Annotated in this window: 112 protein-coding genes, 1 tRNA gene and 1 pseudogene (2 of these 114 only partly in view); 52 read left to right on the forward strand and 62 right to left on the reverse strand. The window is 63.1% G+C overall.

Annotated elements, in window-relative coordinates:
- The 4 genes from NKJ67_RS07590 to mgrA form a co-directional block, all read left to right on the forward strand.
- Window positions 1-102, forward strand: partial view of an ABC transporter ATP-binding protein gene (locus NKJ67_RS07590; protein WP_023812494.1) — the final stretch only. 996 nt of this gene lie to the left of the window's left edge; the window shows 102 of its 1,098 coding nt (coding positions 997-1,098); the start codon falls outside the window, past its left edge; its stop codon occupies window positions 100-102.
- 53 nt (window positions 103-155) lie between these two features.
- The gene (locus NKJ67_RS07595; RefSeq protein ID WP_127328238.1) at window positions 156-902 is read left to right on the forward strand and encodes a sugar phosphate isomerase/epimerase family protein; all 747 of its coding nucleotides are present in this window, start codon (window positions 156-158) and stop codon (window positions 900-902) included.
- 11 nt (window positions 903-913) lie between these two features.
- Window positions 914-2,056: a Gfo/Idh/MocA family protein gene (locus NKJ67_RS07600; RefSeq protein WP_352580957.1), complete on the forward strand. Its 1,143-nt coding sequence runs from the start codon at window positions 914-916 to the stop codon at window positions 2,054-2,056.
- Window positions 2,057-2,177: 121 nt separating this feature from the next.
- Window positions 2,178-3,224, forward strand: coding sequence for an L-glyceraldehyde 3-phosphate reductase (gene mgrA / locus NKJ67_RS07605; RefSeq protein ID WP_127268557.1), 1,047 nt, complete (start codon window positions 2,178-2,180; stop codon window positions 3,222-3,224).
- Window positions 3,225-3,299: 75 nt separating this feature from the next.
- Here mgrA and NKJ67_RS07610 read toward each other — a convergent pair whose 3' ends face one another.
- Window positions 3,300-4,397 carry a S1 family serine peptidase gene (locus NKJ67_RS07610; protein WP_352580958.1) on the reverse strand — a complete coding sequence of 366 codons (1,098 nt, stop codon included), beginning with the start codon at window positions 4,395-4,397 and terminating at the stop codon, window positions 3,300-3,302.
- Between the two features lie 396 nt (window positions 4,398-4,793).
- Between NKJ67_RS07610 and NKJ67_RS07615 the strand changes: the two genes are divergently transcribed.
- Window positions 4,794-5,888 carry a trypsin-like serine peptidase gene (locus tag NKJ67_RS07615; protein ID WP_352580959.1) on the forward strand — a complete coding sequence of 365 codons (1,095 nt, stop codon included), beginning with the start codon at window positions 4,794-4,796 and terminating at the stop codon, window positions 5,886-5,888.
- A gap of 62 nt (window positions 5,889-5,950) precedes the next feature.
- On the opposite strand, the gene NKJ67_RS07620 is transcribed toward NKJ67_RS07615, so the two are convergent.
- The 3 genes from NKJ67_RS07620 to NKJ67_RS07630 all read right to left on the reverse strand — a co-directional run bounded on the left by NKJ67_RS07620 (window position 5,951) and on the right by NKJ67_RS07630 (window position 9,338).
- A complete protein-coding gene (locus NKJ67_RS07620) occupies window positions 5,951-6,652 on the reverse strand; it encodes a DUF4760 domain-containing protein (RefSeq protein WP_352580960.1) in 702 nt (233 codons plus the stop codon).
- Window positions 6,649-7,029, reverse strand: a complete 381-nt coding sequence (locus tag NKJ67_RS07625) for a hypothetical protein (RefSeq protein ID WP_127271640.1) — start codon at window positions 7,027-7,029, stop codon at window positions 6,649-6,651. The genes NKJ67_RS07620 and NKJ67_RS07625 overlap by 4 nt, the downstream gene beginning before the upstream one ends.
- Window positions 7,030-7,142: 113 nt before the next feature.
- Window positions 7,143-9,338 (reverse strand): caspase family protein, encoded by a 2,196-nt coding sequence (locus NKJ67_RS07630; protein WP_352580961.1) that lies wholly within the window; start codon window positions 9,336-9,338, stop codon window positions 7,143-7,145.
- Between the two features lie 244 nt (window positions 9,339-9,582).
- Here NKJ67_RS07630 and NKJ67_RS07635 point away from each other — a divergent pair, with 244 nt between their 5' ends.
- On the forward strand, window positions 9,583-9,987 hold the full coding sequence (locus NKJ67_RS07635; RefSeq protein WP_056594898.1) for a Fur family transcriptional regulator: 405 nt from the start codon (window positions 9,583-9,585) through the stop codon (window positions 9,985-9,987).
- Between the two features lie 71 nt (window positions 9,988-10,058).
- Here the strand turns inward: NKJ67_RS07635 and polA are convergent, their stop codons facing one another.
- Entirely contained in the window at window positions 10,059-13,010 is a 2,952-nt protein-coding gene (polA, locus tag NKJ67_RS07640) for a DNA polymerase I (protein WP_352581085.1), read from the reverse strand.
- Between the two features lie 415 nt (window positions 13,011-13,425).
- Here polA and NKJ67_RS07645 point away from each other — a divergent pair, with 415 nt between their 5' ends.
- The 8 genes from NKJ67_RS07645 to NKJ67_RS07680 all read left to right on the forward strand — a co-directional run bounded on the left by NKJ67_RS07645 (window position 13,426) and on the right by NKJ67_RS07680 (window position 21,750).
- Window positions 13,426-14,811 carry a M20/M25/M40 family metallo-hydrolase gene (locus NKJ67_RS07645; RefSeq protein ID WP_352580962.1) on the forward strand — a complete coding sequence of 462 codons (1,386 nt, stop codon included), beginning with the start codon at window positions 13,426-13,428 and terminating at the stop codon, window positions 14,809-14,811.
- 125 nt (window positions 14,812-14,936) lie between these two features.
- Window positions 14,937-15,557: a ribonuclease D gene (locus NKJ67_RS07650; RefSeq protein ID WP_352580964.1), complete on the forward strand. Its 621-nt coding sequence runs from the start codon at window positions 14,937-14,939 to the stop codon at window positions 15,555-15,557.
- 102 nt (window positions 15,558-15,659) lie between these two features.
- Complete coding sequence (locus NKJ67_RS07655) at window positions 15,660-15,863, forward strand: hypothetical protein (RefSeq protein WP_013529550.1); 204 nt, start codon at window positions 15,660-15,662, stop codon at window positions 15,861-15,863.
- Window positions 15,864-15,973: 110 nt separating this feature from the next.
- Window positions 15,974-16,228 carry a GlsB/YeaQ/YmgE family stress response membrane protein gene (locus NKJ67_RS07660; RefSeq protein ID WP_013529551.1) on the forward strand — a complete coding sequence of 85 codons (255 nt, stop codon included), beginning with the start codon at window positions 15,974-15,976 and terminating at the stop codon, window positions 16,226-16,228.
- A gap of 25 nt (window positions 16,229-16,253) precedes the next feature.
- Window positions 16,254-16,400: a hypothetical protein gene (locus tag NKJ67_RS07665; protein ID WP_013529552.1), complete on the forward strand. Its 147-nt coding sequence runs from the start codon at window positions 16,254-16,256 to the stop codon at window positions 16,398-16,400.
- Between the two features lie 30 nt (window positions 16,401-16,430).
- Entirely contained in the window at window positions 16,431-17,345 is a 915-nt protein-coding gene (locus NKJ67_RS07670; RefSeq protein ID WP_352580965.1) for a hypothetical protein, read from the forward strand.
- Between the two features lie 23 nt (window positions 17,346-17,368).
- Window positions 17,369-19,339 (forward strand): acyltransferase family protein, encoded by a 1,971-nt coding sequence (locus tag NKJ67_RS07675; RefSeq protein ID WP_352580966.1) that lies wholly within the window; start codon window positions 17,369-17,371, stop codon window positions 19,337-19,339.
- 149 nt (window positions 19,340-19,488) lie between these two features.
- Window positions 19,489-21,750 (forward strand): transglycosylase domain-containing protein, encoded by a 2,262-nt coding sequence (locus NKJ67_RS07680; protein WP_292703567.1) that lies wholly within the window; start codon window positions 19,489-19,491, stop codon window positions 21,748-21,750.
- 9 nt (window positions 21,751-21,759) lie between these two features.
- Here NKJ67_RS07680 and NKJ67_RS07685 read toward each other — a convergent pair whose 3' ends face one another.
- The gene (locus NKJ67_RS07685) at window positions 21,760-22,122 is read right to left on the reverse strand and encodes a nuclear transport factor 2 family protein (RefSeq protein ID WP_027037737.1); all 363 of its coding nucleotides are present in this window, start codon (window positions 22,120-22,122) and stop codon (window positions 21,760-21,762) included.
- A 162-nt stretch (window positions 22,123-22,284) separates the two neighbouring features.
- Here NKJ67_RS07685 and NKJ67_RS07690 point away from each other — a divergent pair, with 162 nt between their 5' ends.
- Window positions 22,285-23,037: an SDR family NAD(P)-dependent oxidoreductase gene (locus tag NKJ67_RS07690; RefSeq protein ID WP_023812510.1), complete on the forward strand. Its 753-nt coding sequence runs from the start codon at window positions 22,285-22,287 to the stop codon at window positions 23,035-23,037.
- Window positions 23,038-23,050: 13 nt separating this feature from the next.
- On the opposite strand, the gene NKJ67_RS07695 is transcribed toward NKJ67_RS07690, so the two are convergent.
- Window positions 23,051-23,971 (reverse strand): zinc-binding dehydrogenase, encoded by a 921-nt coding sequence (locus tag NKJ67_RS07695; protein ID WP_352580967.1) that lies wholly within the window; start codon window positions 23,969-23,971, stop codon window positions 23,051-23,053.
- Between the two features lie 197 nt (window positions 23,972-24,168).
- On the opposite strand from NKJ67_RS07695, the gene NKJ67_RS07700 reads away from it, so the two are divergent.
- Complete coding sequence (locus NKJ67_RS07700) at window positions 24,169-24,978, forward strand: AraC family transcriptional regulator (protein ID WP_352580968.1); 810 nt, start codon at window positions 24,169-24,171, stop codon at window positions 24,976-24,978.
- A gap of 69 nt (window positions 24,979-25,047) precedes the next feature.
- Here the strand turns inward: NKJ67_RS07700 and NKJ67_RS07705 are convergent, their stop codons facing one another.
- Both NKJ67_RS07705 and NKJ67_RS07710 read right to left on the reverse strand, forming a co-directional pair.
- Entirely contained in the window at window positions 25,048-26,844 is a 1,797-nt protein-coding gene (locus NKJ67_RS07705; RefSeq protein WP_352580969.1) for a cation:proton antiporter domain-containing protein, read from the reverse strand.
- Between the two features lie 224 nt (window positions 26,845-27,068).
- A complete protein-coding gene (locus NKJ67_RS07710; protein ID WP_127271043.1) occupies window positions 27,069-27,518 on the reverse strand; it encodes a baeRF12 domain-containing protein in 450 nt (149 codons plus the stop codon).
- Between the two features lie 420 nt (window positions 27,519-27,938).
- On the opposite strand from NKJ67_RS07710, the gene cysG reads away from it, so the two are divergent.
- From cysG to NKJ67_RS07740, 6 genes are all read left to right on the forward strand, one after another.
- Window positions 27,939-29,390, forward strand: coding sequence for a siroheme synthase CysG (gene cysG / locus NKJ67_RS07715; protein WP_352580970.1), 1,452 nt, complete (start codon window positions 27,939-27,941; stop codon window positions 29,388-29,390).
- A complete protein-coding gene (locus NKJ67_RS07720) occupies window positions 29,387-29,680 on the forward strand; it encodes a DUF2849 domain-containing protein (RefSeq protein ID WP_352580972.1) in 294 nt (97 codons plus the stop codon). The genes cysG and NKJ67_RS07720 overlap by 4 nt, the downstream gene beginning before the upstream one ends.
- A 43-nt stretch (window positions 29,681-29,723) precedes the next feature.
- Complete coding sequence (locus tag NKJ67_RS07725) at window positions 29,724-31,394, forward strand: nitrite/sulfite reductase (protein WP_127272508.1); 1,671 nt, start codon at window positions 29,724-29,726, stop codon at window positions 31,392-31,394.
- Entirely contained in the window at window positions 31,369-32,133 is a 765-nt protein-coding gene (locus tag NKJ67_RS07730; RefSeq protein WP_127272509.1) for a phosphoadenylyl-sulfate reductase, read from the forward strand. Before NKJ67_RS07725 ends, NKJ67_RS07730 begins: the two co-directional genes overlap by 26 nt.
- Window positions 32,134-32,305: 172 nt before the next feature.
- The gene (locus NKJ67_RS07735; protein WP_352580973.1) at window positions 32,306-32,839 is read left to right on the forward strand and encodes a DUF934 domain-containing protein; all 534 of its coding nucleotides are present in this window, start codon (window positions 32,306-32,308) and stop codon (window positions 32,837-32,839) included.
- 97 nt (window positions 32,840-32,936) lie between these two features.
- Window positions 32,937-34,541: a GMC family oxidoreductase gene (locus tag NKJ67_RS07740; protein ID WP_127319285.1), complete on the forward strand. Its 1,605-nt coding sequence runs from the start codon at window positions 32,937-32,939 to the stop codon at window positions 34,539-34,541.
- Window positions 34,542-34,657: 116 nt separating this feature from the next.
- On the opposite strand, the gene NKJ67_RS07745 is transcribed toward NKJ67_RS07740, so the two are convergent.
- The 3 genes from NKJ67_RS07745 to NKJ67_RS07755 all read right to left on the reverse strand — a co-directional run bounded on the left by NKJ67_RS07745 (window position 34,658) and on the right by NKJ67_RS07755 (window position 36,483).
- Window positions 34,658-35,680, reverse strand: coding sequence for a fatty acid desaturase (locus tag NKJ67_RS07745; protein WP_023812521.1), 1,023 nt, complete (start codon window positions 35,678-35,680; stop codon window positions 34,658-34,660).
- 128 nt (window positions 35,681-35,808) lie between these two features.
- Entirely contained in the window at window positions 35,809-36,186 is a 378-nt protein-coding gene (locus NKJ67_RS07750) for a hypothetical protein (protein ID WP_164780323.1), read from the reverse strand.
- A gap of 96 nt (window positions 36,187-36,282) precedes the next feature.
- A complete protein-coding gene (locus tag NKJ67_RS07755) occupies window positions 36,283-36,483 on the reverse strand; it encodes a hypothetical protein (RefSeq protein WP_023812523.1) in 201 nt (66 codons plus the stop codon).
- A 239-nt stretch (window positions 36,484-36,722) separates the two neighbouring features.
- On the opposite strand from NKJ67_RS07755, the gene grpE reads away from it, so the two are divergent.
- A complete protein-coding gene (gene grpE / locus NKJ67_RS07760) occupies window positions 36,723-37,358 on the forward strand; it encodes a nucleotide exchange factor GrpE (protein ID WP_352580974.1) in 636 nt (211 codons plus the stop codon).
- Between the two features lie 112 nt (window positions 37,359-37,470).
- The gene (locus tag NKJ67_RS07765) at window positions 37,471-38,103 is read left to right on the forward strand and encodes a trimeric intracellular cation channel family protein (protein ID WP_352440853.1); all 633 of its coding nucleotides are present in this window, start codon (window positions 37,471-37,473) and stop codon (window positions 38,101-38,103) included.
- A gap of 177 nt (window positions 38,104-38,280) precedes the next feature.
- Here the strand turns inward: NKJ67_RS07765 and olsB are convergent, their stop codons facing one another.
- The 6 genes from olsB to NKJ67_RS07795 form a co-directional block, all read right to left on the reverse strand.
- The gene (gene olsB / locus NKJ67_RS07770; protein WP_502905188.1) at window positions 38,281-39,156 is read right to left on the reverse strand and encodes a l-ornithine N(alpha)-acyltransferase; all 876 of its coding nucleotides are present in this window, start codon (window positions 39,154-39,156) and stop codon (window positions 38,281-38,283) included.
- 180 nt (window positions 39,157-39,336) lie between these two features.
- Window positions 39,337-41,595: a response regulator gene (locus NKJ67_RS07775; protein WP_352440854.1), complete on the reverse strand. Its 2,259-nt coding sequence runs from the start codon at window positions 41,593-41,595 to the stop codon at window positions 39,337-39,339.
- 136 nt (window positions 41,596-41,731) lie between these two features.
- On the reverse strand, window positions 41,732-42,721 hold the full coding sequence (gene acuI / locus NKJ67_RS07780) for an acrylyl-CoA reductase (NADPH) (protein ID WP_352580976.1): 990 nt from the start codon (window positions 42,719-42,721) through the stop codon (window positions 41,732-41,734).
- A gap of 57 nt (window positions 42,722-42,778) precedes the next feature.
- Entirely contained in the window at window positions 42,779-43,321 is a 543-nt protein-coding gene (lspA, locus tag NKJ67_RS07785) for a signal peptidase II (RefSeq protein ID WP_023812529.1), read from the reverse strand.
- A gap of 13 nt (window positions 43,322-43,334) precedes the next feature.
- Window positions 43,335-44,192 carry a TrmH family RNA methyltransferase gene (locus tag NKJ67_RS07790; RefSeq protein ID WP_013529576.1) on the reverse strand — a complete coding sequence of 286 codons (858 nt, stop codon included), beginning with the start codon at window positions 44,190-44,192 and terminating at the stop codon, window positions 43,335-43,337.
- A complete protein-coding gene (locus NKJ67_RS07795; protein ID WP_128303213.1) occupies window positions 44,189-45,283 on the reverse strand; it encodes an RsmD family RNA methyltransferase in 1,095 nt (364 codons plus the stop codon). The genes NKJ67_RS07790 and NKJ67_RS07795 overlap by 4 nt, the downstream gene beginning before the upstream one ends.
- 135 nt (window positions 45,284-45,418) lie before the next feature.
- Here NKJ67_RS07795 and NKJ67_RS07800 point away from each other — a divergent pair, with 135 nt between their 5' ends.
- The 3 genes from NKJ67_RS07800 to NKJ67_RS07810 all read left to right on the forward strand — a co-directional run bounded on the left by NKJ67_RS07800 (window position 45,419) and on the right by NKJ67_RS07810 (window position 47,012).
- Window positions 45,419-46,111: a helix-turn-helix transcriptional regulator gene (locus NKJ67_RS07800; protein WP_352440856.1), complete on the forward strand. Its 693-nt coding sequence runs from the start codon at window positions 45,419-45,421 to the stop codon at window positions 46,109-46,111.
- A gap of 71 nt (window positions 46,112-46,182) precedes the next feature.
- Complete coding sequence (locus NKJ67_RS07805) at window positions 46,183-46,578, forward strand: VOC family protein (RefSeq protein WP_352440857.1); 396 nt, start codon at window positions 46,183-46,185, stop codon at window positions 46,576-46,578.
- Window positions 46,575-47,012: an EVE domain-containing protein gene (locus tag NKJ67_RS07810; protein WP_352580978.1), complete on the forward strand. Its 438-nt coding sequence runs from the start codon at window positions 46,575-46,577 to the stop codon at window positions 47,010-47,012. Before NKJ67_RS07805 ends, NKJ67_RS07810 begins: the two co-directional genes overlap by 4 nt.
- On the opposite strand, the gene lhpI is transcribed toward NKJ67_RS07810, so the two are convergent.
- From lhpI to sppA, 4 genes are all read right to left on the reverse strand, one after another.
- The gene (gene lhpI / locus NKJ67_RS07815; protein WP_352580980.1) at window positions 47,009-47,974 is read right to left on the reverse strand and encodes a bifunctional Delta(1)-pyrroline-2-carboxylate/Delta(1)-piperideine-2-carboxylate reductase; all 966 of its coding nucleotides are present in this window, start codon (window positions 47,972-47,974) and stop codon (window positions 47,009-47,011) included. The two genes, NKJ67_RS07810 and lhpI, sit on opposite strands and share 4 nt — an antisense overlap.
- Before the next feature lie 37 nt (window positions 47,975-48,011).
- A complete protein-coding gene (locus NKJ67_RS07820) occupies window positions 48,012-48,392 on the reverse strand; it encodes a LapA family protein (protein WP_023812534.1) in 381 nt (126 codons plus the stop codon).
- A gap of 56 nt (window positions 48,393-48,448) precedes the next feature.
- Window positions 48,449-48,733 (reverse strand): integration host factor subunit beta, encoded by a 285-nt coding sequence (locus tag NKJ67_RS07825; protein WP_006200394.1) that lies wholly within the window; start codon window positions 48,731-48,733, stop codon window positions 48,449-48,451.
- Between the two features lie 82 nt (window positions 48,734-48,815).
- Window positions 48,816-49,772 carry a signal peptide peptidase SppA gene (sppA, locus tag NKJ67_RS07830; RefSeq protein WP_352580982.1) on the reverse strand — a complete coding sequence of 319 codons (957 nt, stop codon included), beginning with the start codon at window positions 49,770-49,772 and terminating at the stop codon, window positions 48,816-48,818.
- A gap of 401 nt (window positions 49,773-50,173) precedes the next feature.
- Between sppA and lptC the strand changes: the two genes are divergently transcribed.
- The 6 genes from lptC to ptsN all read left to right on the forward strand — a co-directional run bounded on the left by lptC (window position 50,174) and on the right by ptsN (window position 55,539).
- Window positions 50,174-50,887 carry an LPS export ABC transporter periplasmic protein LptC gene (gene lptC / locus NKJ67_RS07835; protein WP_127269996.1) on the forward strand — a complete coding sequence of 238 codons (714 nt, stop codon included), beginning with the start codon at window positions 50,174-50,176 and terminating at the stop codon, window positions 50,885-50,887.
- Window positions 50,874-51,455 (forward strand): LptA/OstA family protein, encoded by a 582-nt coding sequence (locus NKJ67_RS07840; protein ID WP_127328297.1) that lies wholly within the window; start codon window positions 50,874-50,876, stop codon window positions 51,453-51,455. The genes lptC and NKJ67_RS07840 overlap by 14 nt, the downstream gene beginning before the upstream one ends.
- A complete protein-coding gene (gene lptB / locus NKJ67_RS07845; RefSeq protein WP_013529586.1) occupies window positions 51,455-52,273 on the forward strand; it encodes an LPS export ABC transporter ATP-binding protein in 819 nt (272 codons plus the stop codon). The genes NKJ67_RS07840 and lptB overlap by 1 nt, the downstream gene beginning before the upstream one ends.
- A 323-nt stretch (window positions 52,274-52,596) precedes the next feature.
- The gene (gene rpoN, locus NKJ67_RS07850) at window positions 52,597-54,123 is read left to right on the forward strand and encodes an RNA polymerase factor sigma-54 (protein WP_127267109.1); all 1,527 of its coding nucleotides are present in this window, start codon (window positions 52,597-52,599) and stop codon (window positions 54,121-54,123) included.
- A 264-nt stretch (window positions 54,124-54,387) separates the two neighbouring features.
- Window positions 54,388-54,972 (forward strand): ribosome hibernation-promoting factor, HPF/YfiA family, encoded by a 585-nt coding sequence (hpf, locus tag NKJ67_RS07855; RefSeq protein ID WP_013529588.1) that lies wholly within the window; start codon window positions 54,388-54,390, stop codon window positions 54,970-54,972.
- A 102-nt stretch (window positions 54,973-55,074) separates the two neighbouring features.
- The gene (gene ptsN / locus NKJ67_RS07860) at window positions 55,075-55,539 is read left to right on the forward strand and encodes a PTS IIA-like nitrogen regulatory protein PtsN (RefSeq protein ID WP_013529589.1); all 465 of its coding nucleotides are present in this window, start codon (window positions 55,075-55,077) and stop codon (window positions 55,537-55,539) included.
- Between the two features lie 66 nt (window positions 55,540-55,605).
- Here the strand turns inward: ptsN and NKJ67_RS07865 are convergent, their stop codons facing one another.
- Together NKJ67_RS07865 and NKJ67_RS07870 are read right to left on the reverse strand one after the other, a co-directional pair.
- The gene (locus tag NKJ67_RS07865; RefSeq protein WP_023760740.1) at window positions 55,606-55,860 is read right to left on the reverse strand and encodes a BQ00720 family protein; all 255 of its coding nucleotides are present in this window, start codon (window positions 55,858-55,860) and stop codon (window positions 55,606-55,608) included.
- Between the two features lie 121 nt (window positions 55,861-55,981).
- Complete coding sequence (locus NKJ67_RS07870) at window positions 55,982-56,407, reverse strand: Hsp20 family protein (RefSeq protein ID WP_023760739.1); 426 nt, start codon at window positions 56,405-56,407, stop codon at window positions 55,982-55,984.
- Between the two features lie 315 nt (window positions 56,408-56,722).
- On the opposite strand from NKJ67_RS07870, the gene NKJ67_RS07875 reads away from it, so the two are divergent.
- Complete coding sequence (locus tag NKJ67_RS07875) at window positions 56,723-57,664, forward strand: nucleoside hydrolase (RefSeq protein WP_352580984.1); 942 nt, start codon at window positions 56,723-56,725, stop codon at window positions 57,662-57,664.
- A gap of 62 nt (window positions 57,665-57,726) precedes the next feature.
- Here the strand turns inward: NKJ67_RS07875 and NKJ67_RS07880 are convergent, their stop codons facing one another.
- Complete coding sequence (locus tag NKJ67_RS07880) at window positions 57,727-58,098, reverse strand: hypothetical protein (RefSeq protein ID WP_127328303.1); 372 nt, start codon at window positions 58,096-58,098, stop codon at window positions 57,727-57,729.
- Window positions 58,099-58,181: 83 nt separating this feature from the next.
- Between NKJ67_RS07880 and NKJ67_RS07885 the strand changes: the two genes are divergently transcribed.
- The gene (locus NKJ67_RS07885) at window positions 58,182-58,361 is read left to right on the forward strand and encodes a hypothetical protein (protein ID WP_352580985.1); all 180 of its coding nucleotides are present in this window, start codon (window positions 58,182-58,184) and stop codon (window positions 58,359-58,361) included.
- A gap of 164 nt (window positions 58,362-58,525) precedes the next feature.
- Here the strand turns inward: NKJ67_RS07885 and NKJ67_RS07890 are convergent, their stop codons facing one another.
- The 10 genes from NKJ67_RS07890 to NKJ67_RS07935 form a co-directional block, all read right to left on the reverse strand.
- Window positions 58,526-58,903, reverse strand: a complete 378-nt coding sequence (locus NKJ67_RS07890; RefSeq protein ID WP_352580986.1) for a hypothetical protein — start codon at window positions 58,901-58,903, stop codon at window positions 58,526-58,528.
- Window positions 58,904-58,991: 88 nt separating this feature from the next.
- Window positions 58,992-59,606 (reverse strand): LysE family translocator, encoded by a 615-nt coding sequence (locus NKJ67_RS07895; RefSeq protein WP_352580987.1) that lies wholly within the window; start codon window positions 59,604-59,606, stop codon window positions 58,992-58,994.
- 113 nt (window positions 59,607-59,719) lie between these two features.
- Entirely contained in the window at window positions 59,720-61,171 is a 1,452-nt protein-coding gene (locus NKJ67_RS07900) for an amidase (RefSeq protein WP_352580988.1), read from the reverse strand.
- A 1-nt stretch (window position 61,172) separates the two neighbouring features.
- Window positions 61,173-62,078, reverse strand: coding sequence for a ribokinase (locus NKJ67_RS07905; RefSeq protein WP_352580989.1), 906 nt, complete (start codon window positions 62,076-62,078; stop codon window positions 61,173-61,175).
- Window positions 62,079-62,231: 153 nt separating this feature from the next.
- On the reverse strand, window positions 62,232-62,714 hold the full coding sequence (locus tag NKJ67_RS07910) for a hypothetical protein (RefSeq protein WP_164898499.1): 483 nt from the start codon (window positions 62,712-62,714) through the stop codon (window positions 62,232-62,234).
- Window positions 62,689-63,201 (reverse strand): hypothetical protein, encoded by a 513-nt coding sequence (locus NKJ67_RS07915; RefSeq protein ID WP_352580990.1) that lies wholly within the window; start codon window positions 63,199-63,201, stop codon window positions 62,689-62,691. The genes NKJ67_RS07910 and NKJ67_RS07915 overlap by 26 nt, the downstream gene beginning before the upstream one ends.
- Entirely contained in the window at window positions 63,168-63,560 is a 393-nt protein-coding gene (locus tag NKJ67_RS07920; protein ID WP_352580991.1) for a hypothetical protein, read from the reverse strand. Before NKJ67_RS07920 ends, NKJ67_RS07915 begins: the two co-directional genes overlap by 34 nt.
- Window positions 63,561-63,581: 21 nt before the next feature.
- On the reverse strand, window positions 63,582-64,052 hold the full coding sequence (locus tag NKJ67_RS07925) for a hypothetical protein (protein WP_352580992.1): 471 nt from the start codon (window positions 64,050-64,052) through the stop codon (window positions 63,582-63,584).
- A gap of 192 nt (window positions 64,053-64,244) precedes the next feature.
- Window positions 64,245-65,120, reverse strand: coding sequence for a methylated-DNA--[protein]-cysteine S-methyltransferase (locus NKJ67_RS07930; protein WP_127267099.1), 876 nt, complete (start codon window positions 65,118-65,120; stop codon window positions 64,245-64,247).
- A gap of 124 nt (window positions 65,121-65,244) precedes the next feature.
- Window positions 65,245-65,739: a DUF2244 domain-containing protein gene (locus tag NKJ67_RS07935; RefSeq protein ID WP_352580993.1), complete on the reverse strand. Its 495-nt coding sequence runs from the start codon at window positions 65,737-65,739 to the stop codon at window positions 65,245-65,247.
- A 22-nt stretch (window positions 65,740-65,761) separates the two neighbouring features.
- Between NKJ67_RS07935 and nth the strand changes: the two genes are divergently transcribed.
- Window positions 65,762-66,586, forward strand: a complete 825-nt coding sequence (nth, locus tag NKJ67_RS07940; protein WP_352580994.1) for an endonuclease III — start codon at window positions 65,762-65,764, stop codon at window positions 66,584-66,586.
- Window position 66,587: 1 nt separating this feature from the next.
- Here the strand turns inward: nth and NKJ67_RS07945 are convergent, their stop codons facing one another.
- The 4 genes and pseudogenes from NKJ67_RS07945 to NKJ67_RS07960 all read right to left on the reverse strand — a co-directional run bounded on the left by NKJ67_RS07945 (window position 66,588) and on the right by NKJ67_RS07960 (window position 70,223).
- Window positions 66,588-68,096 (reverse strand): tripartite tricarboxylate transporter permease, encoded by a 1,509-nt coding sequence (locus NKJ67_RS07945; RefSeq protein WP_352580995.1) that lies wholly within the window; start codon window positions 68,094-68,096, stop codon window positions 66,588-66,590.
- 2 nt (window positions 68,097-68,098) lie between these two features.
- The gene (locus NKJ67_RS07950) at window positions 68,099-68,581 is read right to left on the reverse strand and encodes a tripartite tricarboxylate transporter TctB family protein (RefSeq protein WP_352580996.1); all 483 of its coding nucleotides are present in this window, start codon (window positions 68,579-68,581) and stop codon (window positions 68,099-68,101) included.
- A 75-nt stretch (window positions 68,582-68,656) separates the two neighbouring features.
- The gene (locus tag NKJ67_RS07955) at window positions 68,657-69,634 is read right to left on the reverse strand and encodes a tripartite tricarboxylate transporter substrate-binding protein (RefSeq protein ID WP_352580997.1); all 978 of its coding nucleotides are present in this window, start codon (window positions 69,632-69,634) and stop codon (window positions 68,657-68,659) included.
- Between the two features lie 134 nt (window positions 69,635-69,768).
- Window positions 69,769-70,223, reverse strand: a pseudogene (locus NKJ67_RS07960) (DUF2214 family protein).
- A gap of 202 nt (window positions 70,224-70,425) precedes the next feature.
- Between NKJ67_RS07960 and NKJ67_RS07965 the strand changes: the two are divergent.
- The gene (locus NKJ67_RS07965) at window positions 70,426-70,959 is read left to right on the forward strand and encodes a GNAT family N-acetyltransferase (protein WP_127320503.1); all 534 of its coding nucleotides are present in this window, start codon (window positions 70,426-70,428) and stop codon (window positions 70,957-70,959) included.
- Between the two features lie 137 nt (window positions 70,960-71,096).
- On the opposite strand, the gene NKJ67_RS07970 is transcribed toward NKJ67_RS07965, so the two are convergent.
- Window positions 71,097-71,867, reverse strand: a complete 771-nt coding sequence (locus NKJ67_RS07970) for an IclR family transcriptional regulator (RefSeq protein WP_127397554.1) — start codon at window positions 71,865-71,867, stop codon at window positions 71,097-71,099.
- A gap of 184 nt (window positions 71,868-72,051) precedes the next feature.
- On the opposite strand from NKJ67_RS07970, the gene NKJ67_RS07975 reads away from it, so the two are divergent.
- The 5 genes from NKJ67_RS07975 (at window position 72,052) to NKJ67_RS07995 (ending at window position 77,256) form a co-directional block, all read left to right on the forward strand.
- Entirely contained in the window at window positions 72,052-73,026 is a 975-nt protein-coding gene (locus NKJ67_RS07975) for a Bug family tripartite tricarboxylate transporter substrate binding protein (RefSeq protein ID WP_352580998.1), read from the forward strand.
- Between the two features lie 120 nt (window positions 73,027-73,146).
- Window positions 73,147-73,683: a tripartite tricarboxylate transporter TctB family protein gene (locus NKJ67_RS07980; RefSeq protein WP_027037688.1), complete on the forward strand. Its 537-nt coding sequence runs from the start codon at window positions 73,147-73,149 to the stop codon at window positions 73,681-73,683.
- 4 nt (window positions 73,684-73,687) lie between these two features.
- Window positions 73,688-75,211 (forward strand): tripartite tricarboxylate transporter permease, encoded by a 1,524-nt coding sequence (locus NKJ67_RS07985; RefSeq protein WP_023812558.1) that lies wholly within the window; start codon window positions 73,688-73,690, stop codon window positions 75,209-75,211.
- 15 nt (window positions 75,212-75,226) lie between these two features.
- Entirely contained in the window at window positions 75,227-76,411 is a 1,185-nt protein-coding gene (locus NKJ67_RS07990) for a CaiB/BaiF CoA transferase family protein (RefSeq protein WP_127320499.1), read from the forward strand.
- Window positions 76,408-77,256 (forward strand): citryl-CoA lyase, encoded by an 849-nt coding sequence (locus NKJ67_RS07995; RefSeq protein ID WP_352580999.1) that lies wholly within the window; start codon window positions 76,408-76,410, stop codon window positions 77,254-77,256. Before NKJ67_RS07990 ends, NKJ67_RS07995 begins: the two co-directional genes overlap by 4 nt.
- A gap of 4 nt (window positions 77,257-77,260) precedes the next feature.
- Here the strand turns inward: NKJ67_RS07995 and NKJ67_RS08000 are convergent, their stop codons facing one another.
- Complete coding sequence (locus NKJ67_RS08000) at window positions 77,261-77,737, reverse strand: NUDIX hydrolase (protein ID WP_352581000.1); 477 nt, start codon at window positions 77,735-77,737, stop codon at window positions 77,261-77,263.
- A gap of 109 nt (window positions 77,738-77,846) precedes the next feature.
- On the opposite strand from NKJ67_RS08000, the gene NKJ67_RS08005 reads away from it, so the two are divergent.
- The 3 genes from NKJ67_RS08005 to NKJ67_RS08015 all read left to right on the forward strand — a co-directional run bounded on the left by NKJ67_RS08005 (window position 77,847) and on the right by NKJ67_RS08015 (window position 87,524).
- Window positions 77,847-78,155, forward strand: coding sequence for a hypothetical protein (locus NKJ67_RS08005; RefSeq protein WP_164749439.1), 309 nt, complete (start codon window positions 77,847-77,849; stop codon window positions 78,153-78,155).
- Between the two features lie 673 nt (window positions 78,156-78,828).
- A complete protein-coding gene (locus NKJ67_RS08010) occupies window positions 78,829-86,910 on the forward strand; it encodes an autotransporter outer membrane beta-barrel domain-containing protein (RefSeq protein ID WP_352581001.1) in 8,082 nt (2,693 codons plus the stop codon).
- Window positions 86,911-86,945: 35 nt separating this feature from the next.
- Window positions 86,946-87,524 carry an invasion associated locus B family protein gene (locus NKJ67_RS08015; protein WP_352581002.1) on the forward strand — a complete coding sequence of 193 codons (579 nt, stop codon included), beginning with the start codon at window positions 86,946-86,948 and terminating at the stop codon, window positions 87,522-87,524.
- Between the two features lie 85 nt (window positions 87,525-87,609).
- On the opposite strand, the gene coaBC is transcribed toward NKJ67_RS08015, so the two are convergent.
- The 5 genes from coaBC to ubiE form a co-directional block, all read right to left on the reverse strand.
- The gene (gene coaBC / locus NKJ67_RS08020) at window positions 87,610-88,842 is read right to left on the reverse strand and encodes a bifunctional phosphopantothenoylcysteine decarboxylase/phosphopantothenate--cysteine ligase CoaBC (RefSeq protein ID WP_352581003.1); all 1,233 of its coding nucleotides are present in this window, start codon (window positions 88,840-88,842) and stop codon (window positions 87,610-87,612) included.
- Window positions 88,839-89,261 (reverse strand): type II toxin-antitoxin system VapC family toxin, encoded by a 423-nt coding sequence (locus NKJ67_RS08025; protein ID WP_352581004.1) that lies wholly within the window; start codon window positions 89,259-89,261, stop codon window positions 88,839-88,841. Before NKJ67_RS08025 ends, coaBC begins: the two co-directional genes overlap by 4 nt.
- Window positions 89,262-89,263: 2 nt before the next feature.
- A complete protein-coding gene (locus tag NKJ67_RS08030; protein WP_352581005.1) occupies window positions 89,264-89,521 on the reverse strand; it encodes a FitA-like ribbon-helix-helix domain-containing protein in 258 nt (85 codons plus the stop codon).
- Between the two features lie 81 nt (window positions 89,522-89,602).
- Window positions 89,603-91,177, reverse strand: a complete 1,575-nt coding sequence (gene ubiB / locus NKJ67_RS08035) for a 2-polyprenylphenol 6-hydroxylase (RefSeq protein WP_352581006.1) — start codon at window positions 91,175-91,177, stop codon at window positions 89,603-89,605.
- Between the two features lie 70 nt (window positions 91,178-91,247).
- Entirely contained in the window at window positions 91,248-92,024 is a 777-nt protein-coding gene (ubiE, locus tag NKJ67_RS08040) for a bifunctional demethylmenaquinone methyltransferase/2-methoxy-6-polyprenyl-1,4-benzoquinol methylase UbiE (RefSeq protein WP_352581007.1), read from the reverse strand.
- A gap of 134 nt (window positions 92,025-92,158) precedes the next feature.
- On the opposite strand from ubiE, the gene NKJ67_RS08045 reads away from it, so the two are divergent.
- From NKJ67_RS08045 to NKJ67_RS08055, 3 genes are all read left to right on the forward strand, one after another.
- On the forward strand, window positions 92,159-93,133 hold the full coding sequence (locus NKJ67_RS08045) for an adenosine deaminase (RefSeq protein ID WP_352581008.1): 975 nt from the start codon (window positions 92,159-92,161) through the stop codon (window positions 93,131-93,133).
- A gap of 146 nt (window positions 93,134-93,279) precedes the next feature.
- A complete protein-coding gene (gene upp, locus NKJ67_RS08050; protein ID WP_023812571.1) occupies window positions 93,280-93,909 on the forward strand; it encodes a uracil phosphoribosyltransferase in 630 nt (209 codons plus the stop codon).
- 222 nt (window positions 93,910-94,131) lie between these two features.
- A complete protein-coding gene (locus tag NKJ67_RS08055; protein WP_352581009.1) occupies window positions 94,132-94,695 on the forward strand; it encodes a TIGR02281 family clan AA aspartic protease in 564 nt (187 codons plus the stop codon).
- A gap of 83 nt (window positions 94,696-94,778) precedes the next feature.
- On the opposite strand, the gene deoA is transcribed toward NKJ67_RS08055, so the two are convergent.
- The 6 genes from deoA to NKJ67_RS08085 are packed head-to-tail and all read right to left on the reverse strand — an operon-like array spanning window position 94,779 to window position 101,028.
- The gene (gene deoA / locus NKJ67_RS08060) at window positions 94,779-96,098 is read right to left on the reverse strand and encodes a thymidine phosphorylase (RefSeq protein ID WP_352581010.1); all 1,320 of its coding nucleotides are present in this window, start codon (window positions 96,096-96,098) and stop codon (window positions 94,779-94,781) included.
- Entirely contained in the window at window positions 96,098-96,907 is an 810-nt protein-coding gene (locus NKJ67_RS08065; protein ID WP_352581011.1) for a purine-nucleoside phosphorylase, read from the reverse strand. Before NKJ67_RS08065 ends, deoA begins: the two co-directional genes overlap by 1 nt.
- Window positions 96,908-96,937: 30 nt before the next feature.
- On the reverse strand, window positions 96,938-97,330 hold the full coding sequence (gene cdd / locus NKJ67_RS08070) for a cytidine deaminase (protein WP_352581012.1): 393 nt from the start codon (window positions 97,328-97,330) through the stop codon (window positions 96,938-96,940).
- A 56-nt stretch (window positions 97,331-97,386) separates the two neighbouring features.
- Window positions 97,387-98,358 carry an ABC transporter permease gene (locus tag NKJ67_RS08075; protein WP_352581013.1) on the reverse strand — a complete coding sequence of 324 codons (972 nt, stop codon included), beginning with the start codon at window positions 98,356-98,358 and terminating at the stop codon, window positions 97,387-97,389.
- Between the two features lies 1 nt (window position 98,359).
- Window positions 98,360-99,499 carry an ABC transporter permease gene (locus NKJ67_RS08080; protein ID WP_023812577.1) on the reverse strand — a complete coding sequence of 380 codons (1,140 nt, stop codon included), beginning with the start codon at window positions 99,497-99,499 and terminating at the stop codon, window positions 98,360-98,362.
- On the reverse strand, window positions 99,496-101,028 hold the full coding sequence (locus tag NKJ67_RS08085; protein ID WP_352581014.1) for an ABC transporter ATP-binding protein: 1,533 nt from the start codon (window positions 101,026-101,028) through the stop codon (window positions 99,496-99,498). The genes NKJ67_RS08080 and NKJ67_RS08085 overlap by 4 nt, the downstream gene beginning before the upstream one ends.
- Before the next feature lie 229 nt (window positions 101,029-101,257).
- Between NKJ67_RS08085 and NKJ67_RS08090 the strand changes: the two genes are divergently transcribed.
- Both NKJ67_RS08090 and NKJ67_RS08095 read left to right on the forward strand, forming a co-directional pair.
- Window positions 101,258-101,464, forward strand: a complete 207-nt coding sequence (locus tag NKJ67_RS08090) for a SlyX family protein (protein ID WP_174800349.1) — start codon at window positions 101,258-101,260, stop codon at window positions 101,462-101,464.
- Window positions 101,465-101,486: 22 nt separating this feature from the next.
- On the forward strand, window positions 101,487-101,894 hold the full coding sequence (locus NKJ67_RS08095) for a hypothetical protein (RefSeq protein WP_127266920.1): 408 nt from the start codon (window positions 101,487-101,489) through the stop codon (window positions 101,892-101,894).
- Here the strand turns inward: NKJ67_RS08095 and NKJ67_RS08100 are convergent.
- The 5 genes from NKJ67_RS08100 to NKJ67_RS08120 all read right to left on the reverse strand — a co-directional run bounded on the left by NKJ67_RS08100 (window position 101,889) and on the right by NKJ67_RS08120 (window position 105,767).
- A complete protein-coding gene (locus NKJ67_RS08100) occupies window positions 101,889-102,350 on the reverse strand; it encodes a GNAT family N-acetyltransferase (RefSeq protein ID WP_352581015.1) in 462 nt (153 codons plus the stop codon). The two genes, NKJ67_RS08095 and NKJ67_RS08100, sit on opposite strands and share 6 nt — an antisense overlap.
- 115 nt (window positions 102,351-102,465) lie before the next feature.
- Window positions 102,466-103,455, reverse strand: a complete 990-nt coding sequence (locus NKJ67_RS08105) for a BMP family lipoprotein (RefSeq protein ID WP_128362819.1) — start codon at window positions 103,453-103,455, stop codon at window positions 102,466-102,468.
- Window positions 103,456-103,663: 208 nt separating this feature from the next.
- Window positions 103,664-104,329, reverse strand: a complete 666-nt coding sequence (msrA, locus tag NKJ67_RS08110; protein WP_352581016.1) for a peptide-methionine (S)-S-oxide reductase MsrA — start codon at window positions 104,327-104,329, stop codon at window positions 103,664-103,666.
- A gap of 101 nt (window positions 104,330-104,430) precedes the next feature.
- Complete coding sequence (locus tag NKJ67_RS08115) at window positions 104,431-104,754, reverse strand: hypothetical protein (protein WP_352581017.1); 324 nt, start codon at window positions 104,752-104,754, stop codon at window positions 104,431-104,433.
- A gap of 308 nt (window positions 104,755-105,062) precedes the next feature.
- Entirely contained in the window at window positions 105,063-105,767 is a 705-nt protein-coding gene (locus NKJ67_RS08120; protein ID WP_352581018.1) for a hypothetical protein, read from the reverse strand.
- A 360-nt stretch (window positions 105,768-106,127) separates the two neighbouring features.
- On the opposite strand from NKJ67_RS08120, the gene NKJ67_RS08125 reads away from it, so the two are divergent.
- Window positions 106,128-106,217, forward strand: a tRNA-Ser gene (locus NKJ67_RS08125).
- 113 nt (window positions 106,218-106,330) lie between these two features.
- Window positions 106,331-107,200 (forward strand): sortase family protein, encoded by an 870-nt coding sequence (locus NKJ67_RS08130; RefSeq protein WP_352581019.1) that lies wholly within the window; start codon window positions 106,331-106,333, stop codon window positions 107,198-107,200.
- 79 nt (window positions 107,201-107,279) lie between these two features.
- On the opposite strand, the gene NKJ67_RS08135 is transcribed toward NKJ67_RS08130, so the two are convergent.
- The 5 genes from NKJ67_RS08135 to NKJ67_RS08155 form a co-directional block, all read right to left on the reverse strand.
- The gene (locus NKJ67_RS08135) at window positions 107,280-108,524 is read right to left on the reverse strand and encodes a hypothetical protein (protein WP_352581020.1); all 1,245 of its coding nucleotides are present in this window, start codon (window positions 108,522-108,524) and stop codon (window positions 107,280-107,282) included.
- A 188-nt stretch (window positions 108,525-108,712) separates the two neighbouring features.
- Window positions 108,713-109,171: a hypothetical protein gene (locus NKJ67_RS08140; protein WP_352581021.1), complete on the reverse strand. Its 459-nt coding sequence runs from the start codon at window positions 109,169-109,171 to the stop codon at window positions 108,713-108,715.
- A 237-nt stretch (window positions 109,172-109,408) separates the two neighbouring features.
- Window positions 109,409-109,990 (reverse strand): hypothetical protein, encoded by a 582-nt coding sequence (locus tag NKJ67_RS08145; protein WP_352581022.1) that lies wholly within the window; start codon window positions 109,988-109,990, stop codon window positions 109,409-109,411.
- A 973-nt stretch (window positions 109,991-110,963) separates the two neighbouring features.
- A complete protein-coding gene (locus tag NKJ67_RS08150; RefSeq protein ID WP_352581023.1) occupies window positions 110,964-111,227 on the reverse strand; it encodes a hypothetical protein in 264 nt (87 codons plus the stop codon).
- Window positions 111,217-111,375, reverse strand: the 3' portion of a protein-coding gene (locus NKJ67_RS08155; protein WP_352581024.1) for a hypothetical protein. 162 nt of this gene lie beyond the right edge of the window; 159 of the gene's 321 nt are visible here — the last part of the coding sequence; the start codon falls outside the window, past its right edge — the gene reads right to left on this strand; it ends in the stop codon at window positions 111,217-111,219. The genes NKJ67_RS08150 and NKJ67_RS08155 overlap by 11 nt, the downstream gene beginning before the upstream one ends.

Genomic DNA, 111,375 nt, shown 5'->3' on the forward strand with positions numbered 1-111,375 from the left:
GTGACCTCGGAACGCACGCCCAAGAATGACGAGGCGGTGACGCTTGGCTTCGATCCGATGCGCGCTTCGCTTTTCGACACTGCAACGGGCACACGCATCTAGCTTTTGAGAACCAACCTTCCAACGACAATCCCCAAGCGAAACGGACAGAGACGATGAATTGGTCATTCCAACTTTACAGCGCCCGCAATTTCCAACCCTGGGACGGTGTGCTCGCCATGCTCGGCAAGCTCGGCTACGCCCAGGTCGAAGGTTTTGGCGGCGTCTATGATGATCCCGTGGCATTCCGCGCCGAGCTCGACAAGAACGGGCTTGCCATGCCGACTGGGCATTTCTCGATCGACGCGCTCGAGAACGATTTCGACGGCGTGCGCAGAACCGCCGACGCACTTGGTATCACGCTGCTCATCTGTCCCTTCCTGATGCCCGACCAGCGGCCATCAGACGTGGCCGGGTGGCGCGGCTTCGGCGAACGCCTGGCCAAAGTCGGCGACGCCGCGAAAAAGGCCGGCTACGGCTTTGCCTGGCACAACCATGATTTCGAGTTCAAGAAACTTGCCGACGGATCGGTGCCGCAGGATCACATCCTGTCATCCGCGCCCGATGTCAGCTGGGAGATGGACGTTGCCTGGGTGGTGCGCGGCGGCGATGATCCGTTGTCGTGGATCGAAAAGCACGGCAAGCGCATCAGCGCCGTCCACGTCAAGGACATGGCCAAGCCCGGCGAGGGGCTGGATGAGGATGGCTGGTCGGATGTCGGCCATGGCACCATCGACTGGGCCGGTCTGATCAAGGTGTTGCGTGCCAAGAGTGCTGCCCAATACTACGTCATGGAACAGGACAACCCCAACGACATCGAGCGTTTCGCCCGCCGCTCCATCGCAGCCGCCAAAACCTATTAGGAGCAATCAGCATGGCAAAGAAACTTGGCATCGGCGTCATCGGCTGCGGCAACATCTCGAAGGCGTATTTTTCACTGGCGCCGCTGTTTCGCGGCATCGAAATGCGTGCGTGCGCCGACATCAACATGGAGGCGGCCAAGGCGCGGGCGAAGGAGTTCAAGCTGCGCGCCGAGACCGTCGAAGACCTGCTCAAGGCCGACGACATCGACATCATCGTCAACCTGACCATCCCGGCGGTGCACTATGAAGTGTCAAAGCAGATCCTCGACGCCGGCAAGCACGTCTATTCGGAAAAGCCGTTCGTGCTGTCGGTCAAGGAAGGGCTCGACCTTAAGAAGCGGGCGGAGAAAAAGGGCCTGCGGATCGGCTCGGCGCCAGACACTTTCCTCGGCGGCGCGCACCAACTGGTGCGCAACCTGATCGACACCGGCAAGCTTGGCAAGGTCACGAGCGGTACCTGCCATGTCATGGGCCACGGCATGGAGCATTGGCACCCCAATCCGGATTTCTTCTTCCAGCCGGGCGCCGGTCCCGTGCTCGATATCGGGCCTTACTACATCACCAATCTGATCCAGCTGATCGGACCGGTGAAACAGGTCGCGGCCTTCGCGACGACGCCGGCCAAGGAGCGGACGATCAGTTCAAAGCCGCGCGCGGGTGAAAAGATACCGGTCAACACGCCGACGACCATCCATGGGCTGCTGGAGTTCGAGAACGGTGCCGTTATAACGCTCAACACCAGCTGGGACGTCTGGGCCCACGGCCACGCGCCGATGGAGCTTTATGGCGAGGCGGGTACGGTGTTCGTGCCGGACCCGAACTTCTTCGGTGGTGACGTTCGCTTCACCGACGCGGCCAAGCCGGTCAAGAAGCTGCCGAACTGGCCGCATCCATTCGGCGTGCCCAACGAGATGCATTCGCAAGGCATGATGGCCAACTACCGCACATCGGGCCTCGCCGACATGGCAGTGGCGATCGCGGAAGGCCGATCGCATCGCTGTTCGATGGAGCTGGCGCTGCACGCCGTCGACGTGATGACCGGGCTGTTGCGCTCCGGCGAAACCGGCAAGTTCGTCGCCATGCAGACCACCTGCGAACGGCCGGCAGCCCTCGGCGTCAAGCAAGCCAAGGACCTTTTGGCGAAGAAGAAGTAGGCAGATACCTCAACCCTCTCCCCGTTCCGGCGGGGAGAGGGTAAAGGTGAGGGGCAAAGCCGACTCGCCCGCGTTGTCGCGATGGCAGTAGCCTGGCTCGCTTCCATTTGAGGATTTTCCGATGCCCTATACGCCCGCCGAAAACCGCTACGAGAAAATGGTCTACAACCGCTGTGGCCGCTCCGGCCTGAAGCTGCCGGCAATCTCGCTCGGCCTGTGGCATAATTTCGGCAACGACACGCCGCACAGGACCAAGCAGGCGATCGCGCGCAAGGCCTTCGACCTCGGCATCACGCATTTCGACCTTGCCAACAATTACGGTCCGCCACCCGGCTCGGCCGAGACCGCTTTCGGTGAAATCCTGCGCACCGACTTCGCCGCCTACCGCGACGAGCTGATCATCTCGACGAAGGCCGGCTACGAGATGTGGGCCGGACCCTACGGCGAATGGGGCGGGCGCAAATACATTCTGGCCAGCCTCGACCAGAGCCTGAAGCGCATGGGGCTCGACTATGTCGATATCTTCTATTCGCATCGTTTCGACCCCGACACGCCGCTGGAAGAGACCATGGGCGCGCTCGACCATGCCGTGCGCTCGGGCAAGGCGCTCTATGCCGGCATCTCGTCCTACAATTCGCAGCGCACACGCGAGGCCGCCGATATCTTGAAGCAGCTTGGCACGCCTTGCGTCATCCACCAGCCGAGCTATTCGATGCTGAACCGCTGGGTGGAGGAAGATGGCTTGCTCGACACGCTCGAAGGGCTCGGCGTCGGCTCCATCGTGTTCTCGCCGCTGGCGCAAGGCATGCTGACCAACAAGTATCTCGGCGGCATTCCCGATGGCAGCCGTGCCTCCCAGGGCAAGTCGCTGAAGACAGCCTTCATCAACGACAAGACCATCGCCAACATCAAGGCGCTCGACGCCATCGCCGGCAAGCGCGGGCAGACGCTGGCGCAGATGGCGCTGGCCTGGGTGCTGCGCAAGGGCAGGGTGACATCGGCGCTGATCGGCGCCAGCCGGCCGGAGCAGGTCGAGGACTGCGTCGGCGCGCTCAAGGTGCTCGATTTCAGCGATGCCGAACTCGCCGAGATCGACACCTATGCGCGCGAATCCGACATTAATCTGTGGGCGGCTTCCGCCGAGCGCAAAGGCCCGCCGCGAAAATAAGTCCTCTCGATAAGCCGGCAAGCAAAACGGCGGGAACCTCTCCCGCCGTTTTGCTTGAAAGCGAACAGCGCTGCTTCAGGGCGTTTTCGGTTTCTGGGCGGTGCCCAGTCCCGCCTTGGGCTTTGCCGGCGCCGGAGCCGAGGTCTTCATCTTCGCCTCGATCCAGCCGGTGTAGTTGGCCAGCCGCGTGTAGATGCCGTAGGCCTCCTTGTGGCCGCACGCCGCACTGCCGTCAGCCGGGCCTTCGCCCCAGCTGACGACGCCGACCTGGACCGGGCCTTCGGCACCGGTCATGAACAGCGGGCCGCCGCTGTCGCCGTTGCAGGCATCGCGCACGCCGCTGGTGGTGCCGGCGCAGATCATGTTGCCGGTCAGCGGGTCGGTCATGTCGGCGGCGATCGCATTGGCTGCCGCGTCGATGCCTTTTTCCGAATAGCGCATACGGCGGGACAGATCACCGAGCGCTGCCTTCAGATCACGCGCATAGATGGCCTTGATGCCGCTGTTGCAGGCCTGGTTCGGCTGCAGATCGAGATCGACAACCATCAGCGTGGTCGGAAAGGTGCCGTCCTGCATCTTGCCCCAGCCGGTGACGGTCGTCTTGCCGGTGTCGGGGGTTGCCTCATGGGCGACCTTGATGGTCGGCGCGTCGGCCGGTTCGGCAAGCCGGAGCAGGGCGAGATCGTTGTCGAGCGTTTGCTCGCTGTAGGCTTCGTTGACGATGACCTCCACCACCTTGTGGCGCTTGCCCTCGCTGAGATCGGTTGCACCGGTCAGCACGGTGACGCTCTCCGGCGAAACCGGCTGACCCTTGTCGTTGAGGCAGTGTGCTGCCGTCAGCACCCATTGCGGCGCGATCAGGCTGCCGCCGCAGAATTGGGCGTTGGCCTGCGAGGCCGGGTTCTCGTCCAGCCTGTCGGTGGTGAGCAGCGCGACCTGGAACGGATAGGCTCCCTTTTCGGCCTGGTTGCCGCCATAGACGCGGTCGGCTGCGTCGGGGTTCTCCGCCGCGGCTTTCGCCCTGGCTTCCGTCACGCGCTTCATTGGCGAGACCGCTGCCTCCGGTCGGGCGACTGCTTCGTCGGCCTGGGTGGAATTGGCTGCCGCAAGGGCGGCTGCGATGCCGAGCAGCGATAGAGCGGCGATCGGCCTGAACCGATGGATGATGTTCATCTGAAGCCCTCCTGATATGTACCCGAGCGGACCAGCCCCGGCGCATGATCAACAAAGCAAGCCTCAGACTGGTGGTCAGGCCGCGCAGCTTTCGTTGTAGCGGCACGGCAGGGACACCAAGTCAGGCACTGCTTCGCGTATCGCGTTCCTGTGCAGACCCCGTTCAAAACCCTATAGCCCCCCACGGGCTATGTGGAAGCTAATTGTCATTCCAATGTTGTATTAATTTAGGCAATATATCCGCCCGGGTGTCTTTGGCGGGGGCTTTGACCGACCGCATAGGCGATGGTCAAATTTCAAGTGCGGTAACCAAAATCCTTTTTCGACGCCACCACGATCTCGACAATATTTCTGTATCTTGATCCAGTCCTTGCTGACTTTTGGGAGAGTCTCACCATGACAAAACTGACAAACGCACTCATTGTGTCCGCATTGCTTTCCACCGCAATGTGGACGGTCCCGGTTTTCGCCGCCGATCCTGGCTCCGCCAGTGCCGGCAATGGCGAAAGCGCGCGCGACGTGACTTCAGGCGACTACAAGCCCGGGCGGGCAAAGCCGATCGCGCCACCGAAGCTGACCGACGAAGACAGCCGCGCCGCGCCGCTTGCCGACGAGGCAACGGCTGTCAAATCCTACGGCATCGTCGGACGGTCCGCCGATGGCAAGGAGATCAAGATCCAGCCGAGCGAAGCGCTGCGGGAGCTTATCATCAAGGAACTGAACGCTCCGGCCACCGGAAAAGACGGGGCCGAGCGCAAGACCGAGGATCCGGACCTCGGCGAAGGCGAAGCCGGCCGTCAGGTTTTCGGCACCGACGATCGCGAGCAGGTCAAGAACACCAAGACCTATCCGTTCTCGGCAATCGGCTATCTCGAAGCCAAATCACCGAAGACGGGCAGCTTCGGCAGCTGTTCGGCAACGCTGATCGGCCCGCGCACGGTGCTCACCGCCGCGCACTGCCTCTACAGCCATGAGGATAAGGATTGGCTCTCCGACTATCTGTTCGTGCCGGGGCTGAACGGCAGCACGGCCGACGACGCACCGTTCGGCGCCTTCGCCTTCGAAAGCGCCTATGTGCTGCAAGGCTTCATCGACAACTACCAGGGTTATTATGGTTCGGTCCTGCTGTGGGATCTCGGCATCGTCACGCTAAAGCAGGATGTCGGCACCAATCTCGGCTGGCTGGGCTATGCCAACTACGAGGATCTCGGCGATTTCACCGCCAATCTCGTCGGCTATCCCGGCGACAAGCCGATGGGCACGATGTGGAAGGCAAACTGCGAAGTGCACGCCGAAAACATCGCGCCGGAATATTTCCAGTATGACTGCGATACGTTCCCAGGGTCGAGCGGCAGCTCGGTCTATGCTTACGACAACAAGGCCAAGCAGCGCATCGTCACCGGTGTCAACGTGGCGGAAAGCCCCGACGCGAACACCGCCGTGCGCCTGAACGCTGCCAACGTCCAGTGGATCAACAGCCTGTATAAGTAATCGCTGCGCATTCGCGGTGGAGACAAAGGCGGCGGCGCAATCCCGCCGCCTTTTTCGCGCCGCTATTTGGCTTCGGCCGTGGGCGGCCCATTGCGCACATAGGTCTCGATTGCCGAAGCGAAAGTGGGAGAACCCGCCTTGCGCTGCTTGTCTATGTAGCCGGCAAAATAGCTCCAGAAAGAGACGGCATAGTCACGGAAATAAGCATCGGTCACTTTGCGCGAACACAAATTGCCGTCGATGCAGAATGACAGCCGGTTGAGGAAATAGACGATGCGATCGAAATTCTCGCTGAAATCGGCGAGCGGCATGTCGCCGCCGGAGGCGGTCATCGCCTCGATGCCGATCCGTTGCCGGAACACCTGCTCCTCAGTTGGCGAGGGGTTGGCGCTGAGCAGATTGTCATATTTGGCGTTAAGCGCGGTCAGACGATCTTTCAGCGCGCGCTGCGCCTGCTGGTAGTCCTTCTTTTCCCAGAGTTCGACAAGCGACATGGTCTGCTCGACGCGCTTCTGCTCCTGGTTGGCCAGGAACTGGTAGACCGAGAACATCAGGGTGAAGATGATGGCGAGACGCACGGCCATGCCCGACCAGGCATAGACCAGCATGCGCCAGTCGCGGTCGGTGAAGGGGTTGCTCTCCTTCTTGATCTCGTGGGCGCTTGGCCAAGGGAAACCTTCGGTGGTTTCCGCCAGCGCGGGTTTGCCGGCCGGCGCCTTTGCGGCGGCTGCTGTCTGCCTGGTGTTGCCCGTTGGCTTCTTCATCCGCAGCTGTCCAGTTCAATGGTGGCGGAGGGATCCAGCACGATGCCCGGCGTCTCCAGCTTCCGTTTCAGGCATTCCAGTTGCAGGCGCGAAATCATGAACTGCACGTCAGGCTCCGCCGCCCCCTTGTTCGGTGACGGCAAGGCTTCGACGACGCCGCGCGAGGCGCAGTTGCTGAGATCGACGACAACGGCGTCGCTGCCGCTTTTGGCGAACTGGTCGTACTGATCGAGAAAACACGTCGCCAGTTCCGAGTTGGTGACGATCTGCTTGACGCACAGGCCGCAGGCCTCGTCCGCCGAAGCGTTGGCGATCAACAACAGGCCGCCGCCAAGGCCAGCCACCGTTCCACGCCAGGAAAACACAGAATTCTTCACAATCGATCCTATCCGTTTCATCCGGCCGTCATGCGCCAAGACGCGGCCGGGAATGTTCTCATATCGCGCCGATCGCGCAAGAGCCGGCAGAGCCATGCGGCGCCGGCATCCGCTCAGGCGCGCGGCACCGTCTCCATCGGGAAAATCATCACCGCGCCTTTCGGGCCGCTCTTGTCGGCAAGCCGCATCACCGAGCGGGTTGCCGGCGCCATGCCGAGATCGGTCAGCATGTCGGAGAAGCCGGCGGAGCCCATTCCGCGTGTCGCCGCGGCGACGCCGTCCTGCGCCAGGAAGCTCAGATCCTGCTTCTCGCTCTCCGGCGGCGCCTCGGTCAAAACAGCGATCATCCGCTCCATGCCGAAACTGGTGTCGGTGAAAGCCAGCAGCCCCTCTTCGAGCATGGCTTGCGGGGCGAGGCGTTCGGCAACGATATGGGTGATCGAATAGTCGCTGCCGACATAGAGCACATTGATGTCGACCAGCAGATCCGAGCCGTTCTTGGCCAGCACATGCACTTCGTCGCCCGGCGAGACGCGCGGCACCACCGAAGCCTGCAGCGGTTCGAGGCCATCCTTGTCGCGGCGTTTGACCTGGAACTGGACGTCGACGTCCTCGGGCTTGTAGTCGGAGGCCGCCGCCAGCCGCGAAAGCCCGGTGGCACGGAAGATGGTGCGCAGGTTCCTGGTCGTTGCATCGGCCAGCTTGTGGCGGTCGTGAATGATGATCAGCGGCGGTTTGCCGCCCTCCTTCAGGCTCACGTCGCCCGACGCCGGCAGGAACCACAGCGCCGGCTTGTCGGCCGCATCCTTGACGCCGGGAACGGCATTCTCGCGCATCACCGCAAAGCGGAGGTCGGCGCTCTTGCCGGGCTCGACCAGCTCGATGTTGAAGCCGGTCTCCCTGGCTGTGGCCAGTTCGTCGAGAACCGAATTGACCAGAGCAGTTTCCTTCTCAAGTCCCTTGGCTATGGCCGGCCGCGCCAAGACGAGCTTGTAGTCGACGGCGATCTCCGCCACCCGCGCATAGGCGTTGGCGGGAATGTCGGCGACTTTGAGCGCCGGCTTCTTGTCGAACTCGACCGGCTTGACGCGGCTTTCCAGGTTTTTTGCCGACTGCACTTCCAAAAATCCGACAGCGTCGGACAGCGGCGATAACGCCGACGGCAGGATGGCGAGCTTGCTGCCGGGGGTGAGGCGATGCAGCAGCCCGGCGCCGATCGTCGCTTCGCCGTCCTTGATGACGACAGGCCACTGCATGACTGCATCGGTCTTGTCGGTGCCGAAGACGCGGGCATCCAGTTCGCCCTCGAACAGCGGTGTCGGCCGGGTGCGGCTGTCGGCCGAATATTGCTGCAGCACGGCCTGGCCGAGCTGGCGATAGGTGACGTTGGGATTCTCGGCCAGTTTGGACAGGATGGTGAAGGTGAACAGGCCCAGGCGCGGCGCATCCGCGATGCCCTTGGGCAACGGCATCTCGGGCGTCGTCTCCACCGTCTGCGCGGCATAGAAGGCGACCAGCTTGCCCTTGGTGATCGGTTCGCCACCGGTCGGCGTCAGGGTGAAGGCGGGCTTGCGCGTGCCATTGTCGTCGATGCCGCGCGAGCCGGCGACCGAAATCACCTCGTCATAGGCTTTGATCGCGGCAGCCCGCTCGGACTCGTTGCCGCCGACCAGGTCGGCGAACTCGACCTTGCGCTCCAACTCGTCATCGACCTCGACGGCGCGTGTCGCGGTTCCGGAATGGCAGCAGTCGAACACAACCCAGACGAAAGCACCCTTGTCGCGGATGGCGTCGAGTGCCGCGCCGATTTCGTTGTCGATCAGCGCATTGGGCACGCCGGCATCACGGTTGATCCATTTGCCGATATCTACGGGCAGGAAGATCTCGTCGAGCCCGTCGGTCTCGTCGCCCTTGACCATCTGCGGCTGCTGGGCACCGTGACCGGACAGATGCAGATAGACGAAATCGTCGCGCTGAACCTTGGCGGCAAGGTCGGCCAATGCAGCCTTGATCGCCGCATGGGTCGGCAGGCCACTGGCGCCGGGGACATCCTTGGCGAGCAGCGTGACGTTTTCCGGCGCGAAGCGCACGGGGTCGGGCACATTCTTCAGCAGATAGTCGTGGACGAGGGCTGCATCGTTCTTCGGCCCGACAAGCCAGTTCCTCTGCGGCAGGTTGGGATATTCGGTGCAGGCGACCAGCAGCGCATGGTAGGTGCGCGATGCGGCCATGGTTCGGAACGATACCATGCCGGCCATGGTCAAGGCGGACGTGCCGACCAGCAGCGTCCGCCGCGTCAATTTGATCATGATTGCTTCCCCAAGCCCGACCGAATTTCCAAGCGCGGCAATCCTTGCCGAAGATATTGTCAGTATTTTGAACGTCACATCGCAGAGCAACCTGCCTGTTGCCCCGCTCCGATCGATGTTCTCGACAGCCTCGCGGGCAGAATGCTGGAAACAGTAGCAAAAATGCCTGTTCGTCGCTATCTGGATGGGACATGGATCGTTTGTGCGCCGCACAAGCGACGCAAGGCGAGTTGGAAACAGGATCATGGCGGCAAGGGATGTGCTGACGAAGAACCAGCTGTGCGTGCTCGAGAAACTCGAGACCGCCAGCGGACCGCTCAGTGCCTACACCTTGCTCGACCAACTGCGCGAGCGCGGTTTTCGCGCGCCGCTGCAGGTCTATCGCGCGCTCGATACGCTGGTGAAGTCAGGTTTCGTGCATCGGCTCGAAAGCATCAACTCCTTCGTCGCCTGCGCCGAACCGCACGACCACAACCACTCGATGACCGCCTTCGCCATCTGCGACACTTGCGGGCAAGTCACCGAAATGTCCGACCACGATGTCGGCCACCAGCTGGACGAATGGGTGCGCTCCACCGGCTTCGCCGCCAAGAAGGCGGTGATCGAGTTTCGCGGGACGTGTGCCAAGTGCCTGGCCGAAGCGGCTTGAGGCCCATCGCTTCGTCATCCTAGGGTCTGCGCTCCGCTTCGCGTCGCTCCGCCCTAGGATGACGACGACGGCTAATGCGCCTCGTCCCAGTTGTTCGCCGCCCGCGCGTCGACGTGCAGCGGCACCGACATCGAGACCGCCGGCATCGCCGCGTTCTCCATGACGTGACGCACGACCGGGATCGTTGCCTCGACTTCCGCCTCGACGGTCTCGAAGATCAATTCATCATGCACCTGCAGCAGCATGCGTGCCGAAAGGCCTGCTTTTTCCAGCCCCTCCTCCATGCGGATCATGGCACGGCGGATGATGTCGGCGGCGGTGCCTTGCAGGCGGGCGTTGATCGAGGCGCGCTCGTTGAACGCGCGGAGCGAGGGATTGGACGATCTTATATCGGGGTAATGGATGCGGCGGCCGAAGATCGTTTCGACAAAGCCATGCTCGCGGGCATAGGCCTTGGTCTCCTCGATATAGTCTCGGATGCCGGGGAAGCGCTCGAAATATTTCTTGATGTAGTTGCCTGCCTCCTCGCGCGGGATCGACAGCTGGTTGGCGAGACCGAAGGCCGAGATGCCGTAGATGATGCCGAAATTGATCGCCTTGGCGCGGCGGCGGACTTCCGAAGGCATGCCTTCGACCGGCACGTTGAACATCTCCGACGCGGTGATGGCATGGATGTCGGCGCCGTCGGCGAAAGCCTGCCGCAATTGCGGTATTTCGGCGACATGGGCGAGCACCCGCAGCTCGATCTGGCTGTAGTCGGCCGAGACCAGGCGGTGGCTCTTGTCGGTGATGAAGGCGGTCCTGATCTTGCGGCCTTCGGCGGTGCGAACCGGGATGTTCTGCAGGTTCGGGTCGGAGGACGACAGCCGGCCCGTCGTCGTCGCGGCCAGCGCGTAGGACGTGTGGACGCGTTTGGTGTCGGGGTGGATGAAGCCCGGCAGCGCATCGGTATAGGTCGATTTCAGCTTGGTCAGTTGGCGCCAGTCGACGATCTTGCGCGGCAGTTCGTGGCCTTCGGCAGCGAGATCTTCGAGAAGCTGCGCCGAGGTCGACCACTGGCCGGTCTTGGTCTTGGAACCGCCGGGCAGGCCCATGCGCCCGAACAGGATGTCGCCGAGCTGCTTTGGCGAGCCGATGTTGATGCGTTCGCCGATGAGCTGGTAGATTTCCTCTTCAAGGCGAGCGGCGCCCTGGGCCAGTTCGCCGGAGAGCCGCGACAGGATCTGCCGGTCGACCGAGATGCCGCGCTGTTCCATGCGCGCCAGCACCGGCACCAGCGGCCGCTCCAACCGCTCATAGACAGACACCAGGCCCTTGGCGGCAAGCCGCGGTTTCAGCACCAGCCAGAGCCGAAGCGTCACATCGGCGTCCTCAGCGGCATGAGCCGTCGCCTTGTCGATGTCGACCTGATCGAAACCGACGGAGCTTTTGCCCGAGCCGGTCACATCCTTGAGTTGGAGAGGGGTATGACCGAGCCACTTTTCGGCAAGCGCATCCATGCCATGACCATGGGGCGTGCCGGCATCGAGCACGTAGGAGATCAGCATGGTGTCGTCGAACGGCGCGACATCGATGCCGTAGCGGCTCATGATGACAAGATCGTATTTCAGATTCTGCGCCACCTTGAGAACCGATCGGTCTTCGAGCAGCGGTTTCAGCACGGCCAGCGCCTCGCGCAGCGGAATCTGGTTTTCGAGCGCGCCACCACCGAGCAGGTCGCCATTGCCGCTCATGTGGGCAAAAGGAATGTAGGCGGCGCGGCCGGGCGCTGTGGCGATGGCCATGCCGATGAGTTCGGCCTGCATCGGATCAGCCGATGTTGCCCGGACATCGAAGGCGGCGATGCCCGCCTCCCGTGCCTCGGCCACCCAGGCTTTCAGGGTCGAGACATCGCGAATGCAATGATAGGCAGAAATATCGATCTTGCCGGTGGCCGCGCGCTCCAGCCGCAGTGCCGCGAGCAGGGAAGGGGTATCGCCTTGTTTTGACGTCTCCGCCGTCCCGCCGGCTTCGTCCGGTTCAGTGCCGGACGCGTTTCGGGCAACCGGCGGCAACCCGGCCCCGACATCTGGGCCATGAGCATGATCGGCGCGTTCGACGGTGACCGCGACGGCCTGGACGTCGCCGGCCTCGGTGCTGGTCGCTTCCGCCACACGGCGGGTCAGTGACGTGAATTCCATGGTCTTCAAGAAACCGATCAGCTTCGGGCCGTCCGGCGCGTGCAGGACGAAATCCTCCAGTCCCTCGGTCACCGGCACATCGTTCATCAGCGTCACCAGCTGACGAGAAATGCGCGCCTTGTCGGCATTGGCGATGATCGATTCGCGCCTCTTGTCCTGCTTGATCTCGCCGGCCCGGGCCAGCAGCGTGTCGAGGTCACCGAACTGTTCGAGCAGTTGCGCCGCCGTCTTCGGCCCTATGCCGGGCACACCAGGCACATTGTCGACCGAATCGCCGGTCAGCGCCTGCAGGTCGACCATCTTCTCCGGCGGCACGCCCCATTTTTCTATGACTTCCGGAATGCCGATCTGGCGGTCCTTCATCGGGTCGTACATGGCGACCGTATCGCCAACCAGCTGCATCAGGTCCTTGTCGGAGGAGATGATGGTGGTATCGCCGCCGGCTTCGCAGGCGAGCCTCGCATAGGTGGCGATCAGATCGTCGGCCTCGTAGCCTTCGATCTCGACGCAGGGCAGGTTGAACGCCCTGGTCGCCTGGCGGATCAGGCCGAATTGCGGGATCAGATCTTCCGGCGGTGCCGAGCGGTTGGCCTTGTATTCGGGGTAAAGGTCGTTGCGGAAGGTTTTCGACGAATAATCGAAAATGACGGCGAAATGCGTTGGCACAATGCCTACATCGGTGTTGCGGGCGTCGAGCATCAGCTTCCACAGCATGTTGCAGAAGCCGGAAACGGCGCCCACCGGCAGGCCGTCGGATTTGCGGGTCAGCGGCGGTAGCGCGTGATAGGCACGGAAGATGTAGCCGGAGCCGTCGACAAGGAAGAGATGATCGCCTTTTTTCATGCCGGCAGGGATAGCGCGGCGCGGCGGCTTGGTCCATGCCAAAGGCAGCGTCGACTATCGGTTCCGGCAACACCCTGACAGATCGCCGTCACCCTGCTCACGCCTATGTTACAAAACTGTAATTTTCGTGCCCTTGAATCGCCACGTTCAGAGACCCAAATACACGTCATCGGCAGTTTTCGCCGAGTCCGGAGCAAGGCCCGTCCCCCGCCTATCCCGGACACCTGCGGCAGCCTATCCCCCCTCTCCGGGCTGCCGCATCGTTTCGAGTAGAAGGCCGCCGTGGTTCCCCCTCCACCACGGCGGTCTTTTTTATCCCAGACAGACGTTTGCAGCCCGTGGTCCAATGATCGCGGGCTTTTCGTTTTCCTGTCCTGCCTTTACGGTTCGGGTCCTGAATCGAAAGGCTTCACATATGTCCGCAATTTCCCCCGTCCTCGACCGTCTCGACAACAATCTCGACCAGAGCCTCGAGCGTCTGTTCGGCTTGCTCAGGATCAAGTCGATCTCCACCGATCCGGCCTTTGCCGCCGATTGCCGCAAGGCGGCGGAATGGCTGGTGGCCGAACTCAAGCTGATCGGCTTCGACGCCAGCGTTCGCGACACACCAGGCCACCCGATGGTGGTTGCGCACCATGACGGCCCGGCCGGTTCGCCGCATGTGCTGTTCTACGGCCATTATGACGTTCAGCCGGTCGATCCGATCGAATTGTGGGAAAGCGATCCGTTCGCGCCTGCTGTCAAGGAGGTCGGGCCGGATCACAAGGTGATCACCGGACGCGGGTCGGCCGACGACAAGGGCCAGTTGATGACCTTCGTCGAGGCTTGCCGCGCCTGGAAACAGGTGCACGGCAATCTGCCTTGCCGCATCACCATCCTGTTCGAGGGCGAAGAGGAATCCGGCTCACCGTCGTTGAAGCCGTTCCTCGAAGCCAATGCCGACGAACTCAGGGCCGATTTCGCGCTGGTTTGCGATACCGGCATGTGGGACCGCGACACGCCGTCGATCTGCGTGGGATTGCGCGGGCTGGTCGGTGAGGAGATCACGGTGAAGGCCGCCGATCGCGACCTGCATTCCGGCCTATATGGCGGTGCCGCCGCCAACCCGATCCGCATCCTGGTCAAGGTTTTGGCCGATATCCACGACAAGGACGGCCACATCACCATCCCCGGCTTCTATGATGGGGTCGAGGAAACACCGTCGCAGATCCTGAAATCATGGGAGACGCTCGGCGAGACGGCCGAGACGTTCCTCGGACCGGTCGGCCTGTCGATCCCGTCGGGCGAAAAGGGCCGCTCGGTGCTGGAGTTGACCTGGGCGCGGCCGACAGCCGAGTTCAACGGCATCATCGGCGGCTATACCGGCAAGGGCTTCAAGACGGTGATCGCGGCGGAAGCCTCGGCGAAGGTGTCGTTTCGCCTTGTCCACAAGCAGGATCCCAAGAAAATTCGCGCTGCGTTCCAGAAATTCGTCAAGGAGCGGATTCCGGCCGACTGTTCGGTCGAATTCCATCCGCATGGCGGCTCGCCGGCAATCCAGCTTTCCTACGACTCGCCCTTCCTGGCCAAGGCCAAGAATGCGCTGTCCGACGAATGGCCGAAGCCGGCGGTGACGACGGGCAGCGGCGGGTCGATCCCGGTGGTCGGCGATTTCCAGACCTATCTCGGTATGGAATCGCTGCTGGTCGGGTTCGGCCTCGACGACGACCGCATCCACTCGCCCAACGAGAAATACGAGCTCAGCTCCTTCCACAAGGGCCAGCGCTCCTGGGCGCGGATTCTCGATGCCTTGACGCGCTGAGCGGCGGAAACTCCTGTTTTCCTGTTGATTTTTCAGCGGATCGCGGCGAGGACGGGCCACAAGACAAAGCGCTGCAGCGTCCCTTGCGGGTCAGGGGACACTGTAGGGCTCGACCGGAGAAGACAATGGCCGATATCCGTTTCCATAAAAACGACCTGCCCGACCTCTCGCACTACAATGTCGGGGCAGTGGCCATCGACACCGAGACGCTCGGGCTCAATCCGCATCGTGACCGGCTGTGCGTGGTGCAGATTTCGCCCGGCGACGGCACGGCCGACGTCATCCAGATCGCGCCTGGCCAGAAGAAGGCGCCGAACCTCGTCAGCCTGCTGCGGAATCGTGGCGTAACCAAGCTGTTCCACTACGGACGCTTCGATCTTGCCGTGCTCTACAATGCGTTCGGCGTGATGCCGGAGCCGGTGTTCTGCACCAAGATCGCCTCGCGGCTGACCCGCACCTACACCGACCGCCACGGGCTGAAGGACATCTGCTTCGAGCTTCTCGGCGTCGGCCTGTCCAAGGCGCAGCAATCGTCGGACTGGGCGGCCGAGACGCTGTCGCCCGAACAGCTCGAATATGCAGCTTCCGATGTGCTTTATCTGCACCGTTTGCGCGATGTGCTCGCCCGACGCCTGGCGCGCGATGGGCGGGCCAAGGAGGCCGATGCCTGCTTCCGCTTCCTGCCGACGCGTGCCAAGCTTGACCTGATGGGCTGGGACGAAGAGGATATCTTCGCCCATAGCTGACGGTCGTCCCGGCGAGTTGCTCTGCCGGTGAGCGTTTGGAACCGGATGCAGGCCGCCGCGTTCTGTCGGCTCAGTTTGTCGGCGTAATTGGGGGATGATGACATGGCGGACAGAAAGCCGATTGCGACCGCACCGACAGACGGCTCCAAGGTCTCCGTGACCTGGAAGGACAGCGACGGCGTGATCAACGAATCCATCGCGCAATATCGCGACGATGGCTGGTGGGTCTATATCGACAGTCACACGCAAAAGAAGGTCGAGCCGACCAGCTGGCGCCCTGCCGCAAGCGACGATGACGATCAATGAGTGCGCCGCTGGTGAGGCTGGTCGCTTTCGAATAGCCTGAAGCCGTTGATATCGAGGCCGATTCGGAGCTTTCCGTTCCGCCGTCGCCCTCTTGCTCGGAGGAACTCTCTATGGGTGTCGAAAGCCTGCTCGTCTTCATCATCATCGGTGCCATCGCCGGCTGGCTCGCCGGTCTTATCGTTTCCGGTTTCGGCTTCGGCCTTATCGGCAACATCATCGTCGGCATCGTCGGCGCGTTCATCGCCGGCTGGCTGTTTCCGAGGATCGGATTTTCCATCGGCGGCGGCACTCTCGCCGCGATCATCCATGCCACCATCGGCGCCATCATCCTGCTGGTGCTGGTCAAGGTCCTGAAACGAGCCTGAGGCTCGACAACGCAAAGAGCGCGCCATGAAACAGAATACGCTCTATCTCGTCATTGGCGCGCTCGTCGTCGTGGTCATTGCGCTCGGCATCTACGTCTATCGCGAGCAGACCAAACCCAAGGGCGTCGAGCTCAAGATCGACGACAAGGGCATTTCGATCCAGCAGAACTGAGCCGTCGAACGGCACATGCAGGAGCACGACATGGTGGCTTCTGACGCTCCGGAAGACGTCGATCAGCCCAGAATTACCGTTGCGGAATGGGAGAGGCTAAACAGGCCGCCAAGACGCGAGGCGCTGCTGCGCTATCATTGGCGGGTGTTTCGCTTCCTGAGGACATCCGCGCCGGTCAGCGAATTGCAGGGGCGAGAGCAGGCTTTCCGCGATACGATCATAGCCACCGTAGCCTTCAACCGGCCCGAAATGATCGAATGGCAAATTCACCTGGTACGCAGATACTTGGCCGAGCACGAAAGCTACATCGTTTTCGACAACAGCAACAAGGACGATGCAAGGGAAGCGATCCGCGATCTCTGCCGTCGCCAGCATGTCCCCTATGTCGCCTTGCCGAAGAACAGGCTGGTCGTCAGCAGATCGCACGGTCAAGCGCTCAACTGGATCGTGCGGAATTTCTTGCCTGGGTTCGGGCCGAAGCTTTTCGGCTTCATCGATCATGACATCTTTCCAACTGAACCATTTTCGATCCGCGACCGGATGAAGGGCAAGAGCCTCTACGGCAGCGTGCGGCGCGATACGCCGACACCAGGCGGCTGGTTCCTGTGGCCCGGCTTCTGTTTTTTCGATGGAAGCCTGTTGCGGCGGCGGCTGGATTTCGCCCCGAGCTACAAGTTTCATATGGATTCCGGCGGCGGCAACTGGCCGGTGCTCTACAGGTCGATCGACCCGGCGATGGTTCGGTTCGCCGAAAACAAATCGCTTCGCTTCGGCGCGGGACATGATCAATCCGAGGATTTTTTCATGGTGGTCGATGGCTGGCTGCACGTGACTAACGCCTCGAACTGGAGGCGACAGCAGGTTGACAGGAGCGAACACATTCTCGCGCTGTTGCGGCAAGCCGGCGGTCCCGACCAGCCGGATGTGAAGTTCGAGCCGATCTGAAATCAGGTCTGAGGCGGGTGGTGTTGACAGAAGACGCTGAGGGGCCTGTTGCATTGCGGCCTGAAATCCAGGGGCTGCGTGGCATTGCCGTTGCCCTGGTGGTGGTTTTCCACATCTGGCCCGCGGTTCTTCCTGGCGGGTATGTCGGAGTCGATGTGTTCTTCGTCATCTCGGGCTATCTCATCACCGGTCTGCTTGCCCGCATGGCGCTGCGCAACGGCCGCATCTCGCTGATGGCCTTTTATTCGCGGCGAGTGCGGCGACTGCTGCCGACTGCGATCCTGGCCCTTCTTGCCACGCTCGCAGGAACGCTGGTCTTCCTGTCCATGGCACGTTGGGAAGAGACGGCGATCCAGGTCTCTGCCAGTGCGCTCTATGTGCAGAACTGGCGGCTTGCCTGGCAGGCGGTCGACTATCTCGGCGCCGAGGAGGCGGCGAGCCCGGTGCAACATTACTGGTCTCTATCGATCGAGGAGCAGTTCTATATCGTCTGGCCATTGCTGATGGTGGCAGGCCTTTGGCTGGCGCGCCGTCTCGGGCGGCCAGCGAAGGGCGTATTCCTCGTTGGGCTGACCGCGGTTTTTGCCGGATCGCTGATCGCCTCGGTTGTCATCGCCCGGAGCGATCCGGCCGCCGCTTATTTCGTAACCCATACCCGTCTGTGGGAGCTGGCGCTCGGTGGCCTGCTGGCGCTGACGGTCCATCGGTTCAGGGCAGGGCTGCCATTGCGCGCCGCAATGGCGATGACCGGTATTGGCGCCATCGGGTTTTCAGCGCTTTTCTTTTCCGCCTCGACGTCATTTCCTGGCGCTCTTGCCTTGCTGCCGACCCTGGGGACGGTGCTCATCATTGCCGCCGGCGGCATCAAACTAGGCCGGTTTCGCGGACTTGATGCCAGCATCCTTTGCTATGTCGGCGACCGGTCGTATTCGATCTACCTCTGGCATTGGCCGCTGGTTGTTTTTTATTCGGCGCATCGCCCCGCGGCCGGGCTCCTTGCAGGTCTCGTGCTGATCGCCCTGACGCTGGCAATCTCGGATCTTTCCTACCGATATGTCGAACAGCGCTACCGGCAGCCGCAGTCGGATACGGAACGGAAACCTCTGGCCTATGCCACTGCCGCCGTTGCCGTCTGCGTGATGGTGTCGGGTGGGCTCGGCTATGCGCTCGACAGGCAAGACGTCGATATCAGCCTGATCGGGGTACCGAATTATCCAGGGCCGGCAGCGCTGCTTGCCAACGCTTCGGTTCCGCGCGACGTGGAACTGCTGCCATCCCTCGGCAAACTCAGGCGTGACGTACCGATCGTCTATCGACTGAAATGCCATCAGGAGCAGGACAGCACGCAAGCTGTGGGCTGCCAGCTCGGCGATCCCCAGGGAACCAGAACCATTGTCGTCGCAGGCGATTCACACGCAGCACAATGGATCCCGGCCATCGACAAGATTGCCAGGGACCGCAAGTGGAAACTGGTCACCTTCACCAAGGCTGCATGCCCTTTCACCCTTGCCGCGGTGACGGATGACGGTAAGCCGTATGAGGCCTGCGCAACATGGCGCGACAACGTTCTCGCCGAGATCAGGAAATTGCGGCCAGACCTGATGTTCACCAGCCAGTCTCGCTATTCCGACACACCGGAGCCGGCAATGATCGACGGTTTGCGCAGCATCTGGAGCGACTTGAACAGAACGGGCGTGCGTATTATCGCCATTCGGAACACGCCTTTCGTCAAGTTCGATCCCGGTGATTGCCTGGCCGTCGATCCCGACAAATGCGTCAACGCGCGACAGGAGGTGGAGACGAGCGATGTCTTCGCCCTCGCCGCGGGGGCATTGCCAGGGGTCCGTGTCGTTGACATGAACGATGCCTTATGTGGCAAGGACAGCTGTTCGGCCGTGGTCGGCAACATCATCGCCTGGCGCGACCATCACCATATGACGGCCACCTATGCGCTGGCGCTGGCGCCCTATCTGGCGAAGGCGGCGGGTCTCTAGCGAGATATCAAGGCGTAGCGGCTTTTTCGCATCGACATCGTTGACCAACGCCAGGGCCGGCATTCGAACACGACTTAACCCGCCTTTAAACCGCCGCATCTACTCTTCAACCCGAACGCCATAGGCATCGGGGATATCAAGCACAGCGCATGGCGAACCGCAGAGACAGTCGCATCGAACCCAGTTTCGAGGGGCCGCCGCAGGCGCGGTCCTCGGCGGGTCTTTCGGTGAACGAGGAGGATCGCGTCGTGCCGAGCAATCGCAAAGCCTCCGCAAAACGCAAGCCGGCCAAAGGGAAATCGTCGCGGGCCAAGCGCGGCAGAAGCCGGCGCGGCCTGTTCGGCGTGCTCGGCCGGCTGTTCTACTGGTGCTTCGTGTTCGCCATCTGGGGCGGCATCGCGGTGGCCGGCATCGTCGTCTACTATGGCGCCAAGATGCCGGCGGCGACGACCTGGTCGATTCCCGACCGCGCCCCCAACATCAAGATCGTCTCGGCAGATGGCCAATTGCTCGCCAATCGCGGCATGAGCGGCGGCGAGGCCGTCGGCCTGCATGAGATGTCGCCCTATATACCGGAAGCCGTCATCGCCATCGAGGACCGGCGCTTCTACTCGCATTTCGGCATCGACCCGATCGGTCTGTCGCGCGCCATGGTCACCAACGTGCTGGGCGGGCGTTTCTCGCAGGGCGGTTCGACGCTGACCCAGCAATTGGCGAAGAACCTGTTCCTGACACCCGACCGCACGCTGGAACGCAAGGTGCAGGAAGTGCTGCTGGCGCTGTGGCTGGAGCACAAGCACACCAAGGACCAGATCCTCGAAATGTACCTGAATCGGGTGTATTTCGGTTCCGGCGCCTATGGCGTCGAGGCCGCCTCGCGCCGCTATTTCGGCAAGAGCGCGCGCGACGTCACCCTGTCGGAAGCCGCATTGCTTGCCGGCCTGTTGAAGGCGCCGTCGCGGCTGTCCCCGGCACGCGATCCGAAGGCCGCCGAGGAACGCTCGCAACTGGTGCTTGCCGCCATGCGTGACGAGGGAAAGATCAGCGCCAAGGAAATGACCTCGGCGATGAGCGCGCCGGCAACGCGCGCGCCGTCCTACTGGACCGGCTCGGAGAATTATGTCGCTGACACCATCATGGAGGAATTGCCCGACCTGATCGGCGATGTGCGCGGCGACATCGTCATCGACAGCACCGTCGACCTCAACCTGCAAAAGCTCGCCGAACAGTCGATCCGCAGACTGATCGACGAGAGCGGCAAGAAGCTCAACGTCACACAGGGCGCGCTGGTGTCGATCGACGATTCCGGTGCGGTGCGTGCCATGGTTGGCGGCTACGACTATTCGACGAGCCAGTTCGACCGTGCTTCGGAGGCACGTCGCCAGCCGGGCTCGGCGTTCAAGCCGTTCGTCTATATGGCCGCGCTCGAAGCCGGTCGCACGCCCGACAGCATCCGCAACGATGCGCCGATCAAGATCGGCAATTGGACACCCGACAATTACGGCGGCAAGTATTTCGGCAAGGTGACGCTGGCCACCGCGCTGGCCAAGTCGCTGAACTCGGTGGCGGCGCAACTGACCATGGAGGTCGGGCCGAACGCGGTTGTCGAGGCGGCGCACCGCATGGGCATCCAGTCCGACCTGATAGCCAACACCTCGATCGCGCTCGGCACTTCGGAAGTGACGCCGCTGGAGCTGACCTCGGCCTATGTCCCCTTTGCCAATGGCGGCTATAAGCCGGACATCCATTTCATCCGGCGCGTGACGACCACCGAGGGCAAAGTGCTTTACGACAGCGGCGGCGGCAGCGCGCCGCGCGTCGTCAAGCCTGAGATCGTCGGCATGATGAACTCGATGATGACGGGCACGGTTGAGATCGGCACTGCCCGGAAAGCGGCTTTCGCCTGGCCATCGGCCGGCAAGACCGGCACCAGTCAGAATTCGCGCGACGCCTGGTTCGTCGGCTACACCGCCAACCTCACCACCGGTGTGTGGTTCGGCAATGATGATGGCAGCGCGATGAAGAAGGTCACCGGCGGCGCACTGCCGGCGCAGGCCTGGCACGAGTTCATGGTTGCGGCCCACGAAGGTGTGCCGGTGCGGCCGCTGCCCGGTACCTGGAAATCGACGCCGGCCGACACAATCGTCCCCGACGAGATACCCTCGGCGAACAACACGGCGCCGGTTCCGTCGACGTCGGTCGGTCAGCAGGCACCGGCGCGGCCAGCGGCGCCGGTTGCCCAAGCGCCGGTCCGCGCGGCCCGTCCCGCCCAAACCGTCGATGCCGACGGCCCCTCCATGCCGGAGGATGACGGCGCCACCGCGTCGATCAAACATCCGGTGCCGCCAGGTGACGTCGGCGGTCCGCGCAAAAAGCGGCAGACCTCGATCCTCGACCTCCTTGGCGGCTGATCCGATCCGCTAATTCCGTGGCTTGGCGCTGCCCAACTTCTTGCTGTCAAAGGTCAGTTTGTCGCTGTGAATCTTGCCATCGCTGATGGTGAGGTGCTTGGCGCAGGAAAGCGCGCCGGACGACTTTGTCATCAAGTCATACATCAGCAGCGCCTGGTGATCGTCTCCGAAGGCCGCGATCATGCGCACACCGGTCACATCCTGTGATAGTTTGGTCAGGCCCTCGAGATAGGGTTTCTTGCCGGTCGATTGCTGCATCGGCCCATCAAAGACGACGTCGTCGGCGACCAAGGATGCTGCCTTTTCGAGGTCGTGGCTTGTCCACGCCTTGGTGAAGGCGGTGGCTATGTCGAGGGGTGCTGTCTGTGTCATGGCTCTGTCCCGATTGATTGATTCAGAACCCCGCGCCCTTTCCGCATTCACGGACCAACGGCGAGCGGGCCCGCCAGTTCCCTCATCGAGGCGAATGGTGACATTTCGGCCTCTCGCCACCTCGGCGGCGTTCGGCTACATCTGCCGGTCGGAGACCTTGAAATGACTGAGCTCGACACCCGAAAGACCATCGTGCTGACCGGCGCCAGCCGCGGCATTGGCCACGCCACCGTCAAGCGTTTTTCGCGCGAGGGCTGGCGCGTCATCACCTGCTCCAGGCAGGCTTTCGCCGAGGATTGCCCGTGGCCGGCCGGGCCGGAAGACCACATCAAGGTCGATCTCGCCGATCAGGAGGATGTCGGCATCGCCGTCTCCGAAATCCGCCACCGGCTGGAAGCGCATGGCGGCCAGTTGCATGCGCTGGTCAACAATGCCGGCATTTCGCCGAAGCTCAAGGACGGCAACAGCCGCATGGATTCGATCGACACGCCGATGCATGTCTGGCGCGACGTGTTCCAGGTCAATTTCTTCGCGCCGATCATGCTGGCGCGCGGCCTGTTCAAGGAGCTGGCGGCGGCCAAGGGCTCGATCGTCAACGTAACCTCGATCGCCGGAACCCGCGTGCATCCCTTCGCCGGCACGGCCTACGCCACATCGAAGGCGGCACTCGGCTCGCTGACGCGCGAGATGGCACATGATTTCGGCCCGCACGGCATCCGCGTCAATGCCATTGCGCCCGGCGAGATCGACACCGCGATCCTGTCGCCGGGCACTGACAAGATCGTCGAGACCATCCCTCTCAGGCGCCTTGGCACCACGGCCGAAGTCGCCGACATCATCTTCTTCCTGTGTTCGCAGCAGGCGTCCTATGTGACGGGCTCGGAAATTCACATCAATGGCGGCCAGCACGTGTGACAAAACAGGATGCTCATCCTGTTATGGTGAGAACGGCCTTGCCGCTGAAGCTGCGCTGTCGCAGTGCGTCCAGCGCTTGGGCGATGTCTGTCCATGGCACGGTCAAGGCCACGCGTGTTTCGAGCCGGCCGGCTGCGACCAGAGCGAGCAGCGAGGCGATGTCCTCGCCAATGCCTGGACCGGACGTGTAGTAGGCGAAGGTCTGAAGCCTCGCTCCTTCATGATCCGGAACGAACTGGCGAAATCCGACGGGCGTTAGTTCGCCGCTGCTCGAACCGAACATGACGATGGTCCCGCCAGGGGCGACGCGTTCGATCGCGCATGCGAGGCTTTGGCCGCCAACCGACTCGGTAATCAGCGAGAACGGCCCCTCGGCCAGGTCTATCGCTTCGACAACCTGCCTGGCTCCGAGGCCGCGGAGATCCTCAGCGTGCCGGGCGGCGGCGACAGCGGTCACGAATCCGCCCTGATGGCGGGCGAGCTGGATCTGGAAACGACCGACCGCACCGCTTGCGCCGGTGATCAAGACCTGCTGGCCGGCGAGGTCCCCGCCATGGCGTAGAGTCCTCAGCGCCGTCGTACCGGCGACAGGAAGCGTGGCTGCGGAAACGAAGCTGACGTCATCCGGCAGGGCGGCGAGACGGTCGGTTGGGACTGCGATGCGTTCGGTCCAACCAGCCTCGTCGACCAACGCGACAACCCGGGCGCCGACGGTTGGCCCGGAACCATCGGCTGCTCTTCGTTCGACAATCCCCGCAATGTCCTGGCCGGGTATCCAGCCCTTGGGGCGTATGGCAAGCAGGCGCAGTTCGCCGCGATTCAACGAAGTCGCGTGGACCGAGACAAGCGCTTCATTCGAGGCCGGTTGAGGCTCGGCGACGTCGGCGAGCCTCAACCCGGTCGCGCTTTCGGGAAAGATGACCAGGGCGAGCATGGCGTACCTTGTTGCTGGCTTGTCGTTGCCAGCTTGCGTTGGAAAGCACGGCAAGCTGAGTACCCACGTAGGTAGCGAGCCATACCGGCGATGGCGCGCAGCGTCACGAGATCAACCCTGCGCGAACCGGAGCCTATCGACTTCCGCGGTTAAAGAATTTAGCTATCATGGCGTTTCATCGCTAATAGCAGTCAATCATGAGACGGCCCCTCAGCTACCCCTGGCTTGATCTCGATGTGGATGACCCTTCCGCGTTGGCGATTGCCGTGCGCGTCGACATCCCCGACACCCGAGCGGAAGTCCCCGCCCACCGGCACCGCAAAGGCCAGCTCGTCTTCGCGCTCGGCGGCGGCATCACATGCCGCGTTCCAAGCGGTCTATGGATGGTGCCGCCGCATTGCGGGGTGTGGATCCCCGGCGGCATGGAGCACAGCAATGTCGCAACCGCCAACGCCCGGATTTTTTTCGTCTACATAGAGCCGGGAGCGGCCGACCTGCCGGAGCGGTGCTGCACGCTTTCGATCTCGCCACTGCTGCGCGAATTGATCATCGAGCTTTCCGATCGGCTGCAGGACGACGAGGCGAGGGGCGAACTCTTGACCAAAATGCTGCTCACCGAATTGCCACGCATGCCTGTCCAGCAATTGCACCTGCCGATCTCATCCGAGCCGCGCTTGAACAGGATCGCCGAGGCGTTGGCGCAAGACCCTGCCGACCGCAGCACGCTGGCGGACTGGGCCAAGCGCATGGCGCTCAGCGAGAGCAGCCTCGCCCGCCTTGTGACAAAGGAGACAGGGCTGAGTTTCGGGCGCTGGCGCCAGCAATTGCACTTGATTGTTGCAATTCGGGAACTGGCTTCCGGCAAGAGTGTCCAGCAAGTCTCGGGCGATCTCGGCTATGGTTCGGTCACGGCCTTCATCACCATGTTCAAGAAGGCGCTTGGGAAGCCGCCGGCCAAATACCTCAGTGGTATCGCGCAAAATGGCGGCTCTGCATTCGTGGCGTAATGCTCACTTGAAGGCTGGGTCGAGCCGATCGCGTTGCCAGCGCGCGAGAGTGCAGCTTGGGCTTGGGACTCAGGCCACCGATGGCTCGGCGGTTTCGCGCCTCAACTCCGGTTTGGAACCGAGAACTTCTTCCACAATCCCGCGCGCAATCTCGCGTTCACCCATGATCACCGTATCGGCGCCCAAACCCTTGAGATGTTCGACCTCGGCATCGGAATGGGCACGGGCGATGACGTTGATGCCAGGGTTGGCGGCGCGGGCTCGGAGAACGATCTGACCGGCTTCGAAGGCATTGGGGATGGCAAGGATCAGCCGGCTGGCGCCTTCGGGATTGGCGGCGGCGAACACTTCGGCATTGGCCGCATTGCCGGCGACGGTCTCGATGCTGTCCGCTTTCAGCCTCGCCAGCGTCTTGTCGGCGTCCTCGATGACCAGGAAGGGCAGTGCCGCGTCTTTCAGCGCCGAGCCGACCAGGCCACCGACACGGCCGTAGCCGATCAGGATGACATGGCCTGTGAGTGCCGTCTTGGGCGGCGGCCCGTCCTCCCTTTTCGCCGTTGCCGCGACAGAGGCCACCTGGCCCGGCTCCGTCGCCGGACCAACCGGTTTTGCTTCGACCGGCGGTGCCGTCCTGGCGGCGCGCCGTTCCAGCCACGGCTTCATCCAGTCGATGGCCAGGAACATCAGCGGGTTGAGGACGATCGACAGGATGGCGCCGGCCAGAATGAGGTCGCGACCTTGTTCGGGCAACAGTTTCAGCCCGACGCCGAGCTCGGCCAGGATGAAGGAGAATTCGCCGATCTGGGCAAGGCTTGCCGAAATCATCAATGCGGTGGCCAGGGGATAGCCGAAGGCAACGACGATGACGAACGCCGCCAGCGATTTGCCGATGACGATGATGGCCAGCGTCGCCAGGATCGGCCAGCCATTGCTGATCAGGCTGAACGGGTCGAACAGCATGCCGACCGAGACGAAGAACAACACGGAAAAGGCATCGCGCAGCGGCAAGGATTCTTCGGCGGCACGGTGACTGAGTTCGGATTCGCTCATGATCATGCCGGCGAAGAATGCGCCCAGCGCCAGTGAGACCCCAAACAGTTTGGCCGCGCCAAAGGCGACGCCGAGCGCTATGGCAAGCACCGCCAGCCGGAAGAGCTCGCGCGAGCCAGTGTGGGCGACATAGTGCAGGATCCAGGGGATGACCCGGCGGCCGACCACCAGCATGACGACGACGAAGGCGGCGACCTTGGCCAGCGTGATGCCGACGACGCCCCAGATGCCGTAGCTGGCCGGCAGCGACAGCAGCCCGCTTGCATGGGCGTCGGTCTGCTCCTGGCCGCCGAGCACGCCGGCCAGCGCCGGCAGCAGCACCAGCGCCAGCACCATGGCCAGATCCTCGACGATCAGCCAGCCGACAGCGATGCGGCCGCGCTCGGTCTGGATCATCCGCCGCTCTTGCAGAGCGCGCAGCAGCACGACCGTCGAGGCGACCGATAGTGCCAGGCCGAACACCAGTCCCGCGCCCATCGACCAGCCGAGCATCCACGACAACCCGGCACCGAGTGCGGTGGCAAAGCCGATCTGGACGACGGCGCCCGGCACGGCTATGGCGCGCACCGACAGAAGATCCTTCAACGAGAAGTGCAACCCGACGCCGAACATCAGGAGGATGACCCCGATTTCGGCCAGTTCGTTGGCAAGGCCGGCATCGGCGACGAAGCCAGGGGTGTTCGGCCCGACCAGCACGCCGGCTACGAGATAACCGACCAGCGGCGGGATACGGAAGCGGTTGGCGAGAGCCCCGAAGACGAAAGCCAGCCCCAGACCGGCGACGATGGTGGCGATAAGGGGCGTGTCATGCGGCATTGTCTATGGAGCGCCTTTCAAAAACAGCGATGTTGGATGAGCGCCGCCCAAGAGCCGCCGCCTGTTTTGCAATATGGTGGATGGTATGTCGGCGATGCAACCCGCAAAGCCGTGAAATCGACTGCGCTGCCGCAAAAATTTGACCGGCAGCTGAGAAGCTGCCGGCCGGATCGGAATTTGTGCGGTGCTATTCGTCTCGATCCGTCAGGGCCGATCGACAATGATCAGCCTGCCCGCAGCAGGGCCTCGATTTCCGGTATGGCATGGTTGGTCAAAGTCTTGGGAATTTCGGCGGTCACCTTGTCCTCGACCTCCTTGTGCAGCTTTTTGCGCATTGTCCCAAGCACCACTGGCGGTGCGACGAGCACGATCTCGTTGAATTCGCCGTCATGCGCGAGCTTGTAGAGCCGGGCGGCGATTTCATCGGCGAAACGCTCCTTGCCGATGCGGTGCCAGTCCGTATCCTCGACTGCGCTGCGGTGTACGGAGGGACCATCATTGTACCGGCCCGGGCTGTCGCTGCCTTGCTCGCGGGTGGGCGGGTTGTCCTGCTGTATTTCCTGCACCACCTCGAGATTCGGATATTTGTTGTCGCCGGCGTTCCTGAGGAAAAGCGCCTTCTCGCCATCGGCCACCATGACCCAGATACCGTGCTTGAGTATGATTGTGTTCATGATGACAGGCTCCTTTTCAGCCGCGTGGTGGCCTTTCGGGGCGTTCCGCAGCCGGGGTTTCGATCCGATATGACAGGCCTTTTGAGAACGCGCCCCGAGCCACTAATGTTCCAGTCGGCCGCCGCGTCGGCGTTGGACATTCCGGCTATCCAGAGTTCGCGGCTTTAATCTACTAATTTGGTAGAATTTAGAAAAAACAGTTTTGCGGCTTTTCTCCCTAGGCGCTAAAAGACCCGGAAAACAAGGCCTGCGACAGCAGCTTGAATCCGCTCCATCTGCAAACGAGAAATATTTTTCTCTTGGCCGGGATGCTTTCAGAAAAGCAATTGCATCCCGACAAGGGATGCGCGAGTGCGTTCCTTCTGGTTTCTCGCGCCCGCGCGTAGAACTGCAAGCTCATTCAGGATTCCGCTCGCGTCCATGTCGCACACTGCTCCCAAGCTCAGCGCCTTCCCCGTGTTCATGCGGGTCGAGGGCGAAGCCGTGGCCATCGTCGGCGGCGGCGAAGAGGCACTCGCCAAGGCGCGGCTGATCGGACAGTCGAGCGCGGTCCTGCGGATCATCGCGGAACACGCCGAGCCCGATCTGCTCGCCTTCATCGTCCAGGCCGGCGCGAGCCATTTTGCCGCCGCTTACGACGCATCGCAGCTCGAAGGCGCGATCATGGTGTTTGCCGCCAGCGGCGACGAGGAACTCGACCGTCGGGTGGCTGCGGATGCGCGCCGCCTAAGCATTCCGGTCAATGCCGTCGATCGGCCTGAGCTTTGCGATTTCTTCACCCCGGCGCTGGTCAACCGCGCGCCGGTCGCCATCGCCATCGGCACCGAAGGTGCAGGCCCGGTGCTTGCCCAGATGTTGCGCGGCCGCATCGACCGCATGCTGTCGCCGTCGCTCGGGCCGCTGGCAATTCTTGCGGCGTCGTTTCGCGGGGCTGCCGAGAAGCTGCTGCCGAAAGGCAATGCCCGCCGCCGCTTCTGGAATGATTTCTTCTCTGGCGCTCCTGCGCGCGCGGCCGAAGCCGGCCAGCTTTCGCAGGCGCATGAAGCTGCCGTCGATCTTCTGCTGTCGGACACGCCCGCTTGCGGTCACATCGCGCTGGTTGGCGCCGGTCCGGGCGCCGAGGATCTTTTGACCTTGCGGGCCCATCGTCTGCTGATGGAAGCCGATGTCATCGTCCATGACGCGCTGGTGCCCGAGGCGGTCGTTGCCATGGGGCGCCGCGATGCCGAGCGCCTGCCGGTCGGAAAACGTAAGGGCTGCCACACCAAGAGCCAGGCTGAGATCAATGCGCTGCTGGTCGAGCTTGGTCGTGAAGGCAAGCGTGTCGTGCGGCTGAAGTCAGGCGATCCGCTGGTGTTCGGCCGGGCCGGCGAAGAGATGGCGGCACTTCGTGATGCCGGAATCGGTTATGAGGTGGTTCCGGGTGTCACCGCGGCCTTTGCTGCCGCCGCCGATTTCGAACTGCCGCTGACCTTGCGCGGTGTCTCCTCGTCGATGGTGTTCACCACCGGCCACGACCTCAAGGGCAATTCGCTGCCCGACTGGGCCAAGCTCGCCATTTCCGGCGCCACCGTTGCCGTTTATATGGGCCGCTCGGTGGCCGCCGAGGTTGCCGGACGGCTGATCGAGGCCGGTCTGTCGCCGGACACTGCGGTGGCCGTGGTCGAGAATGCCAGCCTCGCCAACCGGCGTCGCTTCCACGGCACGCTTGCCGACCTGCCGTCGCTGGAAGCGCGCGCCGATCTTTCCGGCCCGGTCATGACCATCATCGGCGATGCGGTCGCCGGCGCCAATTTTGAGCGATCCGAGCCGCTGGCGGCACACAGGCATGAAGGTGCGTCCAGTTCGATCGCCGAAGGAGTTCAGCCATGAAGATACTGACCGCCAACCGCCTCACCGACGGCATTGCTGTCTGGTACGCCGATGGCGGCTGGGCGGAGACGGTGGACCATGCCGACCTCGCCGATGACAAGGCAGCCGAGAACAGGCTCGAGGCGATCGGCGCCAAGGCCTATGCCGCCAACGAAGTGGTCGACGTCAATTTGATCGACGCTGAAGTCGTCAACGGTGTCGTCCAACCGGTGCGGCTGCGGGAGAAGATCCGCGCTGCCGGCCCGACCATTCGCAACGATCTCGGCAAGCAGGCTGCGCGGGCAGCATAACCAAGACACCAGGCATGGGCGGACGCGCCCTGAAAGACCAAGCATGTACCGTTACGATGAGTTCGACCACGATTTTGTCCAGGCCCGCGTCGCCGAGTTCAGCGACCAGGTGCAGCGTCGTCTTGCCGGCGAGATCACCGAGGACCAGTTCCGGCCCTTGAGGCTGATGAATGGCGTCTATCTTCAACTGCATGCCTACATGCTGCGCATCGCGGTGCCTTACGGCACGCTGAACGGCAAGCAGTTGCGCATGCTTGGTCACATCGCCCGCAAATACGACAAAGGCTATGGCCATTTCACCACCCGCCAGAACATCCAGTTCAACTGGCCGGCGCTGTCTGATATTCCGGCGATCCTGGCGGATCTCGCAAGTGTCGAGATGCATGCCATCCAGACCAGCGGCAATTGCATTCGCAATGTCACCGCCGACCACTTCGCCGGCGCTGCCGCCGACGAAGTCGCCGATCCGCGTCCCTACGCGGAAATCCTGCGGCAGTGGTCGTCGGTGCATCCGGAGTTCTCGTTCCTGCCGCGCAAGTTCAAGATCGCGGTGACGGGTGCCGAGCGCGACCGCGCCGCCATTCAGACCCACGACATCGGCCTGCACCTGAAGAAGAACGCCGCCGGCGAACTCGGTTTCGCCGTCTATATCGGCGGCGGCCAGGGCCGCACGCCGATGGTTGCCCGCAAGATCCGCGACTTCCTGCCGGAAGCCGACCTCCTGTCCTACTGCACGGCGATCCTGCGCGTTTACAACCTCTATGGCCGCCGCGACAACAAGTACAAGGCGCGCATCAAGATCCTCGTCCATGAGACCGGCGTCGAGGAGATCACCCGCCAGGTCGAGGCCGAGTGGCAGGAGTTGAAGGACGCCGAGCTGAAGCTGCCGGAAGCCGACATCCGCGCCATCGAGGCCTATTTCGCGCCACCGGTGCTCGCCGGACGGCCGGAAGGCGACCAAGCGGTCAAGCTGGCGCGGCTCGATTCCAAAGGGTTCTCGGAGTGGCTCGACCAGAATGTCGTGACGCACCGCCATCCCGACTATGCGGCGGTGACGATCTCGCTGAAGGGCATCGGCGAGGTGCCCGGCGACGCCTCGGACAGCCAGATGGAAGCAATCGCCGACATCGCCGAGAAATATGGCTTTGACGAGCTGCGCGTCAGCCATGAGCAGAACCTGATCCTGCCGCATGTGGCCCGCGCCGACCTCAAGGCGGTCTATGATGCGCTGGTCGGCATCGGCCTGGCGACGGCCAATTCCAACCTGATATCGGACATCATCGCTTGCCCGGGCCTCGACTACTGTGCGCTGGCCACGGCGCGCTCGATCCCGATCGCGCAGGAAATCTCGCGCCGCTTCGCTTCGCTTGAGCGGCAGCGCGAGATCGGCGAACTGAAGCTGAAGATCTCCGGCTGCATCAACGCCTGCGGTCATCACCATGTCGGCCATATCGGCATCCTCGGGGTCGAGAAGAAGGGCTCTGAGCTCTATCAGGTGACGCTGGGCGGCTCGGCCGACGAAAACACCTCGGTCGGCGAGATCATCGGCCGCGGCTTCTCGTCGGAAGAGATCACCGACGCCATCGAGCAGATCGTCGAGACCTATCTCGGCCTCCGGCTCGACCCACAAGAGAAATTCATCGACGCCTACCGCCGAGTCGGTCCCGCGCCGTTCAAGGAGGCGCTCTATGCTGGCGAAGCCAAGGCCGCTTGACCGTATTGGAGACGTCGATGACGGTATCGCCGCCAAAGCGGCGGGGCTCGATGCGCTCTATGGTCATCTGAAGCCGATCGAGATCATCGAACGCTCGGCCCGCGAACTGTTCCTCGACGAGATCGCGGCGGTGTCGTCGTTCGGCGCGGATTCGGCTGTGCTGCTGCACATGATCGCCAAGATCGACCGGACGCTGCCGGTCATTTTCCTCGACACCGGCAAGCATTTCGAGGAGACGCTCGGCTATCGCGACGCGCTCGCCGCCGATTTCGGGCTGACCAATATAAGGGTGATCAAACCCGAGGAAGCAGCACTCGAACGGATCGATCCGACGGGCAATCTGCATCAGAGCAACACCGACGCCTGCTGCGACGTGCGCAAGGTGGAGCCGCTGGCGCGCGGTGTCGCGCCATTTCGTGCCTGGCTCACCGGCCGCAAGCGTTTTCAGGCCGCGACGCGGGCGGCGCTGCCGGTGTTCGAGGCGGTCGGTCCGCGCATCCGCATCAATCCGCTGGCGCATTGGACGACATCGGACCAGGCGGACTACATGCGCGCGCATGCGCTGCGCGAAAATCCGCTGGTCGCCTATGGCTATCTGTCGATCGGCTGCTTCCCGTGCACGCAGCCGGTGCAGCCGGGCGAGGACGCGCGCAGCGGCCGCTGGGCCGGTCACGCCAAGACCGAGTGCGGCATTCACCTGTCGGGGCTGGAGAAGTCGCTGACCGACGCATCCCTTTAGGATATGCTGATATTCAGGTGAGGCTGGCCTGCAAACGGCAGCTTCCTGCGCTTCCGGTGCTCACGTACTTCAAGTACGCTCCGCTCCGGTTCTCGGAAGCCGCCATTTTCGGCGCAGCCTGACCTGAATCTCAACACATCCTTGGTTCGTTTGACTATTTAGGAACTTTTTGATGACTGAACCGACGACACCGGAGACCCGACTCTGGACCCCTGCGGGTTTTCACGACGATGAGTGGACGCATGCCGAAAGCGCCGATGCGCTGTCCGGCAACGGCCGCTTCATCCTGCCGTTGCAAGTCTTCCTCGATCTGGATCCGGAGGTGCGCCGCTCGGCCAAGGAACGGCTCGGCGTCCTGCTGCAGCCGGGTGATCAGCTCGAGAAGATCGCCGACCTGCTCGACCAGCTGTCGCTGGTAGCATTGGCCTTTCCGGCCTTCAGCGACGGCCGCTCCTTCTCCAAGGGAGAACTGCTGCGCGGCCGCTACCATTTCGAAGGTGCCGTTCGCGCCACCGGCCAGGTGCTGGTCGACCAACTTCCGCATATGCTGCGGCTGGGCTTCGACGAGTTCGAGATATCGAACCCCGTGCTGTTGAAGCGCCTGGAGGAGGGCCGCACCGGCGGATTGGGGCTCTACTACCAGCCAGCCGCGGTGCCGGAACCAAAAGGCCCGAAATACTCCTGGCGGCGCGTTCGCAGCAGCTGACGTAGCGGTAATTCCGCGCGTCTTTACATCAGTCGTGTTCAGGCCTTCTCTTGATCATCCGGATGGAAAATCCGTGGACGATCGGGGAGGGGTCTTCATGCGTTACGACTATGTCATAGCCGGCGGTGGGTCCGCCGGCTGTGCGCTTGCCGCGCGGCTTTCGGAAGATCCATCGAAAACGGTCTGCCTGATCGAAGCTGGCGGCGAGGGCAGGGATATGCTGATCCGCGCTCCGGCTGGCATTATCGGCATGCTTTCCGGCCGGCCCAGGATCAACAACTGGGCCTTCGAAACCGTGCCGCAGCAAGGTCTTGGCGGCCGCAAGGGCTACCAGCCGCGCGGCAAGGCGCTGGGCGGCTCCAGCGCCATCAATGCAATGCTCTATGTCAGGGGCCATCGCAGCGACTATGACGAATGGGCAAATCTGGGCTGCGAGGGCTGGTCGTGGGATGAGGTTCTGCCCTATTTCCGGCGCGCCGAGGGCAATGAGCGCGGCACTGATGCCTTGCATGGCGGGGACGGCCCGCTGAAAGTGTCGAACCAGCGCTCGCCGAGGCCGATCGCCAAAGCCTTCATAGAGGCTTGTGCCGAAAACCAGATTCGCGCCTCGGACGATTTCAACGGACCGGAACAAGAGGGCGCCGGCTATTTCCAAGTGACCCAGTTTGCCGGTGGCGCCCGTAATGGCGAGCGCTGTTCGACTGCCGCCGCCTATCTCCATCCGGTGATGCAGCGGACCAATCTGACCGTGATCACGCGGGCGCACGCCACAGGCATTGTCCTTGCCGGCAAGCGCGCCACCGGCATCCGCTACCGGACGCGCAAAGGCGAGGCAGTGGCACAGGCGTCGCGCGAGGTGATCCTCTGCGGTGGTGCCTTCGGTTCGCCGCAGCTTCTGTTGCTGTCGGGTATCGGGCCGGCGGCCGAACTTGCCGTGCATGGCGTTCCCGTCGTCCACGAATTGCCGGGCGTCGGCAAGAACCTGCAGGACCACCTCGATTTTATCGTCGGCTGGAGATCGAAGGACACCGATATGCTCGGTATGAGCCCGCGCGGCGCGTGGGGTTTCCTCAGGCACATCGCGCAGTGGCGGCGGGATGGAACCGGGCTGATCGCCTCGCCGTCGGCCGAGAGCGGCGCTTTCGTCAAATCCGACCCGGCGCTTGAGCGCCCTGACCTGCAGCTGCAATTCGTCATCGGGCTCGTCGAAAACCATGCGCGCACGCTGCACTACGGCTTCGGCTTTTCCTGTCATGTCTGCATATTGCGACCGCACTCGCGTGGCGAGGTTGGGCTGGCCAGCGCCGATCCACTTGCCGCGCCACGCATCGATCCGCGCTTTCTCGGCGACCAGCGCGATGCGGAACTGCTGCTGAAAGGCGTGAGGATCACCCGGCAGGTGCTGGCTTCGCCGGCGCTGACGCGCTACCGGCACAAGGAAATGCACATCGCCGGCGAGCCGAGCGATGCCGATCTGATGACCCATATCCGTACCCGCGCCGACACGGTCTATCACCCGGTCGGCTCCTGTCGGATGGGGGTCGACGAGATGGCGGTGGTCGATCCGCAACTCAAGGTGCGCGGGCTTGAAGCCTTGCGTGTCGTGGACGCCTCGGTGATGCCGACACTGATTGGTGGCAACACCAATGCCCCAACCATCATGATCGCCGAAAAGGCCGCCGACATGATCAGGGCTGCCTGATCGGAGCTCCAGGCCGCGGCACCATAGCGCGGCGGTCCTTTTGTTATGACGCAATTGCCCAGGGAAAACGTTACGCGCTTTCCCTGGGAAACCGTTCAAACTTCTCCTGGAATTGCTTAAGCCGCCGCCCGTGCCTCGCGGAACGACACCAGCTTGCGGCGGTTTTCGTCCCACAATGCCAGTTTGACGCAGCGCAAACTTTCGAGCAGCGTGACACGGCCGATGTCGCGCAACTCGGGATAATCCCGCAGCACTTCCTGCAACCGGTAGCACGGCACCTTGGCGGAGAGATGATGGACGTGATGGACACCGATGTTCCCGGTGAGCCAGTTCAGCACCGGCGGTAGATCGTAATAGGACGATCCGTGCAGGGCAGCGTGCTGGAATTCCCAGTCGGCATCCTTCGCCCATTCCGTTTCCTCGAACTGGTGCTGGACGTAGAACAGCCAGATGCCGGCCGAACCGGCGAGGATGACGATCGGCAGGTGGACCACCAGGAAAGCGCCCGGGCCGACGAACCAGATGAGGATGGCTGCTGCGACCGCGATGCCAAGATTGGTGGTCATCGACGACACCCAAGGGGTCAGGCCGCCGCGCATCATGCCGACGGGGAGCCTTTGCTCGAAGATGAACAGCCAGATCGGACCGAGCCCGAACATCACCAGCGGGTGGCGATAGAGACGGTAGGCGAGGCGGCCTCGCCACGACATCTGCCGGTATTCTGCAACGGTCAGCGTCCGGATGTCGCCCATGCCGCGTTCGTCAAGATTGCCGGCGCTGGCGTGGTGCGTCGCGTGGGCACGCCGCCAGCAATCGTAGGGCGTCAGCGTCAGGATGCCGAGCGCGCGGCCAATCCAGTCGTCGGCGTAGCGATTGGCGAAGAAGGAGCCGTGGCCGCAGTCGTGCTGGATCATGAAGATGCGCACCAGAAACCCGGCCGCGGGAAGGATGAGGACCAGTCCCCACCAATGGCCATAGGCATAAGCCGCCGAGGACAGTCCCCAGAGTATGGCGAATGGAATGAGGGTGATGGCGAGTTCGACGGCGCTGCGCCGCCTGTCGGGCTTCTTGTAGCGGGCGAGAATCTTCAGCCAGGCGCGCTTGCTGTTGGCCACCGCCTCAGGGGAAATCATGTTCATCAGGAAGCATAGGCGCGGTGCTTCGCCGCCGCAAGGCAACATCACGCAAAATTACTGTGCGTAATTGTCGCGTGGCTTGGCGGTCGAGCCAGCCAACCGCCAGCTCAACCTGCTGATGACGTCGACCGCTATTCGCGATCGAGGATAGGACAGCCGCGCTCGGTGCCAAAAGTCACGCGCACGCGGTCGCCACCCTGTCTGCCGCGGACCGTGATCTCCCGGCGGCCGACGGACTCAATTCTTGCGCGGCGGATGCCCATTCGCTCTGCCTTGTCGAGAGCCCGGTCTTCCGTGCAGCCTCGTTGACGCCGGTCGCGCCGATCGTCGCGACGGGGACCTTCGCAATCGTCGTAGGCGGGGTCGCAATCTTCCATGAGCTTCAGCCGCGGGCCATGTTTGCCCAATTGCAGCTGCAGATTGTCTGCTTGTGCCGGAAAGGCCGCCAAGGTGATGGCGCCGAGGCCGACAAGCGCCATCAGCGATGAGGTAATCGAAACCTTGCGCATTACGTCCTCCATTTGAACCAACCCTCTATCCTTAGATGGTTCGGCTCTCCCCGGCTATTGCCGATAGGAGGTTTGCTGCCAAGATCGATTGTTGCGTTACGGCCGGCGCCAGCCGATGTCACCGCGCTCCGCCCCATCGAGGCGGTCGAGCAATTCTCTGAGCCGGTCGGGGATGTCGGCTTCGGTGCGGAAGGCCGGCAAGGTGCGCAGAAAGCGGGTCACCGCCTCGGCGCCGAACTGGCGCCTGATCTCGATGGCCAGCCCCTCTGCCTTTTCGCCCATGTTGCGGGTCATCATCTCAAAATCCTGTCTCGGCTTCGAAACTCCTGCAGCAAGAGAATGGTTCCCCCATCATGCCTGTGTGGCAAGCAAAGCCGGCGGTTAAGGTAAAATTTGAATTAAAGTCGAAATGTCTTGCCTGTCATTGCCCGGCCTTGGCCGGCGGCTTCCATAGTCGCTTACCCCTTGATTTTTGGCCGCCAAACATCGATATCGGGCACAAAATCCACATCATTCGAGATTGACGGGAAACGGCGATGAGCGACCAGGCAAAAGACGAACGCGCGCCCGATGAAGTCGAGGCGACCGAGCCCACAGTCGAGCGCACGGAAGGCAGCACCGACGGTGATTATGAAGCCCTTGTGCGGCTGCTGAAGGAAAATGAAGAGCTGAAGGACCGCGCGCTGCGCGTGGCGGCCGAGATGGAAAACCTGCGTCGCCGCACGGCGCGCGATGTGCACGATGCGCGCACCTACGCGGTCGCGAATTTCGCCCGCGACATGTTGTCGGTGTCGGACAATCTGCGCCGCGCGCTGGATGCGATTCCCGCCGAGGCCAAGGCATCGGGTGACGCCGGCTTCAAGGCGCTGATCGAAGGCGTCGACCTCACCGAGCGCGCCATGCTGTCGGCGCTGGAACGGCATGGGGTCAAGAAGCTCGCGCCTGAAGGCGAGAGGTTCGATCCCAATTTCCACCAGGCGATGTTCGAAGTGCCCAATCCGGATGTCCCGGCCAACACCGTGGTCCAGGTCGTGCAGCCGGGCTATTCGATCGGCGACCGCGTGCTGCGCCCGGCCATGGTGGGCGTCGCCAAGGGCGGGCCAAAGTTCGCCGCCGCTGAAGCACCGGTTGAGCCGGGGCCGGTGAACGAACAGGCCGAGAAAGATGCGTGAGGCAGGGAATAGGCAGTAGGCAGTAGGCAGTAGGAAACTAGGGCAGTCGTATCATCGCGCGGCTTCGTGCTATTCATACTGCCCAATCCCTAATCCCTACTGCCTTGGCCTCATGAACCCTATCGCGCTTCTTGACTATGCCGGTGTCGCCGTCTTCGCGGCGACCGGGGCGCTGGCGGCTTCGCGTAAGCAACTCGACATTATCGGCTTCCTGTTCCTGGCCAGCGTCACCGGGATAGGCGGTGGCACGCTTCGCGACGTTATCCTCAACCTGCCGGTTTTCTGGGTCGCCAACTCCGGCTATGTGCTGGTCTGCGCCGCGGTTGCGGTGCTGGTCTTCTTCAGCGCGCATCGTGTCGAATCGCGCTGGAAATGGCTGCTCTGGCTCGACGCCGTCGGGCTCGCCGCTTTTTCGGTGATGGGCGCGGCCAAGGGGCTTGCGATTACCGGTTCGCCGGTCGTCTCCGTCATCACCGGCGTGCTCACCGCCACTTTCGGCGGCATTCTGCGTGATCTCCTCGCCGGCGAGCCATCGGTGCTGCTCAGGCCCGAAATCTACGTTACGGCGGCCCTTGCGGGTGCCGGCCTTTACACGCTTGGCGAACTTGCCGGACTGCCGCCGCTCGCCTCGGACCTCGCCGGTTTTGCGGCGGCGTTCCTCGTGCGCGGTGGTGCGCTCAAATTCGGCTGGTCGTTTCCGTCCTACAAGAGCCGACCCGGCAGGCGGCCGGAAGATATTCCGTGAAGAGAGGGAATAGGGAATGGGGAATAGGGAATAGGGAATAGGGAATAGGGAATAGGGAATAGGGAATAGGGAATAGGGAATAGGGAATAGGGAATAGGGAATAGGGAATAATCAGTAGTCACAGGAGCTTAATCGTGGCGTCATCACTACTGCCTACTGCCTACTGCCTACTCAATCTCACGCCGCGAAGCGCTGGGCTTCGCCGCCATAATAGTTGACGTAGCGTGCGCCGATCTCCTTGACCGGCATCACGACGAACACATCGACCGTCGAGAATTCGCGATCGATGACGCAACCATCGCCGATGCGGGCACCGACGCGCAGATAGCCCTTGACCAAAGGCGGCATCGCGGCGATCGCCGCCTTGGCATTGACGGCCTCGATCGGCATCAGATCCATCGAGCAATAGCGCCCGGACACCGCGCGCACGTCCCAGGCCGAGTTCGTCCGGCAGTGGTGGGCTAGGTAGGTGAGCGCCTCGGCATGCGCCGCCGGCACGGTGCCGTGAAAGGACGCGCAGCCGGTCATCACACCGATTTCGTAATGGTTGATGTAAGCCCAGATGCCTTGCCACAACGCCTCGATGGTGCGCTTCGAGCGGTATTCCGGCAACACGCAGGAGCGGCCGAGTTCAAGGAAGCGCTGGCCGGGGTGGCGGGCGATGAGCTTGGTCAGCTCGAATTCACCTTCGGAATAGAAGCCACCGGCCGTGGCCGCGATTTCTTGCCGCAGCAGCCGATATGTGCCGACGATGCGGCGATGTTCGGGACCGGAAAGCGTGGTGTCCAAAACCAGCAGATGGTCGCAGAGCGGATCGAACCGATCGGCGTCCCGGCGGTCATGGGCCTGGAACAGGTCCTTCCTGGCGCCAAGTTCGTCGTAGAACACCCGGTAGCGCACTTCCTGCGCGGCCGCGATCTCGGCCTCGTTGCGAGCGAGCCGCACTTCAAGATTGCCTATACGGCCCAGCGCAGCGCCCTTTATGACGAAATCGACGTTACGTCCGGCAAGCAAGGCGCTGCTGGCGTTCGGCCGAGTGTCACATTCCGGCATAACTGTATGCACGAGTGATTCTCCTTCGAGCCATCCCTCTTGGCACGGGGATACGGTGTAGGTGCAACAGGATTGTGACAGTACCGTGATACGACGTCATGGGCAATACTTCGTCGGCTGGCGAATACGATCAACCGGCTACGTTTAAGTGATCGCCCGTGCCGAATGGCGGTGGAAAGCTCAGGCCGCGACGACCTGCCCCTCGACGGCATTGACCAGCGCCTCGGGGTCGAGCGGCTTGGTGACAAAGCCGCTGGCGCCATGGGCCAACACCGCATGACGGGTCTTTTCCTGGCTGTCGGCCGACAGCACCATGATCGGCACCGGCCGCACTGCACTTTCTTCCTCATGGCGGCGGATGGCGGCAATCGCGTCCAGCCCGTCCATGACCGGCATGTGGAGATCCATCAAGACCACGTCGAAGCGGTCCTTGTGCGCGGCGCCGGTGACAGCCTCGACGGCGGCCTTGCCGTTGCCGACCACCTTGACGCGATGCCCGGCCTTCAGCAGCGTGGCGCGGGCCAGCATGGCGTTGATGTCATTGTCCTCGGCGATCAGCACCGACAGGCCGCGCTGGCGGTTGCCGATGGCGCGCAGCGTCGGCGCGCCGCGCCTTTCCGGCTGCGGCGGGCCGAGGCTCGGAGCATGGCTGCTCAACAGCACACGCAGAAGTGTTCCGCCACGCACCGGTCTGGCCAGGAAGGTTGCGTAGCCGCTGGCTCGGAACTCGCCAAGCATGCCGCGATCGGTCGGCGCGATCAGCGTGATCGCCTCACAGTCGGAGAAACCGCTTTGGCGCAGGCGCTTGAGCAGCCTTCCGTCGCCTTCTTCCATCGCTGCATCGACCAGGATCGCATCGCAGCCGGCGGCGAAAGGCGCGGCCTGTGCGGCAGTGGTGGCGATGTCGACCGCGCCGCCATTGGCGCGGATGGTGCGGGCGATGGCGTCGGCCTCGACGGCGTTCTTCGACAGGATCACCGCGCGTCTGCCCGAGAGAGCATTCTGGTGGCCCTGCGGCGCTTCGGTGGCCGCTATCGCAGGGATTTCGAAGACGAACTCGGATCCCTGGCCGAGCCGGCTGGATACCGAGATCGTGCCGCCCATGGCGGCCACCAGGCGCCTGGAGATGGCAAGGCCGAGGCCGGCCCCGCCATGCGTGCGTGTCGACGTGCCGTCGGCCTGCTCGAACTCCTCGAAAATGCGCTCCAGGTCGGCATCACGAAGGCCCGGACCGGTATCGGCGATGGTGAAGCATATGCGGTCGCTGGTTTCGGTGCGTGCGCGTGCAATGCTCACCAGCACGCCGCCGCTGTCGGTGAACTTGATGGCGTTGCCGATGAGGTTGAGAAGCACCTGCCTCACCTTGCCCGGATCGGCGGTGATCAATTGCGGCACGTCGGGTTCGACATGGCAACCCAGCCCGATATCCTTGGCGAAAGCCCGCGCTGCCAGCAATTCGATGATGTTGTCGGCGATCTCGCGCACCGACATCGGCTGCGGCTCGGGGTCGAAACGCCCGGCTTCGATCTTGGAATAGTCGAGAAGATCCTCGATCAGGGCAAGCAATGCGCTGGCCGAGGTCGAGACCGCGCCGACATAGGTTTGCTGCTCCGGCGACAGGCTGGTGTCGGCGAGCAACCTGGCCATCCCCATGATGCCGTTCATCGGGGTGCGGATTTCATGGCTGACGGTGGCGAGGAAGCGCGATTTGGCCTGGCTGGCATATTCGGCCCGTTCGCGTGCGGTGATCAGCGAGGATTCGGCGCGTTTGCGGGCGGTGATGTCGCGGGCGATGGCGCGGTGCGAAACCGCGCCGCTGTCCTTGTCGCGCACCGACAGTTCGATCCAGGAGAACCAGCGCTGCCCGCTCGGCGTGCTGATAGAGACATCGGTGGAACTCAGGCACTCATGGTCGGAAAAGGCGGCATCGGGAACCATGCCGACCTCGATGCCCAGTTCTGCCAGGGTCTTGCCGGCAAGGTCGCGCTGGTCGATCTCGACGAGATCGGCGAAGACCTTGTTGGCATAGACGATGTAGCCATCGCGGTCGCGATGGATGACGAGATCGCCAAGCGCGTCGATCAGGCCGCGAAAGCGCTCATCGCTCTCCTGCATCTCCCACATGCGGTCGGCCAGCGTCTCGATCTCGGCGCGGCTGCGGGCAGTGGTTTCGTCAAGAAGGGCAGAGGTGCGATGTTCGCTCCGCCTGGCGCGCAGATGCAGGGCAAGACCGGCAAGACCGGTTGCCAGCAATGCGACGCTAATGAAGATTGGTGCCCCGGTCAGATGCGCCAGCCCGGCCACCACCACGATGGCGACGAATGTCAGAAAGGGCAGGCTTTCGCGCCTGGAGAATTCCGGCTCGGGCACAAGCGGCGGGAGCACCGCATCGACGTCGTCGCCAGTGTCCGCCTGTTGGCTGCCGGATTCCGCGATCATGCGAAATCCTTGCCAGACAGAGATTATGGAAAATTGCGGCGGATCGTTCGAATTTTAGCGGATGAGCGCTTTTTGCCGAGGCGCGGCGGGTTTGCCGCAGATCTGGCGATTCCATCCTTCCGGCAGTTGGGCGGAGTCACATATCCACGACGACGCGGCCGCGGATCTTGCCGTCGACGATGTCGCGCGCGGCATCGACGATGCCGTCGAACCCGATGGTGCTGGACAGGCTGGCGAGCTTCTGAAGATCGAGGTCGGTGCCGATGCGGCGCCATGCCTCGAGGCGGACTGCTTTCGGCGCCATCACTGAATCGATGCCGAGCAATGAGACGCCGCGCAGGATGAAGGGCGCGACGCTGGTCGGCAGGTCCATGCCGCCGGCCAGGCCGCAGGCGGCGACCGCGCCGCCATAGGAGGTCATCGAGAGCACATTGGCCAGCGTGTGGCTGCCAACTGCGTCGATGCCGCCGGCCCAGCGCTCCTTGGCCAGCGGCTTGGCCGGCTGGGCAAGCTCGTCGCGCGATATCACTTCGGCGGCGCCAAGGTCGATCAGATAGGAGCTTTCGGCATTGCGGCCGGTGGAAGCAATGACATGGTAGCCGAGGCTGGACAGGATCGAGACCGCGACCGAGCCGACACCGCCGGCCGCCCCCGTCACCACCACCGGGCCGCGATCGGGCAGGATGCCGTGCCGCTCCAGGGCCATGACGCAGAGCATGGCGGTATAGCCTGCGGTGCCGACGGCCATCGCGTCATGCGGGCTGATGCCCTGCGGCAGCGGCACCAGCCAGTCGCCTTTGACACGGGCGCGGCCAGCATAGGCGCCGAAATGGGTTTCGCCGACGCCCCAGCCGTTCAGGATGGCTTTGTCACCGGCGCGCCAGTCGGGATGGGAAGACGAGATGACGGTGCCGGCGAAATCGATGCCCGGCACCAGCGGCCAGCGGCGGATCACCGGCGCCTTGCCTGTGATCGCCAGGCCATCCTTGTAGTTCACCGTCGTTGCCTCGACCGCGATGGTGACATCGCCTTCCATCAGGTCGGCGTCGGTGAGATCGGTCACGGTTACCGACTGCTTTTTCTCGGCGTCACGCGAAACGAGGATGGCTTTGAAGGTTTCGGACATGTCTTTCTCCGCGATCGTGTTTGGCGACATGAACTGTGCGGCGATGGCGGCACGGGGTCAATCCTTCGAAGACTTGGCCTTCGAAGACTTGGCCTTGGAAGGCATGGCTTTGGAAGGCTTGGCGTTGGACGGCCCGGGCTCGCGCCGCCAGCCGAACAGCTCGTCGAAGACGACCAGTGCCGCGCCCACCGAGATGAAGGCGTCGGCAAGGTTGAAGACGGCGAACGACCAGACCGTCGTGTGGAACAGGATGTAGTCGATGACGTGGCCGTAGACGGCGCGGTCGATCAGGTTGCCGAGCGCGCCGCCGACGATCAGCGCAAAGCCGGTGCGGGCAAGGATCTGGGACGGCGCGATCCGCGTCGCCAGGAACAGCACGAAGGCAACGACGGCGAGCGAAATGACGATCAGCCCGGTGTCGCCGAAGGATGAGAACATCGAGAAGGCGATGCCGGTATTGTAGGTGCGAAACAGCGCCAGGAAGGGCAACAGATCAACCTTTTCCTGAAAAGGCAGACCGGCCTCGACCAGGTACTTTATCCACTGGTCGAGCGCGATGGCCGCGACGACGAGCAGTGCGTAGGGAGACCATGATCTCACGGGCAGGCAACCTTCATTGCTGGTCCAGGATTGGCTCGAGCTTCAGCGCGCCGCGCCGGATCTCGAACAGCATGATGCCGGTGGCGACGGCCAGATTGAGCGAATCGGCACGGCCCGCTTGCGGAATCCTGAGCAGCCTGTCGCAGCTCGCAGCCAGGCTTTCGGGCAGCCCCTGCTGCTCGTTGCCCATCATCAGCAGCACGGGCCCGCGGGAAAAATCGACCGAGCGGTAGTCGACGGCGCCTTTCAGGTGGGTTCCGGCGACGAGGCCTGAGAAGCCGCCCCGCCAGGCAAGGAAAGCCTCGGTTGTCGCCTTGGCTACCGGCACGGCAAAGATCGAACCCATGGTGGCGCGCACCGTCTCCACGGAGAATGGATCAGTGGTATCGCCGACCAGAATGACGCCTTTGGCGCCGACGGCATCGACGGTGCGGATGACGGTGCCGAGATTGCCGGGATCGCGTACCCGATCGAGTGCCACCCAGACGTCGCCATTGTCGGCGCGCACATCCTTCAAGGCGAGGAATTTCTGCGAAAAGACGCCCACCACCATTTGCGGATTGTCGCGGCGGGTGATGGCGACCAGCACCTTTTCCGACACTTCTAGCACCATGCCGCCTGCGGCAACGGTGCGTGCGGCCACCTTCTCCACCGCCGCATTGCCGCGCCCGGCTTTGGCGAAAACCAATGTCCTGATCTGCCAGCCGAGATCGAGCGCATCGATGACCAGCTTCAGCCCCTCGGCCATGAAGGCGTTCTGCTGGTCGCGGAACTTCTTCTGAGCGAGCGCCTTGATGTCCTTGACCAGCGGATTGGCGAGGCTGGTGACCTCCTTCACCTGGCCAGGTGCGCCTGCATGCCGCTCGTTCATTCAGCCACCCAACGCGAAAACAATGAGGTCGAGAGCGCCCGGCCGGCGGACTTTTCACGGATGATCAGCTCACCCGATTCAATCTTGCCGCCCATGCCGGCAAACGTATCGCGCATCAAGGCGTGGATGGCGAAGAAGGAGGCGCGGATCGAATAAGCGGTTAGCACCACGGCGAGCGGCTTCGGCGTCAGGATCGCGCGGCAAAGGTCGGTCAAATCAGGCAGGTCCTCGAACAATTGCCAGACCTCGCCCTTGGGGCCGCGGCCATAGGCCGGCGGGTCGAACAAGATGATGTCATAGCGGCTGCCGCGGCGCTCCTCGCGCTCGGCGAATTTCACCGCATCGTCGATGATCCAGCGGATCGGCTTACTGCCAAGCCCCGCCATTTCCTGGTTTTGGCGGGCCCAGCCGATCGCTTTCTTCGAGGCATCGACATGGGTGACCTCGGCGCCGGCGCGGGCCGCCACCAGCGAGGCAAGACCGGTATAGCCGAACAGGTTCAGCACCTTGACCGGCCGCTTCGCCGCCGCGATCAGCCCGGCCATGTGGTCCCAGTGCGAGGCCTGCTCGGGAAAGACGCCGACATGGCGAAACGAGGTGAAACGGCCGAGATAGTCGATGCCGTCATGCTTCATCGGCCAGGTCTCGCCGAGCGGCACCTTGGGGAAACGCCAGCGGCCGATACCTTCCTCGTCGGTATCACCGGTGAAGATGGCGTCGGCGCGCTCCCATTCTTTTGCCGGTAAGGCCTTTTGCCAGATCGCCTGGCCCTCGGGCCGTACGATACGGTAGGGGCCATATTGTTCGAGCTTTTGGCCGGTGCCGCTGTCGAGGAGCGCATAATCGGCATTCGGCGCCACTTCCAGGATCACGGGAAGATGTTCGGCGGGCAGAGCGCCTTCGCGGCGGGCCAGGATGCGCGGCGCCGAGTTCGGTTCGGAACGACTTTCCGTCTTCGCCTCATGGCGCTCGCGCGGTGGCGCTTCCGGTCTGGCGGGAGCCTGGCCGGGACGCGGACGCGACACGTCCGCCGCACCCTTCGCGGATGGATGTGGACGGTTGTCGCGGCGTTTGTCGCGAAAAGACTTCAAGCGGGGGCAACTCCGAACGGGGTGGCCGCTTTTGACATAGGGCAACCGGCTTCGCAACCAAGTCCGACAGGTCGGCCTCTCCGGTTCAGGTTGGCCGCGATGGACCAATGTCAAAGAAACAGGCAAATCTACCGGATGTCCCGCTCCGAACGCCTGCTCGACCTGATCCAGTGCCTGCGCCGGCATCGCCGGCCGGTGAGCGGGCAAGCGCTGGCCGATGAACTCGGGATTTCGATCCGCACGCTCTACCGCGATATCGCCACGCTGCAGGGCCAGGGCGCGCCGATCGAGGGCGAGGCGGGTGTCGGTTATGTGCTCAAGCCCGGCTTCATGCTGCCGCCGCTGATGTTCAGCGACGAGGAGATCGAAGCCATCGTGCTCGGCTCGCGCTGGGTCGCCAAGCAGCCGGACCAGCGTCTTTCGGCCGCCGCTGCCAACGCGTTGGCCAAGATCGCGGCTGTCCTGCCGGACGATCTGCGCGAGGATCTCGACGCGAGCACACTGCTGGTCGGCCCTCCCGCCATGGCCATCGAGACCATCGACCTTGGCCTCGTACGGCAGGCCATCCGCAACGAGCGCAAGCTCGGCTTTCTTTACCGCGACGCGGGCGGCGCTGCGTCCGAGCGTGTCGTCTGGCCATTTGCGCTGGGCTTCTTCGACAAGGTGCGGGTGGTGGTGGCGTGGTGCGAGATGCGGCACGATTTCCGGCATTTTCGCACCGATCGCATCACCGAACTCCATGCAACAGATACGCGCTATCCGCGTCGTCGCCAGGCGCTGCTCAAGGAATGGCGGGCAACGCTCGACACGCCGCGTGGTTCGAGATGACTGCTGCCATAATCTGACAGTAGACCATCTTATGGTCGCCAAGTCGAAGCACCGAACCTTGGAGAGCAGATATGGCCACCCCGAATTTCGTCATCCTCTATGTCGACCAGCCGCAGCAGAGCGGCGCCTTCTACAGCGCGCTGCTCGGCCGTCAGCCGGTCGAAAGTTCGCCGACCTTCGTGCTGTTCGTGCTCGATGCCGGCTTCAAGCTCGGCCTCTGGTCGCGCCATACGGCGGAGCCGGCAGCCGCCGCATCAGGCGGTGGCGCCGAAATCGTGTTTGCGCTGGATACGCCCGATGCGGTCGATGCCGCCCATGCCGACTGGTCCGGGCGCGGGCTGAATATCCTGCAGACGCCGACCGACATGGATTTCGGCCGTACTTTTGTCGCGCTCGATCCCGACAATCATCGCCTGCGCGTCTACTGGCTGTCCGATGGCGAACAGGCCAATGGTAACCATAAATGAGCGCGTATTGGATCGCCGTGGCGTCGGCCGAACATGTCCGGCGGGGCCGCGCAGCCGGCTTCATGCAGGTCAACCACGGCAAGGCGGCACCGCTGCGTCGCGTCAAGCTAGGCGATGGCATCGTCTACTACTCGCCGAACACTGTTTTGGGCGAGAAAGATGGCCTGCGGGCCTTCACCGCGATCGGCATCGTGCGGGAAGGCGAGCCCTATCAGGGCGATATGAGTGCCGGCTTCACGCCGTTCCGCCGCCATGTGGCGTGGGCGAAGGCCGAGGAAGCGCCGATCAAGCCGCTGCTCGACAAGCTCGAATTCACCGTCGGCAAGTCGAACTGGGGTTATCAGCTTCGCTTTGGCCTGTTTTCGGTCAGCGCGGCCGATTTTGCTCTGATCGCAGAGGCGATGGGCGCCAAAACGGCTGCGGCAGCGAATTAAGTCTTCATCGCCTTGTAGACGGCAATGCCGGCGGCAAGATCCTCGAGCGCCGCGCCGACCGACTTGAACAGCGTGATCTCACCGGCGCTCTCGCGGCCCTTCTTCTGGCCGCGCGCCAATTCGTGCAGATCGGCGACAATGGTTTCCGGCTTCAGCACGCCGGAGGCCAGCGGTTGGACAATGTCGCCGGCTTCCTTGGTGGCGCCGGCGCGGGTGTCGACATAGACGCGGGCAAGCCTGATCGCGTCGTCGTCGCTCTCGCGCATCGTCGGCGTAAAGCCGCCGACCAGGTCGACATGGGTTCCCGGCTGCAACAATGCACCCTTGATCAACGGCGTCGTCGTGATCGTTGCTGAGGCGACGATGTCGGCCTGCCCAAGCTCGGCATCGAGATCGCTTGCGGCGCTGGCCGCAAAGCCTTCGGCGCGCAGATCGGCCGCGACTTTCTCGGCATTGGCCGGGGTGCGGTTCCAGATGCGGATGGTCTTGATCGGCCGCACGGCCGAGTGCGCCTTGGCGAGGAAGGGGGACAGCGCGCCGGCGCCGACCACCAGCAGGCGCGAGGCGTCGTCGCGGGCGAGATAGGAAGCCGCAAGCGCCGAAGCACAGGCGGTGCGCCACTGTGTCAGCCGCTGGCCGTCGATGAAGGCTTCAGGTTCGCCGGTGGCGCCATTGAGCAGGAGATAGAGTCCCATCACCGCCGGCTTGCCGATGGCATTGTTGTCGGGGGAGACAGTGACGATCTTGACGCCGACGTGACCGCCGGCCGACGTGCCGGCCGCGTTGAGATCGGTCCAGGCCGGCATCAAAAGCAGGGTGGAGGCGGCACCATCTGGCCGCTCGATCGTATGATGATGCCTGACCGGCTGCACCGCACCGTCGCGAAACGCCATGCGCAGCGTCTCGACCAGCCCGGCAAAGCTCAGGGCATGGTCAACCTCTGCGGCCGAAATGGTCAGCATGCAAAACTCCGTGGGGACAAAACCGCCAACAGGCGGTTCAAGCGGTCGGCTTCGGCAATGCGGACCCTTGGGCGGACCCGTGGGCGGAGCCTGGGGCCGTTCCCGGAGCCTGGCTTTGTGATACCGCCGGCGCACGGCTGACCGCCTGGCGCAGGTTCTCGGCCTCGACGCCGCGCTGGCGGGCCAGCTTGCGATAGCGGCCCTGCTTGACCCAGGTTGCCAGGCTGCCGACGATCATGCCGATGGCGAGTGCCAGGAACAGGAAGATGAACAGCGGCAAAGTCAGGGTCAGCTTCGGATTGCCGGGGTTGAACGGATCCAGCGTGAAGGCGACCAGTTCGCGGTTGGCAACGGCGAGTGCGATCAGGATGATCGCCAGGGGCACGAAGATCGCGATGAGCATGAAGCGATTGAACATGATGTTTTCCGTCGGAAGCTGGCCTGTCCGAAGGCCGTCAGGCGCTGACGTCGCGCCTACTTGCCGCCGTTCAGCCTTTCACGCAGTTCCTTACCAGTCTTGAAGAACGGCACCCATTTCTCCTCGACCTCGACGGATTCGCCTGTGCGCGGATTGCGGCCGGTGCGGGCGGGACGATTTTTCACCGAAAAAGCGCCGAAGCCACGCAACTCGACCCGGTTGCCTTCGGCAAGGGCGTCGGTGATTTCATCGAAGATGGCGCCGACGATGTTTTCGACGTCGCGCAGGAAAAGATGCGGATTGCGCGTGGCAATAATCTGCACAAGTTCGGACTTGATCATGAGACGGGTCCCCGTGAAAGCAGTGCGGTCAAAATTATGAGGATGATTTTATTTGCTTTTTTCACTTGCCCCAAACGGCGTCTCAAGGGTGCCAGACGGAAACGAGACCGTCAAGAAACAAGCGGTCGGCTCCGAGTTCATGGATGACGTCGCCGCTGTAGGCGGGCAGGCCGAGCGCACTGCTGATGGTTTGCGCCATCGCTTTCGAGAACAGGAAGCCGCCGCGCCGTTCGGTATCCTTCCACTCGACGACCTTGAGCTTGGCATCGACGCCCTTGGTGGCCAGCCAGTCGACCGCTACGGCCTCGCCGCCGACGGCGTCGATCAGCCCGTTGGCAACGCCCTGGCGCCCGGTGAATATCGAGCCGTCGGCAAGCATCAGCGCTTGTTCGCGGGTCATCTTGCGGCGTTCGGCGACGATGTCGACGAACCAGTCGTAGCTGTCGAGGATGAGTTTGCGAACCATCGCGCGCTCGTCGTCATTGGTCGGCTTGAAGGGAGAGGGCGCGGCTTTCAGCGGCGAGGATTTCACCTCCTCCAGCTTGACACCGAGCTTGTCCATCAGGCCGCTGACGTCGGGATACTGGATCAGCACGCCGATCGAGCCGACGATCGAGGTCTTGCGGGCAACGATGTGATCGGCGGCACTGGCGATCATATAGCCCGCCGATGCGGCGAGCGTGCCGACTTCCGCCACCACCGGCTTGTCGGCGGCAAGCTTGCGCACTTCTTCATAGATCGATTCACCGCCAACGGTGGTGCCGCCAGGCGAATCGATCGACAGGATCACCCCTTTCACCTTCGATGAAAGACGGATGGTTTCCAGGCGCTTGATCAGTTCCTCGTCCTCGGTGATCGTGCCTTCGATCTTGACCTTGGCAATATGGTCGACCGTCGAGCCGCCGAAATCGTCGCCATAGAACCAGGTTGAAAGCGCAATCATTCCAAGGGCCACGATGCCTATGGCAACAACGCGCCAAAATGTCAGCTGGCGCCGCAAACGGCGGCGGTCGATCAGGTCGTCGGCTCTCAGTGCCATGGTCAGCCTTTCAGTCGGCGGAAGGGGACGCTTTTAGACCATGATCCTCTCATCGGGAAGCAGTTCTCTTTTGCGTATGGCGAGACAAGTCAGCACCTGGACGTGAGGTGGCCATCCTCGTCGACAGTCGGCCGGCCTCGGCTAGGCGCTCTACAAGTATTGGTCTGCTCACATGTTTGTGCAATCGCCCCAGGTCGGCGACGAGACCGACGACGGATAAATTTTACGCCGCGTGTCTGTTTCTGCTATGGAGAACACGCAGTTGTGCGGACCTCGTTTTCGTCTGTACAAAGGCGGCTGTCACATTTTTGCAGTTTTCGTGGGCTTGTGCTTGCTTGAAAGCGCCGGCGTCCCACCTATAGGCGGTGCTCAAGGGTGGGCAGGGTTAAAGAAAGCAGTGAATGTTAGCGCGACCGATTGAACCGACCAACGCCGAGGCGGTGTTGGCTCCCCCGGCGGACGGCCGGACGCGCGGCGACGCTTTCGACCGTGCACAGCGTCATTCGCGCCGCGTGCGCGTTCTCAAATTTGCCGTGCCGGTGGCCGCGGCACTGATAGCGGTCGCTTTCCCGGTCTATTCCTATCTCGCCGCACCCGTCGCCGTGAAGGTTCAGGCGGAAGGCACTGCCTTTTCCAACGGCAAGCTGGTGATGGCCAATCCCAAGCTCAACGGTTTCACCAAGCAGAAGCAGCCTTATTCGATGACGGCGCTGCGTGCCATTCAGGATGTCAGCACGCAAGGTATCATCGAGCTGGAAGGCATCGACGCCAAGGTGCCGATCGCGCCCGACAATGTGGCGGCGGTCAAGGCCTCGCACGGCACCTACGATCGCGACGGCAATACGATGAACCTGACCAGCGACGTGACGATCACCACGACCGACGGCATGCAGGCCAAGTTCAAATCGGTCTTCCTCGACATGGGCAAAGGCACTATGAAGACGGGAGATCCCGTCGATGTCAGCCGTGGCGGGTCGCGGATCACGGCGGATACGATGTCGGTCCAGGACAATGGCAAGGTTCTGGTTTTCGAGAACAAAGTGCGCGTCAACATCGATTCCACCGCCTTGAAGGCGGCACAGGGAAACAGCGGAGAAACCAATGCGGCTCAGTAGTTCGACGCGGCTCGCGGCTGCAACTTCAGCGTTGCTGCTGCTCGGACTCGTGCCGTCGTGGGCGCAGACGACCAGTCAATCAGGCCTCAAGCTGTCCGGCGACAAGCCGATCCAGATCGAGAGCGACAAGCTGGAAGTCCGCCAGGCCGACAGTGTCGCCATCTTCACGGGCAATGTCAGTGTCGTCCAGGGGCCGACATTGATGAAGGCCGGCAAGATGACGGTCTACTACGTCAAGGACCCCAACGCCGCTGCCAAGGGCACGGAGGCCGCGGGTGCGGCGATGACGGGCTCGGCCAACATCGATCACCTGGAGATCTCCGACAAGGTTTACATCAAGTCGGATGCGCAGGTCGCGACAGGCGATCAAGGCAGCTTCGATATGAAGAGCCAGGTGCTGGTGCTTTCGGGCAAAAAGGTCGTTCTGTCGCAAAACGACAACATTCTGGTGGGCTGCAAGCTTACCGTGCAGATGAAAAGCGGGCTGGCTCAGGTGGATCCATGCGCTGGGCAACGCGTCCAGATGTCGATCACGCCGCCGCCGAAATCGGGAGCGACGAACCCCTGATGGCCAGCCTGTCGTCGCTGACGGCGCGTCTTCCGGGACGGGCCGCCGGCAAGCTTTCGGCGCCGGCCACGGTGACCGTCGATGCGGGAAAGTTCAAGGGAACACTGATCGCCAAGGGGCTGACCAAGAGCTACAAGGGCCGCAAGGTCGTCAGCGGCGTCACCATCGGCGTGCGCGCCGGCGAGGCCGTTGGGCTGCTCGGCCCCAACGGCGCCGGCAAGACGACCTGTTTTTACATGGTTACCGGCCTCGTGCCGGTGGATGAAGGCACGATCGAGATCGACGGCTTCGACGTCACGTCGATGCCGATGTACCGTCGCGCACGCCTCGGCATCGGCTATCTGCCGCAGGAAGCGTCGATCTTCCGCGGTCTCAATGTCGAGCAGAATATCCGCGCGGTGCTGGAAGTGGTCGAAAAGGACCGCAAGGTGCGCGAGCGCAATCTCGACGAACTGCTCGAGGAATTCCACATCAGCCATCTGCGCAAGGCGCCATCCATGTCGCTTTCGGGCGGCGAGCGGCGACGCCTGGAAATCGCGCGAGCGCTGGCGACGCGTCCGGCCTACATGCTGCTCGACGAGCCTTTCGCAGGCATCGATCCGATCGCCGTCGCCGATATCCAGCAACTGGTGCGCCACCTGACGGCGCGCGGCATCGGCGTCCTCATCACCGATCACAATGTGCGCGAAACGCTCGGCCTCATCGACCGCGCCTACATCATCCATGCCGGCCAGGTGCTGACCCATGGAAGGGCCGACGAGGTGGTGGCAAACCCCGATGTGCGGCGACTTTACCTCGGCGAGGGTTTTACGCTCTGAACGGTTCGTCGTTTCACGGAAAACGCCAATCCGCTCCGTCTTTTCGTCTTGACGCAATTCCCAAGGGAAAGCGCTATGCGCTTTTCCCGGGAAAGCCGTCTCTCACTTTTCCTGGAATTGCTCTGAGCGTGAAATTTGTTTCCTGACACGATTTTTCCGGTTCGAGCGGCGCTTTTTCTCGATTTTGCTCCGGGATAACGCTCCGGTAAGCGCGTTTTGCTACCAATTGCCTTGACAAGCAAAAGCCGGGCCAGTTTTATGGCCGGCTGCAAAATTCTTGCCCGGAAGTCGGGATGCGTAGACGAGGCGTTTGAAACCGAACCATGGCGTTGGCGGCCAAACTACAGCTACGACAATCGCAGTCGCTGGTGATGACGCCGCAGCTGATGCAGTCGATTCGGCTGCTGCAGTTCACCCATGTCGAGCTTGAGCATTTCATCGACGAGGAAATCGAGCGCAATCCGCTGCTGGAGCGCGCCGAGCCGCAGGACGATGCCGCCAGCGACCAGGCGCAGAAGATCGAGGCGGAGCCGCAAGCCACCGCCGAAGGCGACTGGTTCGAAAACGAGACGCAGTGGAGCGCCGAGGCGATCTCGGACAAGCTCGACACGTCGCTGGAAAACCTGTTCCCCGACGACCCGGGGACCAGCGAGCGGCTCGGTCCCGACCTGACGGCACAATGGAAATCGGCTTCGGGCAATGGCGCGGGTTCCTCATCCGAGTGGTTTGACGCCGGCGATATGGCGACTGCTGCGATCACGCTGCGCGACCATGTCGGTGAACAGGTGGCGCTAGCCTTCACTGACCCGGCTGCACGGCTGATCGCCGCCGAACTCGCCGACGGCCTTGACGAGACCGGCTATCTGCGTGCCGACCTGGCCGAGATCGCCGCTCGTCTCGGTGCGGATGCCGCTGCCGTGGCGAAGGTGCTGGCGGTGTGTCAGACCTTCGAGCCGGCTGGCCTGTTTGCCCGCGACCTGGCCGAATGCCTGTCGCTGCAACTTGCGGTGCGCAACCGGCTCGATCCGGCGATGAAGGCGCTGGTCGCCAATCTCGAACTCCTGGCACGACGTGATTTTCATGCATTGAAACGGATATGCGGTGTCGACGAGGAGGATCTGCTCGACATGCTGGCGGAGATCCGGGCGCTCGATCCCCGGCCGGGCATGGCGTTTTCGGGCGGCGCCAGCGACGCGATCGTCGCCGATGTCGAGGTGCGCGCGGCCAATGACGGCAGCTGGACGGTCGAACTCAACGCCGAAACGCTGCCGCGGGTTTTGGTCGACCATATCTATTTCGCCCAGGTCTCACCGCAGGCCAAGAACCAGGCCGAAAAGGATTTTCTGGCCGAATGCCTGCAGAATGCAAACTGGCTGACGCGCAGCCTCGACCAGCGGGCAAAGACCATCCTCAAGGTCGCCTCGGAAATCGTTCGCCAGCAGGATGCCTTCCTCGTCCATGGCGTGCGGCAGCTGAAGCCGCTCAATCTGCGCACGGTGGCCGACGCCATCGGCATGCACGAATCGACGGTTAGCCGGGTCACAGCCAACAAATACATGCTGACGCCGCGCGGCGTGTTCGAGCTTCGCTACTTCTTCACCGCCTCGATCGCCGCGTCGGGCGGCGGCGATGCGCATTCCTCGGAAGCCGTGCGTGACCGCATCAAGCAGTTGATCGACGAGGAAAAACCCGTCGACGTGCTTTCCGACGACGCGATCGTCGACATGTTGCGCGAAAGTGGCGTCGACATTGCAAGACGTACGGTCGCCAAGTACCGGGAAGGCATGAATATCCCCTCTTCGGTGCAGCGCCGACGCGAGAAACGGGCGATGGCTAGCGCCGGGCGCTGAGCGGGTCGATTTTCCACAGGCCGGCACTTCATTGACAAGCCGCGGTGAAGTGGCTAGAAGCCCGCCCGCATGAGACGGGCTAGATGCCCGCATGCGGATGGTCCGTCACGACGTTGGCCTCGGGACGGTCAAAGGGCGGCTTGTGATCAACCGGAAAGTTTGGATTTAAAATCGGCGCAAGTGACGCCGCAAAGCTTGTGCGCACGGATCACGAGTATAAACTCGGGCCAGTTTGAAGCCTGAGCAAGGAAGGTCAGTTTTCAGATGAATCTGCGCATATCGGGAAAACACATGGATATCGGCGATGCGTTTCGGACACGCATCAATGATCGCGTCGGCGAAGCGATCGGCAAATATTTCGATCGCGGCTTTGCCGGACATGTCACGGTCATCAAATCGGGCTCGCGCTACTCGGCGGACTGCATGATCCGGCTGGATTCCGGCGCTTCGCTGCAGGCCACCGGCGATGCCCAGGATCCGACGCTAGCCTTCGAGGCGGCGGCGGACCGTCTGGAAACCCGCCTGAGGCGCTACAAGCGCAGGCTGAAATCGCACAACTCGGGCGCCGCCAACGGCCAGCCGACCGACATCGCCTACACGGTGATGGCGCCGCTTGCCGATGACGACGAGGACATTCCGGAGAATTTCGCGCCCGCCATCGTCGCCGAATCAACCATGACGCTGAAGACCATGTCGGTGGCGTCGGCGGTCATCGAGCTCGACACCAAGGACAGCCCGGTCTTTGTCTTCCGCAATGCGGGAACCGACCATCTCAACATCGTCTATCGCCGACCCGATGGAAATATCGGCTGGATCGACCCATCGACGACCAAGGTCGCGCAAGCGTGACGACAAAGGTCGCACGGTGACGACAAGGGTCGCACGGCAATAAGAGCCGGCCGCACGAGGGGTGGGGACTGGTGACGGCAGGCGAACAAGGGATTTTCTAGCATGGATCTGAGCGATCTTATCAACGTTCCGGCGATACTGCCGGCGTTGAAGGCGAACTCCAAGAAGCAGCTGCTGCAACTGCTGTCCGAACGGGCAGCGGCGATTTCCGGCATTCCGGAGCGGGAGGTGTTCGACACCATCCTGCAGCGTGAGCGCCTGGGTTCGACCGGCGTCGGCAACGGCATCGCCATTCCGCACGGCAAGCTGGCCGGCGTGAAGCGCATCGCAGGTGTTTTCGCCCGGCTGGAGACGCCTGTCGATTTCGAATCGCTGGACGATCAGCCCGTCGATCTGGTGTTTCTGCTGCTGGCGCCGGAAGGGGCGGGCGCCGACCACCTCAAGGCACTGTCGCGCATCGCGCGGGTCCTGCGCGATGCCGACACGGTGGCCAAGATCAGGGGTACGCGCGACGCCGCCGCTATCCACGCGCTTTTGTCGGACACCCAGGCTTCGCACGCGGCCTGAATTTCGAGAATGATATCGCTACAGGGCCGCCATGGGCGGCCCTTTCCGTTTCAGCCGGAATCGCTGTCAATGAATGGCGACGGTGGTCAGGTCGTTTTCCATGGCGCCGGCCAGAGCGCGGTCACGCGCATCGGAAAGCAGGATCGGCTGGCCATTGGCGGCAAACAAGGCCCACAGTTCCATGCCGGGGGCGATTTCGCCGAGATTGGGGAAACGGCCGAGCAATTCGTCGCTCGAGACCTTTCTGAGATAAGCGACCGAGCCCTCGCCGAGATGAGCGAATTCGCCATTGGTCATGGTGATATTTTCAGTTCTGGTCATTTCAAAGCCTCCTTGGCGCGAGGACGCCGCTCAAGGCCATCCCGCATGAGAGCCATTTCAATTTGCTGCATCGTGCTTTCGGAAAGTCGGAGCCGATTTCCGGCCGATGCAGTGGTAAAGATCAGTCTTTCACCGATATGTTTATTTTCCGTACCAGCCGTTCGGACTCCGGCCGATCGAGGTCGATCGACAAAAGACCGTTCTTCAACTCCGCCGCGATCACCCGCATGCCGTCGGCCAGCACGAAACAGCGCTGGAACTGGCGCGCGGCGATGCCGCGATGAAGAAATTCGCGCTCGGTGTCGTCGGTCTGACGGCCGCGCACGACCAGCTGGTTTTCCTCCGTGGTGACATCGAGATCGCTTTCGGCGAAACCGGCGACCGCCAATGTAATGCGCAACCTTTCGGTCTTGCCGTCGGCGCCGCTGAGGCGTTCGATGTTGTAGGGAGGGTAGCTGTCGCCGGATTTCGCCAGGCGTTCCAGGGTCTTTTCCATGGCGTCGAAACCAAGGAGAAGCGGGCTGGAAAAGGGCGTCATTCGGCTCATGTTACACTGTCCTCTCAAGAGCGACATAAAGTGGAAAAACCCAGATGGCATTTTTCCCGATGGCCTTGATATGGTCCGCCCCGCGACCAAGTTCAAGCCGTCAACAGACCCGCCCAAAAAGACCAGGCGTGGACTCACAGGAATGATCGACATGGCGCTTGAAACGGCGAGCAGATGCAAGGAGAAGCGCGCAGGTCGGGAATTGTCTTTCCCGGTCGAGCGGTTCGACATGGCAGCTCGCGACCGCTTCGGCGTCATTTGGATGTTTCGATCGGATCGGTTCAAGCCCACGACCTCGCCAAACAAGGAATTGAAATGCCCCAATCACGCAAGATCATCATCGACACGGATCCCGGTCAGGATGATGCCGTCGCCATATTGCTGGCGCTCGGCAGCTCCGAACTGGAGATCGTCGGCATATCAGCCGTTGCCGGAAACGTGCCGCTGAAGCTTACCGAAAAGAATGCCCGCAAGATCTGCGAATTGGCCGGCCGCCCGGACATCAAGGTCTATGCCGGCGCCATCCGGCCCCTGATGCGCGAATTGGTCACCGCCGAGGAAGTGCATGGCAAGACCGGCCTCAACGGACCGCAATTGCCAGAACCGACGATGAAACTGCAGGACCAGTACGCGGTCGATTTCATCGTCGAGACGCTGATGAGCGAAGAAAGCGGCACGATCACGCTTTGTGCGCTCGGCCCGCTCACCAACATTGCGCTGGCGCTGATCCGCGAGCCGCGCATTGCACCGCGCATCAAGGAAATCGTGCTGATGGGCGGCGGCTTCTTCGAGGGCGGCAATGTCACCCCGACCGCCGAATTCAACATCTATGTCGATCCGCAGGCCGCCGATGTCGTGTTCAAATCCGGTATTCCGATCGTGATGATGCCCCTCGATGTCACCCATAAGGCGCTGACCACCGCCAAGCGCACGCAAACCTTCCGCGCGCTCGGCACCAAGGTCGGCACCGCCACCGCCGAGATGCTGGAATTCTTCGAGCGCTTCGACGAGGAGAAATACGGCACCGACGGCGGCCCGCTGCACGACCCTTGCGTCATCGCCTATCTGTTGAAGCCTGACCTGTTCAAGGGCCGCAACTGCAACGTCAGCGTGGAAACCGCCTCGGAACTGACCATGGGCATGACCGTGATCGACTGGTGGGGCGTCACCAAGCGGCCGAAGAACGCCATGGTGATGCGCGACATCGACCATGACGGATTCTTCGCATTGCTGGTGGAGAGGCTGGGGCGGCTTTAGAACCTCCATCCCTTGATGCATACGGTTCGCCCAGAGGCGTAGAGCTTCTGGGCGATACTCGACTACTGGCGGAGCAGGCGGTATGTTTCGGTGTCGTTGCGGCGATGCTGCCGCTCGACCGAGACCTTCGAGCCGATGGCTCGCGGCGCTGTCGCATCGCCGTAGACGAAGACCAGGCGGTCATTTTCGTCGAGGCGGATACCATACAAATAGCTGAACCCCCTGCCCGCCGAGCTTTCGGGGTCCGGAGTCGTGTTGAGAACGTTGACCACAGTACCGGTCAGGCGCTCGACATTGACGATGGGGCTGCTTTGCCTTGCAATCGGGATGCCGATCGCCAGTGCGCAGACGCCCACGACAAGGATGGTGACGAGAATGCCCCTGAGGTTCTCCTGCAGGGTCATCCAGGCAAGGGAATGCCGGGCCTTGGCCATGACGCTTATCCCCTAAGCAATAGGTAGGTGTCGGTGCCGTTCTTGTGGTGCCGGCGTTCGACCGAAACGCGGGATCCAATCACATGCGGCGTCTCGACCTCGCCATCGACAAAAACGATGGCGCCGCTGTCCTGGAGGCGGATTTGATATGTGAAATGAAGTCCCTGACCGACGGAGGCGTTCGGATTCATCGGCGTTGTGGCGTATTCGACAATGCCGCTAACCCGTCGCGTATCGATGATCGGGCTGTCCTGCCTGATTAGGCCAGGCAAGGTTTCATGAGAGCGACCGCACAGAAGAAACTGACGCAAATGACAGCGTCTCGATATTCTTCCTTAAGCAGAAGCAGGCGATTCCGAAGAGAAAGCCGTGTTTGCCCCATGCGCTATATTTGCTAGTGGCAAACACCGCATTCAATAGATCGTGTTCAAAATTTTTTCAATGATTGCTGCTTTGGCTTGGGAAAAACATCGGCCGGCCGCCGCTCATCTGGAAACCGGTAAAAGACGAAGCCGTTTTCACGCGTAACGCGCTCAAGTTTGATGGTCGAGCCCATCAAGCGTGGGCGATCGTCAGAAACGAGCACCGTCGAACCATCCCCAAGGAACAGCAAGTAATGGATGTACTGACCCTCGCCCTGACCGCTGTTGACCGTCGCATCAATCATTTCGACCGACCGGATCGGGCTGGCCTTATTCGTCCACTTGATGGGATCGACGATCAACACCGCCGCGAACACCGCGACAATGAGGACCACACCCAGCACGTGCCCTTTCACATCCGCAAAAGTCCATGACACCAGCATGAATCCCCAACCCGCTATTCATGTGGTGTAGAGAAGGCCGGCTTTCAATCGGTCTTGCTGTTGCTTGAGTCCTGGCTCCCGGCTGCTGCTACTTCGCCTTCGAAAAGGCCAGCCATAGGCCGCCACCGACCATGAAGCTGCCGCTGATCCTCGACAAAAGCTTGATGCGGCTGGCCGACAGCAGGCGCCCCGCGCGGCCGGCGGCCAGCGCATAGGTCGAATCCGAGAAGGCGGCGAAGATCATGGCGGTCAGGCCCATGATGGCGATCTGCAGCGAGTAGTTGCCTTGCGGCGAAATGAACTGCGGAAAGAAGGCGCCAAAGAAGATCAACGTCTTGGGGTTGCTGAGCGCCACCAGCAGGCCCTGCAGGAAGAAGCCGCCGCGCGGTTTCCTGGCCGTTCCATCGGCATTCAGCGTGCCCTTGGAACGGAACATCTGCACGCCCATCCAGATCAGATAGGCGGCGCCGATCAGCCTAACCCACTCGAACCAATGGCCCATGCCTGCGATCAGCGTGTTGAGGCCGATGCCGACGATGGCGATCATCACGGCAAGCCCGGCCTGCGTGCCGGCGACATTGGCGAGGCCGGCGCGGGAGCCGTGGCGAATGCTGTTGGCGATGATCAGCGTGACCGTCGGACCGGGCACCAGGATGATAACGATGCAAGCGAGGACATAGGCAGCGTAGAGTTCGAGCGACATGATTTTTCCCCAGGAATACCGCCGAGGCGGCGCGGCTGAGGATAATCAATGCATAGCAGCGCAGCCGGTGCAAGCCGCTAACCAGCGCCCTGCGACACGCCAGTCCGACCGGTTCAGGCGCCGGCCTGCCAGGGCAGTGTGGCCTCATAGGCCGCCGCCGCCTTCAGTACGGCAAGGTCGCCGCGTGGCCGGCCGATCAGTTGCATGCCCATCGGCCGCCCTCTATCGTCGAAGCCGACCGGCACGTTGACCGCCGGGCAGCCGCCCAGGGTCGCGAAGGCGGAAACCTGCATCCAGCGGTGGTAGCTGTCCATCGCGCGTCCGGCGACCTCACGCGGCCAATGGGTGCCGACATCGAAGGGGAAGACCTGCGCTGTCGGCAGCGCAATCAGATCATAGCGGTCGAAGATCGACAGCAGCATGCGATGCCAGGATGTACGGGTCACGGAGGCGGCGCGGATCTGCGGCGCCGTCAGCCGCATGGCGTTCTCCACTTCCCAGATGGCTTCCGGCTTGAGCATGCGGCGCTTGGCGGGGTCGTCATAGTGGGTTTTGAGCGCACAGCCGCTGCTGGCCTGGCGCAGCGTCACGAAGGCCTGCCACAGCGCTTCGAAATCGAAATCCGGCAGCAACGGTTCAGTCGCGAAGGATGCTTCCGCAAAGCGGCCGAGTGCCGCCTCGCACAGGCCGAGAATGCCTGTTTCAACCGGCAGATGACCGCCGAGGTCACCGAGCCAGGCGATGCGGCCAGCAGTTGCCGGTATTCCAAGCCCTTCGAGGAACGAGCCGGGTTTCTCGTAGGACAATGGCGCGTGCGGGTGGTAACCGGCCTGCACATCGAGCAGCAGGGCCATGTCGCGAACGTTGCGGCCCATCGGCCCGTCGACGCCCATCTGCGCATGGAAGACTTCGAAATCGGGTCCGCCGGGAACAAGTCCTTGCGACGGGCGGAAGCCAAAAACATTGTTCCAGGCGGCCGGGTTGCGCAGCGAGCCGCCGAAGTCGCTGCCATCGGCGACAGGCACCATGTTAAGCGCCAGCGCCACCGCCGCGCCACCGCTCGAGCCGCCGGCGGTCAAGGCCGGACCGAAGGCGTTCAGCGTCGGCCCGAACACGGCGTTGTAGGTGTTGGAGCCAAGCCCGAATTCGGGGACGTTGGTCTTTCCGATGATGATGGCGCCGGCATTGCGGATGCGCTCGACGAAGAAATCGTCTTCCTGCGGCACGAAATCGGCGAAGATCGGCGAGCCGAAGGAGGTCCTGAGGCCCGTAGTCGAGGCGAGATCCTTGATGGCGATGGGCAGGCCGAAGAGCGGAGCCGCGGCTTCGGCTCGCGACAGGCTGGCATCGGCCGCATCGGCTTCGCGCAGGATATCGGCGCGATCGCGCAAGGAGACGATGGCGTTGACCAGCGGATTGACCGCCTCGATGCGATCGAGGAATGCCGCCACCACCTCGCGCACGGAAAGCTCTCTCTCCCGGATCGCGCCGGCAAGTTCGACCGCGGACAGGCGGCAGATGTCGCTTGCCGGCTGCACGGCATGTTTCGTTTGAGGACGCAGCATTTTAATGGGTTTCCTGCAGCGCCTGATCGACGTCTTTGGCGAGCGGGATCGCCGGTTGGGCGCCAGGCTTCAGGCAGGCCAGCGAACCGGCCGCGCCAGCGCGCGCCAGCGCCTGTTCGAGCGTGAGGCCCGACGACAGGCTGGCGGCGAAATAGCCGCAGAACGTATCGCCGGCGCCGACCGTGTCGACAGGGGTGATCTTGCGTGCCGGAACGGTGAGGAATTCGCTCGGCGTTGCCGCCATCACGCCGTCGCCGCCGAGCGTGACGACGACGGTGCGGCCGGTCTTTCCGGCAAAGTCGCGCATACGGGCCGCCCGGTCGCGGCCTTGCAGCGACAGCGCTTCGCCATAGAGGTCGAACTCGGTTTCGTTGGCGACGACATAGTCCGCCTTGCCGAGAAAGCCGGCTGCCTGCCCCTGGAAAGGCGCCGTGTTGAGCACGGTGATGGCGCCGGCCGCCCTTGCCTGGTCGAGGGCGGCATCGACGGTGGCCAGCGGAATCTCATTTTGCAGCAGCACGACGTCGCCTTTTTTCAGAAAGGCCTTGGAGAGATCGCCTGGCACCACGGAAGCGTTGGCGCCCGGCACCACGGCGATGATGTTCTCGCCGTCGTCGGCGACCATGATCAGTGCCGTGCCGGTCGAGGCATGAGTCTCGGCAACGCCGGACAGGTCGACCTTGCCGTCGCGCAGCAAGGCCAGTGCCTCGGCGGCGAAGCTGTCCCTGCCGACGGCGCCAACCATGCGCACCGAGGCGCCGGCGCGTGCGGCGGCCAGTGCCTGGTTGGCGCCCTTGCCCCCAGGTTCGGTGGTAAAGGCCGAGCCGCCCACCGTCTCGCCGGGGCTCGGCAAGCGGTCGACCTTGGCGATAAGGTCGAGGTTGATCGAGCCGATGACGATAATCAAGCAGGGCCTCCTGGCAACGCAAATTCAAAATATCGGAGCGTCTTCGTGCGTCCGGGCGAACGCAGATCGTTCCGATTGCGTGAAAGCTAACCTGTAAGGCCGCGGCTTGCCAGACCACGCGCATGGTCCAGTCCGATTTGAGGTGTCGTGGCCTTATTCGCAGCGCACGGTGACCGTGCCCTGATAGTTGCCGGCGGGAAAGATACCGCTCGACTTGGTGGCGGTGAGGTCGACCTGCATCGCGTGGGTGCCGTTGGCAACCCTCTGCGGCACACTTCCGTTGACATCGACCCCCGAGCCATCGAGGCGGAAGACTGAAGCGAAGATCACGTTGGTGCCGCCGCCGCTCGGCGCGGAGGAGAATGCGGCAGGCGCCGGCGCCGAAACCGAATAGCAGTCAAGCAAGTTAAGTATCGAGCACAACAGGGAACTTGCCACCACGGTGGCGCTGGCGCTCGATCCGCCTGCCTGTTTGGAGCTCAGTATGCTGATGGCGGGATTGGCCTTCATCGTTCCGGACGCCCCGACCATGATGGTGCAGGTGCCGATGATCGCCGCCTGCACCGGAAGGCAGGAACCGGCAAGTGCCGCCATCGCAAACAGCGCGCGGCTACTGCTTCTTCTTTTTCTTGCCATCACCATTTCCGGTCCTGATGCTCCAGCCTTCATTGGCCCACCCCGGTGACGCGGCCGTGGAAGCGCTGGCGGCCACGCTCGCCGTCTGGCCGTCGGCGCCGAGGCCCATTTTGAGGAGCTTCAGTTCCAACTGCAGGCGCTCGACCTCAAGCTCATAGAGGCGGCTGCAATCGACGCGCTTCGGCGTACGCCCGATCGGGATCACCACCCGGCCGTAAGTGGCGACATCATTGTCGGACTGGCTGTTGCCTCTGATAACGCCGAGATCGACATAGGCCCCGGAGCCGGAGACGGCGGAACGGCATGTGGTGCCGTCCGCGGCACGGACCTCGTCCTGGCCCTGGGGCAAGGTGACACCGGGCAGGTTGAAGCCGCTCTCATTCTGGTTGAGATTGTAGACGTCCTCGGCCCCGGCCGGCGAGGCACACGCCCAAGCAGCCGCGAGCGCCAGTGTCAGGACTTGCGGCGCCCAAAGAACTTTCCGCATATCTGTGCCCTTATCTGCGTCTGTTGATTGGGAAAGGGGATGCTTTCGGTACAGATACGCACTTTACGCTCGGCCGCGCCGTCAAAGGGCACGACCACAAGGACAGAACGGGAAGCCTGGGAAGCCAGTTGGAAGACATTTGGAGAGATCCTGGCATCTACCGGCTGAAAATCCTGATCGTAGACGTGGATTTCGACCCGGATCTTCCTGTCGTAGGGATTGGCAGGGAAGATGCGGACCGCGAAGACGTCGGTGAAGCTGTTGATCTCGCCACGCATCGGCGACATCGATTGGGCCTTGGCGGCATTGGGTGTCAATCCGATGGCCAGTGCCGTCGCCAGGATTCGAACATGTTTCAACGACCCCTCCTTCGCTGCGCGTCATTCGCAGCGCAGCGTTACCGTTGCCTGATAATTGCCGTTGGCGAAGCGATTGCTGCCGCCTTTGGTTCCGGCGAGGTGAACCGAGACGAGATCGGCGCCGGGTGTGGTGATGCTGGTTGCCGAGCCGGTCTCACCGATGGCATGCGCGCCGGCGGCGGAGTAGGTCGGCGTCCAGGTCGTCGACGTGCTGTCTGCCGATGGCACCGTCATGGTGGTGACCGGATCGACGCTGAGCGACACACCTCCGGTCGTCGTCAGCGTCACGGTCCCAGCCGAGCCGCCGCTGTTGTGGGAACTGAGGGACTGGAGATCGGGGCTGGCCGTCATCGTGCCGTTGGTGGCAACGACAAGCGTGCAGGTGGGCGCGATCGTGCCATTGAAGATGACATTCTGTGTCGCGGCCAACGCGGCCTCGTCGATGCTGGCAACCAGCAGAGCTGCGCCGCAGGCGGCGCGAAACAATGTCATCGGGACCTCCTATCAAGCCGGATCGTCCGGATTAATATGAGGGCATCATCACTTTATCGTGGTTAATTTAGAGTTACCTAAAATAACGGCTTAAAATAACAACTACAGGGACCGCAGGTTGCCCTCGGTTGCAACGGCAGAAACCACAGTCTAAATCGCGCTTATACTTAATAAGGCCGAGGAAAATCGATATTACGATACCTGCCCGGCTTCCCAGCCCAGAATGGCGCGCTTGCGGGTCAGGCCCCAGTGATAGCCGGTGAGATCGCCTGATTTACCGATGGCGCGGTGACAAGGCACCACGAAAGAGAGCGGATTGGCGCCGTTGGCCGCACCGACCGCACGGCTGGCGGACGGTGCGCCGATGCTGGCCGCGATCGAGGAATAGGTGCGGGCCTTACCCATCGGGATCTTGAGCAGCGCCTCCCAGACGCGAACCTGGAAGTCGGTGCCGATCATGACGACATGCAGCGGCTGGTCGGGGCGCCACAGCGTCGGGTCGAAGATACGGGCGGCATAGGGACCGGTAGCAGTCATGTCCTCGACATAGACGGCGTTCGGCCAGCGGCTGGACATGTCGGCGAAGGCGGCGCGTTCCTCGCCGGGGTCGCTGAAGGCGAGGCCGGCGAGCCCGCGCTCGGTGGCCATGATCAGGGCGGTGCCGAACGGCGAGGAATGGAAGCCGTAGCGGATGGTGAGCCCGGCGCCGCGTGTCTTGTAGTCGCCCGGCGACATCGCCTCATGGGTGACGAACAGGTCATGCAGCCGGCCCGGGCCGGACATGCCCAGTTCGAACGAGGTCTCGAGCAGCGGCATGCCGGAATCGAGCAGCCTGCGCGCATGGTCCAGCGTCACCGCCTGCAGGAAGGCCTTGGGCGACAGGCCGGCCCAGCGGGTGAAGAGTTTTTGCAGGCCGGTCGGAGTCTCGCCAACCTCCTCGGCCAGTTCTTCAAGGGAAGGCTGATCGCGATAGTCGAGACTGATCTTCTCGATGGCACGGCGCACGATTTCGTAGTCGCTGCCTTCAGGCGTGATGTCCTTTTTGAGGACTGCGGTGTGTGTGCTCATGGAACTGTCTCCTTGAGCCGGAATATCGCCCCTCGGGGCGTCGATCGCCACCCGAAACTTGCCTTCCTGCGGCGCATACCCAGATGGACACGGAATTCGAGCCCAGGAACCGCTCGTGGCAGGCTCAGCGTGCCTTGGCGGTCGCCAGTGCCCGCGAAAAGGCGGTGGCAAAGCTCTCGCGGGAATCGGGGTCCAGGAACGATCCGATCGGCACGTTCTGCCCTTCGCCTTCCACCGTCATCCCTGTGATGCCGATCTCGGCGTGGCGGGCGATCGAAAACCGTGCCCAGAACGGATTGAAGCGATGCGCTTCCGATTTCCCCGAGGGGGCGGTCTTGCGGATGTCGAGGCTGGTGCGCGAGACCGAGACTTCCTCGCGTGCGCGAGCGGCACGATAGTTGATGCGAAAGGCGATGTAGACGGCGACCACGTCGAGGCCGAAGAAGCCGAACACCGGCCAGGCGCCGCGCGACAGGAAAACCGCGCCTGTCACCAGCCAGCCGAACAGCAGCGCGCCCATCAGGATGAAGAAGCCTGTCCGGCCCAGAGACCGGTGCGGGGTGAGTAGCGCCTGAAAGAATGGCTCGTCGGCCTGAAACGAGGCGTTTGTGTCGCTCATGAGGGGATATTATAGGAGGGAAATGGCGAGCCCCAAGTCCAAAGATTCTTCCCTGTCCAAAAAAGAGCTGTTGCCCGCACGACGCGATGGGCCGAACGTCAAGCCACGCCCGCGGCCGGTGCGACGCGCGTCACGCTACAGCCCGGCCGAAGTGCACGAGATATTCCGGCGCTTTTCCGTCCAGCGGCCCGAGCCGAAGGGCGAGCTCGAACATGTCAACGCCTTCACGCTGCTGGTCGCGGTGGTGCTGTCGGCGCAAGCGACGGATGCCGGCGTCAACAAGGCGACGCGGGCGCTGTTCAAGGCCGCCGATACGCCGCACAAGATGCTGGCGCTGGGGGAGGCAAGGGTCGGCGAATATATCCGCACCATCGGGCTGTGGCGCAACAAGGCGAAGAATGTGATTGCGCTGTCGCAGGCGCTGATCCGCGACCATGGCGGCGAGGTACCCGACAGTCGCGATGAATTGGTCAAGCTGCCCGGGGTCGGGCGCAAGACCGCCAATGTCGTGCTCAACATGGCCTTCGGCCAGCACACGATGGCGGTCGACACGCACATTCTCCGTATCGGCAACCGGCTCGGATTGGCGCCCGGCAAGACGCCGGAACAGGTCGAGCAAGGATTGTTGAAGATCATTCCGGACGAATATATGCGCCATGCACATCACTGGCTGATCCTGCATGGCCGCTACGTCTGCAAGGCGCGCAAGCCGGATTGCCCGGCCTGCGTCATCGCCGACATCTGCAAGGCCGAGGTCAAGACGACCGATGTGCCGGCACCGCTGGTGCCGATCGCACCGCTCGACCCTGTCGAAGAGATTCAGGACCGAAGCGGAACGACGGCGTAATTCAACTCTCCTCCACAAACACCTCTTCGCGCTTTTTCCTGACCGCCGGCAGGAAGACGATGACGAGCACGGCGAGCGCGATGAGCAGCAGGCCGGCGCTGATCGGTCTGGTCAAGAAGGTGCTCGCGTCGCCGCGCGAGAGGATCATGGCGCGGCGCAGGTTTTCCTCGAGCAGCGGGCCGAGCACGAAGCCGAGCAGCAGCGGCGCCGGTTCGCAGCGCAGCTTGGTCAGGAGATAGCCGAGGAAGCCGAAGAAGGCGACGGCATAGAGGTCGTAGACGTTGCTGTTGACGCTGTAGACGCCGATCGAGCAGAACGCCATGATGATCGGGAAAAGCACGTAATAGGGGATCGTCAGCAGCTTCACCCAAAGCCCGATCAGCGGCAGGTTGAGGACGATCAGCATCAGATTGCCGATCCACATCGAGGCGATGATGCCCCAGAACAGCGCCGGCTGTTCGGTCGCGACATTGGGGCCGGGCACGATGCCCTGGATGATCATGGCGCCGATCATCAGCGCCATGACCGGGTTGGCTGGAATGCCGAGCGTCAGCATCGGGATAAAGGAGGTCTGCGCACCGGCATTGTTGGCCGATTCCGGTCCGGCGACGCCTTCGATGGCGCCCTTGCCGAACTCCTGCGGGTTTTTCGAGACGCGTTTTTCGACCGTGTAGGACGCAAAAGCTGCCAGGATCGCGCCGCCGCCCGGCAGGATGCCGAGCGCCGAACCGATGATCGTTCCGCGCACGATGGGCGCTGCCATGCGCCGAAAGTCCTCGCGGGTCGGCATAAGGCCGGTGACCTTGCGGATCATCACGGAGCGCTCATCCTCGTTTTCGAGGTTGCGCAGGATCTCGGCGACGCCAAAGACGCCGACCGCCACCGCAACGAAATTCAAGCCGTCGGCATATTCCCGGATTCCAAGCGTGAAGCGCGGCGTGCCGGTGTAGATGTCGGTGCCGACAATGCCGAGCAGCAGGCCGAGCACGACCATGGCCAGCGCCTTGACGATAGAGCCGTGGGCGAGCGCGACGGACGAAACCAAGCCGACGATCATCAGCGAAAAATACTCGGCCGCGCCGAATTTCAGCGCGATCGCCGTCAGCGGCGGGGCAAAGATGGCGACGAGGAACGTCGACACCGTGCCGGCAAAGAACGAGCCGATGGCCGCGATCGCGAGGGCCGCTCCGGCGCGGCCGTTCCTGGCCATCTGGTAGCCGTCGATCGCGGTGACGGCGGACGAGGATTCGCCCGGCATGTTGATGAGAATGGCGGTGGTCGAGCCGCCATATTGCGCACCGTAATAGATGCCGGCGAGCATGATGAGGGAGGAGACCGGGTCGCCGATCTGGAAGGTGATGGGCAGAAGCATGGCGATGGTCGCGGTGGCGCCGATGCCGGGCAGGACGCCGATCAGCGTGCCGAGAAGGACGCCGATCAGGCAGAAACCGAGGTTGGTCAACGACGACGCCGTCGAAAAGCCGAGCGCGAGGTTGTCGAGGAGATCCATGCTCATCGCCTCACGATGCCGACCCCCGGGGCCAGCCACGGGCCGAAGCGGCGGAACGGCAGGCCGAGCGCGTAGCTGAAGACGAGGAAGGCAAACAACGTCAGGCCGGCCGACAGCACGAGCGCGGTCAATGGCTTCATGCGGCGGCTGGCAAACGACGCGATCAGCGCCGTCAGGAAGATCGAAGGGATGAATCCGAGGCCGCGCACTGTCAGGCCGAAGAAGATCGGAGCAGGCAGGATGAGCAGCATGCCGCGCCACGCAATGTGCCCGATCGCTTCGCCCTCGACGCGTACGGCCTGGACGAGAATGACGGCGCCAAGCAGGATCAGCACGATCGCCAGGACCAGCGGAAAATAGCCTGGCCCCATGCGCAAGGCGGTGCCGATTTCGAGACCGAGCGATTGCAGCGCGAACCACGCGCCGAAACCGATGAACAGGGCAGCGCACAGGCCGTTGGCCCTGTCGATCGCGAAAGGTTTCATGATGGTTCTCCAAGCCCGCACTGGGGTAGCGATGCCGAGCGAAATAGGGGCGCTGGTGGCGCCCCTATTCAAATCTCAGTCGGCGTACTGGCCGGCGGCTTCGATGATCGGCTTCCAGCGCGCGATCTCGCTTTCCAGCTTGGCCTTCAGTGCGGCGGGCGTGGCATCGGCCTCGAGCGACGGCTTGGTGCCGAGTTCGGCGAAGCGGGCGGCGACGTTCTGGTCCTTCAGCGCGACCTGCAGCGATTTCGACAGGCGTTCGGTGATCTCGGCCGGCGTGCCCTTGGGTGCATAGAGACCATGCCAGATGCCGACCTGCACATCGGGAAGGCCGCCTTCCACCGTCGTCGGCACGTCCTTCAGCACATCGAGGCGTTCCGGCGAGGTGACGGCATAGGCCTTGATGGTGCCGCCCTGGATCTGCTTGGTGGTGTTGGTCGTCTGGTCGCACATGATGTCGACCTGGCCGCCGAGAAGATCGGTCATGGCCGGGCCGGTGCCCTTGTAGGGCACGGTGACCAGCGGCGTCTTGATGGCGCTCATGAACAGCATGCCGCACAGATGCGAGGCCGCACCGATGCCGGCATTGGCGACGGTTATGGAATCCTTGTTGGCCTTGGCGTACTCCACCAACCCCTTGAGGTCGGTGGGCTCCAGGTCCTTGCGGCCGACGATGGTCATCGGCACCTCGGTGACGAGGCCGACATATTCGAAGGCGTTCAGCGTGTCGTAGGCGAGCTTTCTGTACAGCGTCGCACTTGTCGCCATACCTATATGATGGAGCAGCAGCGTATAACCGTCCGGCTCGGCGTTGGCGACGCGGCCGGCACCCAGCGTGCCGCCGGCGCCGCCGACATTTTCGACGATGACCTGCTGGCCGAGATCCTTCGACATCGCTTCGGCGACGAGGCGCGTGACCGTGTCGGTCGGGCCGCCGGCTGCAAACGGCACCACAACGGTGATGGTGCGTTCAGGATAGGTCTGCGCGCCGGCAGTGAACCCATAAAGCGCGACGGCCGCAGCAGCAGCCAGAGTGGTGACAAATCTTCTCATCGTGATCTCCTCCCAATACGTAAATCTCCAACCGCTGCGCGGGGTCCTCTCAACACCCTGCAGATGGAGCAACAACTAGCGCAATTAACAGATTGCAACCGGACTCAAACGGCAAACTGCTGATGGGCGCCATCCTAATAGCCGTAGCCACGTGCCATCGCCGCGGCGAAGACCGGGATGAGCAGGAAGATGAAGGCTTCGGCGCGGATGTAAGTCTTCACGGACGCAAGCTCGGCCGCCGGCACCTGGAACGAGGCATTGCCGCTCGCCTGCCTGCTCCAGGATATGAAGCGGACGGTCGGATGATCGACAGCAGGCCGACCACGACGAACGCCGCTATCTTGGCCCAGAACACCCAATTGTGGACGTAGAATTCCCAGCCCTTGAGGCCATAGAAGACGCGGCCGATGCCGACGACGATGATCAGCGTGGCAATGATGCCGTAATGGCGGTCGATGCCGGCGAGCCTCTTGAGCGTCGCAGTGCCCAGATCGCCGCGGATCAGGACGAATTCGGCGCCGATGATTCCCGCCAGCGAAAACACCAGCAGATGATGGAAGATCGCAAGCACAAGATCGGTGGTGTCCATGCTCTTTCCCTGGGGTTTGACGGCACCGCCCAGCGCCTGAAAAAGGGTCGCGCTGGCAGGTGTTGAATCAGCCTGCCGTGAAAAATAGCACCGTCGCGCAAAATTCCCATAGCGGCGCCTGGATGATGGGCCGTGTTGCCCTGGCCCCTTGCGCAGCACCGGCGATTTGCTAAGCGCTGACGATCCGTGCGAGGCAGATCCCATGAACAATCCACAAGCGACCAGCGCTCCTGTCATCGAAACGAAGCGAACCATCCTGCGGGCACACCGGCTGGACGATTTCGACACCTATGCCGCGATGTGGACGGATCCCATCGTCACCCGCTTCATCGGCGGCAAACCGCGCACGCGCGAAGAAAGCTGGATGCGTTTCCTGCGTCACGCCGGCTTATGGTCGCTGCTCGGCTATGGCTTCTGGGCGATCGAGGAGAAGGCGACCGGACGCTTCATCGGCGAGGCCGGGTTTCACGACCTGAAGCGCGACATGGAACCATCGATCGAAGGCATTCCCGAGGCCGGATGGGCGCTGGTTCCGGCCGTGCACGGGGCGGGCTTCGCCACCGAGGTGGTTGGCCGCATCCTGGCGTGGAGCGAAGAGATTTTCGGGCGCGAGAAGACCGTCTGTATCATCGATCCGGAAAACGGCGCGTCGCTGAGGGTGGCTGCGAAGTGCGGTTACCGGGAAGTGGTGAAGACCACCTATCACGACACTCCGACCATCCTGCTGGCGCGGTGACCTGAGCCGCGGGCTGACAGCTGCCGGCGCCGGCATGATGGCGCCTGTCGCCAGCAATGATGACGAGGCGGGCCGCGCCAAGAACCGCTGTGGCCTGGTCAAATTGACTTGAGCGGGGCTTCCAACGAGAACGTGTTCTACGGCATGGCGTCCGCTGCCAGGCTTGCCCGCTCGAGCATGGAGGCGTCCTCGCCGAAGGCGCGGGTGGCGCGGGCCGCCGCCTCGAGCAGCGGACGCTTCATGCGCTGCAGAAATGCCGCGTCGACGCGCGTGCTGGGTCCAGCCAGGGTCAAGGCGCCGAGCAGGACGCCTCCCGGGCCGAACACCGGCGCCGACACGCCCCCCGTCTCGGGGTCGCGGTCGCCCACGGCGAGGCAGTTGCAGGTCTTGCGGATGGTCTCGTAGGGTTCGCCCTGCTGGCCCGAAAACGCTGCGAGCACGCGGCCGCCGGAGCCGAGCAGCAAAGGCAATACGTCGCCTTCGCGTATCGTGTAGCGGATCGGGTGCTTGGATTCGACGCGGTAAAGACAGGTGCGGACGTCGCCCGAGCGAACATAGAAGGCAACGCTCTCCCAGCTTCGCTCGGAAAGATCGCGCATGATCGGCAGCAGGATATCGACCGCCACGACCGAACGCTGGTAGAGCGCACCGAGCCGAAAGGTCGCGGGTCCGACGCGGTAGCGTCCATTGTCGAGGCGCTCGAGCAATCGTCCGCGCATGAGGGAATTCGCAAGCCGCAGGATGGTGCTCTTGTAGAGGCCGGTGCGCGCCGCGATTTCGGCCAGGCTGAGCGACCGGTCATCCGTGGTGAAGGCATCGAGGATGGCAATGGCCCGATCAAGCGCGGCAACACCGTCCGCCGAGGTGCGATCTATTTCCCCATCTGCCGATTTGCTTGGCGAGTCCATGGTGGTTCCAGTTTGAAGAAAGCCGAGCGACGCGACTCTGTCGCGCCGCCAAATCGTTCTGTCCAGTAGAATATCGTTTCCGTTGACAGAACTCCGTAACATCTGCTTGAAATCGATGACGGGTCTGGATGCAGGCGCGTTTTGGCGGGCACCGGAGGAGGTGTCGTGATTTGGAGGAATCCCCATGCTGAACAGACGCAGATTTTTGATGAGCACCGCAGCCGTGGGTGCCGGGCTGATGACGTCGCATCTTTCTCCCGCTTACGCCGAAGGCGCGCCCCAGATACAGCTCTTCGTGCCTGCCGCACCGGGTGGCGGCTGGGACCAGACGGCGCGCACGATCGACCAGGTGCTGCGCAGTGAAAAGCTGATCTCGGGTTCGCAGATCACCAATGTCGGCGGCGCCGGCGGCACTGTCGGGCTGCCGCAATTCATCAGCCAGTGGAACGGCAAAGGCAATTCCCTGATGGTTGCCGGCATGGTCATGGTCGGCGCCATCATTGCCAACAAGGCCGCGAACAATCTGACGCAAGTCACCCCGATCGCCCGCCTCACCGGCGAGTTCGAGGCCCTGGTCGTGCCGGCGGAGTCACCGTTCAAGACGGCCGCTGATTTCGTCGCCGCGCTCAAGGCCGATCCGACAAAGGTTCCCGTCGCCGGCGGCTCCGCCGGCGGCTCGGATCACATCTTGTTCGGCTTGATTGCCAAGACGGTCGGCGTGCCGGCGACAAACCTGTCCTACGTGCCGTTCGCCGGCGGCGGTGAGGCGTTGTCGGCGCTGCTCGGCAACCAGGTCGCGGCCGGCATCTCCGGCTTTGGCGAGTTCTCCGAGCAGGTCAAGGCGGGCGCGCTGCGGCTGCTCGCCATCTCGGCTGACAAGCGTCAGGACGGCATCGACGCACCGACGCTGAAAGAGGCCGGCATCGATGTCGAACTGTTCAACTGGCGCGGCGTCTTCGCACCGCCCGGCGTTTCCGACGCCGACAAGGCGGCGATGGTCACAATGATCGAGACCATGGCCAAGAGCGATGCATGGGCAACCGAATGCAAAAACCGCAACTGGACGCCCATCCTTTTGACTGGCGACGACTACGCAAAATTCCTCACCGAGGACACGGCCCGCATCACCGCGATCCTCAAGGATCTCGGCCTCGCCTGATGTCTTCAGGGGCGGTTAGAGTGCCGCCCCTTCCCATCTCGCCTGCCGCATGGACATATGATGCGGCGAAACTGCGGATGCGGCCGGCTGGAGGATGCCGGCCATCTTGGGAGGATACCGATGAGCACCAGCGACCAGCAGGCGGCGCCGTGGCGCCTTGCCGTGCCGGAATTGTTGATAGGGATCGGGCTCCTGGCCTGCGCCGGCGCCGTCGCCTGGCAGACGCTGGCAATCCCGGTGTCGCCGCTCTACTCCAAGGTCGGCCCGACCGTCTTTCCCTACCTCACCATGTTCGGCCTGGTGGTTCTTTCGCTGTTGCTCATCCTTGCCGCGCTTCGCGGCGGCTGGCAGCCGGAGGAGGAAAAGGAGACGCCGACCGACTGGAAGGCGATGGGCTTCGTCGTCATCGGCCTGATCGCCAATCTGCTGCTCATCCGGCCGCTCGGCTTCACGGCGGCATCCGTCATCATGTTCGTTCTGGTCTGCTACGGCTTCGGCAGCAAGCGCACGCTGCGTGACGCAGTGCTCGGCCTGATCCTGGCGCTGGCCGCCTATTTCGGCTTCGCCAGGGCGCTTGGCGTCAACATCGGTGCCGGTTTCATCGAGAACCAGCTGAACACGGTCATCGATGCGTTCATCACCATGTTGAGGGGCTGACGCCATGGAAACGCTCGGACATCTCGCACATGGCTTCTCGGTTGCCTTCACCCCTGTCAACCTTCTGTGGTGCCTGCTTGGCACCACACTCGGCACCGCCATCGGCGTGCTGCCCGGTCTTGGGCCGGCGCTGACCATCGCGCTGCTTTTGCCGATCACCTATCAGGTGGCGCCGGAAGCATCCTTCATCCTGTTCGCCGGCATCTACTACGGCGCCATGTATGGTGGTTCGACGACGTCGATCCTGCTCAACACGCCCGGCGAAAGTGCCACCATCGTCACTGCGTTGGAAGGCAACAGGATGGCGCGCTCCGGGCGCGGCGGCGCGGCACTCGCCACCTCGGCGATCGGTTCGTTCGTCGCCGGCACGATCGGCACGATGGGCGTCGCTTTCCTGGCGCCGGTGGTGGTCAAATTCGCATTGGCCTTTGGTCCGGCCGAATATTTCTCTTTGATGGTGCTGGCCTTCATCACCGTTTCGGCGGTGCTCGGCTCGTCTTCCGTACGCGGCCTGACCAGCCTGTTCGCCGGCTTCGTGATCGGCATGATCGGCGTCGACCTGCAGACCGGCCAGCCGCGCTTCACCTTCGGCACGAACGAACTGCTTGATGGCGTCGATGTCATCATTGCCGCGGTCGGCCTGTTTGCCGTCGGCGAGACGCTCTACATGGCCTCGCGCCGCTATGCCGGCAAGGACGAGATCGTGCCGCTGAAGGGCTCGCTCTACATGACGGCGGCCGAGTGGGGGCGTTCGTGGAAACCCTGGCTGCGCGGCGCTGCGATCGGCTTCCCGATCGGCGCCATGCCGGCCGGCGGCGCCGAAATCCCGACCTTCCTGTCCTATGCCATCGAAAAGAAGCTGTCGAAGCACAAGGAGGAGTTCGGCACGGTCGGCGCCATCGAAGGCGTTGCCGGCCCCGAGGCCGCCAACAATGCCTCCGCAGCCGGCGTGCTGGTGCCTATGCTGACGCTTGGCCTGCCGACCTCGGCGACGGCGGCGATCATGCTGTCGGCCTTCCAGAGCTACGGCATCAACCCCGGACCGCTGCTTCTCACGACCCAGGGCGATCTCGTCTGGGGGCTGATCGCCAGCCTGTTCATCGCCAACGTCATCCTGGTCATCCTCAACCTGCCGCTGATCGGCCTGTGGGTGCGGCTTTTGAAAATCCCGGCGCCGCAGCTCTATGCCGGCATCCTGGTGTTCGCGACGGTCGGCACCTATGGTATTTCGCAATCGCCCATCGACCTCGTCATCCTCTATCTCCTGGGGGCCGCCGGCTTCCTGATGCGGCGCTTCGATTTCCCGACCGCGCCCGTCATTATCGGCATGATCCTTGGACCGCTCGCCGAAACCCAGTTCCGCCGGGCGATGACCATCTCGAATGGCGACTGGTCGGTGTTTTACACCCACAAGCTGTCGCTGACGCTGCTGACGCTCGCCTTCATCGGCCTTGCCGGCCCGCATATCTGGGCCTTCATCGAGCATCGGCGTCGGCGCGGACCGGAGCATGTGCCCGGCGATGCCTGATCGATCCATGACGCCATGACAGAATTGCTTTCCGGTATCCGCGTCCTCGACCTGACCAACGTCCTGGCCGGTCCCTACTGCGCCTATCAGCTGGCGCTGCTCGGCGCCGATGTGATCAAGGTCGAGGCGCCGCAAGGCGGCGACCTGGCCCGCCAGCTCGGCGGCTCGCCAAAGCTGAACAGCGCCGGCATGGGCGCATCGTTCCTGGCGCAGAACGCCGGCAAACGGTCGGTGGTGCTCGACCTCAAGCAGCAAGCCGATCGCGAGCGCTTTTTCGATCTGGTGGCCAGCGCCGACGCCCTGGTGGAGAATTTCCGCCCGGGCGTGATGGATCGGCTGGGGCTTGGTTACGAGGCGCTGAAGACGGTCCGTCCAGGCCTCGTCTATTGTGCGATATCGGGTTTCGGCCAGACCGGGCCGATGCGCGACAATCCCGCCTATGACCAGATCATCCAGGGCCTGTCGGGGATCATGAGCATCACCGGAACACCGGAAACGGCGCCGCTGCGGGTCGGCTATCCCGTGGCCGACACGCTTGGCGGACTGGTCGGCGCGTTCGCCATTACCTCGGCGCTGGTGCGGCAGAAGACGAGCGGCGAGGGTGCCTTTCTCGACGTCTCGATGCTCGAATGCACACTTTCCGCGCTTGGCTGGCCGGTTTCCAACTATCTGACCGCAGGCATCGACCCCAAGCCGATGGGCAATGAGAACATGACGGCGGCACCCTCCGGTACGTTTCGCACCGGCGACGGGCTCGTCAACATCGCCGCCAACAAGCAGGAGCAGTTCGTGGCGCTGTGCCGGCTGATCGGCCGGCCGGAACTGGCCTCCGATGTCCGCTTTGCCGAGCGCGAGACGCGCAAGCGCAACCGTGCGGCGCTTAAAGTCGAAATCGAGGACGCCCTGGCGGGCGCGCCGGCCGCGGCCTGGGAAGAGATGCTCAATCGCGCCGGCGTGCCTGCCGGCAGGGTGCTGACGATCCCGCAAGTGCTGGCCGAGCCGCAAGTGCTCGAACGCCGGGTGACCGCGAATTTTGATGATGTGGCCGGCATGGACAAGCCGCTGACCGTTCTGCGCGGCGGCTTCATGGTAGATGGCGAGGCGCCGTTGCCGACAAAGCCGCCGCCGGCGCTCGGCGAACATATGGGCGAGGTGTTCGCCGACCTGCCACCCCGCGCCAAGACAAAGGCAGGCGCATGAGCGACACGGAGAAGACGGGCCGTGAGCGCGGCGAGGAATGGTGGCAGACCGACATCATCGAGATGCGGCCTGGTGTCATCCGGCTGCGCGGCTACGAGATCCAGGATCTGATCGGCCGCGTCAGCTTCCCGGCTGTCATCTGGCTGATGCTGCGCGGCGAACTGCCCGGCGAGGACCAGGCAGAGTTGCTCGGCATTGCCTTGGGAGCCGCCGTCGACCACGGACCGCAGGCGCCATCGATCGCCATCGCGCGCATGGCCGCAACCTGCGGCGTCGGTATCAACAGCGCCATGGCCTCGGCCATCAACGTTCTCGGCGACGTGCACGGTGGCGCCGGCGAGCAGGCGCTTTCCTTCTATGGTGACATTGCCGTGGCAATCGATGCCGGGATGACGCTGAATGAAGCGGTCTCGACACGGCTCGACCGGTTCTTCGCCGAGGAGAAGGGCTATGTGCCGGGGCTCGGACACCGCTTCCATCCCGTCGACCCGCGCGCGCCGCGCCTGCTGGAACTGACCCGCGAATTTGTCGCACGCGGTGCCGTCAACGGACGTTTCGCCGATATTGCAGAAGCGATCGAGGCGGACGTCGCGCGACGCAAGAGGAAAAAAATACCGCTCAACATCGATGGCGCTACCGCCGTCATCTATGGCGAACTCGGTTTTCCGCCAGCGCTGACGCGAGGGCTTTTCGTGCTGTCGCGCTCGGTCGGCATCCTTGCGCATGCCTGGGAGCAGTCGCAGCAGGCCGAGCGAAACAAAGGGCCGCTGCCGCGCGAATGGCTGTGGACCTATACCGGCACGCCGGTGCGGCCGTTTCCCGAAAGCGATGAGCCCGGCGAGTGAGGCGTTACGCCTGGTCCACCTGCATGGGCTGAGGAAGCTTCAGCGTTTTCACCAACGTTGAAAGATCCGGCTCGTCGATGAGCATGGCTGCGTCGGCTGGCGCCAGCCAGGCCCGCTGGCGTCGTTTGGCTTCCTGCCAGTCGGCCAGTTCCTCGCTCACCTCGAGCAGATAGACGATGACGTCGACGCGGACAAAGCGATTGGCCAGCCGCTTCCAGTAGGAATAGGTGCCCGCCGGCTGCTTCAGCGTCTTGCCGAGCACGCCGGCTTCCTCCTGTGCCTCGATGGTGGCCGCCTTGCGTCCGCTCTTGCCCTTCATCGGCCAGCCCTTGGGGACGATGAAGCGCCTGGTGGTACGCGACGTGACCAGCATGACCTCGATGTCGCCGCGCGCGATCAGCCGAAAGGGAATAGCCGCCACCTGGCGGATCCTCTCGCCCTTTTTTGCCTTGCGTACGGCCTTTTTCTTGGTGGCTGCCATTCGTCAATCCAGTCGATGCAATGCCGCATAGCGCGACAAGGCATCGTTGCAAAACCAAAACTTTCGCATGTGCCGAAAGACACTCGAAATACCTAAGTCGGCTAAATAAATGAAAAACGCCTTGATGTCAGCGGCAATTGCTCACGGCGGTGGTGCCGATTATCTGGGTCTGGCAGCTTGGCTTGAGCTGCTGCACGACCGGGGGCGGCTGCTGAACGATCTGGCGGTCCTGGGCGCGGTACTGCTGCTGTTGCTGCTGATATTGCTGCCGTTGTATCCTGTTTTGCAGGATTTGCAGGTCGTTCTGCCGGATCAGCGCATTGTTGCCGGTAGCGGAATTGAGCGCTTGCGCGGAAGCCGGCAGGCAAACGCCCGCCAGCACTGCCGTGGCCAGCATTGCCACTGTGAAGATCGTTGATGGCCGAAGTGCCGACATTCGCTCATTCCCGCGCAAAAAACTCTGCCCACTGATATAGGACGTTTGCGCGGCGATGCCATGGCCAGCGGGTCGAGCATCACGAAATCGGGCAGTCCGATCGCTTTGTTCTGCGATTCCGGCTGCGAACCGCAGATAGTCGTCATATGACGACTATGAAACGTCAGCGGCTTTAGTCAGTGTCCGCACGTAAATTTTCGGTTTCATCCGGCATAAGTTAATGTATTCTAATTGAGTCAGAGCTCCGCAAGTGGGAATGCGGATGCTCTGTTTTAATGCATTGAACCTTATTGCGCAGTGCCGGCATCCTTATTGCAATTGCATGAGCATAGCGGTGGCGTCGCCTTAAGCAGGCATTGAGGCGCGCCCCCGTAAAACGGGGGGTAAGTGCATGGCTTTGTTTTCAAAGCGTGGTGGCTTTGCCATCAAACGCGCATTCGCGGTTCCGGGTTCCGGTATCGACGCTGCCAATGCCCATGTGGCAGAGGTATCCCAGCAAGCAGGGCTTGCCCGCCAAGCGCTGCCCGGCAGTTCGCCTTGTTCGCTTCGTGCGGCGCAAGCGTGGACTTTGTTCAAACTTGGACCGGTGGCACGTGCGCAAGAAGCGTCTGGCTCGGGTCGCCGTCGCCGGCCAGGTGTGATTGCCGGACGGTTGATGGTCCTTCTCGGCGCCACCGCGCTGGTGGGTTTTCCGCCGATACCGGCGGCGCATGCTCAGTTCGTCATAGACGAGAACGGCCCGGATGCTCCGGACAGGGGACCTGGTGGCTTTGACGCAGATGGCGATAATGGCGATCCCGGCGGATCGATTACAAATGCGACTCCTGGAGCCGTAAACAACACCCCGCAGATAAACGTCAACGCATCCGGATTTGTCGGCACTGCCAATGGCGGCGATGGCGGCGACGGCGGCGAAGGCCTGGCTGGAACGCCCATTGAAACCAATGGTGGTGAGGGCGGCAATGGCGGCGTGGGTGGATCCGTCGACATTCTCAACAACGCTGTGATTTCGACCATCGGCACGGGACATCATGGCTTCGAAGCTTCTGCGGTCGGTGGCAATGGCGGCAGTGGCGGCGGCGCCCTTCCGGCGATCGCGAACCTCGGCGGCGACGCCGGAAGCGGCAATACCGGCGGCAACGCCAACGCGGTTGCGTCTGGCACCAGCGACATCACGACGACGGGCGACTTCTCCTACGGCATTTTCTCCAATGCCAGCGGCGGCAATGGCGGCCAGGGCGGTGACAACATCGTCAGTCTCGGCGTCGATGCTGGTGACGGCGGTGATGGCGCTTCCGGCGGCACCGCATCGGCAAGCAACGCCGGCAAGGTGGAAACATCGGGATTGGCCTCTTATGGCATGCTGGTGCGGTCGGCAGGTGGTGTGGGTGGCAATGGCGCCGATGGCGTCGGGGTCGTCAGTGGCGGCGGCAATGGCGGCGGCGCCACTTTGGGCGGAAATGCCACGGGCAGCAATTCGGGCGGCATCATAACGCATGGTGATTTCGCCAGCGGCATGGCCGTACAGTCGGTCGGCGGCGGCGGTGGTGGCGGCGGCGACGCCTTCGGCCTGTTCGGCGGCGGTGGCACCGGCGGCGCAGGCAATGATGGCGCCAATGCAACCGGTACCAACACCGGCAACATCACCACCAATGGCCGGGGTGCTATTGGCATGCTGGTCGAATCGATCGGTGGCGGCGGCGGCGATGGCGGCGGCGCAGCCGGCATCGTGTCGATCGGCGGCACAGCCGGCGGCGGCGGCAAGGGCGGGACTGTCATCGCCAATGTCGGCGGCACGATAACAACTGGCGCTGACGGCAGCGGCGATGGCGCGCATGGCGTTCTGGCCCAGTCGGTCGGTGGTGGTGGCGGCAATGGCGGCTTTGCCCTGTCGGTCGCCCCGGCAGTCGCTGTCGCGATCGGCGGCGGCGGCGGAACCGGCGGCAATGCCGGAGCCGTCAACGTCAACCAGGCCGCGACCGGTCCGACGGTCGACACCAACGGTCGTTCGGCCATCGGCATCCTCGCACAATCTGTGGGTGGCGGCGGCGGCAATGGCGGTGGCGCCTTTGCGCTTGGCGGCATCGTGTCTGTTTCGGTGGGCGGCAGCGGCAGCGCGGCCGGCAACGGAGACGAGGTCACCTACAATATCGCAAACGCCAAGGTCACGACGCGCGGCACCGATTCCATCGGCATCCTCGCCCAGTCGGTGGGCGGCGGCGGCGGCAATGGCGGCTTCGCTCTCGGTGGCGCGGGTCTCGTGGCTGTCGGCGTCGGCGGCTCGGCTGGTTCAGGCGGCTTCGCCAGGAAAGTCGACGTCACCACCGGCGGCTCGGTCGAAACCCTGCAGGACCGGTCGGCAGGCATCGTCGTCCAATCGCTTGGCGGCGGCGGCGGCAATGGCGGCTTTGTCGTGGAAGGCGCCCTCTTCGGAGCGAGCGTTGGAATCGGCGGCAAGGGCAGCGGCGGCGGCGATGGCGGCGACGTGTTCTTCCGCACCGCCAATGGCGGCCAGCAATCGATCATCACGCGCGGCACCGACTCGATCGGCCTCGTCGTACAGTCGGTCGGCGGCGGTGGCGGCAATGGCGGCTTCGTCGGCACGTTTGGCGCGATCGCCAATCTGGGCATCGGTGGTGGCGGCGGCGCGGCAGGCGCGGGCAAGGCAGTCGATGCGACCTATAATGGTTCGGTCGAAACCTTCAAGGAAAGGTCGGCCGGTATCATCGTGCAATCGATCGGTGGCGGCGGCGGCAATGGCGGCGGCGTCATCGGTGTCGGCCTTGGCCTGACCGTCGGCATCGGCGGCAGTGGCGCGGGCGGCGGCGCCGCGGGCAAGGTCGTCTACAACTCCACCACCACGAATATCACAACCCACGGCGCCGACTCCGCTGGCCTGATCATTCAATCGATCGGCGGCGGCGGCGGCAATGGCGGCTTTTCGTTCAATGGCGCTATCGCTGCGACCATCGGCATCGGCGGCAAAGGCGGAGCGGCCGGCGAGGCCGAGACGGTCAGGGCCACAATTGGCGGCGGCTTGATCCATACGATCGGCGATCGCTCGACGGGCATTATCGCGCAATCCATCGGCGGTGGCGGCGGCACGGGCGGCGGTTCTGCAGGACTGAACCTGGGCCTCGGCATCGGGATCGGTGGTAAGGGCGCCGGCGGTGGCGGCGGCAAGACCGTTGATGTCATCAACGGCGCCGTCGTCCAGACCGAAGGTATTCAGTCGCACGGCATCATGGCCCAGTCGGTCGGCGGCGGCGGCGGCTCCGGCGGCTTTGCGGTGACGGTTGGCGGACCTTCCTTCTCGCTGGGCGGCAATGGCAGTTCCGGTGGTGGCAGCCAGAAAGTCTATGTCGAAAATACGGCTCGGATCACCACTGACAGGGACCTCTCGATCGGCATCTTCGCGCAGTCGGTCGGTGGTTCAGGTGGTGATGGAGGCTTGGCGGGCGCCGGTGGTGCCTTTGCGGCCGTCGCTGTCGGTGGCCAGGGCGGCGCTGGCGGGGCAGGTGGCCAGGTCGAGGTCAAAAACACCGCAAACATAACCACCAAAGGCGCGCTCGCGCACGGCATCCTGGCGCAATCGGTCGGCGGCGGCGGCGGCAATGGCGGCAGCGCCGGTGCGGTCGCGGTTGGTATATTCGGTGCGGCTGGCGTCGCGATCGGCGGCGGCGGCGGCGATGCGAACCTGAGCGATCAGGTTACCGTCACCCACAAGGGCGACATCCACGTCGGCGGCGCGGGCGCGAAGGCCATCCTGGCGCAATCGGTCGGCGGTAGCGGCGGCAATGGCGGCAATGCCTATTCCGGAGCCTTCAGCGCCGGTTTCTACGCATCGGCAGCGGTCGGCGTTTCGGTTGGCGGCGAGGGCGGCGATGGCGGCCCTGGCGGCAAGGTTACGGTCAGGGCGGACGGCAACATCATCGCCGACACCGACGCGGTCGGCTCGGGCGGCATCGTGGCACAGTCGATTGGCGGCGGCGGCGGCAATGGCGGCCGTGCGGCCACGATGGCCGGCTCGGTCAGCAACGGCGTCAATGTCAGCCTCGGCGTGACGGTCGGCGGCTGGGGCGGCGACGGTGGCCGCAGTGACCTGGTGATCGTCGATACCGGCCTCAGCGGCGGCGGCAGCATAGTCACCAAGGGTTACCAGGCTGGCGGCATTCTTGCCCAGTCGGTTGCCGGCAGCGGCGGCAATGGCGGCGATTCCTGGGCGGCGGCTGGCGGTTACGGCGTCAATGTCAGCGTCAACGCGACCGTGAGCATCGGCGGCGGCGGCGGCGACGGCAATGTCAGCGACGATGTGCTCGTCCACAATGCCATGACGGTGCAGACGGATGGCGACATGAGCGCGGCGATCCTTGCGCAGTCGATCGGCGGCGGCGGCGGCAATGGCGGCTCGACCAACGGTGCGACCGCCGATCTGGGCGGCGGCCAAGGCGTCAACGTTGCGGCCAATGTGACCGTCGGAGGCGGGGGCGGCACCGGCAATATCTCCGGCGCGGTCGACGTGATCAACACCGGCAATTTGACGACCAAGGGCGATTTCTCCTCAGGCATCGTCGCGCAATCGCTGGGCGGCGGCGGCGGCATGGGCGGATCGAGCAACGCCAAGGCGTTCCACCTTGGCGGCACCAGCGAGACGAGTGTCACCGTCAATGTCGGCATTGGCGGTTCGGGCGGCTCCGGCAACGATGCGGCGTTGTTCCGCCTGGATGACGGCAACAACGTCATCGGCGCCGGCGTGCATGTCGACAATTCCGGGGTAATCCGGACCCAGGGCTTCAACTCCATCGGTATCCTGGCGATGTCGGTCGGCGGCGGCGGCGGCGGCGGCGGCGCGGCTTCGACCGACGAGGAGATCGTTGGCGGAGGCAGCGAAGGCGAGACGTCCGTCGGCATCGGCGCGGCGATCGGCCTCGCCGCGGGTGGTGCCGGCAATGGCGGCACGGTCTCTGTTACCAACCGGAGCCTGATCGTGACCGACGGCGCCGATTCGTATGGTATCAGCGCCAACTCGATCGGCGGCGGTGGTGGTGTCGGCGGCTCGGCGACATCGGGCGTATTGGGTAAATATGCGATCGGTGGGGCGCTTGGTGGGGCAGGCGGCGGCGGTGGCAGCGCTTTCCAGGTCGACGTCTTCAATCTCGCCACGGCCGGCATCTGGACCCAGCAGGAGCGTTCCATCGGCATCTTCGCACAGTCGGTGGGTGGCGGCGGTGGCGCCGGTGGCGCCGGCGAAAGCACCGGTCATACCGATGAATCGGAAGTCAGTGTCAACCTGTCACTGGGCGGGTCCGGCAACGTTGGCGGTAATGGCGGTAAGGTCAATGTCGAAAACAGCGGCTGGATCCAGACCGAGAAGGCCTATTCGCACGGCATACTGGCGCAGTCGATCGGCGGCAGCGGCGGCGTCGGCGGCGCTTCGGGCACCTCGGCCAAGGACTCCAATGTGGCCATAACCTTGAGCCTCGGCGGCGCCGGCGGCACCGGCGGCAAGAGTGGCGAAACCGTTCATGTGACGAATTTCGGGTCGGGCGAGATCCTGACCAAGGGCGATAATTCGCATGGCATCTTCGCGCAATCGGTGGGCGGTGGCGGTGGCGCGGCGGGCGCCGGCTCGACCGAGACAGGCAGCGCGGAAACGTCGGTGACGCTGGCGATCGGCGGGCTGGGCGGTGGGGGCAGCAGCGGTGGCGACGTAATCGTCGACAATCATGGCAAGATCACCACGCTCGGCTATCTTTCGCACGGCATTTTCGCGCAATCGGTAGGCGGTGGCGGCGGTGCTTCGGGTGCCGCGGCCAACGCTTCGGAGGCCGACATGACGATCGGCGGCGCGATTTCTCTGCCGAGCGGCGACGGCTCCAATGGCGGCCATGTCACGGTCAACAATGACGGCATCATCGAAACCTGGAAGGATGGGGCGCTCGGCATCTTCGCCCAGTCCGTCGGCGGCGGCGGCGGCTATGGCGGCGTGGTATCGGCCGACACGGCGGGAGACGAGTCGGTCGCGCTGCAGCTTGGCGGCTTCGGCGGCAATGGCGGCAATGGCGGCAAGGTCGATGTCACGGTTTCCGGCACCATCATCACCCATGGCGAGCGCGCGCATGGCGTGGTCGCGCAATCGGTCGGCGGCGGTGGCGGCTATGGCGGCGACGCCAAGGGCAAGAGCTCGAATGCGTTGGCCATTGGCGGTCTCGGCGGCAATGGCGGCGATGGCGGCGATGTTACCGTCATCCGCACCGGCACGATCACGACGACGGGCAAGGATTCCATCGCCATCATCGCGCAGTCGGTCGGTGGCGGCGGCGGCATCGGTGGTGCCGGTTTCGGCCGCTTTGGCGCCGACGACGACGGCGGCGGGCCAAACGCCATCGGCTTCAACACGCCTGGTGGCACCAAGGGCACCGGCGGCAAGGTAACCATCATCCAGTCCGGCGCCATTGAGACCGATGGCGACCGTGGACACGGCGTCGTTGCCCAGGCGGTGGGCGGTGGCGGTGGCGCCGGCGGCATGGATTCGCTGGCCATGGGCCAGTCGGCGGCCGGCTCGCAAGGTGGTATCGGCGACGCTGCGGCGTCGGCCGCTAGCACGGACAGCCAAGTCTGGGTCAAGGGCGCAAGTTCGTATGCGATGTTCGGCCAGAGCGCGACAGGCGACGGCAATGCCCATGCGGTCGATCTGACGGCGGGTGACAGCCTGTTCGCGCAAGGTGCGGATTCCGTGGCTGTCTATGGCGAGAGCACGGCCAAGGGCGCCAAGGGCAACATCACCATCAACCTGAATGGCCAGTACACGATCGGCGGTGCCGGAACCGGCGTGGCGGCGATGCTTGTCGGGGGCGCAGACAACACGCTGAACAACCACAGCCTGCTCTATGCGATGGGGGCAACGCCGAGTTTCACCATCCAGGCGTCGCAATTTCAGGCATTCCAAGCCTTCCTGTTGGCGCCCGGTCCCGTCGTGCCGACGAATGCGATCCTGGAATCGCTTCTGGACGATTTCAGCCCACTGGCTATCACCGGCACATCGGGCGATGACCATGTGGAGAATTCGAAGAGCGCCGACACGCTCGGACGGGTGATCGGCAACATGGACCTCGGCGGCGGCACGAACAGCTTCCACAATATCGCCGACGCCTCGATGGTCGGCCTCAAGACCATCGATCTCGGCGGCGGCAAGTTCACCAATGACGGGCTGTTTACCAATCAGGGCATCGGCGTCGTGGCCAAAGTGGATGTCACGGGCGGCTTCACGCAGATATTCTCGGGCGACTTCGTCACCGACGTCGATCTCAACAACCAGATCACGGATGCCCTGGCACTAACGGTGGCCGGAGACTTCGATGGTGAAGCGCCGTTGAATTTCCTGTCGATCGACAAATTGTTCGCCGAATATGTGCTGGCCACCGGATCGGCGATGACCGATTCCGGCATCACGCCCACGACGCTGCATCCGGCGGTCGGCTTCAATTTCCTGACCAAGGTGGTCGGCGGAACGGATCTGGTTCTCTATGCCGACAATCCGACTTTCCTGGAGTTGGCACAGGATCCTAACTCCGGCACGACCGATCCGCGCGTTTTCCAGATGGCGCAGTATCTCGACGATATCGAGGCGTCGTCGAGCCCGGACAATCCGATGGCGCTTCTGATCAACATGCTGCGCTTCCTGCCCGACGAGATGGAACTTGGCGCGGCCCTGACGCGGCTGACGCCGCACTATGCCGTGCACACATTCGAGATGATCAACCGCTCCACCGACATCATGCTGGAGACGGCCCGCGAATGCACCGGGGTTCCCGCCTACAAGAACCCCGACGGCCGCTGCCTCTGGGCATCGATCAGTCCGCAGGCCGAATACAGCCGCGACGCGGGTGCCGGAACCACCAGCCGAGACGACGTCATGAAGACGATGTCGCTTGGCGGCATTGGCGAGGTCAGCCAGCACTGGTCGCTCGGCGCAACGATAGGCCGGACCGAATTCGACTCGAAGATCGATTTCAACGGCGAACTGCTGTCGGCCACGACAGGCGAATCCTGGCAGGCCTATGCGCTGGCGAAATATGCCGACAAGAACTACTTCATCGACTTTGCGCTCGGCGGCGGCACCGGCTCCTTCAAGGGCGAGCGCGACACGCACCTCGATCAGGTGGCCTTCATTCCGGGCGAAACGCTGGTCGGCGACTATCTGCCGGAGGAATTGCTGCCCGGCATCGGTAACAGCGTCAGCTACACACAGAAAACCGCCCAGTTCGGTGGTTCGGCGCGGCTCGGCATAACGCAGGAAATGGGTATTTTCTACCTGCAGCCGACCTTGCAGTTCGACGCGCGCTGGCTGCGTGTTTCCGGTAAGGAAGCGGGCTCGGTTGCCGCCTTCAACTTCGACGGCAGCGCCAACATGTATTATTCGGCGACGCCGGCTTTTGAGATCGGTACCGATATTGCACTCAGCGACATTGCCAGCCTTCGCGTCTACGGCAAGGCTGGGGTGGAGTTTTCCAACAAGGAGTGGGAAATCGAAGGTCGCTTCGCGGCGGCGGAGAATCTGCCTGGCAACCCCGCATTGCACTTGACGGAGGCTGTCGATTCGCCGCTCTATCGGGTCGGCGCCGGCCTTGAGCTGAATGGCGTCAATGGCGTCGGCATGTCCGTCAGGTATAATGGCGCCTTCGGCGAAACGGTTAAACAGAACGCGATCAGCGCGTCTCTCAAGGTCAGCTTCTAGCTGGTCCGAGGCGGAGCCGGGGCAGGAGGGTCTTGATGAGGAAGTACGCGTATTTCGCGGCGATGCTGGGTGTTGCCTGCACCGTCTGTGTGCCGGCCGTGGCGGCGCAAACCAAGAGCGACAAGGCGGTCGCGGCACCGGCTGCCGCCGATGCGCCGCAGTTGCCCGGTGGCGCGTCGGCACTGTCCGAAACCCATGGTGACTGGACGGTCAATTGCCAGATATCAGGCGCGACCAAGACCTGCAGCCTGTCGCATCAGCAGTTCAACAAGCAAAACAATCAGCGCCTGCTGGCGATCGAGCTGTCGAGCAAGACCGGCGAGGATGCCACGGGAACGCTTGCGCTGCCGTTCGGCCTGGCGCTGGCCAAGGGAGTGAGCCTGACCATCGACGACCAGAAGCTGGACGGCAGCCTGGCGTTCAACACCTGCCAGGTCGTCGGCTGTCTGGTGCCGGTGGTGTTCGATGCGACTGTCACGCCGCTGCTGAAGTCAGGCACCACACTGAAGATCGACGCTTTCGCGGCAGACACCGGACAAGCGGTGAGCTTTTCCATTCCGCTCAACGGCTTCGCCGGCGCGCTTGCCCGGACCGCCGAGCTTTTGACCAATTGATGTAGAGCCGCAGGACTTGAAGCGCGCCGCCTGAATGCCGTCTCGCGGCAGAGCGGTGCGTCACTGCGGCAGAACGTCTTTCAGCTCAAACGACGATCGTTTTAAGCTTTTCGGCGATCAGAGCGGCGAGCCGCGCCGCCACACCGTCCTTGCTCATCTCGGGCCATTCCTCGACGCCGGCCTTTGACACGATCCGCACCCGGTTGCGATCGCCGCCCATCACACCCGAAGAACCGACGCCGCTTCCCTGCGACACGTCGTTGGCGACGATGAGATCGGCGCCTTTCTTCTTGAGCTTGGCCTCGGCATTGCGCAGGAGATCCTGTGTCTCGGCGGCGAAGCCGATAACCAGGCCGGGTCGCTGGCTGTGATGGCCGACGCCGGCGAGAATGTCGGGATTCTCGACCATGCGCAGCACCGGCGGCCCTTCGCCGGCGACCTTCTTGATCTTCTCACCGGCTGAATTCTCGGTTCGCCAGTCGGCCACGGCGGCGACGAACACCGCCGCATCGGCGGGCAGAAGCCGTTCCACCGCGTCGCGCATCTCTTGCGCCCGTTCGACATGGATGGTCTTCACGCCTGCCGGATCGGCGATGCCGACAGGGCCGGAGACGAGGTGCACATCGGCGCCGAGCCTGGCCAGTGCCGCTGCGATGGCATGGCCCTGCTTGCCGGACGAACGGTTGGCGATGTAGCGCACCGGGTCGATCGGCTCATGGGTCGGGCCGGAGGTGACGATGATCTTGCGCCCCGACAGCGGCTTCGGGCCGACATCGAGCAGTGCCTCGATCGCGGCGACGATCTCCAGCGGCTCGGCCATGCGGCCTTCGCCCGCTTCATTGCTTTCGGCCATCTCGCCCTTGGCCGGACCGACGAAAGTGACGCGGTCCTTCTGCAGCGTCGCGCGGTTGCGGCGGGTGGCCGGATGCGCCCACATTCTGGGGTTCATGGCCGGCGCCATCAACACCGGCTTGTCGGTGGCGATGAGCACGGTGGAGGCCAGATCGTTGGCGTGGCCGTTTGCGAGCTTCGCCATCAGGTCGGCGGTGGCGGGCGCCACCACCAGCAGATCCGCTTCGCGCGACAGCCTGATATGGCCGACGTCGTGCTCGTCATTGCGGTCGAACAGCTCGGTGAAGACATGGTCGGCGGAGAGCGCGCCGACCGACAGCGTGGTGACGAATTCCTGCGCGGCCGATGTCATGACAACCCGAACCGCGGCCCCGCGCTCGCGCAGCCGGCGGATGAGATCGAGCGCCTTGTAGGCGGCGATGCCGCCGCCGATGATGAGCAGGATGCGCTTGCCGGAGAGGCTCATGCACCCTCCCAAGGATTGACTATGCTGATACCGCAATCGGAAAAGTCAGCAACATTTCTAGTCACCACCGCAAAGCCCCGCGAGCGAGCAACCGAGGCGATCTGTGCGTCAAATTCGCGTATGGGACGTCCCAGAAATCGTCTGTTCGAAACAATCTCCGCGTATGCTTCGGCTTCACGGTCTCCGAACGCGAGCACTGGGGTCTTGAGCCATGTGGTGAAAAAGGCCCCGATGACACTACCCAATGCAGCCTTACGCTTTCCGTCCGGCATGTTCGCAAGTCCAACGAGCAGCTCCGCCTTGGTCATCGCCGTGACGTATGAGCGGGTCGAGAGCGAGCTATCCATCCAGGTAGCCACCCCTGCATCCGGCCGTGGTTTGAAGGTTTCCGAGATAACATTCGTATCCAGCACGAACATGGTTAGTCAAATTTCAGTGGCTCGCGCGTAGGGCCGCGCTCCGGCAACTCGATATCGAAACCGCCATGGGGCTCAACCAGCCTACGAATCGCGGCATAGAGGGACACTCCCTGAGGGCCTTGGTCCACACCGTCCGAAAGAACACTCTTGGCAAGAACGCTACGCGCTTCCTCTTCCATTGAGACTCCCCTCACGGCAGCTCGTTCACGCAGTTTCTGCTTCACGTTGGTGTCGAGATTGCGGATGGTAAGTGTGCTCATGTTTTTGCTCCTTACCTCAACGTAGTCCATGAAAGCGTTGCTTTCAATGATAGCAATGCCTGCACTGCTGTCACCGAGAGCTCAGATCAACTTCCAGGCGATATAAACCAGCGTCAACGCAATCACCCAGAGTGCCCAGCGGCCGGAGCGGCTGTAGCGCGCCTCGGCCTTGCCGATGGCGTGGGCGGTGGTCTCGTCGAAGCGCAGGCCGTGCTCGGCCATCAGGTCGATCTCGCGCGACAGCCGGTCGGTGCGCGCCGCAAGCTCGGGCACCTGGCGGGCCAGCGTCAGCAGCGCCTTGGCGCCATCGTGCGCGTCGATCATCATGCCACGCGGCCCAAGATTGCCTGATATCCAGTCGCCGACCACCGGCTCGGCCGTCTTCCACATGTTGAAGGCCGGGTCGAGCGTGCGCGCCACGCCCTCGACCACCACCATGGTCTTCTGCAGCAGGATCAGTTCGGGCCGCGTCGCCATGTCGAAGAGTTCGGTGACCTCGAACAGCAGCGTCAGAAGCTTGGCCATCGAGATGGTCTCGGCCGGCTGGCCATGGATCGGCTCGCCGATGGCCCGGATCGCCTGCGCGAAGGCCGCGACATTGTGCTGGCGCGGCACATAGCCGGCCTCGAAATGCACTTCGGCGACACGCAGATAGTCGCGCGTGATGAAGCCGTAGAGGATTTCGGCGAGGAAGCGGCGCTCCTTCTTGCCGAGACGTCCGGCAATGCCGAGATCGACGGCGACGATGGTGCCGTTTGCCTCGACGAAGAGGTTGCCTGGGTGCATGTCGGCGTGGAAGAAGCCGTCGCGCAGCGTGTGGCGCAGGAATGACTGGATGAGGTTGGCTGCGATCGCCTTCAGATCATGGCCGGCGGCCTCCAGGCCGGCAATGTCGTTCATCTTGACACCGTCGACCCATTCCATGGTCAACACGTCACGGCCGGTGCGCTCCCAGTCGACGGACGGCACGCGAAAGCCGGGATCATCCTTGGTGTTCTCACCAAGCTCGGAGAGCGCCGCCGCCTCGAGCCTCAGGTCCATCTCGATCTTGGTGGTCTGCGCCAGCGTCTCTGTGACCTCGACCGGCCGCAGCCGGCGTGACGAGGGGATGTATTTCTCTTGCAGGCGGGCGGCGAGAAAATAGCTTTCGAGATCCTGGAAGAAGCGGCGGCGCACGCCCGGCCGGATCACCTTGACCGCCACCTTGGTGGCAACGCCGTCATGGGCGGTGTCGGCGGCATGGACCTGGGCGATGGAGGCGGCGGCCACCGGGTCGCCGAATTGCGCGTAGAGATCGCCGACCTTGCGCCCGAGCGAAGCCTCGATAGCCGCTATCGCCTCGGCCCTGGGGAAGGTGTGCATCTTGTCCTGCAACGTGGCGAGATCGAGCGCCATGTCGTTGCCGACGACGTCGGGCCGCGTCGCCAGGAACTGGCCGAGCTTGACGTAGGAGGGACCGAGCCGGACGACCGCCTTGGCCAGCCGGTCGCTGCGCTCATAGGCAAGGGCGCGACGGCGGGTGAACAACCGCGCCAGCCGCCAGCCGAACTTCGGCAGGCCCGACAACTCCTCGCCCGGCAAGGCGGCGACGACGCCCTCGCGCACCAGCACCCAGCCGGCCCTTACGAGCCGAAATCCAGCGCTGACCGTGCTCATAGCTGCGCCCGTCCTGCCGGCTTTTCGAACCGGCACAGATCACACTGCATGCGAGAAATGCGAGCCAGCCTCAAAGCTTCCAGCCCGAATGAAGTGCTGCAATACCGCCGGAATAATTGCGGAAGGAAACGCGACCGAAGCCAGCGCGGGAAATCATGGCCGCGAAATTCTGCTGGTTGGGGAATTTGGCGATCGATTCGACCAGATAGGAATAGGGTTCGCCGTCGCCAGTGACCATCTTGCCGATCTTGGGAATGGCATTGAACGACCAGGCTTCGTAGGCCTTGTCGAGCAGCGGCATCTCGACCTCGGAAAATTCCAGGCACAGGAAGCGCCCGCCGGGCTTCAGCACGCGAAACGCTTCGCCCAAGGCCACCTCGATGCGCGGCACGTTGCGGATGCCGAAAGCGATGGTGTAGGCATCGAATGTGGCATCGGCAAAGGGCAGTTCCTCGGCATTGGCCTCGACGAAATCGGTGTTGCCGGACAGGCCTTTCTTTTCGGCCCGGTCGCGGCCGACAGCCAGCATCGAGCCATTGATGTCGAGCACGGTGGCATGGGCGTTGCCGTGGCTGGCATCGACGATGCGGAAGGCGATGTCGCCGGTGCCGCCGGCAACGTCGAGCACCTTCCAGCCCGCCCGTTTCGGCGGGTTGAGCCATGTCACCATGGCATCCTTCCACAGCCGGTGCAGGCCGGCCGACATCAGATCGTTCATCAGGTCGTAGCGGTTGGCGACCTTGTGGAAAACATCGTTGACCAGGGACTGCTTGTCGCCAGCCCCTACACGCTTGAAACCATAGGAAGTTTCCATGCCGCCCGCGGCCGTGGTTCTCTCAACTGACATTTTTTTTGATCCGTCATAAAACCGGCGGGACCATAGCCGATCGATGGTGCGGGCGCTATTGTTTAAGGCGCGGTGTTCAGCCGCGCTTCCAGGTGGCGGGTTTCGAGACCTGGACGGACCGACGGGATGATTGAATGCCTTTGAAAGCGGAACTGCACTGCCACATCGAAGGGGCAGCGGCGCCCGAACTCGTCATCCGCCAGGCGCAGAAATACGGCAAGGACACCTCGCCCTATATCCAGAACGGTTCTTTCGTCTGGCACGATTTCACCTCCTTCCTGGCGGCTTATGATTTTTCCGCCGATCTGTTCCGGACCGAGGAGGACTATGCGCGGCTGGCCGACCACTATCTGACCAGCCTTGCCCGCGATGGCGCCATCTATTCCGAGGTGTTCACCTCGCCGGACCACGCGAAAAAGGCCGGCCTGTCGCCGAAAGCCTATACCGACGCGCTCGGCGAAGGCATGGCCCGCGCCAAGGCCAAGACCGGCATCGAAGGCCGCATGATCGTTACCGGCGTGCGCCATGTCGGCGTCGAATCGATCGAGCAGGCGGCGCGCTTCGCGGCGCGTTGCGGGCATCCGCTGGTCACCGGTTTCGGCGTTGCCGGCGATGAGCGCATCGGCGATATGGAGGACTATGTCAGGGCTTTCGAGATCGCCCGCGAGGCCGGGCTCGGCATCACCATCCATGCCGGCGAACTGACGGGCTGGGAGACGGTCCAGGCGGCGCTCGATCACATCCGCCCGTCCCGCATCGGCCATGGCGTGCGCGCCATCGAGAACCCGGACCTCGTCCGGCGCATCGCCGACGAGGGCGTCGTGCTGGAATGCTGCCCCGGTTCCAACATCGCGCTCAAGGTGTTCGACAGTTTCGCCGATCATCCGTTTCCGGCCCTGCAGGCGGCAGGCTGCAAGGTGACGCTCAATTCCGACGATCCGCCCTATTTCTGGACCTCGCTGAAGCGCGAATACGACATTGCCGCCGAGCATTTCTCGATGAACGAAAAGGCGCTGGCCGCCGTCACCAGAACGGCCATCGAGGCCGCTTTCGTCGATAGAAAGACCAAGACTGCTCTTCTTGCCCGGTTGAACGGCGCGGCACGCTGATTTCCGCCGACAAAGCTGTGGTCGGTGCGGGCCAAGCGGTTCCTTGGCCGGCGTATTGCCGCTAGGGTTCGCCCAGGCAGCTTGAAGCGCGGCGCGTCCGAAAGGGCCATGCGCGCATTTTCGGGCGCAGGCATCAGGAGAACACCATGAAGGGCGTCACCGTCGTCGACCATCCGCTTGTCCAGCACAAGCTGACCATCATGCGCAAGAAGGAAACCTCGACGGCTGGCTTCCGCCGGCTGCTGCGCGAAATCTCGCTGCTGCTCGGCTACGAGGTCACCCGCAACCTCGAACTGACGACGACGACCATCGAAACCCCGATGGAAACGATGGAAGCGCCGACGCTTGAGGGCAAGAAACTGGTCTTCGCCTCGGTGCTGCGCGCCGGCAACGGCTTGCTGGAAGGCCTGCTCGATTTGGTGCCGGCGGCGCGCGTCGCCCATGTCGGTCTCTACCGCGATCACGAAACGCTGGAAGCGGTCGAATATTTCTTCAAGGCGCCGAGCGACCTCGCCGACCGTCTGGTGATCGTCGTCGATCCGATGCTGGCGACCGCCAATTCGGCGATCGCGGCGATCGACAAGCTGAAAGAGCGTGGCGCCACCAACATCCGTTTCCTTTGCCTGCTGGCGGCGCCTGAAGGCATCGAGCGCTTCATCAAGGCGCATCCGGACGTTCCCGTCTTCACCGCTTCGATCGACCGCCAGCTCAACGAGAAGGGCTACATCATGCCCGGCCTCGGCGACGCCGGCGACCGCATGTACGGGACCAAGTAATATCAGGCAAAGTCGGCTGGTACGATTTACCAAATATTTACGCAAAGGCGCGGTTTTGGCGCGCGTTAAAGCGGCAAACACCATCCGGGCTTAACGATCGGCTGTCACTGCAGCGCCGCGCGTCCATTTCGGACGCGCAAAGGACGCTGCAGCACTTTGATTTGCGCGTGAGCCTTCCGAAAATCGATCCCGATTTTCGGGGTCATGCGGCGAGGCCGACCCATGCTGCGCAAACTCCTGATCCTCGCCGTTTTCGCCGGTACATCGGCATCGATACCGATTGTGTATCAGTCGAACCCGCAACTCGTCGAAAACCTGCTGAGGTCGGCGGTGCCGGGCAAACAAGCGGCCGAGGCCCAACCGGACGTCAATCTGGCATCGGTGCCCAACAAGCCTGCGGCACCGCTGCCGATGGGCCGCAAGGTCGTCGTCGCGGCTGACGAGCGCGGACACTTTTCATCGGCCTTCAAGCTCAATGGACGTCAGGTCGACGGCATGATCGACACCGGCGCCACGCTGGTCGCCATCAACATTTCGACGGCGCGCAGGATCGGCCTGTCGCTGAACGCTTCCGACTTCAACCGCGAGGTCAACACCGCCAACGGCACCATCAAGGCGGCCGTGGCCATGATCGACCGCCTGCAGATCGGCAACATCACGGTCAATGACGTCCAGACCATCGTGCTCGACGACAGGGCGCTGCACACCAATCTGATCGGCATGAGCTTCCTCAACCGGCTCGACAAATACCAGGTCGAGAACGGCGCGCTGCTGCTCATCCAGTAAGGCTATTCGTTTTCCGCAATTCCCAAGGGAAAGCGCTATGCGCTTTTCCCGGGAAAACCGTTCACACTTTTCCTGGAATTGCTTTAGCCGCGCGGAAGAATCCGCCGGATCACGCTCTTGTCGGCGGCCGGCTTCGAGGCGCCGACCGTATAGGCCGAAAGCACGGTTGCCGCGGCGGCCTCGGCATCGGCCGATGAGCGGGCATGGATCAGCGCCAGCGGCTCGCCGATCCCCACCTCCGTACCGATCGGTAACAGCCTGCTGATACCGACCGCGTGGTCGATCTTGTCGTCCGGCCGCGTGCGTCCACCTCCCAGGCCGACCACGGCGAGCCCGATATCGCGGGTGGCGATGCCGGTGACGAAGCCGTTTGCGGTCGCCTTGACGGCAAATTCGATCGCCGCCGCTGGCAGGTGTTTCTCCGGTTTCTCGATGAAATCGGCGGGGCCGCCAAGCGCGGCCACCATGCGTGCGAAGGTGGCCGCGGCGCGGCCGCTGGCGAGCGTCTCGGTGGCGCGCCGCATGCCATCCTGGTTGGACGACACCAGCCCGGCCGACTGCAGCATTTCGGCGGCCAGCGCCAGCGTCACATCCTCGAGCCGACGGTCACGATACCGGCCGGTGAGGAAATCGACGGCGTTGCGCACCTCGACGGCGTTGCCGGCGGCCGACGCCAGTGGCTCGTTCATGCCGGTGATCAACGCCGAGGCCTTCAGCCCGGCGCCGTTGGCGATCTCAACCAGGCTGTTGGCCAGTGCGGTGGCGTCGCGCGATTTTTCCATGAAGGCGCCGTTGCCGACCTTGACGTCGAGCACCAGCGATTGCAGCCCGGCCGCCAGCTTCTTCGACAGGATCGAAGCGGTTATCAGCGGCACCGATTCGACCGTGCCGGAGACGTCGCGGATCGCATAGAGCCGTCGATCGGCGGGCGCGAGGTCGGCGGTCTGGCCGATGATGGCACAGCCTGTTTCGAGCACCGCCTTGCGAAACAGCGCGACATCGGGCTGGCTGATGTAGCCGGGGATGGCATCCATCTTGTCCAGCGTACCGCCGGTGTGGCCAAGGCCACGGCCCGAGATCATCGGCACATAGGCGCCGCAGGCGGCGACGATCGGCGCCAGCATCAGCGAGACATTATCGCCGACGCCGCCGGTCGAATGCTTGTCGGTGACCGGGCCGGGCAGGTCCGACCAGTCGAGCACATCGCCGGAATCGCGCATCGCCAGCGTCAGCGCCACGGCCTCGTCGCGGTTCATGCCGTTGAAGAACACCGCCATGGCGAAGGCGCCGGCCTGGCCATCGGTAACGGCGCCTGACGTCACGCCCGCGACGAAGCCGGCGATCTCCTCTTCCGACAGCCTGAGGCCATCGCGCTTGCGGCGGATGATTTCCTGGGGAAGCATCAGATCTCCAGCAGTCCGTCGCGGAACACGCGCTGCAGGATCGTCGCCAGCCGCGCGCCGCCGACCGGCGCCATGTCCTTGGTCTCCTGGTGCGAAAGCTCGGCCCCGGTCATGCCGGCGGCCAGGTTGGTGATGACCGAACAGGCGGCGACGCGCAATCCGAGGAAGCGGGCGAGAATGACCTCCGGTACTGTCGACATGCCGACCGCATTGGCGCCCATGATGCGCGCCATGCGGATTTCGGCCGGCGTTTCGAAGCATGGGCCGGAGAACCACATATAGACGCCCTTGTGCAGGGTGGTGCCGGTTGCATTTGCCGCCCGTTCGATGGCTTGGCGGATGCCGGCATCATAGGCTTCGGTCAGGCCGACGAAACGCCGGTCGCTTGGTTCGCCGATCAGCGGGTTGGTGCCCGAGAAATTGATGTGGTCCGATATCAGCATGACCGAGCCAGGCGGCATGTCCGGATCGACCGAACCGGCGGCATTGGTGAGGATCAGTTTCGTGATGCCGATGCCGGCAAGCACTTCCAACACGGGGCGCATCGCCGCGGCGTTGCCGTGCTCGTAGTAATGGGCGCGGCCCGACAGCATCAGCACCGGCACGCCGGCAAACAGCCCTGCCACCACTTCGCCGGCGTGCCCGGTGACACCGCTTCTGGGAAAGCCGGGCAGGTCGGCATAGGAGATGCGGATCGGGTCCTCGATCTGGTCGACCAGACCGCCGAGGCCCGAACCGAGCACCAGTGCCGTGGCCGGCGCCAGGCCGTCCAGCCTTTCGACGAGATGATCCAGGGCTTTTTCCGTCATCGCTGCCAGCTGTTCATTTGAGCCCGTTGTTCATTTCAAAATATCGCCGCGGAAGCCGTAAGGCAGCATGTCGCCCATGGTCACGGTCTCGGCCACACCTGCATTGTCGCAGAGATAGAGCTTTGTTTCCGGCCGGCAGAATTCGGCAAGCCGCTGGCGGCAGCCGCCGCAAGGCGAGCATTTGGCCATGCGTTCGGCAAGGACGGCGATCTCCACGATCTTGCCGCCGCCGCCCATGATGTAGTGGCCCAGCGCCGTGGTCTCGGCGCACCAGCCTTCCGGATAGGAGGCGACTTCGATGTTGGCGCCGGTAAAGACGCGCCCGTCCTCGGTGCGCAAGGCAGCGCCGACCGGAAACCTGGAATAGGGCGCGTAGGCCTTGGCCATGGCGGCCTTGGCAGCCTCGAACAGATCATGCGACATTCAGGTGTTCTCTCCGATGATCGTGTTCAAAACCCGGCGCAAAGCCGACCCGCCGCTCAACGTTCCTTGACATAAGGCACGCCGCCGGCGCGTGGCGGAATGGCCTTGCCGATGAAGCCGGCGAGCAGGATGACGGTGAGGATGTAGGGCAGCGCCTGCATGAACTGCGCCGGCACCTTGCCGATGATGGGCAGCGGCGAGCCTTGCAGGCGGATCGACGCAGCGTCCAGGAAGCCGAACAGAAGGCAGGCGAACATGGCATTGACCGGCTTCCACTTGGCGAAGATCAGGGCTGCCAGCGCGATGTAGCCCTTGCCGGCGGTCATGTCCTTCACGAAGCCGCCATTTTGCACCATCGACAGGTAGGCGCCGGCAATGCCGGTGAGGATGCCGGTGCAGATCAGCGCCCTGTAGCGCAGCCAGGCGACCGATATGCCGGCGGTGTCGACTGCGGCCGGGTTCTCGCCTACGGCGCGCAGGCGCAGGCCGAAGCGGGTGCGAAACAGCACCCACCAGGTGAACGGCACCATCGCGAAGGCAAGATAGACCAGGATCGAGTGGCCCGACAGGAGCTCGGCATAGATCGGTCCGATGATCGGCACGTCGCGGATGGCCTCGGCGCCCGGCAAGGTGATGGCCTCGAAGCGCTCGCCCGGTTGCAGCGCCGGCGTGCGCCCGCCCTGCTGGAACCAGGCCTGGCCGAGGATGATGGTCGAGCCGGCGGCGATGAAATTGATCGCCACGCCGGAGACGATCTGGTTGCCGCGATGGGTGATCGAGGCAAAGCCGTGGATCATGGCGAAGGCGACCGAGATCAGGATCGCCATGCCGAGGCCAAGAAACGCCGAATGGAACACGGAAGCGGCGGCCGCGCCGGCGAAGGCGCCGACCAGCATCTTGCCTTCGAGGCCGATGTCGAAGATGCCGGCGCGTTCCGAATAGAGCCCGGCCAGGCAGGCAAGCAGCAGCGGCACCGAGAGGCGGATGGTGGAGTCCAGTGTCTGGATGATCGCGTTGAACACATCCATCTCAGGCACCTTTCCCCTTGACCGCTTCCATGCCGACCGATCGCGGACTGAACGAGGCGAACAGCGCCTGGATGTAGGGCCGGAACATGTGCTCGAGGGCACCGGCAAACAGGATCACCAGGCCTTGAATGATGACGATCATGTCGCGGCTGATTGCCGGCATCTCGAAGGCGAGTTCGGCGCCGCCCTGGTAGAGCATGCCGAACAGGATCGCCGCCAATACGATGCCGACAGGGTGCAGGCGGCCCATCAGCGCCACGGCGATGCCGACGAAGCCGGCGCCGGAAACGAAGTCGATGGCGACATTGTGCTGATCGCCCATCACCGGATTGAGCGCCATCATGCCGGCCAGCCCGCCCGAGATCATCATGGCGGTGATGATGATGCGGGTTTCGGAAATGCCGGCATAGCGTGCCGCCTTCGGGCTGTGGCCGTAGGTGCGCATCTCATAGCCGAGCTTGGTGCGCCAGATCAGCAGCCAGACCAGGAAGGCCATGACCAGCGCCAGCAGGAAGGTGACGTTGAGCGGCGCCGAACGGATCTTGGCGCCGAACAGCTCGATGATCCAGTTGAGCTTGGGCAATTCCGCGCCGGCGAGGAAGTTGCGCGTCTGCGGCGCTTGCGAGGCGGCTGGCTTCAACGGGCCGACCAGCAGGTAAACCATGATCGAGGCGGCGATGAAGTTGAACATGATGGTGGTGATGACGATGTGCGAGCCACGCTTGGCCTGCAGATAGGCCGGGATGAGCGCCCACAATGCGCCGACCGCCGCCGCGGCAATGATCGCCAGCGGGAAGGTCAGCCACCATGGCAGTGTGCTGTCGAAGCTCAGGCAGACGATGGCGATGCCGAGGCCGGCGATGTAGGCCTGCCCTTCGGTGCCGATGTTGAACAGGCCGCAATGCGCGGCCACCGCCACCGAAAGCCCGGTGAAGATGAAGGTGGTGGCATAAAAGAGGGTGAAGGCGATGCCGGTGCCTTTGCCGAAGGCGCCTTCGACCAGGATGACGGCTGCGCGCAACGGATTCTCGCCGACCAGAAGCACGACGAAGCCGGCGACGACGAAGGCGACGAACAGATTGATCAGCGGGATCAGGCCATAGTCGGCCCAGGCCGGCAGTTTGGCGTAAGGCGCGCTCAAAGTGCTGCCTCCTGGTGCTCGATGCCAGCCATCAGCAGGCCGAGCTCGCCCTCGGTCGCTTCGGGGCCGCGTTCGCCGACGATGCGGCCCGCAAACATCACCAGGATACGGTCGGACAGCGAACGGATCTCGTCCAGCTCGACCGACACCACCAGCACCGCCTTGCCCTGGTCGCGCATGGCGATCAGGCGCTTGTGGATGAATTCGATGGCGCCGACATCGACGCCGCGTGTCGGCTGGCCAACGATCAGAACACCAGGGTCCTGTTCCATCTCCCGCGCCAGCACGATCTTCTGCTGGTTGCCGCCGGAGAAATTGGCGGTCTTCAGGCGCGGATTGCCGGGGCGGATGTCGTATTTCTCGATCTTGTCCCTGGCGTCGGCCATAATGGCGTCAACGTTGAGGAACGGCCCCTTCAAATAGCGGGGATCGTCGTGATAGCCGAGGATGGAATTCTCGTTCTCCTCGAAGGCCAGCACCAGCCCGACGTGATGGCGGTCCTCCGGCACATGCGCCAGGCCGCGGTCGCGCAGTTCGCCCGGGTCGGCCGCACCGGTCAGGTCGATCGGCTTGCCGTCGAGCATGACCGAGCCGGACACCGCACGCCTGATGCCGGAAATCGCCTCGAGCAGTTCGGATTGTCCGTTGCCGGCGACACCGGCGATGCCGACGATCTCGCCGGCCCTGATATCGAAGGAGATGTCGTCGACCATGGTTACGCCGCGCGTATCCTTCACCGTCAGGTTCTTGACCGCGAGCTTGACGGCGCCGGCCTCGGCCTCGCCCTTTTCGACCCGCAAGAGCACGCGCCGCCCGACCATCAGCTCGGCCAGTTCCTCGACAGTGGTCTTCCTGGTTTCGCGCGTCGCCACCATCGTGCCCTGGCGCATCACCGACACGGTGTCGGTGATGGCCATGATCTCGCGCAATTTGTGGGTGATCAGCACCACCGTCTTGCCCTGGTCCTTCAACTGCCGAAGGATGCGGAACAGATGGTCGGCCTCGGCCGGCGTCAAAACGCCCGTAGGCTCGTCGAGGATCAGGATCTCGGCGCCGCGATAGAGCGCCTTCAGGATCTCCACCCGCTGCTGCAGGCCGACCGGCAGCTCCTCGATGATCGCATCGGGATCGACTTCCAGCCCGTATTCGCGCTCAAGCCGCTCCAGTTCGGAGCGTGCCTTGGCGATGCTCTTCTTCAAGAGCGCATCGCTTTCGGCGCCGAGGATGACGTTCTCTAGCACCGTGAAATTGTCGACCAGCATGAAGTGCTGATGCACCATGCCGATGCCGAGCGCGATGGCGTCATTGGGGGTCTTGATCGAGGCCGGCTGGCCGCCAACGCGGATTTCGCCGCTGTCGGCCTGGTAGAAGCCGTAGAGGATCGACATCAGCGTCGACTTGCCAGCTCCGTTCTCGCCGACAATGCCGTGGATCGTGCCGCGACCGATCTCAAGATTGATGTCCCGGTTGGCGCGCACCGCACCAAAACTCTTGTTGATGCCGATCAACTCGATTGCGGCTTGCGCCATGCAGCCTGTCCCACTCTTATTTTTTTATCGCTTGGTCAAAACGCCTAGCATGACGCTCCGCCCGTGCCAATTGGCGGAGCCGGTTCACTCTCGACAAATCCCGGTGCGCTTGTCAATTTGCAACGTGGCCGGGGCCTTCACATTCGCTAGTATGACGGCGCCGAAATTCGCATCACGGCGCAAGACATCGCGGTGAACGACATCGCGGTGAGACTGGGGAATTCACATGATCACGCCCGCCGACCGGCTGACGACGCTGGAAATACGCGCCGCCGAGCAGGAGAAGACCATCGAGGAACTGTCCGGTCAGATCGCCGAGCAGTGGAAGGTGATCGAGCGCATGCAGCGCAAGCTGGACGCGCTGACGGATCGCTTCCTGGCGCTGGAGGAGCAGACAGGAGATGAAGTGCCGGTAACCAAGCCACCGCACTGGTGAGGAAAAAGGGAAGGTGCACGCCTTGGTCAGTGAAAGCGATCGCATCGCGCGGGCCGGCGAATATGTGCTCGGTCTTATGAACGACAAAGACCGCGAACGGGCCGAACGTGACCTGGAGGTCGATCCCGCCTTCCGCGACGCGGTCGCGCGACTTGCCGAGCAGATGTATTTCTTCGACCGTTACGGAAAACGCGACCTGCTGCCTGGCAGGCATTGGGAACTGGTTACCCAACGCCTAGCCGAGTTACCTCAGATGCGCAGCGTCGAGCTCGGCGGCAATGAGGTCAAACCGCGCACGGTGATCCGAAGCCTGTCCCGGCCACCATACGGCATTGGCGTGCACGCGCTTGGCGGCCGGCGCGGAGTTGTCGTTGCCGCCGGGCTGATGGTGGCGTTCGCGCTGGGCTGTCTCGTCGCGAAGCTGCTATAGGCGAGGGCGGCGCGACATCAGCGCCATCTTCTCGCCGTCCGAGCCGCTTATCTCAACGGTATTCCAGCCGAGAGCCGCGTAGAAATCACGCGCATCCCATGTGTAGAGATGGAGCATCTCGACGCCCCGTGACGCCGCATGGGCTTCCGTTGCCTTGACCAGCGCGGTGGCGATGCCTCGGCGTCGATACCTTGCATCGACGACCAACCCGGCCAGCCATGGCGTCAGATCATGTACGGGCTCCAGCTCGTGGTGGACCAGCAGGCATGTCCCGACCGGGGTGTCGCCGATCCGGGCAACGAATGCCGCCTCGAAGCCGTCACCGGCGATCAAGCCACGAAGCCCTGCCGCATCTTCCCCGAGCGTCCTTCCGGTTCCCTCGAAAAACGTGGCCAGGCGCAGCTGGGCTACCGCTGCTACGTCGTGCTCGCCCATGGGTGCGATCTTTGGCTGCATCTGTATCCCGAAACGGTGGCCGGCACGGAGCGAACGTTTCGCTCGATCCGGTAAAGACAAAACCGCCGGGCTGGCGCCCGGCGGTTTGCAGATCATGTCTGTGTGTTCGTGCCGCTCAATAGGGGCAAGCGTTGTCAGCCGTATAGTCGTGCACTTCGACCTTGCCGGCAATGATGTCGGCCTTGGCCTTTTCGACGGCCGCCTTCATCTCGTCCGTCACCAGCGCCTTGTTGTTGTCGTCCATGGCGTAGTCGACGCCGCCTTCCTTGAGGCCCAGATTCTCGACTCCGCCCTTGAAGGTGCCGTTCTTGCCGTCCATGAAGGCGGTGTAGACGGCGACGTCGACGCGCTTCAGCATCGAGGTCAGCACCTTGCCCGGCTGCAGGCCGTTCTGGTTGGAATCGACGCCGATGCCGAGCTTGCCGGCATCTGCCGCCGCCTGCAGCACGCCGACGCCGGTGCCGCCTGCCGCGGCGTAGATCACGTCGGAGCCCTGGTCGATCTGCGTCTTGGCGATCTCGCCGCCCTTGGCCGGATCGTTCCAGGCAGCCGGCGTGTCGCCGGTCATGTTCTGGATGACATCAGTCGCACCCGCCGACTTGGCGCCGCCGACATAGCCGCATTCGAACTTGCGGATCAGAGGGATATCCATGCCGCCAACGAAGGAGACCTTCTTGGACTTAGAGGCCATCGCCGCCAGGATGCCGACGAGGTAGGAGCCCTCCTGTTCCTTGAACTTCAGCGACCGCACGTTCGGCAGATCGACCTGGTCGTCGATGATGGCGAAGTTCAGGTCGGGATATTCGGCGGCGACCTTGGTCAGCGCGTCCGTCCAGGCAAAGCCGGCCATGACGATCGGGTTGCGGCCGTCCTCGGCGAAGCGGCGCAGCGCCTGCTCACGCTGCGAGGCATTGGAGACCTCGAATTCGACGTAGGCCGTGCCGGTTTCCGTCTTGAATTTCTCGGCGCCGTTGTAGGCAGCCTCGTTGAAGGATTTGTCGAACTTGCCGCCGAGATCATAGAGGATGGCCGGCTGGACATCCGCGGCGAAAGCCGGAAGAACCATTGCGGTTGCGGCCAGGAGGCCGAGAACGATACGTTTCATGTGATCCACACCCTGTCGGTTATTTTTTCCGTTACGCGCCGCATGCCGGCCCGGTTCTCCGGCAGGCATACGACGTCAGCCAGGAGTGTACTCCCTCCCGCTCGGCGGCAATCTGGCATGGCCCGAAACAAAATTCACGCGGAATTTTGACCTTTTGGAAAAGCTTGATGCGGGCAAGCCGCACCGCAGCTTGTCCTTGCGCCAAGCGTTACGCGGACGCGGCGGCAGGGATGACGCAAGCGACGCCGGTGCCTTTGAGGTTGCACGTGCCGTAAGGGTTCTTCGCCAGATATTGCTGGTGATCGGCTTCGGCGAAGTAGAATTCGGCCGCCGGCGCGATCTCGGTGGTGATCCTGCCGTGGCCGGCACCGCGCAGCGAGATGTCATACGCATCGCGCGAGGCGCTCGCCGCCCGCAATTGCGCCTCGTCGCTCGTGTAGATCGCGGAGCGATAGGCGGTGCCGACATCATTGCCCTGGCGCATGCCTTGCGTGGGGTCGTGGCTTTCCCAGAACAGCCTCAGAAGCCCAGCATAGGAGACGATCTCGGGGTCATGGACCACCAGCACCACTTCGGCATGACCGGTAAGCCCGGTGCAGGTCTCCTGATAGGTCGGATTGGGCGTGAAGCCGCCGGCATAGCCGGCTGCGGTGACCCAGACGCCGTCGATCTGCCAGAACAGCCGCTCCGCACCCCAGAAGCAGCCCAGTCCGAACATCGCCGTCTCCAGCCTCTCGGGATAAGGACCTTTGAGCGGTCTTTTCAAGACCTTGTGCCTGGATGCGGTCGGGATCGCCCTGGCGCGGCCCGGCAGGGCCTCGGCGGGCTTCGGCAGATTGAGCTTCTTGTTCAGCATGTCGCTGAGAAAGAACATGCGCGGCTCCTCTTCGGGTGAAACGCAAGAAGCCGCATGACGGCGGCTTTATTTGAGCATCGGATTTCCCAAAACCGGCAACCGCTTTTGGGTCCGATGCTCTAGGTGGCGGCGAACTGCCCAGCACGCGGTGACCGCCTATAGCCTATCGCATAGAGCAGGAAAGCCAGCACCGCGAACACGGCGAAGCCCGGCTGGTTCAGCACCCAGGCGACGGCGCCGTCCCACAGCAGCGGGCTGGCCTTGGTTCGGATGAAGGTCTCGAAGGCGGCCCGCGTGTCGGGCGAGACCGCCAGCCAACTGGTGTTGAGCGGGGTCAGGACCAGCACGGAGGCCGCCACGGTGCGTGTCGCGTCGAGCACCGCCATGATGACGGAAATCGACAGCGCGATCATGGCGGCAAGACGAAAGACGAAGCGAAACATCAGAACCCTCCTCCGGGCAGGTCCCCTCCCGAGGGGCCTTTCAGAGATAGAATGCGCATGGCTGGATCGCAATCGCCATATGCGAATTTGCAGGTTCCAAACTCAGGTCAACAGAAGGCCGCACAACAGTCGGCCGGGCGGCTTTTCATTGACATGTGAGGGCAGCTATGCTAATAATTTTGGCATGGTGCTGACTTGTGCCGACGACCCGTCGCACAGGCGGGTTTTTGCGTTTGGTGCCTCGCAAACCGACGTGCCGGCGAAGTCTTTAAAGACCGGGTGAACCCGGGTTCGTTGCCCTGCGCGAATTATGCGGCCGGCTTCCTTTTGCGCCGATGGACACGCCAGACGGCGAAAATGCCGCCGCCAATGGCGCCGATCACCAGGCCGGCCAGACCGGTGAACACGGCGAAATAGCCGCAGGCGCCCTCGAAACAGCTCATCTCGGTGGCATCAGCGATCACCGAGCCGATGGCGAACCCGGCCACGGCGCCGATGACCGCGCCCAGGACGATGCCGAGCAGCGCGGCGGCGACCGAGACGAAGACAGGCGGGCTTTCGGTTTCCGGATTGACATAAACGGCATCGGCTTCGGATCCACGGCGCAGCAGATGGATGCAGAGACCGCCGATGGCGATTTGAGCAGCGGTGATGGCAAGCGCCTGACCCGAAAAGACGAAATCCGAAATCGTCAGTGCCGCGGTCTGCCAGGCCACCAGCCAGACGATCGTGGCGACCTGCCAGATGGTGAACCGGCGCGGGAAGCGGGCCGAGCGGCCGAAGGCGAGGCCGAGCAGGTAAAGCCCCCACAGGATGGTGACGACGTCGACGGCGAGCCCGCCATAGATAAGGTAAAACACGCTGTCTGGCAGGCCGGTGGCGCCGACCGCGGGCCAGACGGAGATCAGGCCGTAGACCGACCACGCCATGACGAAGACGAGCCAGCCCACCGGCACGAAGGAAAGCCCGCTGTCCGGCCGCCTGACTGGCGTCTGTCCATTGCTCGATGTCATGTCCGCACGATGCCCCCGCAAAGCCTCGGCACCCGACAGGCAACTCCGGGGGAAGTCAAGGGCGGCCGGCCCGGCGGTCGTGCCTGTGCACACCATTGCAGCGGCGGCGCCCGTAAAAACGGGCATGCCGGCCGCCCTGCGAACACTGTGTGGCCGGCAAAGCGAATAGACGGCTGATATGGCTTGGCATTCGGCGCCGGATCGACTAGATGAGCCCCGCGCCTGTTGCTTCGACGGCTCAGGTGCGGGGAAGGGCGTTCGCTGGTTGGCGGCGCCGATGGCGGAAGTTCCGCCTTGCCCCAAGGGAGGTGCATCTCCCCAACCCGCGCGGCAAAACCGGCCGACGTGACATGCATGGACGGAGAGGTGGCCGAGTGGTTGAAGGCGCACGCCTGGAAAGTGTGTTTACGGGAGACCGTAACGCGGGTTCGAATCCCGCTCTCTCCGCCAGCAATTCTATTGTTGCCTATCCAATTGAAGCAGCTTGGTTTTTTAGTTTGCGATGGAACTGCGGTGCCCCACTTCGGTGCCCCAAGATATCCGTTATGAGTGGATGAGACAGCATGCCGCTTCACCATATTCCAGATGACCAGCGCCGCGCCTATTGCAAGGCTGCCATTGAAACGCTTGAACTTTGGCTGCGTGTGGTGATCGATCAAGAGCTCCGGGAACCCTTCGGGCCAGACTATCTTCAGGCCAAGCGTGCCGATGGCAGCTATGTGATCAATTCGCGAATTCGGAGAGGGCTTACTGAAAGGTCAGCAGCTGAGCCGGGGCGGTATTCTCGATTGATAGACGCAGCAGTCCTTGAAGACGCGATCGAGATTGTCTGCAATCCCGAACTCTTTCAGGCCCACTTTAAAAGGCCTCTAGCTCAGGCGTTTCCGAACGGCAGAGAGGAAGCAAGAACCTTTTTGAATCGTCTCGTTACCCCTCGCAATAAACTCTCACACGCCAATGCAATATCGGTCCGCGAAGCTGAGCAGGTGATTTGCTACAGCCGCGATGCGATAGAGAGTTTGAAGGCCTTTTATACGGAGAAGAATATGGGGAAGGAGTTCAACACTCCAACGGTGGTGAAGCTAACGGACAGCTTTGGTAGGACGACCCATGCCGGCGAGTTTCGACGCAATCAGACCGGGAGTGCCGTGCTTCCGCTGTCCGAAACGGCGCTGCGCCCCGGTGACACTCTGGTCTTGGAGGTCGAAGTGGATTCCAGCTTCCCCCCAGATTCCTACGATGTGCAATGGGTTTTCCCCTACCAGAGGATTCCTCCCACCGGCAATCGCCTCGTTCTAAAAATTGAAAACCGTCATGTGAATCCGTGTTTCGTATTCTTTTGTCTCGTGACTTCAAAGCTCGATTGGCATCGGCTGGGAGAACACGACGACAGCGTGGCAATTCAATACAAAGTACTCCCTCCAGTCGGATAACAAACGGCCCCCATTCAATGTTTTTGGGTGTTCCCGAGAGGCCCATCAACGCGCTGCCGGTGCGTTACCTGCCGGGACCTCATTTGACCACCACCGGAATAGATACTCGCGAGCGAGCCGCAGCCCTCTCAAGCATTGCCTTCTTGGCCGCCTCGCAGTGTCTAGCCGCCACCATGATCCCATCATGCATCGGTAAGGCCGCTATCCCCATCCTCGCCAGCCGCAGCAAGACGGCGACCAAGATGCTGCTTTCGGTGAACATCAGGTCCATGGCGATGTCCATGCCGAAGAGCGGCACTAGCGCCGGGTGCTTAAGTCCAATTGCCTCCGCGAACCTCCTCCCCGTCCAGCCAACCGGCAAGGCATCCTTCACGTCACTCGGCAGGCGCGTCATTTCGTTGGAAGACGACAGCATGGCCGCGAAGCCAGCTTTCACGCCGGCACGATGCCCCTCCAGTCCAGGGAGGGCATAGAGGTCACCTTCGGGCGGCTCAGCCCCTACCAGCGAATAGGCAAGCCGTGGGAACATGCTGGCGAAGTCGAGGTCGGCTATCGGCTCCCCGTTGATGCGAAGGTCACCCCGCAGGCTCTTCGGCATTGATTCCCAGAAGCCGCCGTAAAGCCGGCCATGAAGGTTGAATGTGTGCGGGTCGGTGACTTTGCGAAGGGTGAAGCGGCGGGTCAGCCTGAAGCCGGCTTGGCGGTTGCCTTGAAGCTCTAGCCGCTGGGTGGCGAGGAAGGTGTTGACCTCCTCCATCTCCGTCCTCAGTCGGTGGGTCTCTTCGGTGTCCACATAGTCCACCAATTGACGGGGGAGTTTATGGCCGATGGCATCACGGCCCATCCTCGCGGTTAGCCATATGATCTCCTCCCCCTCTGCCCTACCCACCTCCGCCACAGTCCCCGAGAGCAGGGCATCAAGCAGGCTTCCTGTTGCCTCTATGCCGGTCCTACGTTTCTTGATGTGGGCAGGGTGCTTGAGCACTAGGCCTTGGGCAGCCATCGCATCGACGACATGGGGCAGGTGCCCAAAGCCCTTACGGTCATAGCGGGACTGTGAGGTGTGGCGCAGGGGGATGGCGAGACGCCTATTCTCTGGGTGACCTTGATGCATGGCTGCTAGGTTGGCCACTAGGCAGGACACGATGTTGGTCACCCTCTCCACCTGCTCCATCCGGGGTTGCCTGATGCGGGCTTGAGGTCCCTTAGCGGTGGCTTGGAGAACTAGCTTGGTGATGGTGGCTGAGAGGGCCTTGAGGTTGGGACCCTGAGAGGTTGCCCAAGGATCAAACCAATGGTCAGAGGCGGCGGAGGTATCATCCATTCAAGCCACCCTTCTCTACGGCAACCATCGTGTTGGGCTTTGAGTTGCATTGATGGCGATGGGGCTAGGAAAGCTTCAGCTCAAAAAGGCAGCCACCACGGGCGGCGATAAGGGGAATGGGGGGAGCTAAGCGATCAAGATGTGCGTCCCCGCTATGCCGAACCAAGTCACACGAGTGTCCGCGAGTTTCATTCTGCCGCCGCACGGTGGGATGGATGCAGGCCAAACCTTTCCACCTTCAGCTTGATGATTTCCGGAACTGCCACGCCAACAAGCGGATCGACAACTTTCCCCATGGCCTCACCAATCTTCCGCAGCACGAGCCCTGAGGAGCGAGGATAGGCATGAATCTCAATCGGAATGTCCTCCCCCTTTGGATTCCACATCGCCCACCGTCTGTGGGTCCCACTTGCCAGCCGATGCGCTGCCTTCGCGGCTTGAACAATCTGAAACTCCCTAGTCCTATGGCTTCCGAAGTCGTCCTCAATAAGGGCCGCCACGGCGAGATAGATCGCCACCAGACGCTTGGCCGGAACCTCGGCGTCACTAAGCCGGGCGAATGCGATACGCGCCCTAGTGGCGGCGCTTAGGCCGCGAAGGTTCATGGCAGGTTCGGCTCTGCCAGCGGAGGCGAGCAAATAGTCCATCTCCATCACCGCCGACCTAGCGCCGTCATGTGCGATCAACCAACGAGACGCTGCATCAAGGTAGGGCCTCAGCTCGGCAGCCCGGTATGTCGCGTGCCAAGAGCCGTGCCTTGCTGTAAATTGCGTGTGGTAGCGGCATCGAAACGGCGAGCGCCCCGTTCCAGAAGCTAGGGAAGTGAGGCGCTCACAGCCAGGTATGCAGCACATCTGCATTTCGGCGGTCATCGGGTTGCGTGACTATTCGGCGGCGTCCGGCAACTCGATGCCCGATGCGTCAATGGCTGCAAACAGCGCCCGAATATTCGCGACGTAGGCCGCAACGGCCACAGGATCGGCCACCTCGCTGGCGGCGAGTCTCTCCGCCTGCTCGATGACCTCTTTCCGAGCATCCCTTTTGGCTCTCGCATCGGGCACGAAATAGGAGTTGGCGGCACTGTAGTCACTTTCGATATCAAGTGCCTTGACCGCCTCATCTTCAGCCGCACCAGACAATACGCGGCGGACCGTGATGTTGTGCTCCGGCGTGTCCCTAAAAGACACCTTCAAATAGACGCGAGGGTTAGAAGGCGAGAAATTCGAGTTCGTAACAATTGTGTGCCCGTAGCGCGTCACTTCCGCAAGCAAGCCTAGCTCATGCGGTGGAAAGAAAGGCGCACTCGGATGCAATCCCCAAACAGTAACTAGAATACGATCTGGAAGGAACTCCCTGGTTCTGGCCCATGCGGGCAGAGGCTTCATTGCCTCTTTCCAATTACCTGCAATCCGCTCGGGGGTTATCAGTGGCGCGTCTCGAAATTGCTCACTCTCGATGTCTTTCATGGCCATTCCTTTTCAATTTGGAAGTTTAATCGGGGTGCACCTAATCCTCCGGTTGTTGATCTTTGTCAAGTTAAAAATACGTTCCATCGATTTACTATAAGTCATTCCGCACTCTTATGAGTACTCGATCAAGCCAACCTACCCAGATACCCGGCGTCACACCTGACAACAACCCGTATCCACCTCATGACATCCACCTAGCTTGCAATCGTGGCATCAATCATGCCATCGATAACTGACTTTAGAGCCGTCAACGAAGGCATCATCAGAAGATAACGACGAGGTATACTTAAAGACCTGACAACCAACCATGACATGCCGGGCATCATCGACATGGCATGCGGAGCACCTGAGTGCCGGGGACACCCTGTCCTCGAAGCATAGTAGTGCCGCCACCGGGTATCCCATGACCCGTACCACCGAGCAGGGCTAGGACAAGCTACGGCAACAAATGCAAGCCCACGGCCAGACAGCAAGCCTTGCAATGTGTTGGCCATTGGCTAGACTCTTTCGCGAGCGCTCACGCGGCGTTCCGGGGTGTGGAAACCCTGAGTTCAAACATGGTGCCGACCACGTCGGTGCCGATCCTCGACTTTTTTGGTCGGGGAGCCTGTGGCGTATGTCCAGGTTCTCCGGAACTAAAGGCCGCAGGAACCGGAACTCGGTTTTCCAACTCCCCGATCCGAGGGGTTACGAGGAGGCTGCTTGCGGGGGCGTACCGCAGGCCAAGGCCTTGGAGTTGGACGACATGAGGCTAGCGATCCAAGCAAGCTCTTTGGCTATCGCGCTTGCGGCAACCATCGCCCTTTGGCAACTCGCCTTCATCGGGCGCTATCAGATATCTTCGACTGGGAATATTGCTTGGCGCATAGACACGATGACAGGCGATGTGTCCCAGTGTTTGGGAGGTGGGAATCTCCTGTGTCACGCGTGGTACAGTCAGCCCTACGCGATTCCAAAGTGAGCCGACTCTTCACTCCATGTCCGGCACGTCGCCACCCACAAGAAGCGTCGTGGGCTCCCCGTATTCGCCAAGCGAGGGGTTGGCATCACGCGACCATGCAATGACGCCGGCATGCTTCGTCGCTAGTCCCTTCGCGATCCTTATCGCCCGGTCCTCGGTCTGTTGCTCGGCAGGTCCAAAGACAGGCTGAAGGTCGCCGGTCTCATCGCGGTCAAAGGCGGTGACGACGATTAGCTTCGGGGCTTTCTGTTGTGGCAGCAGGCTATCCGACATGCAGGTTTTCTTTCCGCTGGGCCAGGAGCCGATTGAAGTTGAGTGGCGGAGGGGGCAGCACCTCGGTCATCTGGAATAGAGGCACCAATGGGTCCTCGTGCTCTGGCGCTAACTGCTTTGCCCTAAGGTCGGTGATTTCCTCGTCGCG

The sequence above is a fragment of the Mesorhizobium sp. M0088 genome (assembly GCF_040322895.1).
Taxonomy (GTDB): Bacteria; Pseudomonadota; Alphaproteobacteria; order Rhizobiales; family Rhizobiaceae; genus Mesorhizobium.

Bases quoted from the DNA above. Each gene is read 5' to 3' on its own strand.
- NKJ67_RS07595 (WP_127328238.1), top strand. From the start codon at position 156: ATGAATTGGTCATTCCAACTTTACAGCGCCCGCAATTTCCAACCCTGG.
- NKJ67_RS07600 (WP_352580957.1), top strand. From the start codon at position 914: ATGGCAAAGAAACTTGGCATCGGCGTCATCGGCTGCGGCAACATCTCG.
- mgrA (WP_127268557.1), top strand. From the start codon at position 2,178: ATGCCCTATACGCCCGCCGAAAACCGCTACGAGAAAATGGTCTACAAC.
- NKJ67_RS07610 (WP_352580958.1), bottom strand. From the start codon at position 4,397: ATGAACATCATCCATCGGTTCAGGCCGATCGCCGCTCTATCGCTGCTC.
- NKJ67_RS07615 (WP_352580959.1), top strand. From the start codon at position 4,794: ATGACAAAACTGACAAACGCACTCATTGTGTCCGCATTGCTTTCCACC.
- NKJ67_RS07620 (WP_352580960.1), bottom strand. From the start codon at position 6,652: ATGAAGAAGCCAACGGGCAACACCAGGCAGACAGCAGCCGCCGCAAAG.
- NKJ67_RS07630 (WP_352580961.1), bottom strand. From the start codon at position 9,338: ATGATCAAATTGACGCGGCGGACGCTGCTGGTCGGCACGTCCGCCTTG.
- NKJ67_RS07635 (WP_056594898.1), top strand. From the start codon at position 9,583: ATGGCGGCAAGGGATGTGCTGACGAAGAACCAGCTGTGCGTGCTCGAG.
- polA (WP_352581085.1), bottom strand. From the start codon at position 13,010: ATGAAAAAAGGCGATCATCTCTTCCTTGTCGACGGCTCCGGCTACATC.
- NKJ67_RS07645 (WP_352580962.1), top strand. From the start codon at position 13,426: ATGTCCGCAATTTCCCCCGTCCTCGACCGTCTCGACAACAATCTCGAC.
- NKJ67_RS07650 (WP_352580964.1), top strand. From the start codon at position 14,937: ATGGCCGATATCCGTTTCCATAAAAACGACCTGCCCGACCTCTCGCAC.
- NKJ67_RS07655 (WP_013529550.1), top strand. From the start codon at position 15,660: ATGGCGGACAGAAAGCCGATTGCGACCGCACCGACAGACGGCTCCAAG.
- NKJ67_RS07660 (WP_013529551.1), top strand. From the start codon at position 15,974: ATGGGTGTCGAAAGCCTGCTCGTCTTCATCATCATCGGTGCCATCGCC.
- NKJ67_RS07665 (WP_013529552.1), top strand. From the start codon at position 16,254: ATGAAACAGAATACGCTCTATCTCGTCATTGGCGCGCTCGTCGTCGTG.
- NKJ67_RS07670 (WP_352580965.1), top strand. From the start codon at position 16,431: ATGGTGGCTTCTGACGCTCCGGAAGACGTCGATCAGCCCAGAATTACC.
- NKJ67_RS07680 (WP_292703567.1), top strand. From the start codon at position 19,489: ATGGCGAACCGCAGAGACAGTCGCATCGAACCCAGTTTCGAGGGGCCG.
- NKJ67_RS07685 (WP_027037737.1), bottom strand. From the start codon at position 22,122: ATGACACAGACAGCACCCCTCGACATAGCCACCGCCTTCACCAAGGCG.
- NKJ67_RS07690 (WP_023812510.1), top strand. From the start codon at position 22,285: ATGACTGAGCTCGACACCCGAAAGACCATCGTGCTGACCGGCGCCAGC.
- NKJ67_RS07695 (WP_352580967.1), bottom strand. From the start codon at position 23,971: ATGCTCGCCCTGGTCATCTTTCCCGAAAGCGCGACCGGGTTGAGGCTC.
- NKJ67_RS07700 (WP_352580968.1), top strand. From the start codon at position 24,169: ATGAGACGGCCCCTCAGCTACCCCTGGCTTGATCTCGATGTGGATGAC.
- NKJ67_RS07705 (WP_352580969.1), bottom strand. From the start codon at position 26,844: ATGCCGCATGACACGCCCCTTATCGCCACCATCGTCGCCGGTCTGGGG.
- NKJ67_RS07710 (WP_127271043.1), bottom strand. From the start codon at position 27,518: ATGAACACAATCATACTCAAGCACGGTATCTGGGTCATGGTGGCCGAT.
- cysG (WP_352580970.1), top strand. From the start codon at position 27,939: ATGTCGCACACTGCTCCCAAGCTCAGCGCCTTCCCCGTGTTCATGCGG.
- NKJ67_RS07720 (WP_352580972.1), top strand. From the start codon at position 29,387: ATGAAGATACTGACCGCCAACCGCCTCACCGACGGCATTGCTGTCTGG.
- NKJ67_RS07725 (WP_127272508.1), top strand. From the start codon at position 29,724: ATGTACCGTTACGATGAGTTCGACCACGATTTTGTCCAGGCCCGCGTC.
- NKJ67_RS07730 (WP_127272509.1), top strand. From the start codon at position 31,369: ATGCTGGCGAAGCCAAGGCCGCTTGACCGTATTGGAGACGTCGATGAC.
- NKJ67_RS07735 (WP_352580973.1), top strand. From the start codon at position 32,306: ATGACTGAACCGACGACACCGGAGACCCGACTCTGGACCCCTGCGGGT.
- NKJ67_RS07740 (WP_127319285.1), top strand. From the start codon at position 32,937: ATGCGTTACGACTATGTCATAGCCGGCGGTGGGTCCGCCGGCTGTGCG.
- NKJ67_RS07745 (WP_023812521.1), bottom strand. From the start codon at position 35,680: ATGAACATGATTTCCCCTGAGGCGGTGGCCAACAGCAAGCGCGCCTGG.
- NKJ67_RS07750 (WP_164780323.1), bottom strand. From the start codon at position 36,186: ATGCGCAAGGTTTCGATTACCTCATCGCTGATGGCGCTTGTCGGCCTC.
- NKJ67_RS07755 (WP_023812523.1), bottom strand. From the start codon at position 36,483: ATGATGACCCGCAACATGGGCGAAAAGGCAGAGGGGCTGGCCATCGAG.
- grpE (WP_352580974.1), top strand. From the start codon at position 36,723: ATGAGCGACCAGGCAAAAGACGAACGCGCGCCCGATGAAGTCGAGGCG.
- NKJ67_RS07765 (WP_352440853.1), top strand. From the start codon at position 37,471: ATGAACCCTATCGCGCTTCTTGACTATGCCGGTGTCGCCGTCTTCGCG.
- olsB (WP_502905188.1), bottom strand. From the start codon at position 39,156: ATGCCGGAATGTGACACTCGGCCGAACGCCAGCAGCGCCTTGCTTGCC.
- NKJ67_RS07775 (WP_352440854.1), bottom strand. From the start codon at position 41,595: ATGATCGCGGAATCCGGCAGCCAACAGGCGGACACTGGCGACGACGTC.
- acuI (WP_352580976.1), bottom strand. From the start codon at position 42,721: ATGTCCGAAACCTTCAAAGCCATCCTCGTTTCGCGTGACGCCGAGAAA.
- NKJ67_RS07790 (WP_013529576.1), bottom strand. From the start codon at position 44,192: ATGAACGAGCGGCATGCAGGCGCACCTGGCCAGGTGAAGGAGGTCACC.
- NKJ67_RS07800 (WP_352440856.1), top strand. From the start codon at position 45,419: ATGTCCCGCTCCGAACGCCTGCTCGACCTGATCCAGTGCCTGCGCCGG.
- NKJ67_RS07805 (WP_352440857.1), top strand. From the start codon at position 46,183: ATGGCCACCCCGAATTTCGTCATCCTCTATGTCGACCAGCCGCAGCAG.
- NKJ67_RS07810 (WP_352580978.1), top strand. From the start codon at position 46,575: ATGAGCGCGTATTGGATCGCCGTGGCGTCGGCCGAACATGTCCGGCGG.
- lhpI (WP_352580980.1), bottom strand. From the start codon at position 47,974: ATGCTGACCATTTCGGCCGCAGAGGTTGACCATGCCCTGAGCTTTGCC.
- NKJ67_RS07820 (WP_023812534.1), bottom strand. From the start codon at position 48,392: ATGTTCAATCGCTTCATGCTCATCGCGATCTTCGTGCCCCTGGCGATC.
- NKJ67_RS07825 (WP_006200394.1), bottom strand. From the start codon at position 48,733: ATGATCAAGTCCGAACTTGTGCAGATTATTGCCACGCGCAATCCGCAT.
- sppA (WP_352580982.1), bottom strand. From the start codon at position 49,772: ATGGCACTGAGAGCCGACGACCTGATCGACCGCCGCCGTTTGCGGCGC.
- lptC (WP_127269996.1), top strand. From the start codon at position 50,174: ATGTTAGCGCGACCGATTGAACCGACCAACGCCGAGGCGGTGTTGGCT.
- NKJ67_RS07840 (WP_127328297.1), top strand. From the start codon at position 50,874: ATGCGGCTCAGTAGTTCGACGCGGCTCGCGGCTGCAACTTCAGCGTTG.
- lptB (WP_013529586.1), top strand. From the start codon at position 51,455: ATGGCCAGCCTGTCGTCGCTGACGGCGCGTCTTCCGGGACGGGCCGCC.
- rpoN (WP_127267109.1), top strand. From the start codon at position 52,597: ATGGCGTTGGCGGCCAAACTACAGCTACGACAATCGCAGTCGCTGGTG.
- hpf (WP_013529588.1), top strand. From the start codon at position 54,388: ATGAATCTGCGCATATCGGGAAAACACATGGATATCGGCGATGCGTTT.
- ptsN (WP_013529589.1), top strand. From the start codon at position 55,075: ATGGATCTGAGCGATCTTATCAACGTTCCGGCGATACTGCCGGCGTTG.
- NKJ67_RS07865 (WP_023760740.1), bottom strand. From the start codon at position 55,860: ATGACCAGAACTGAAAATATCACCATGACCAATGGCGAATTCGCTCAT.
- NKJ67_RS07870 (WP_023760739.1), bottom strand. From the start codon at position 56,407: ATGAGCCGAATGACGCCCTTTTCCAGCCCGCTTCTCCTTGGTTTCGAC.
- NKJ67_RS07875 (WP_352580984.1), top strand. From the start codon at position 56,723: ATGCCCCAATCACGCAAGATCATCATCGACACGGATCCCGGTCAGGAT.
- NKJ67_RS07880 (WP_127328303.1), bottom strand. From the start codon at position 58,098: ATGGCCAAGGCCCGGCATTCCCTTGCCTGGATGACCCTGCAGGAGAAC.
- NKJ67_RS07885 (WP_352580985.1), top strand. From the start codon at position 58,182: ATGCGGCGTCTCGACCTCGCCATCGACAAAAACGATGGCGCCGCTGTC.
- NKJ67_RS07890 (WP_352580986.1), bottom strand. From the start codon at position 58,903: ATGCTGGTGTCATGGACTTTTGCGGATGTGAAAGGGCACGTGCTGGGT.
- NKJ67_RS07895 (WP_352580987.1), bottom strand. From the start codon at position 59,606: ATGTCGCTCGAACTCTACGCTGCCTATGTCCTCGCTTGCATCGTTATC.
- NKJ67_RS07900 (WP_352580988.1), bottom strand. From the start codon at position 61,171: ATGCTGCGTCCTCAAACGAAACATGCCGTGCAGCCGGCAAGCGACATC.
- NKJ67_RS07910 (WP_164898499.1), bottom strand. From the start codon at position 62,714: ATGGCAAGAAAAAGAAGAAGCAGTAGCCGCGCGCTGTTTGCGATGGCG.
- NKJ67_RS07915 (WP_352580990.1), bottom strand. From the start codon at position 63,201: ATGCGGAAAGTTCTTTGGGCGCCGCAAGTCCTGACACTGGCGCTCGCG.
- NKJ67_RS07925 (WP_352580992.1), bottom strand. From the start codon at position 64,052: ATGACATTGTTTCGCGCCGCCTGCGGCGCAGCTCTGCTGGTTGCCAGC.
- NKJ67_RS07930 (WP_127267099.1), bottom strand. From the start codon at position 65,120: ATGAGCACACACACCGCAGTCCTCAAAAAGGACATCACGCCTGAAGGC.
- NKJ67_RS07935 (WP_352580993.1), bottom strand. From the start codon at position 65,739: ATGAGCGACACAAACGCCTCGTTTCAGGCCGACGAGCCATTCTTTCAG.
- nth (WP_352580994.1), top strand. From the start codon at position 65,762: ATGGCGAGCCCCAAGTCCAAAGATTCTTCCCTGTCCAAAAAAGAGCTG.
- NKJ67_RS07945 (WP_352580995.1), bottom strand. From the start codon at position 68,096: ATGGATCTCCTCGACAACCTCGCGCTCGGCTTTTCGACGGCGTCGTCG.
- NKJ67_RS07950 (WP_352580996.1), bottom strand. From the start codon at position 68,581: ATGAAACCTTTCGCGATCGACAGGGCCAACGGCCTGTGCGCTGCCCTG.
- NKJ67_RS07955 (WP_352580997.1), bottom strand. From the start codon at position 69,634: ATGAGAAGATTTGTCACCACTCTGGCTGCTGCTGCGGCCGTCGCGCTT.
- NKJ67_RS07965 (WP_127320503.1), top strand. From the start codon at position 70,426: ATGAACAATCCACAAGCGACCAGCGCTCCTGTCATCGAAACGAAGCGA.
- NKJ67_RS07970 (WP_127397554.1), bottom strand. From the start codon at position 71,867: ATGGACTCGCCAAGCAAATCGGCAGATGGGGAAATAGATCGCACCTCG.
- NKJ67_RS07975 (WP_352580998.1), top strand. From the start codon at position 72,052: ATGCTGAACAGACGCAGATTTTTGATGAGCACCGCAGCCGTGGGTGCC.
- NKJ67_RS07980 (WP_027037688.1), top strand. From the start codon at position 73,147: ATGAGCACCAGCGACCAGCAGGCGGCGCCGTGGCGCCTTGCCGTGCCG.
- NKJ67_RS07985 (WP_023812558.1), top strand. From the start codon at position 73,688: ATGGAAACGCTCGGACATCTCGCACATGGCTTCTCGGTTGCCTTCACC.
- NKJ67_RS07990 (WP_127320499.1), top strand. From the start codon at position 75,227: ATGACAGAATTGCTTTCCGGTATCCGCGTCCTCGACCTGACCAACGTC.
- NKJ67_RS07995 (WP_352580999.1), top strand. From the start codon at position 76,408: ATGAGCGACACGGAGAAGACGGGCCGTGAGCGCGGCGAGGAATGGTGG.
- NKJ67_RS08000 (WP_352581000.1), bottom strand. From the start codon at position 77,737: ATGGCAGCCACCAAGAAAAAGGCCGTACGCAAGGCAAAAAAGGGCGAG.
- NKJ67_RS08005 (WP_164749439.1), top strand. From the start codon at position 77,847: ATGAAAAACGCCTTGATGTCAGCGGCAATTGCTCACGGCGGTGGTGCC.
- NKJ67_RS08010 (WP_352581001.1), top strand. From the start codon at position 78,829: ATGGTCCTTCTCGGCGCCACCGCGCTGGTGGGTTTTCCGCCGATACCG.
- NKJ67_RS08015 (WP_352581002.1), top strand. From the start codon at position 86,946: ATGAGGAAGTACGCGTATTTCGCGGCGATGCTGGGTGTTGCCTGCACC.
- coaBC (WP_352581003.1), bottom strand. From the start codon at position 88,842: ATGAGCCTCTCCGGCAAGCGCATCCTGCTCATCATCGGCGGCGGCATC.
- NKJ67_RS08025 (WP_352581004.1), bottom strand. From the start codon at position 89,261: ATGTTCGTGCTGGATACGAATGTTATCTCGGAAACCTTCAAACCACGG.
- NKJ67_RS08030 (WP_352581005.1), bottom strand. From the start codon at position 89,521: ATGAGCACACTTACCATCCGCAATCTCGACACCAACGTGAAGCAGAAA.
- ubiB (WP_352581006.1), bottom strand. From the start codon at position 91,177: ATGAGCACGGTCAGCGCTGGATTTCGGCTCGTAAGGGCCGGCTGGGTG.
- ubiE (WP_352581007.1), bottom strand. From the start codon at position 92,024: ATGTCAGTTGAGAGAACCACGGCCGCGGGCGGCATGGAAACTTCCTAT.
- NKJ67_RS08045 (WP_352581008.1), top strand. From the start codon at position 92,159: ATGCCTTTGAAAGCGGAACTGCACTGCCACATCGAAGGGGCAGCGGCG.
- upp (WP_023812571.1), top strand. From the start codon at position 93,280: ATGAAGGGCGTCACCGTCGTCGACCATCCGCTTGTCCAGCACAAGCTG.
- NKJ67_RS08055 (WP_352581009.1), top strand. From the start codon at position 94,132: ATGCTGCGCAAACTCCTGATCCTCGCCGTTTTCGCCGGTACATCGGCA.
- deoA (WP_352581010.1), bottom strand. From the start codon at position 96,098: ATGCTTCCCCAGGAAATCATCCGCCGCAAGCGCGATGGCCTCAGGCTG.
- NKJ67_RS08065 (WP_352581011.1), bottom strand. From the start codon at position 96,907: ATGACGGAAAAAGCCCTGGATCATCTCGTCGAAAGGCTGGACGGCCTG.
- cdd (WP_352581012.1), bottom strand. From the start codon at position 97,330: ATGTCGCATGATCTGTTCGAGGCTGCCAAGGCCGCCATGGCCAAGGCC.
- NKJ67_RS08075 (WP_352581013.1), bottom strand. From the start codon at position 98,358: ATGGATGTGTTCAACGCGATCATCCAGACACTGGACTCCACCATCCGC.
- NKJ67_RS08085 (WP_352581014.1), bottom strand. From the start codon at position 101,028: ATGGCGCAAGCCGCAATCGAGTTGATCGGCATCAACAAGAGTTTTGGT.
- NKJ67_RS08100 (WP_352581015.1), bottom strand. From the start codon at position 102,350: ATGCAGCCAAAGATCGCACCCATGGGCGAGCACGACGTAGCAGCGGTA.
- NKJ67_RS08105 (WP_128362819.1), bottom strand. From the start codon at position 103,455: ATGAAACGTATCGTTCTCGGCCTCCTGGCCGCAACCGCAATGGTTCTT.
- msrA (WP_352581016.1), bottom strand. From the start codon at position 104,329: ATGTTCTTTCTCAGCGACATGCTGAACAAGAAGCTCAATCTGCCGAAG.
- NKJ67_RS08115 (WP_352581017.1), bottom strand. From the start codon at position 104,754: ATGTTTCGCTTCGTCTTTCGTCTTGCCGCCATGATCGCGCTGTCGATT.
- NKJ67_RS08120 (WP_352581018.1), bottom strand. From the start codon at position 105,767: ATGACATCGAGCAATGGACAGACGCCAGTCAGGCGGCCGGACAGCGGG.
- NKJ67_RS08130 (WP_352581019.1), top strand. From the start codon at position 106,331: ATGCCGCTTCACCATATTCCAGATGACCAGCGCCGCGCCTATTGCAAG.
- NKJ67_RS08135 (WP_352581020.1), bottom strand. From the start codon at position 108,524: ATGGATGATACCTCCGCCGCCTCTGACCATTGGTTTGATCCTTGGGCA.
- NKJ67_RS08140 (WP_352581021.1), bottom strand. From the start codon at position 109,171: ATGGACTATTTGCTCGCCTCCGCTGGCAGAGCCGAACCTGCCATGAAC.
- NKJ67_RS08145 (WP_352581022.1), bottom strand. From the start codon at position 109,990: ATGAAAGACATCGAGAGTGAGCAATTTCGAGACGCGCCACTGATAACC.
- NKJ67_RS08150 (WP_352581023.1), bottom strand. From the start codon at position 111,227: ATGTCGGATAGCCTGCTGCCACAACAGAAAGCCCCGAAGCTAATCGTC.